Source organism: Flavobacterium cupriresistens (assembly GCF_020911925.1).
In the GTDB taxonomy this organism is placed as follows: Bacteria; Bacteroidota; Bacteroidia; order Flavobacteriales; family Flavobacteriaceae; genus Flavobacterium; species Flavobacterium cupriresistens.
Genome location: NZ_CP087134.1, coordinates 5,592,975 through 5,708,317, shown reverse-complemented (window position 1 = coordinate 5,708,317; position 115,343 = coordinate 5,592,975). Strand labels below are relative to the sequence as shown.

Annotated in this window: 97 protein-coding genes, 3 tRNA genes and 2 pseudogenes (2 of these 102 cut by a window edge); 54 read left to right on the top strand and 48 right to left on the bottom strand. The window is 35.0% G+C overall.

All coding sequences use genetic code 11. The features are described from left to right. From LNP23_RS22670 to LNP23_RS22660, 3 genes are all read left to right on the top strand, one after another. A protein-coding gene (locus LNP23_RS22670) for an MATE family efflux transporter (RefSeq protein ID WP_047778508.1) crosses the window boundary here: on the top strand, positions 1-193 show its 3' end. Its footprint begins 1,193 nt before the window's first position; only the last 193 of its 1,386 coding nucleotides appear in the window; the start codon falls outside the window, past its left edge; its stop codon occupies positions 191-193. A gap of 145 nt (positions 194-338) precedes the next feature. Next, on the top strand, positions 339-566 hold the full coding sequence (locus LNP23_RS22665) for a hypothetical protein (RefSeq protein WP_047778507.1): 228 nt from the start codon (positions 339-341) through the stop codon (positions 564-566). Between the two features lie 81 nt (positions 567-647). After that, the gene (locus LNP23_RS22660) at positions 648-2,582 is read left to right on the top strand and encodes an LTA synthase family protein (protein WP_230002984.1); all 1,935 of its coding nucleotides are present in this window, start codon (positions 648-650) and stop codon (positions 2,580-2,582) included. A 78-nt stretch (positions 2,583-2,660) separates the two neighbouring features. On the opposite strand, the gene meaB is transcribed toward LNP23_RS22660, so the two are convergent. The 3 genes from meaB to LNP23_RS22645 form a co-directional block, all read right to left on the bottom strand. Then, positions 2,661-3,758 carry a methylmalonyl Co-A mutase-associated GTPase MeaB gene (gene meaB / locus LNP23_RS22655; protein WP_230002983.1) on the bottom strand — a complete coding sequence of 366 codons (1,098 nt, stop codon included), beginning with the start codon at positions 3,756-3,758 and terminating at the stop codon, positions 2,661-2,663. Positions 3,759-4,301: 543 nt separating this feature from the next. Continuing rightward, positions 4,302-4,943, bottom strand: coding sequence for an NAD(P)-dependent oxidoreductase (locus LNP23_RS22650; protein ID WP_230002982.1), 642 nt, complete (start codon positions 4,941-4,943; stop codon positions 4,302-4,304). Positions 4,944-4,999: 56 nt separating this feature from the next. Then, complete coding sequence (locus LNP23_RS22645) at positions 5,000-5,407, bottom strand: RrF2 family transcriptional regulator (RefSeq protein WP_047778503.1); 408 nt, start codon at positions 5,405-5,407, stop codon at positions 5,000-5,002. A gap of 117 nt (positions 5,408-5,524) precedes the next feature. On the opposite strand from LNP23_RS22645, the gene LNP23_RS22640 reads away from it, so the two are divergent. The 3 genes from LNP23_RS22640 (at position 5,525) to LNP23_RS22630 (ending at position 8,395) form a co-directional block, all read left to right on the top strand. Further along, positions 5,525-6,436 (top strand): AEC family transporter, encoded by a 912-nt coding sequence (locus LNP23_RS22640; protein ID WP_230002980.1) that lies wholly within the window; start codon positions 5,525-5,527, stop codon positions 6,434-6,436. A gap of 18 nt (positions 6,437-6,454) precedes the next feature. Beyond that, positions 6,455-7,669 (top strand): MFS transporter, encoded by a 1,215-nt coding sequence (locus tag LNP23_RS22635; RefSeq protein WP_230002979.1) that lies wholly within the window; start codon positions 6,455-6,457, stop codon positions 7,667-7,669. 87 nt (positions 7,670-7,756) lie between these two features. Then, the gene (locus LNP23_RS22630) at positions 7,757-8,395 is read left to right on the top strand and encodes a peroxiredoxin (protein ID WP_047778500.1); all 639 of its coding nucleotides are present in this window, start codon (positions 7,757-7,759) and stop codon (positions 8,393-8,395) included. A 174-nt stretch (positions 8,396-8,569) separates the two neighbouring features. Here the strand turns inward: LNP23_RS22630 and LNP23_RS22625 are convergent, their stop codons facing one another. The 3 genes from LNP23_RS22625 to LNP23_RS22615 all read right to left on the bottom strand — a co-directional run bounded on the left by LNP23_RS22625 (position 8,570) and on the right by LNP23_RS22615 (position 13,515). Next, a complete protein-coding gene (locus LNP23_RS22625; RefSeq protein ID WP_047778499.1) occupies positions 8,570-10,804 on the bottom strand; it encodes a cation:proton antiporter domain-containing protein in 2,235 nt (744 codons plus the stop codon). A gap of 220 nt (positions 10,805-11,024) precedes the next feature. Then, positions 11,025-12,371 carry an adenylosuccinate lyase gene (purB, locus tag LNP23_RS22620; RefSeq protein WP_047778498.1) on the bottom strand — a complete coding sequence of 449 codons (1,347 nt, stop codon included), beginning with the start codon at positions 12,369-12,371 and terminating at the stop codon, positions 11,025-11,027. A gap of 454 nt (positions 12,372-12,825) precedes the next feature. Next, the gene (locus tag LNP23_RS22615) at positions 12,826-13,515 is read right to left on the bottom strand and encodes an SIR2 family NAD-dependent protein deacylase (RefSeq protein WP_230002978.1); all 690 of its coding nucleotides are present in this window, start codon (positions 13,513-13,515) and stop codon (positions 12,826-12,828) included. A gap of 229 nt (positions 13,516-13,744) precedes the next feature. Here LNP23_RS22615 and LNP23_RS22610 point away from each other — a divergent pair, with 229 nt between their 5' ends. From LNP23_RS22610 to LNP23_RS22590, 5 genes are all read left to right on the top strand, one after another. Then, positions 13,745-14,089, top strand: a complete 345-nt coding sequence (locus LNP23_RS22610) for a type II toxin-antitoxin system HigB family toxin (protein ID WP_047778496.1) — start codon at positions 13,745-13,747, stop codon at positions 14,087-14,089. Then, positions 14,086-14,646: a helix-turn-helix domain-containing protein gene (locus LNP23_RS22605; RefSeq protein WP_230002977.1), complete on the top strand. Its 561-nt coding sequence runs from the start codon at positions 14,086-14,088 to the stop codon at positions 14,644-14,646. The genes LNP23_RS22610 and LNP23_RS22605 overlap by 4 nt, the downstream gene beginning before the upstream one ends. Positions 14,647-14,750: 104 nt before the next feature. After that, positions 14,751-15,320, top strand: a complete 570-nt coding sequence (gene cysC, locus LNP23_RS22600; protein ID WP_230002976.1) for an adenylyl-sulfate kinase — start codon at positions 14,751-14,753, stop codon at positions 15,318-15,320. A gap of 2 nt (positions 15,321-15,322) precedes the next feature. Beyond that, positions 15,323-16,297 (top strand): sulfotransferase family protein, encoded by a 975-nt coding sequence (locus LNP23_RS22595; protein WP_230002975.1) that lies wholly within the window; start codon positions 15,323-15,325, stop codon positions 16,295-16,297. Between the two features lie 53 nt (positions 16,298-16,350). Continuing rightward, positions 16,351-17,013 carry a TrmH family RNA methyltransferase gene (locus tag LNP23_RS22590; protein ID WP_047778492.1) on the top strand — a complete coding sequence of 221 codons (663 nt, stop codon included), beginning with the start codon at positions 16,351-16,353 and terminating at the stop codon, positions 17,011-17,013. A 264-nt stretch (positions 17,014-17,277) separates the two neighbouring features. Here LNP23_RS22590 and LNP23_RS22585 read toward each other — a convergent pair whose 3' ends face one another. The 11 genes from LNP23_RS22585 to LNP23_RS22535 form a co-directional block, all read right to left on the bottom strand. Next, positions 17,278-18,882: a PepSY-associated TM helix domain-containing protein gene (locus LNP23_RS22585; protein WP_230002974.1), complete on the bottom strand. Its 1,605-nt coding sequence runs from the start codon at positions 18,880-18,882 to the stop codon at positions 17,278-17,280. A 2-nt stretch (positions 18,883-18,884) separates the two neighbouring features. Then, complete coding sequence (locus LNP23_RS22580) at positions 18,885-21,044, bottom strand: TonB-dependent receptor (RefSeq protein ID WP_230002973.1); 2,160 nt, start codon at positions 21,042-21,044, stop codon at positions 18,885-18,887. Between the two features lie 94 nt (positions 21,045-21,138). Then, complete coding sequence (locus LNP23_RS22575; protein WP_230002972.1) at positions 21,139-21,483, bottom strand: hypothetical protein; 345 nt, start codon at positions 21,481-21,483, stop codon at positions 21,139-21,141. Positions 21,484-21,554: 71 nt separating this feature from the next. Beyond that, positions 21,555-22,514: a transporter gene (locus LNP23_RS22570; protein ID WP_230002971.1), complete on the bottom strand. Its 960-nt coding sequence runs from the start codon at positions 22,512-22,514 to the stop codon at positions 21,555-21,557. An 11-nt stretch (positions 22,515-22,525) separates the two neighbouring features. After that, a complete protein-coding gene (locus LNP23_RS22565) occupies positions 22,526-23,572 on the bottom strand; it encodes a cytochrome-c peroxidase (RefSeq protein ID WP_230002970.1) in 1,047 nt (348 codons plus the stop codon). Positions 23,573-23,722: 150 nt separating this feature from the next. Beyond that, the gene (locus tag LNP23_RS22560) at positions 23,723-24,532 is read right to left on the bottom strand and encodes an MbnP family protein (protein ID WP_230002969.1); all 810 of its coding nucleotides are present in this window, start codon (positions 24,530-24,532) and stop codon (positions 23,723-23,725) included. Positions 24,533-24,643: 111 nt separating this feature from the next. Further along, entirely contained in the window at positions 24,644-24,988 is a 345-nt protein-coding gene (locus LNP23_RS22555) for a hypothetical protein (protein ID WP_230002968.1), read from the bottom strand. Between the two features lie 275 nt (positions 24,989-25,263). Further along, the gene (secA, locus tag LNP23_RS22550) at positions 25,264-28,605 is read right to left on the bottom strand and encodes a preprotein translocase subunit SecA (protein ID WP_230002967.1); all 3,342 of its coding nucleotides are present in this window, start codon (positions 28,603-28,605) and stop codon (positions 25,264-25,266) included. Between the two features lie 87 nt (positions 28,606-28,692). Then, complete coding sequence (locus tag LNP23_RS22545; protein WP_007138072.1) at positions 28,693-28,914, bottom strand: DUF2795 domain-containing protein; 222 nt, start codon at positions 28,912-28,914, stop codon at positions 28,693-28,695. Positions 28,915-29,120: 206 nt separating this feature from the next. Next, on the bottom strand, positions 29,121-29,690 hold the full coding sequence (locus LNP23_RS22540; RefSeq protein WP_047778481.1) for a cob(I)yrinic acid a,c-diamide adenosyltransferase: 570 nt from the start codon (positions 29,688-29,690) through the stop codon (positions 29,121-29,123). A 277-nt stretch (positions 29,691-29,967) separates the two neighbouring features. After that, positions 29,968-30,654 (bottom strand): ABC transporter ATP-binding protein, encoded by a 687-nt coding sequence (locus tag LNP23_RS22535; RefSeq protein ID WP_230002966.1) that lies wholly within the window; start codon positions 30,652-30,654, stop codon positions 29,968-29,970. A 309-nt stretch (positions 30,655-30,963) separates the two neighbouring features. Here LNP23_RS22535 and LNP23_RS22530 point away from each other — a divergent pair, with 309 nt between their 5' ends. Further along, entirely contained in the window at positions 30,964-31,620 is a 657-nt protein-coding gene (locus tag LNP23_RS22530; protein WP_230002965.1) for a DUF6565 domain-containing protein, read from the top strand. Positions 31,621-31,664: 44 nt separating this feature from the next. Here the strand turns inward: LNP23_RS22530 and LNP23_RS22525 are convergent, their stop codons facing one another. Together LNP23_RS22525 and LNP23_RS22520 are read right to left on the bottom strand one after the other, a co-directional pair. Next, positions 31,665-32,546 (bottom strand): pyocin knob domain-containing protein, encoded by an 882-nt coding sequence (locus LNP23_RS22525; RefSeq protein ID WP_230002964.1) that lies wholly within the window; start codon positions 32,544-32,546, stop codon positions 31,665-31,667. A gap of 56 nt (positions 32,547-32,602) precedes the next feature. After that, entirely contained in the window at positions 32,603-33,382 is a 780-nt protein-coding gene (locus LNP23_RS22520) for an O-methyltransferase (protein WP_230002963.1), read from the bottom strand. Positions 33,383-33,687: 305 nt separating this feature from the next. On the opposite strand from LNP23_RS22520, the gene LNP23_RS22515 reads away from it, so the two are divergent. Together LNP23_RS22515 and LNP23_RS22510 are read left to right on the top strand one after the other, a co-directional pair. Next, on the top strand, positions 33,688-35,238 hold the full coding sequence (locus LNP23_RS22515) for an SDR family NAD(P)-dependent oxidoreductase (RefSeq protein WP_230005173.1): 1,551 nt from the start codon (positions 33,688-33,690) through the stop codon (positions 35,236-35,238). Between the two features lie 202 nt (positions 35,239-35,440). Beyond that, on the top strand, positions 35,441-35,809 hold the full coding sequence (locus LNP23_RS22510; protein WP_230002962.1) for a four helix bundle protein: 369 nt from the start codon (positions 35,441-35,443) through the stop codon (positions 35,807-35,809). Between the two features lie 159 nt (positions 35,810-35,968). Here the strand turns inward: LNP23_RS22510 and LNP23_RS22505 are convergent, their stop codons facing one another. The 3 genes and pseudogenes from LNP23_RS22505 to LNP23_RS22495 form a co-directional block, all read right to left on the bottom strand. Further along, complete coding sequence (locus tag LNP23_RS22505; protein ID WP_047778474.1) at positions 35,969-37,831, bottom strand: ABC-F family ATP-binding cassette domain-containing protein; 1,863 nt, start codon at positions 37,829-37,831, stop codon at positions 35,969-35,971. A gap of 424 nt (positions 37,832-38,255) precedes the next feature. Then, on the bottom strand, positions 38,256-38,411 hold the full coding sequence (locus LNP23_RS22500) for a hypothetical protein (RefSeq protein WP_165579390.1): 156 nt from the start codon (positions 38,409-38,411) through the stop codon (positions 38,256-38,258). A gap of 62 nt (positions 38,412-38,473) precedes the next feature. Beyond that, positions 38,474-38,599: pseudogene (locus LNP23_RS22495) on the bottom strand (zeta toxin); the annotation flags it as partial. Between the two features lie 208 nt (positions 38,600-38,807). On the opposite strand from LNP23_RS22495, the gene LNP23_RS22490 reads away from it, so the two are divergent. Together LNP23_RS22490 and LNP23_RS22485 are read left to right on the top strand one after the other, a co-directional pair. Further along, positions 38,808-39,242 (top strand): DUF6326 family protein, encoded by a 435-nt coding sequence (locus tag LNP23_RS22490; protein WP_230002961.1) that lies wholly within the window; start codon positions 38,808-38,810, stop codon positions 39,240-39,242. A 43-nt stretch (positions 39,243-39,285) separates the two neighbouring features. After that, on the top strand, positions 39,286-40,017 hold the full coding sequence (locus LNP23_RS22485; protein WP_230002960.1) for a DUF4386 domain-containing protein: 732 nt from the start codon (positions 39,286-39,288) through the stop codon (positions 40,015-40,017). A gap of 205 nt (positions 40,018-40,222) precedes the next feature. Here the strand turns inward: LNP23_RS22485 and LNP23_RS22480 are convergent, their stop codons facing one another. Then, positions 40,223-41,191 carry a T9SS C-terminal target domain-containing protein gene (locus LNP23_RS22480; protein WP_230002959.1) on the bottom strand — a complete coding sequence of 323 codons (969 nt, stop codon included), beginning with the start codon at positions 41,189-41,191 and terminating at the stop codon, positions 40,223-40,225. 595 nt (positions 41,192-41,786) lie between these two features. On the opposite strand from LNP23_RS22480, the gene LNP23_RS22475 reads away from it, so the two are divergent. Continuing rightward, positions 41,787-43,205, top strand: coding sequence for an undecaprenyl-phosphate glucose phosphotransferase (locus LNP23_RS22475; RefSeq protein WP_047778471.1), 1,419 nt, complete (start codon positions 41,787-41,789; stop codon positions 43,203-43,205). Here LNP23_RS22475 and LNP23_RS22470 read toward each other — a convergent pair whose 3' ends face one another. After that, the gene (locus tag LNP23_RS22470; protein ID WP_230002958.1) at positions 43,206-43,943 is read right to left on the bottom strand and encodes a tyrosine-protein phosphatase; all 738 of its coding nucleotides are present in this window, start codon (positions 43,941-43,943) and stop codon (positions 43,206-43,208) included. It lies immediately after the preceding gene. Between the two features lie 136 nt (positions 43,944-44,079). On the opposite strand from LNP23_RS22470, the gene LNP23_RS22465 reads away from it, so the two are divergent. Continuing rightward, complete coding sequence (locus LNP23_RS22465; protein WP_230002957.1) at positions 44,080-45,270, top strand: DUF5009 domain-containing protein; 1,191 nt, start codon at positions 44,080-44,082, stop codon at positions 45,268-45,270. Positions 45,271-45,425: 155 nt separating this feature from the next. On the opposite strand, the gene LNP23_RS22460 is transcribed toward LNP23_RS22465, so the two are convergent. Both LNP23_RS22460 and LNP23_RS22455 read right to left on the bottom strand, forming a co-directional pair. After that, on the bottom strand, positions 45,426-45,827 hold the full coding sequence (locus LNP23_RS22460; RefSeq protein WP_047778468.1) for a hypothetical protein: 402 nt from the start codon (positions 45,825-45,827) through the stop codon (positions 45,426-45,428). Positions 45,828-45,834: 7 nt separating this feature from the next. Then, positions 45,835-46,398, bottom strand: a complete 564-nt coding sequence (locus LNP23_RS22455) for a hypothetical protein (RefSeq protein WP_230002956.1) — start codon at positions 46,396-46,398, stop codon at positions 45,835-45,837. Positions 46,399-46,638: 240 nt separating this feature from the next. Between LNP23_RS22455 and LNP23_RS22450 the strand changes: the two genes are divergently transcribed. From LNP23_RS22450 to LNP23_RS22395, 12 genes are all read left to right on the top strand, one after another. After that, positions 46,639-47,823 (top strand): BamA/TamA family outer membrane protein, encoded by a 1,185-nt coding sequence (locus tag LNP23_RS22450; protein WP_230002955.1) that lies wholly within the window; start codon positions 46,639-46,641, stop codon positions 47,821-47,823. 30 nt (positions 47,824-47,853) lie between these two features. Then, entirely contained in the window at positions 47,854-49,017 is a 1,164-nt protein-coding gene (locus LNP23_RS22445; RefSeq protein WP_230002954.1) for a glycosyltransferase family 2 protein, read from the top strand. 84 nt (positions 49,018-49,101) lie between these two features. After that, entirely contained in the window at positions 49,102-50,451 is a 1,350-nt protein-coding gene (locus LNP23_RS22440) for a dihydrolipoamide acetyltransferase family protein (protein ID WP_230002953.1), read from the top strand. 164 nt (positions 50,452-50,615) lie between these two features. Then, the gene (locus LNP23_RS22435) at positions 50,616-51,386 is read left to right on the top strand and encodes a 3'-5' exonuclease (RefSeq protein WP_047778463.1); all 771 of its coding nucleotides are present in this window, start codon (positions 50,616-50,618) and stop codon (positions 51,384-51,386) included. A 243-nt stretch (positions 51,387-51,629) separates the two neighbouring features. Next, complete coding sequence (locus LNP23_RS22430) at positions 51,630-52,241, top strand: fumarylacetoacetate hydrolase family protein (RefSeq protein ID WP_230002952.1); 612 nt, start codon at positions 51,630-51,632, stop codon at positions 52,239-52,241. Further along, positions 52,241-52,585 carry an Hpt domain-containing protein gene (locus tag LNP23_RS22425; RefSeq protein WP_047778461.1) on the top strand — a complete coding sequence of 115 codons (345 nt, stop codon included), beginning with the start codon at positions 52,241-52,243 and terminating at the stop codon, positions 52,583-52,585. Before LNP23_RS22430 ends, LNP23_RS22425 begins: the two co-directional genes overlap by 1 nt. A 209-nt stretch (positions 52,586-52,794) precedes the next feature. Continuing rightward, positions 52,795-54,048, top strand: a complete 1,254-nt coding sequence (locus tag LNP23_RS22420; RefSeq protein ID WP_230002951.1) for a CinA family nicotinamide mononucleotide deamidase-related protein — start codon at positions 52,795-52,797, stop codon at positions 54,046-54,048. Positions 54,049-54,119: 71 nt separating this feature from the next. Next, entirely contained in the window at positions 54,120-54,356 is a 237-nt protein-coding gene (gene rpmB, locus LNP23_RS22415; RefSeq protein WP_008468080.1) for a 50S ribosomal protein L28, read from the top strand. A gap of 27 nt (positions 54,357-54,383) precedes the next feature. After that, positions 54,384-54,566, top strand: a complete 183-nt coding sequence (gene rpmG / locus LNP23_RS22410) for a 50S ribosomal protein L33 (protein WP_047778459.1) — start codon at positions 54,384-54,386, stop codon at positions 54,564-54,566. A gap of 7 nt (positions 54,567-54,573) precedes the next feature. Then, positions 54,574-54,726, top strand: a complete 153-nt coding sequence (locus LNP23_RS22405; RefSeq protein ID WP_082210668.1) for a DUF4295 domain-containing protein — start codon at positions 54,574-54,576, stop codon at positions 54,724-54,726. 242 nt (positions 54,727-54,968) lie between these two features. After that, positions 54,969-55,922 (top strand): signal recognition particle-docking protein FtsY, encoded by a 954-nt coding sequence (ftsY, locus tag LNP23_RS22400; RefSeq protein ID WP_047778458.1) that lies wholly within the window; start codon positions 54,969-54,971, stop codon positions 55,920-55,922. A gap of 7 nt (positions 55,923-55,929) precedes the next feature. Beyond that, positions 55,930-56,109, top strand: a complete 180-nt coding sequence (locus tag LNP23_RS22395; RefSeq protein WP_230002950.1) for a hypothetical protein — start codon at positions 55,930-55,932, stop codon at positions 56,107-56,109. On the opposite strand, the gene LNP23_RS22390 is transcribed toward LNP23_RS22395, so the two are convergent. Continuing rightward, positions 56,110-57,174, bottom strand: a complete 1,065-nt coding sequence (locus LNP23_RS22390) for a serine hydrolase domain-containing protein (RefSeq protein ID WP_230002949.1) — start codon at positions 57,172-57,174, stop codon at positions 56,110-56,112. Between the two features lie 222 nt (positions 57,175-57,396). Here LNP23_RS22390 and LNP23_RS22385 point away from each other — a divergent pair, with 222 nt between their 5' ends. From LNP23_RS22385 to LNP23_RS22375, 3 genes are all read left to right on the top strand, one after another. Continuing rightward, on the top strand, positions 57,397-57,840 hold the full coding sequence (locus tag LNP23_RS22385; RefSeq protein ID WP_230002948.1) for a lipocalin family protein: 444 nt from the start codon (positions 57,397-57,399) through the stop codon (positions 57,838-57,840). Then, on the top strand, positions 57,821-58,117 hold the full coding sequence (locus LNP23_RS22380; RefSeq protein WP_047778454.1) for a DciA family protein: 297 nt from the start codon (positions 57,821-57,823) through the stop codon (positions 58,115-58,117). The genes LNP23_RS22385 and LNP23_RS22380 overlap by 20 nt, the downstream gene beginning before the upstream one ends. Before the next feature lie 177 nt (positions 58,118-58,294). Beyond that, positions 58,295-59,014: a hypothetical protein gene (locus LNP23_RS22375; RefSeq protein ID WP_230002947.1), complete on the top strand. Its 720-nt coding sequence runs from the start codon at positions 58,295-58,297 to the stop codon at positions 59,012-59,014. A gap of 286 nt (positions 59,015-59,300) precedes the next feature. Here LNP23_RS22375 and LNP23_RS22370 read toward each other — a convergent pair whose 3' ends face one another. The 3 genes from LNP23_RS22370 to bshC form a co-directional block, all read right to left on the bottom strand. Further along, a complete protein-coding gene (locus tag LNP23_RS22370; RefSeq protein WP_047778452.1) occupies positions 59,301-59,720 on the bottom strand; it encodes a nucleoside-diphosphate kinase in 420 nt (139 codons plus the stop codon). Positions 59,721-59,939: 219 nt separating this feature from the next. Continuing rightward, positions 59,940-61,211 carry an acyltransferase family protein gene (locus LNP23_RS22365; protein WP_230002946.1) on the bottom strand — a complete coding sequence of 424 codons (1,272 nt, stop codon included), beginning with the start codon at positions 61,209-61,211 and terminating at the stop codon, positions 59,940-59,942. Positions 61,212-61,329: 118 nt separating this feature from the next. After that, positions 61,330-62,919, bottom strand: coding sequence for a bacillithiol biosynthesis cysteine-adding enzyme BshC (bshC, locus tag LNP23_RS22360; RefSeq protein WP_230002945.1), 1,590 nt, complete (start codon positions 62,917-62,919; stop codon positions 61,330-61,332). Positions 62,920-63,743: 824 nt separating this feature from the next. On the opposite strand from bshC, the gene LNP23_RS22355 reads away from it, so the two are divergent. From LNP23_RS22355 to LNP23_RS22335, 5 genes are all read left to right on the top strand, one after another. Continuing rightward, a complete protein-coding gene (locus LNP23_RS22355) occupies positions 63,744-64,487 on the top strand; it encodes a hypothetical protein (RefSeq protein WP_230002944.1) in 744 nt (247 codons plus the stop codon). Continuing rightward, complete coding sequence (locus tag LNP23_RS22350; protein ID WP_047778448.1) at positions 64,487-65,878, top strand: RtcB family protein; 1,392 nt, start codon at positions 64,487-64,489, stop codon at positions 65,876-65,878. Before LNP23_RS22355 ends, LNP23_RS22350 begins: the two co-directional genes overlap by 1 nt. Positions 65,879-65,893: 15 nt before the next feature. Next, positions 65,894-66,583: a peptide chain release factor H gene (prfH, locus tag LNP23_RS22345; protein WP_230002943.1), complete on the top strand. Its 690-nt coding sequence runs from the start codon at positions 65,894-65,896 to the stop codon at positions 66,581-66,583. 36 nt (positions 66,584-66,619) lie between these two features. Continuing rightward, complete coding sequence (locus LNP23_RS22340) at positions 66,620-67,138, top strand: hypothetical protein (protein WP_047778446.1); 519 nt, start codon at positions 66,620-66,622, stop codon at positions 67,136-67,138. A gap of 894 nt (positions 67,139-68,032) precedes the next feature. Continuing rightward, positions 68,033-69,313 carry an MFS transporter gene (locus LNP23_RS22335; protein ID WP_230002942.1) on the top strand — a complete coding sequence of 427 codons (1,281 nt, stop codon included), beginning with the start codon at positions 68,033-68,035 and terminating at the stop codon, positions 69,311-69,313. Positions 69,314-69,510: 197 nt separating this feature from the next. Here the strand turns inward: LNP23_RS22335 and LNP23_RS22330 are convergent, their stop codons facing one another. Beyond that, positions 69,511-73,572 carry an Ig-like domain-containing protein gene (locus LNP23_RS22330; protein ID WP_230002941.1) on the bottom strand — a complete coding sequence of 1,354 codons (4,062 nt, stop codon included), beginning with the start codon at positions 73,570-73,572 and terminating at the stop codon, positions 69,511-69,513. A gap of 144 nt (positions 73,573-73,716) precedes the next feature. On the opposite strand from LNP23_RS22330, the gene LNP23_RS22325 reads away from it, so the two are divergent. Then, a complete protein-coding gene (locus LNP23_RS22325) occupies positions 73,717-75,921 on the top strand; it encodes a B12-binding domain-containing radical SAM protein (protein ID WP_230002940.1) in 2,205 nt (734 codons plus the stop codon). Here LNP23_RS22325 and LNP23_RS22320 read toward each other — a convergent pair whose 3' ends face one another. The 3 genes from LNP23_RS22320 to LNP23_RS22310 are packed head-to-tail and all read right to left on the bottom strand — an operon-like array spanning position 75,922 to position 78,683. After that, positions 75,922-76,686 (bottom strand): MBL fold metallo-hydrolase, encoded by a 765-nt coding sequence (locus LNP23_RS22320; protein ID WP_230002939.1) that lies wholly within the window; start codon positions 76,684-76,686, stop codon positions 75,922-75,924. A 54-nt stretch (positions 76,687-76,740) separates the two neighbouring features. Next, positions 76,741-77,424 (bottom strand): response regulator transcription factor, encoded by a 684-nt coding sequence (locus LNP23_RS22315; protein ID WP_047778441.1) that lies wholly within the window; start codon positions 77,422-77,424, stop codon positions 76,741-76,743. Continuing rightward, complete coding sequence (locus LNP23_RS22310; protein WP_230002938.1) at positions 77,421-78,683, bottom strand: sensor histidine kinase; 1,263 nt, start codon at positions 78,681-78,683, stop codon at positions 77,421-77,423. The genes LNP23_RS22315 and LNP23_RS22310 overlap by 4 nt, the downstream gene beginning before the upstream one ends. 162 nt (positions 78,684-78,845) lie before the next feature. Between LNP23_RS22310 and LNP23_RS22305 the strand changes: the two genes are divergently transcribed. Then, the gene (locus LNP23_RS22305; protein ID WP_230002937.1) at positions 78,846-79,262 is read left to right on the top strand and encodes a DUF1573 domain-containing protein; all 417 of its coding nucleotides are present in this window, start codon (positions 78,846-78,848) and stop codon (positions 79,260-79,262) included. A 166-nt stretch (positions 79,263-79,428) separates the two neighbouring features. Continuing rightward, entirely contained in the window at positions 79,429-81,009 is a 1,581-nt protein-coding gene (locus LNP23_RS22300; RefSeq protein WP_230002936.1) for a L,D-transpeptidase family protein, read from the top strand. An 80-nt stretch (positions 81,010-81,089) separates the two neighbouring features. On the opposite strand, the gene LNP23_RS22295 is transcribed toward LNP23_RS22300, so the two are convergent. Further along, a complete protein-coding gene (locus LNP23_RS22295; protein WP_230005172.1) occupies positions 81,090-81,272 on the bottom strand; it encodes a DUF5615 family PIN-like protein in 183 nt (60 codons plus the stop codon). A 158-nt stretch (positions 81,273-81,430) separates the two neighbouring features. Continuing rightward, a complete protein-coding gene (locus tag LNP23_RS22290) occupies positions 81,431-81,661 on the bottom strand; it encodes a DUF433 domain-containing protein (RefSeq protein ID WP_230002935.1) in 231 nt (76 codons plus the stop codon). A 110-nt stretch (positions 81,662-81,771) separates the two neighbouring features. Between LNP23_RS22290 and LNP23_RS22285 the strand changes: the two genes are divergently transcribed. From LNP23_RS22285 to LNP23_RS22275, 4 genes and pseudogenes are all read left to right on the top strand, one after another. Then, complete coding sequence (locus LNP23_RS22285) at positions 81,772-82,728, top strand: aldo/keto reductase (RefSeq protein WP_230002934.1); 957 nt, start codon at positions 81,772-81,774, stop codon at positions 82,726-82,728. A 719-nt stretch (positions 82,729-83,447) separates the two neighbouring features. After that, entirely contained in the window at positions 83,448-84,521 is a 1,074-nt protein-coding gene (locus LNP23_RS22280; RefSeq protein ID WP_230002933.1) for an outer membrane beta-barrel protein, read from the top strand. A 482-nt stretch (positions 84,522-85,003) separates the two neighbouring features. Beyond that, a pseudogene (locus LNP23_RS23035) lies at positions 85,004-85,789 on the top strand (IS982 family transposase). A gap of 42 nt (positions 85,790-85,831) precedes the next feature. After that, positions 85,832-87,319 carry a T9SS type A sorting domain-containing protein gene (locus LNP23_RS22275; RefSeq protein ID WP_230002932.1) on the top strand — a complete coding sequence of 496 codons (1,488 nt, stop codon included), beginning with the start codon at positions 85,832-85,834 and terminating at the stop codon, positions 87,317-87,319. A gap of 817 nt (positions 87,320-88,136) precedes the next feature. Here the strand turns inward: LNP23_RS22275 and LNP23_RS22270 are convergent. The 5 genes from LNP23_RS22270 to LNP23_RS22250 all read right to left on the bottom strand — a co-directional run bounded on the left by LNP23_RS22270 (position 88,137) and on the right by LNP23_RS22250 (position 93,842). Further along, positions 88,137-89,042: an N-acetylmuramoyl-L-alanine amidase gene (locus tag LNP23_RS22270; RefSeq protein ID WP_230002931.1), complete on the bottom strand. Its 906-nt coding sequence runs from the start codon at positions 89,040-89,042 to the stop codon at positions 88,137-88,139. Between the two features lie 33 nt (positions 89,043-89,075). Next, positions 89,076-89,627 (bottom strand): hypothetical protein, encoded by a 552-nt coding sequence (locus tag LNP23_RS22265; RefSeq protein ID WP_047778433.1) that lies wholly within the window; start codon positions 89,625-89,627, stop codon positions 89,076-89,078. A gap of 42 nt (positions 89,628-89,669) precedes the next feature. Continuing rightward, on the bottom strand, positions 89,670-90,983 hold the full coding sequence (gene rimO, locus LNP23_RS22260; protein ID WP_047778432.1) for a 30S ribosomal protein S12 methylthiotransferase RimO: 1,314 nt from the start codon (positions 90,981-90,983) through the stop codon (positions 89,670-89,672). A 214-nt stretch (positions 90,984-91,197) separates the two neighbouring features. After that, positions 91,198-92,700 carry an OmpP1/FadL family transporter gene (locus LNP23_RS22255; protein WP_230002930.1) on the bottom strand — a complete coding sequence of 501 codons (1,503 nt, stop codon included), beginning with the start codon at positions 92,698-92,700 and terminating at the stop codon, positions 91,198-91,200. Positions 92,701-92,750: 50 nt separating this feature from the next. Further along, positions 92,751-93,842 (bottom strand): hypothetical protein, encoded by a 1,092-nt coding sequence (locus tag LNP23_RS22250; RefSeq protein WP_230002929.1) that lies wholly within the window; start codon positions 93,840-93,842, stop codon positions 92,751-92,753. 102 nt (positions 93,843-93,944) lie between these two features. On the opposite strand from LNP23_RS22250, the gene proS reads away from it, so the two are divergent. The 5 genes from proS (at position 93,945) to rpsT (ending at position 96,212) form a co-directional block, all read left to right on the top strand. Beyond that, positions 93,945-95,423, top strand: a complete 1,479-nt coding sequence (gene proS / locus LNP23_RS22245; protein WP_230002928.1) for a proline--tRNA ligase — start codon at positions 93,945-93,947, stop codon at positions 95,421-95,423. Positions 95,424-95,502: 79 nt separating this feature from the next. Continuing rightward, positions 95,503-95,574, top strand: a tRNA-Glu gene (locus LNP23_RS22240). A gap of 43 nt (positions 95,575-95,617) precedes the next feature. Continuing rightward, a tRNA-Glu gene (locus LNP23_RS22235) sits at positions 95,618-95,689 on the top strand. 44 nt (positions 95,690-95,733) lie between these two features. Continuing rightward, positions 95,734-95,805: transfer RNA gene (locus LNP23_RS22230), tRNA-Glu, on the top strand. 155 nt (positions 95,806-95,960) lie between these two features. Continuing rightward, complete coding sequence (gene rpsT / locus LNP23_RS22225; RefSeq protein ID WP_047778428.1) at positions 95,961-96,212, top strand: 30S ribosomal protein S20; 252 nt, start codon at positions 95,961-95,963, stop codon at positions 96,210-96,212. A gap of 1,003 nt (positions 96,213-97,215) precedes the next feature. On the opposite strand, the gene LNP23_RS22220 is transcribed toward rpsT, so the two are convergent. After that, positions 97,216-97,629 carry a response regulator gene (locus LNP23_RS22220; protein ID WP_047778595.1) on the bottom strand — a complete coding sequence of 138 codons (414 nt, stop codon included), beginning with the start codon at positions 97,627-97,629 and terminating at the stop codon, positions 97,216-97,218. A gap of 4 nt (positions 97,630-97,633) precedes the next feature. Next, positions 97,634-99,346 (bottom strand): PAS domain-containing sensor histidine kinase, encoded by a 1,713-nt coding sequence (locus tag LNP23_RS22215; protein WP_047778596.1) that lies wholly within the window; start codon positions 99,344-99,346, stop codon positions 97,634-97,636. Positions 99,347-99,514: 168 nt separating this feature from the next. Here LNP23_RS22215 and typA point away from each other — a divergent pair, with 168 nt between their 5' ends. Continuing rightward, positions 99,515-101,311: a translational GTPase TypA gene (typA, locus tag LNP23_RS22210; protein WP_047778597.1), complete on the top strand. Its 1,797-nt coding sequence runs from the start codon at positions 99,515-99,517 to the stop codon at positions 101,309-101,311. A gap of 535 nt (positions 101,312-101,846) precedes the next feature. Here typA and LNP23_RS22205 read toward each other — a convergent pair. The 3 genes from LNP23_RS22205 to LNP23_RS22195 are packed head-to-tail and all read right to left on the bottom strand — an operon-like array spanning position 101,847 to position 105,953. Next, a complete protein-coding gene (locus tag LNP23_RS22205) occupies positions 101,847-104,186 on the bottom strand; it encodes a T9SS type B sorting domain-containing protein (RefSeq protein WP_230002927.1) in 2,340 nt (779 codons plus the stop codon). A 15-nt stretch (positions 104,187-104,201) separates the two neighbouring features. Next, positions 104,202-105,038, bottom strand: coding sequence for an ABC transporter permease (locus LNP23_RS22200; protein ID WP_230002926.1), 837 nt, complete (start codon positions 105,036-105,038; stop codon positions 104,202-104,204). A gap of 3 nt (positions 105,039-105,041) precedes the next feature. After that, complete coding sequence (locus tag LNP23_RS22195) at positions 105,042-105,953, bottom strand: ABC transporter ATP-binding protein (RefSeq protein WP_230002925.1); 912 nt, start codon at positions 105,951-105,953, stop codon at positions 105,042-105,044. Positions 105,954-106,069: 116 nt separating this feature from the next. Between LNP23_RS22195 and LNP23_RS22190 the strand changes: the two genes are divergently transcribed. Then, positions 106,070-107,122 (top strand): hypothetical protein, encoded by a 1,053-nt coding sequence (locus LNP23_RS22190; protein WP_047778602.1) that lies wholly within the window; start codon positions 106,070-106,072, stop codon positions 107,120-107,122. 92 nt (positions 107,123-107,214) lie between these two features. After that, the gene (locus tag LNP23_RS22185; RefSeq protein ID WP_230002924.1) at positions 107,215-108,075 is read left to right on the top strand and encodes an SdiA-regulated/phytase-like domain-containing protein; all 861 of its coding nucleotides are present in this window, start codon (positions 107,215-107,217) and stop codon (positions 108,073-108,075) included. Between the two features lie 579 nt (positions 108,076-108,654). On the opposite strand, the gene LNP23_RS22180 is transcribed toward LNP23_RS22185, so the two are convergent. Next, positions 108,655-112,389, bottom strand: coding sequence for a metallophosphoesterase (locus LNP23_RS22180; protein ID WP_230002923.1), 3,735 nt, complete (start codon positions 112,387-112,389; stop codon positions 108,655-108,657). Positions 112,390-112,415: 26 nt separating this feature from the next. On the opposite strand from LNP23_RS22180, the gene LNP23_RS22175 reads away from it, so the two are divergent. Further along, on the top strand, positions 112,416-113,594 hold the full coding sequence (locus LNP23_RS22175) for a Pycsar system effector family protein (RefSeq protein ID WP_047778605.1): 1,179 nt from the start codon (positions 112,416-112,418) through the stop codon (positions 113,592-113,594). 19 nt (positions 113,595-113,613) lie between these two features. Here LNP23_RS22175 and LNP23_RS22170 read toward each other — a convergent pair whose 3' ends face one another. Next, positions 113,614-115,343, bottom strand: the 3' portion of a protein-coding gene (locus LNP23_RS22170; RefSeq protein ID WP_230002922.1) for a GAF domain-containing protein. Its footprint extends 640 nt past the window's final position; 1,730 of the gene's 2,370 nt are visible here — the last part of the coding sequence; its start codon lies off the right edge, out of view — the gene reads right to left on this strand; its stop codon occupies positions 113,614-113,616.

Sequence of the window (115,343 nt, the reverse complement as noted above, 5' to 3'; positions counted from 1 at the left end):
GTACATTACGTTTGTGGCGTATTGGGTAATTGGTTTCCCGATTTCGTATTATTTGGCAGAATACACGCCCTGGAAAGCACAGGGGGTTTGGATCGGACTTTTGGCAGGTTTAACCACAGCAGCCGTATTCCTGTACATACGTTTTCATTACTTAACCAAAAAATTAATTAATAATTCAGTTGCAAATAACTAAATTTGAAACTTAAAAATAAATAATGCCACAGATTACGCGGATTCAAAGGATTATTTTTAAAATCTTTTTAATCCGTGTAATCTGTGGCAAACTAATAATCGGTTTGATAGATTACTACAAAGACTAAAAAAATAAAATAAATAATATGGAATTACCTAAATTTTTACTCGGAGACAATACTGATTTCCCGGATGATATTTTTATCATTCACCTTGATTATCCAAGATTTATAATCAATTTAAAAGATGATGAGGTGGAGTTTATGGAAGAAGCCGAAGACCTTGATGAAGCAGAATTAAATGCCGAAATGGAAGGTTTGATTGTTTTGGCCAACGACTTTTACGACCGAGAAATAAATCGTTACGAAGAATAGACACACACACATTGGTAGAGACGCACAGCAGTGCGTCTCTACGGTGCGTCTACCCAAAAATTTCACCTTAAATTATCTTTAATGAAAAAAATAAGTTTTTTAAAACCCGTTTTTAATTTTATAGCAATCGGATTGCTAATTAGTACTTTAAGCCGACTATTTTTATTTTTTATCTTTAAAGACAGAGTGGTCGAAACGCCAAATTTCTGGTATATTTTCCCAATCGGTCTGCGAATGGATTTAATATTATTGTGTTATTTGTCTTTTCTTCCGGCTGTTTTAATTACATTTTTGCCCGCTAAATGGATAAAATTCACAAATAACTTTTTGGTGATTTATAGTTTTTTGTTCCTGTTTTTAATTCTTTTCGTAGAATTAGCAACGCCCGATTTTGTAAAACAATACGACACACGTCCTAATAAAATTTTTCTGGACTATCTGATCTACCCAAAAGAAGTGGTGGGAATGTTGTTGAAAAGTTATCTGACGTCTATTATCGTTACGTTTTTAATTTTGGGAGTGGTACTTTATTTTGCTTTCAAAAAAGGAAAACGTTTCTTTCACACCACCAATACTGAGTATAAATTCAAACTGATGCTTTTTCCGTTAGTAGCTTTTTTATTGTTTTTTGGAGCACGTTCCAGTTTGACTTCAAAACGACCAATCAATGCCAGTAATGCAGTATTTTCTACCGATCAATTAACCAATACTTTGGGGTTGAATTCTTTTTATACCGTTGCTTTTGCGGCCTATTCGATTAAAAATGAAGGGAACACCAAAATGTACGGCAAAATGGAGGAAGCAGAAGCTATTGCCCGTGTGAAAAAATACATGATTGCCGGACCAACAGATTTTACTGATGCTGAAATTCCGTTTCTGCATGTGCAACAACCGGATACTGCTGTAGCAAAACCGTATAATCTGGTTATTTTTCTACAAGAAAGTTTAGGCGCAGAATACGTTGGAATCTTAGGAGGAAAACCTTTGACACCGGAATTTGATAAATTAGCAAAAGAGGGATTATTGTTTACCAATTTGTATTGTACAGGAACTCGTAGTGTTCGTGGTATCGAAGCAGTTGTAACAGGATTTTTACCATCACCATCTGAAAGTGTGGTGAAATTAGGAAATTCTCAACAAGGCTTTTTTACATTGGCTGATGCCTTAAAACAAAAAGGTTACGATACCAGTTTTATTTATGGTGGAATGGCGAATTTTGATAATATGGCTTCGTTTTTCAACGGAAATGGTTTTCAGGACATTGTAGATCAGGCAGACTTTGAATCGGATGGAAACAAATATGCGTTCAAAGGAACTTGGGGATATTCAGATGAAGATCTGGTAACAAAAGCAAACAATTATTTTAAAGCTAAAGGCGATAAACCGTTCTTTTCTTTAATGTTTTCGACTTCCAATCACGAGCCTTTTGAGTATCCGGCCGGAAGAATTAAACCTTACGATCAAAAACCGGCAACGGTAAATAACGCCATGAAGTATGCGGATTTTTCAATTGGAAAATTCTTTGAAATGGCTAAAAAAGAAGCGTATTTTAAAAACACCATTTTTATTGTCATCGCAGATCATAATACAAGAACTTACGGAAAGAATTTAGTACCGATCAATAAATTTCATATTCCGGCTTTAATAATGGGGCCTGGAGTACAAAAAGGAAGTGTTTACAGTAAATTGGCAAGTCAGATCGATATTCCTCCAACTTTGTTAGGGTATTTAGGAATTCCGTTTGAGACACCAATGGTAGGTAGAAATTTAAATAAACTCGATGCTAAAGTTCAGGGAAGATCCATCATGCAGTTTAATGATATCAATGCATTCAGAGTAGAGAATCAGGTTGTAATCATGCAGCCCAATTTAAAGCCTCTACAATTTGAGATCAAAAATGATACAACTTTAGTTCCTGTAAAACTAAACGAAGAATTAGCCAAAGATGCTTTGGCACACGTTATTACAGCAGGAAATTTATATAAGGAGAATAAGTATAAGCTTCGAAAAAAATAATTTTTAAGTGGCTGAGGTTCTGAGTTACTGAGATTCTAAGTTTGATTTTCTTAGAAACTTAGAATCTTAGCAACTTCGTTACTTAGTATCTTTTCCAAAATACAACGCTAACAAATTCTGAGCAGCTGCAAAAGGTGATAATTCATCATTTTGCACTGCTTTTTTGTTTTGTTCCAGTTGTGAAATTATTTCCGGTTGGTTGTAGAAGTTCAATCGGAGTTGTTCGTTGATGGTTTCCATCATCCAAAAATGATTCTGATCTTTTCGTTTTTCGTGAAAATAGCCCGTATTGGTTGTCATTTCGAAGTAACTGGAAATGGTCTCCCAGATTTCCGAAATTCCTTCGTGGGTAATGGCACTGCAGGTAGTTACTTTGGGTTGCCAGGTTGATTTTTTTGGTGGAAATAAATGCAAAGCCCGATTAAATTCCAATTTGGCCTGAGTAGCTTTTTTGATGTTATCACCATCAGCTTTATTGATGACAATAGCATCCGCCATTTCCATAATACCACGTTTTATCCCTTGTAGTTCGTCGCCAGCACCGGAGATTTTTAATAAAAGAAAAAAGTCAACCATGCTGTGGACAGCAGTTTCGCTTTGTCCGACACCAACTGTTTCGATTAATATAGTATCAAAGCCAGCGGCTTCACAAAGTATAATTGTTTCCCTTGTTTTTCGGGCCACTCCGCCTAAAGTATCTCCTGATGCGCTGGGTCTTATAAAAGCATTTTCATTTTTTACCAGTTCTTCCATTCGGGTCTTGTCGCCTAGAATACTACCGTGAGAAAGAGAGCTGCTGGGATCAACGGCCAAAACCGCTACGTTTTTACCTAAGCCAGTCAAAAAAGTTCCAAAGGTTTCGATGAAAGTACTTTTTCCAACACCGGGAACCCCTGTGATCCCTATTCGGATCGATTTATTGGCATAAGGAAGACAACCTTTGATAACTTCATTTGCTTTTTCGGCATGTTCGGGATTGGTACTTTCAACCAAAGTAATACCCCGACTTAAGGAAGTTCTGTTGGCGTTAAGAATTCCATCAATCAATTCTTCGGCAGAAGGTTGTTTTTTTCTGTTTTTCTGAATCTGATTAATAGCAGAAATGCTGGTAATTTCAGGAGGTGAAATTCCGGCTTTTTCTTGCAGACTGCTAACTTGTTTTTTTGAACTCGACAAAACATTCTTTTTGGTAGTGTAAAAGTACAGAAAACAAAAACAGTTTCAAAAGGCAATTTAGCTTTTGAAACTGTTGTGGTTGGTTAACACGAATTACACGAATTTTCACGGATTGTTTTTTTGCTTTATGTTGAGAACGAAAAACTTGTGAAAATTCATGACTAAAAAAATAGAAATTTAGCGACTCAGTAAACAAAAACAGTTTCAAAAGGCGATTTAGCTTTTGAAACTGTTGAGTTTGGTTAAGACGAATTACACGAATTTTTACGATTTTTTTTTTTTGCTGTATGGTGAGAACGAAAAACTTGTAAAAATTCATGATTATAAAAAATAGAAACTTAGCGACTCAGTAAACAAAAACAGTTTCAAAAGGCGATTTAGCTTTTGAAACTGTTGAGTTTGGTTAACACGAATTACACGAATTTTCACGAATCGTTTTTTGCTGTAAGTGAGAAAAAAAATTAGCGAAAATTAGTGTAATTCGTGGCTATAAGAAAAACTCAGAACCTTAGAATCTTAGTTCCTCAGCAACTTAAAAAAAAATCAATATGCCGCTGTAAAACGCACTTGATGATGTTTTGGAGTTTCTGCTTCATCAGCAATAACAACCGCTAAATCTTGTACCGATAAGATACTTCTTTGTTCGTCATTAAAAACTGGATTTTCGAGTCCTAAACGGTAGTTACCTGTTCTTCCTGTTGTAATACCTTGGTGCATTTCAAAAGCAGGGCTGAAAAAGGCCCAATCCAATTCTTTTTCTTCTTTGATGAGGTTTAAGTAATCCCTTGCAGCAGTTGCACCTGCATGGTATTCTTTTGGGAAATCTGGAGTGTCCACTGCTTGTAGATTGGGAGCTACAAATAAACTTCCGGCTCCGCCAATAGTAATAAAACGTTTTACTCCCGATTTTTTTACTGCGCCCTGGATGGCTTTTGAACCGGCAATAAAATCATCGTAAATATTTGGGTTGGTCCAACCGGAGTTGTACGCGCTGATTACAAGGTCATTTCCTTTTAAGGCATCAGCCAATGCAGCCGTGTTAAAAATATCCGCAGCAACCCAATTTACATTTGGAGTTTCTTTTGGAGTTCTGGCAATGGCTGTAATTTCATGATTTCGTGAAGCCAGTTCGTTTAAAATAGCGGAACCAACAAATCCGGTAGCTCCAATGATTGCAATTTTCATAATATATCTGTTTTATTAGTAATAAAAAATGTTACAGTTTTGTGTAAAAAAAAGTTTTAGAACTGATTCGAAAAATCTTCTAAGGTGATACCACTCAGTTGCAGACTAACTTTTTCATTCATTTCGGCATATAATTCGGCTAAATTTTGGTTGATTTTTTTTCCAACCGGACAATCGGGATTAGGCTGATTTTTCGCATAACCTAAATTGATTGTGTCCAGCGTCATTTCAAATACTTCTTTCAAAGTAATATTCGAAGCCGCTTTAGACAATTTTGTACCGCCGTTTTTGCCTTCTTTACTTTCTACAATATGATGCGCTTTTAGATTCGCAATTTCCTTTCTAACCAAAACCGGATTAAGGTTAATGCTTCCTGCAATAAATTCGGAAGACAAATAATCATTTGGGAATTTAGTGAGTAAAGTTAAAATGTGAATCGTTATGGCAAACTTACCTGAAATCATACTGTAATAAAATATGTTACAAATGTATGAGGTTTTATTCAATAAAAAAAAGTTTTAACTGAAAATTAATAGTATTCAATGTTTTATAAAACCTTATTTTTGCAATCATTCTGCACTATGAACAATTTTATTCTAATATTCTTCTTTTTGACTTTGGGTTTGCTTTTACAAAGAGTAAAGCAGTTTCCGACTTCTGTTTATAAGCTTTTGAATAAAATAGTCATTTACGTTTGTCTGCCGGCCATTACCTTGTATCACATACCGAAAATTAAATGGAATGCTGATTTACTGTTTCCGATAGGATCTGGATGGATTAGTTTTATACTTGCCTTTGTGTTTTTTCATTTTTTGGGAAAAAAGTTAGGCTGGTCTAATAAATTGATCGGTTGTTTGATTCTGACGGCAGGATTAAGTAACAGTTCCTTTCTTGGCTATCCGATTATTGAGGCTTTATTTGGAAAAAAAGGTTTGGAAACCGCCGTTCTTGTTGATCAGCCAGGAACTTTTGTGGTGGTTTCGACTTTAGGGATTTTTGTGGCTGCTTTTTATTCAAAAGGAAGTCCTGATGCATTAGGGATTTTAAAGAAGGTTGTTCTTTTTCCTCCATTTATTACGTTTGTTGTCGCCTGTCTGCTGAATGTTTTTCAAGTGGAGTTTGACGAAAGCCTGCAAGCCATTTTGTTGAAGATTGGAAGTTTTGTAACTCCTTTAGCCTTGCTTTCTGTAGGGTTGCAACTTACGTTTGACCGTAGAAGCCGACATTGGAAATTCTTGCAATTAGGACTTTTTTACAAACTTATTCTGGCTCCTTTTATCATTCTGGTTTTGTATGTTTTTATTTTAAAACAACATTCAGAAGCGATCAAAATTACCCTTATGGAAATGGCAATGGCACCCATGATAACCGGTGCAATTTTGGCCTCGACTTACGGATTAAAACCGAAGCTCAGCAGCATGATGATTGGTTTTGGAATACCGATTTCCTTCATCACCCTTACCATCTGGTATTTTATAGTTAGTTATATATAATTTTTTTGTTACCATAATATGAATTCATCTACTCAGACTGCTACAATTGATAGTAGTGCTTTAGCTCAAAAAACCGTTTATTCGGTATTATTCTCCATTGCATTTGCCCATTTACTGAATGATCTAATGCAATCTGTAATTCCATCTACTTATCCGATTTTAAAAGAAAACTTCAATCTGAGTTTTACACAGATCGGATTAATTACGTTTGTTTTTCAGTTAACCGCTTCTTTGTTACAGCCTTTTGTTGGATTTTATACCGATAAAAAGCCAAAACCATACTCACTAGTGGCTGCAATGCTTTTTACTATTCTTGGATTAGGCTTATTGTCTATCTCAACGTCCTTTTGGATGATCTTGACTTCGGTGGCCTTGGTAGGAGTTGGTTCTTCTATTTTCCATCCCGAAGCTTCTCGTGTTGCTTTTTTAGGATCAGGAGGGAAGCGTGGTCTGGCGCAATCAATTTTTCAGTTGGGAGGAAATGCCGGTAGTGCCATCGGACCTTTGTTGGTTGCCTTGGTAGTTGCTCCTTATGGACAATCGTATGTGATTTGGTTTGTAATAGCAGGAGTTTTAGGAATCATGATTCTGTCGAGAATTGCACTTTGGTATGAAAATCATATGAGTTTGAGAGCTGCAAAAAAGACAGGTTTAGAGGAAACAGTTCCATTATCCAATAGAAAAATCACTATTTCGATTATTGTTTTATTGTTGTTAATATTCTCTAAGTTCTTTTACATGGCAAGTATGTCCAGTTATTTTACTTTTTATTTAATGAGTAAATTTTCTTTAGACATTCAGGAATCGCAGTACTATCTGTTTATTTTCTTAGCTTCTGTTGCGGCAGGAACTTTAATAGGTGGTCCATTAGGGGATCATTTTGGAAGAAAATATATTATTTGGTTTTCTATTTTAGGAGCGGCGCCATTTACCTTGCTTTTGCCTTATGCTAATTTGTTCTGGACAGGAGTTTTGGCCGTTATTATCGGAATTGTTATCGCTTCTGCATTTTCGGCAATCTTAGTTTATGCTCAGGAATTGAAACCCGGAAAAGTCGGAATGATTTCTGGTTTGTTCTTTGGTTTTGCTTTTGGAATGGGTGGTTTAGGATCGGCTATTTTGGGCTATATTGCAGATAAAACAAGTATCGAATATGTCTATACGATAAGTTCCTATTTGCCTTTAATTGGAGTTTTGGCTTACTTTTTACCGAACATTCAAACGAAAAAGTAGGGGCGTTTTTTAACTTTTTTTGTGAAAATCAATGTTTTCTTTGTTCTTTTTTTGAGTAATTTTAGAGGAACTAAAAAAAGTACAATTATGTCAACATTACGATTAGGCGATATAGCTCCCGATTTTCAGGCTGAAACAACCGAAGGACCAATTCATTTTCATGAGTGGCTTGGAGATTCCTGGGGTGTTTTATTTTCGCATCCATCCGATTTTACTCCGGTTTGTACAACTGAACTAGGAACAGTTGCTAATTATCTTCCGGAATTTACAAAAAGAAATACAAAAGTTATCGCTTTGAGTGTAGATGGTTTAGAATCTCATTTGGAGTGGATAAAAGACATCAACGAGACTCAAAATACAACGGTTAATTTTCCGATCATTGCAGACGAAGATAAAAAAATAGCAACGTTATATGATATGCTTCATCCAAACGCCAGTGATAAATTTACAGTGCGTTCGGTATTTGTAATTGGTGCTGATAAAAAAATAAAATTGACGTTGACTTATCCTGCATCAACAGGAAGAAATTTTGACGAATTGCTACGTGTTATTGATAGCTTGCAATTAACAGCAAATTATAGTGTAGCAACTCCGGCAAATTGGAAAGATGGAGAAGATGTGGTTATTACTCCGGCAGTTCCGGACAGCGATATCCCTGCAAAGTTCCCAAAAGGACACACACCTATAAAACCTTATTTACGTATGACTCCGCAACCGAATAAATAAAGTTGCTGAGGTTCTGAGGTACTAAGTTTCTAAGATAGGAGTTTTTTGCCGGGTGAATTTAACTAGTAATTTATTAAGCCCTTAAGTCCCTAAAATAAAGTTTTAGAGATTTAAGGGCTTTCTTTTTTTTAAAGTATTATACTTAGCCACTTAGAGCCTTAGTAGCTCAGAACCTTAGGATTTCAACAGATCCGACATTCTTTTTTTGTCTCCAACTACCCAAAGAATATCATTTTTTTCTAAGATTAATTGGGATTCGGGATTTAGGATTCTGTTTCCGTTTCGTTCTATACCAACTACCAGACCGTTGGTTTTTACTCGGAATTGTCCAATGCTTTTTTGTATAAATTCGTCTTGTGAAACTTCCAGTTGGCGTAATACAATATCTGTTTCTTCTGCTTTTTTAGGAGCTTCTACCTCATTTTGATTCAGATATTGGGCAAACTCAGTAACCTGGGCATCGGTACCGATGACACAAATTTCATCACTTGGGAATAAACGTTCATTTTTGGTTGGAATTGGAATGGTTACATCGCCACGTTTTATATACGCAATGTTGATTCCTAATTGCTCCCGAATTCTTAATTCTTCGAGTGTTTTACCCACTAAATTGGATTCTTTTCCAATGTCAAAAAACGACATATGTCCGTCCCAAGGCATTAAGTTGGCATATCTTCTGTCGATTTTTTTGTTTTCGCGATCGTTTAAATTCTTCAAAAAGTGATTTTCGATTTTATGATATTGTTCGTTTAACTTTTTAGGGAATATCTGATACGCTCCAATAGCAATAATCAAGGCAATAAAAGCGATTAGGGGCGAAAAGAAGATATTCAACAGAAATCCGACAAAGAACAAACCAAGACTCATTCTGATTAAAATCAACATCAAAAGAGCCCCTCTGTATTTGCGTTCTGCCCATAACTCTTCAACTTCTTCTACTGCCACACGTCGCAAAGAAAGTGCCCATAAAAACGGAGCAATTACGACCAAAGTGATAAGGGCAGCTAAAGTGTTTCCAAATCGCGTATCGGCTACTAGTGGCGCTATAAATTTTGACGACGATAGAATTACAGCTACAATGATAATCGTATGCAGTATAATTTGAATAATATAGGCATGAAGTACTTTTTGCCAAGTGCTGACCGATTTTATAGCTTGTGCGTTGACACTATAACGGTTGATGTTTTTGACCCATTTTTTGGGAAGTTTACGTTCTAAAAGTTCCGAAAAAGGAACTGCGTATTTTACCATAAACGGAGTCGTAAAAGTAGTAACAGCAGAAACCGCTACCACGATTGGATATAAAAAGGAGCTTGTGACATTTAGCGTCATCCCGAGTGTGGCAATAATAAAGGAGAACTCCCCAATTTGCGACAAACTCATTCCGGTTTGTACGGACTGTTTTAAGGGCTGACCGGCCAATAAAGCACCAATAGTAGAACTTACTGATTGTCCTACGATTGTTAAAATCGTTAATATCGCTACGGGAACAGCATGTTCGTAAAGCATTTTAGGATCGATTAACATTCCGACCGATACAAAAAAGATCGCCCCAAATAAGTCTTTTACGGGTTTTATTAAATGTTCGATATGCTCAGCCTGTGTAGTTTCGGCAATAATTGAACCCATTATAAAGGCACCTAATGCCGGAGAGAAACCTACATTTGCTGCAAAACTTACCATCATCAAACATAAAGCTAGGGAGATAATAAGTAACATTTCGTCTGTCAGTAAATGTTTGGCTTTTTTTAGAAGTGTCGGAATAAAAAAGATACCACCGACAAACCAAGCGGTCAGAAAGAAAACTAATTTTAGAACAGACATCATCAATTCGCTACCCGAAAATTGCTGACTGACAGCAATTGTTGAAAGTAAAACCATCATTAAAATAGCTACGAGATCCTGTACAATCAGGGAACCAATAACAATTCCGGCAAATTTTTGCGCTTTTACACCCAGTTCATCAAAAGTTTTCAGGATAATGGTCGTTGACGAAATCGATAAAATTACTCCGAGGAAAATACTGTCCATCTGGGACCAACCCATCCATTGCCCGACGAGATACCCCATGATGACCATAGTGATAATCTGAGTAATAGCCGTAATCGATGCGGTACCGCCAACTTTCATTAATTTCTTGAAACTAAATTCGAGTCCGAGACTAAAAAGGAGAATAATTACACCAATCTCAGCCCAGACCTCAACACTTTTCATCTCTGTAATCGAAGGGAAAAAATCAAAATGATTTCCTGCCAAAAAACCTGCAATTAAATAGCCCAGAACAAGGGGCTGTTTCATTTTTTTAAAAAGGAGCACAGCAATTCCGGCGGTGATCAGGATTAATCCCAAGTCGCTGATTAAAGGTTGTAAGTGGTGTGTAGTTGCTGCTGCGGCGTTTATGGCAATCATATAGGGAATGTTTTTTCAGGAGTTTAATCCAGTTTTCCATTTCAAACTTTTGTGAAAAAAATGTAGTTTTTTGCACAAAGCTTTTTATTTTAAATGAAAATCACTCAACTTTTATAAAATAAAAATTAAGTGAAATAATCTGGGCTAACTTCCAATCGGATTAAATAAAAAAAGCTACCGTTAAAGATAGCTTTTTTTGGTAAAATATTTTAGGTTTTCTTTAAATTCCTGTGTAATTAGCAGGTGTTATTTGCATTAATTCTGCTCTAACTGCATCAGAAACTTCTAAAGTGGCAATAAAATTATGAATAGCCTTTTTATCAATTGCTTCATTGGTTCTTGTTAAACCTTTTAGCGCTTCGTAAGGATTTGGATAAGCTTCACGACGTAAAATCGTTTGGATTGCCTCAGCCACAACTGCCCAGTTTTTTTCTAAATCTTCAGCAAATTTTGCCTCGTTTAAAAGTAATTTGTTTAAACCTTTCAAAGAAGCTTCAAAAGCAATAATGGTGTGTCCGATTGGAACTCCGATATTACGTAAAACAGTACTGTCTGTTAAATCACGTTGAAGTCTTGAAACCGGCAATTTAGCAGCTAAATGTTCAAAAATAGCATTTGCCATTCCTAAGTTTCCTTCCGAATTTTCAAAATCAATCGGATTTACTTTATGTGGCATAGCGGATGATCCAATTTCACCTGCTTTGATTTTTTGTTTGAAATAATCCATCGAAACATACGTCCAGATATCACGATCTAAATCGATTACGATAGTGTTGATTCTTTTTAAAGCATCAAAAAAGGCTGCAAAGTGATCGTAATGTTCAATTTGAGTTGTTGGAAAAGAATGGTGTAAGCCAAGATCTGTTTCAACAAATTTATTTCCAAACTGTTTCCAGTCGATTTGTGGATAAGCTACGTGGTGGGCATTGTAATTTCCGGTTGCTCCGCCAAATTTAGCAGCAAAAGGAATATTAAACAACAAACGCATTTGCTCTTCTAAACGCTCTACGAAAACCAGGATTTCTTTTCCTAAACGGGTAGGAGAAGCCGGTTGTCCGTGTGTACGCGCCAACATCGGGATGTTTGCCCATTCAACACTTAATTCTTTTAATTTAGAAATTAAAGTGATCAAGGAAGGCATATAAACCTGCTCAAAAGCGTCTTTTGTAGAAAGCGGAATAGCAGTATTGTTAATATCCTGTGATGTTAGTCCGAAGTGAATAAACTCTTTGTATTGCGATAAACCTAACTTTTCGAAAGCATCTTTAATAAAATACTCTACTGCTTTTACATCGTGATTGGTTACTTTTTCTGTTTCTTTGATCCAAAGAGCATCTTCAGTAGAAAAGTTTTTGTAAATGTCACGTAAGCTGTCAAATAAATTAGAATTCACGTCTTTTAGTTGTGGCAAAGGCACTTCGCACAAGGCGATAAAGTACTCAACTTCAACTAATACGCGATATTTGATTAAAGCTTCTTCTGAGAAAAAAGGCGCTAATGAAAGGGTTTTATTTCTATATCTTCCATCAATTGGTGATATAGCATTCAATTCGTTTAAAGTAGTCATTGTTATGTTGTTTGTTCGAAAGGAGCAAATATAAACAGAATTTGGGGATAAAAAGTAATCAAAAGGGGCAATTGTGGGATCAAATCTAAAAGTTGTCGTGTCTTTATTTCGTGTTTTTTGATTATTAGGATCTTTTTGCCACGAATTACACAAATTGCCACGAATTATTTTTTTGCCACAGATTAAAAGATTCACCGGATTATCTAATTCTTTAATTCTATCGAACCCTTTTATGCTCTTGGTAAACAGATAGTTTTTATAACGTGTTTTTTGACCATCTTGCTCTTTTTACTACGTATTTCACAAATTAGCGCGAATTAATCTGTGTAATTTGTGCAATTCGTGTCTGTTTTTTTTGCGTCACAAATTATTAATCATTTTAATCCTTTAATCTGTGGCAAAATAAAAAGATAGCCATAGATTTTAAAGATTAAAACGGATTTCTTTTTTCTCTTTAAATTGAGTTTAATCGCTCTCTTAAAATCAGCATCCCTTCTGAAGCAATTTTGGCAATCGTTTCTACTTTATTACTGATATTGGGAATTGCAATTGGTTTTGGATCAATGTAAAAGACCGGCGTTGTGCTGTAGGTATATGAAATTAGTCCGGCAGCTGGATATACCTGTAATGAAGTTCCAATTACAACAAGATAATCTGCTTTCTCCACTATGTCAATAGCTTCTTCAAGGGCAGGAACTTCCTCGCCAAACCAAACAATATGGGGGCGGAGTTGGTGTCCGTTTTCATCAAAGTCACCGGTATATAAATCTTCTGTCCAGTCTAAAATCAGGTTTTTATTTTGAGTGCTTCTTACTTTTAACAATTCGCCATGCAAATGCAGGACTTTTGTGCTTCCGGCACGTTCATGTAAATCGTCAACATTTTGGGTAATAATATGTACCTCAAAATCCTGCTCTAATTCGGCTAAAATCTCATGGCCTAAATTGGGTTTTACTTCTTTGAGTTGTTGGCGTCTTTTATTGTAAAAATCCAGTACCAGTTCCTGATTTTTATACCAGCCTTCCGGTGTAGCCACTTCCATAACATCATGTCCTTCCCATAAACCATCGCTGTCGCGAAAAGTTTTTATTCCGCTTTCGGCACTAATTCCGGCACCGGTTAAAACGACTAGTTTCTTTTTCATTTTGATTTTTTGAATTTCAAATATAAGGAAATTGCTGTATTAGATGTTTTTATTTGTGATATCAATTCTTTACAAAAGTGCTTAAAAGTAAGTAAAATCTTATATATTTGTATTGTGTATTGCTGTAATATATGGCAACTTTGTTTATTTTTTTAAGTCAAATTATAAAAAGAGATGTTAAAGTTCGGTTTTTATCAGAACTTTTTATTTACTTTGTAAAATCATTGCAATGAGAATTATAGGAAAAAAGATAATCTTAAAGATTAAAATTAAAAATATAGGAAATAAAAAGTTATGCAGTGCGATTGATAAACTCATTACTGATCTGGAAAACTTTGATTCTAAAACTGGGAAGTTCAGGGAAGTTTGGACTGATGCAGATTGTGTTCATAAGGATGGATTTTACTTTTTCAATATTCATTTTCATAGAACATTAATTTTAGTTGAGTTAGATGATGAGGGAGAAGCTACAATTGCATGGGCAGGAACGCATCAGGAGTATGAAGTTGTTTTTAAAAATAACAAATCAACTATAGAAAAGTGGTTGAGAAAAAATGGATATATAACACAATGAAAGCAAATTTTGACATTGAAAGTATAATTGATAGTGGGTTCATTTCAAATGAATTAGACTATGAGAGAGCGCTTATTGCTGATAGAAAATTAAGACTTTTGGCAAAAGAGAGTATTCACTTTAAAAATCTGAGATCAAAACTTCGAGATTTAATTGCGAAATATGAAAGTTCGGAATGGAGTGATGTTAATTTAATTGATGAAAGTAAACTTTTAGAGGTTGAAAAGTTTGAGCAAATAGCAGAACTGGAAAGAGTTTTTATCGAAAATCGAAAACAATCTATTCGAAAAAAATTGAAAGAACTTGATTTGACTCAAGAAAATCTGGCTACGCTCCTAGGTCATAAAAGTAAGACTCATATGTCTGAGCTCGTTAATGGAATAAAGCCCTTTACCTTAAAAGATTTGGTAATTATTAATAGAATACTAAAAATTGATGTGAGCTTATTAATTCCGCTTTTTCTTTCTAATGAAGAGCAATTAAGGGTGAAGGAGGCAGTCAAAAAGTTAGATAAGCCAAAAGTGAAATTAAACGTAGAGGATTTACTTTTATCTTAAAATGATTATTCTTCTTTTCGTTTTCTTTTTTTAGTATTTTTACTATAAATAATTGACAAGCTACTGCTCTATATAGCTTTGTTTTTTTTATGTAAAAGCTAAAAATGATACTAATACAATTTACAGGTTTGTCAGGTTCCGGAAAAACTACATTAGCAAAGAATGTTTCGTATTTGCTGGCCGAGCAAGGGCACAAAGTAGAAATAATTGATGGCGATGTTTACAGACAAACACTTTGCAAAGACCTGGGATTCTCGAAAGAGGACCGATGTGAAAACGTCAGACGCTTATTTAAGGTAGGTCAGGATTTTGTGCAGTCAAAAGTAATTGTTTTAATGTCGGTCATCAATCCCTATGAAGAGTTAAGAAACGAAATCGGTCAATTTTCTTTTGTAAGAACCGTATTTCTGGACTGTTCAATAGATAACCTCATAAAAAGAGATCCGAAAGGATTATACAAAAAAGCACTGCTGCCGGATACTGACAGCAACAAGATCAATAATTTTACAGGAATCAGTGCTGTTTACGAAGTCCCCGTAAAAGCTGATTTAATAATAAAAACAGATTCCGAATCTGAAACTGTTTCAACCAATAAACTTTATACTTTTATAGTAGATAACCTAACGGATTCTGTTCAGGAGCAATACCATCTTATAAATAAAATAAATCTTTAAACATGGAAAATAGCGATCATCCCCTTTTACATTGGATTCCGAATAAGTTAATTGAAAAAGAGGGCGAGGTCTATTTTGAGTGGATTTATTTAGGAGATAAAAGATATTTAGATCCCTTTTTTGAAGAAACACTGGTAAAATGTGTAGGATATTCTAATAATTCAACAAGATTTAAACTGGTAAGCACAGTTGAAAATCTTATTGATTGGTCGGAACAGTTAGTTTCTACTGATTTAAAAGCATTTGTTTTTCATGTATCGCGTTGTGGTTCTACAATGTTGGCGCAGTCTTTGGCGGTTTCTCCGCAAAATATTGTAATTGCAGAAGCTCCGATTATTGATGCCATTATAAGAAGTGACCTTTTTGATTTGGATAAAAAAAAGATTCTTATCAAAGCGGTAATTGCTTTGTTGGGACAAAAAAGATTCCCGGAAGAAAAGAATCTGATTGTAAAATTAGATTCCTGGCACATCTTTGAAGCGAATGAATTAAGAGCCATTTTTCCTGAATTGCCTTTTATTCTACTGTATAGAAATCCAACAGAAGTACTAAAATCTCATTCAAAACTAAAAGGAATGCACATGGTTCCGAATTTGCTTCCGTCCAAAATTTTTGGAATTAATGATCAACAGATGAAAGAACTTACTTTTCAGCAGTATGGTGCCGTGGTTCTGGAAAAATATTTTGAGGCGTATTCTAATTTTTATGAAAAGGATCAAAATGTTGCAGTGTATAATTACAAAGAAGGAATGAGGGAAATTCTGGAAAAAGTAATGGATATTATAGATGTGGATTATTATATCGAAGAGGTTGACCAAATGTATGAACGTCTAAAAAAACATTCTAAAAATGAAACAAACGTTTTTAACGGAGATTCTTTTCTAGGTGAAAATTTAGCAATTGACATGGTTAAGGTGAATCATTTATATGAAAAACTGCAAGAGAAATTGACAGCACAACTGGCCGGAAGGAATTAACGGCTCCTTGTTACTAATTCTTTTTTAGTATTTTTGCGGCAAATACAACCAAAATGATTGATTTAGATTACCTCGCATTTCTTGAAAATATACTAACCGACAACCGCAAGGAAAGATTTCTAAAAGTTTTATCTAACCGTACCAAGCATTTTACAATTGCTGTAGAAGATGTTTTTCAGATGCATAATACAAGCGCTGTTATGCGAAGCTGTGAGGTTTTTGGGATTCAGGAACTGAATATTATAGAGCAGCGTTACGGAAAAAGAATTGATAAAGAAATTGCAATGGGTGCCCAGAAATGGGTAGACATCAATCAGTTTGATTCGATTGCAAATTGCGTTTCAACTTTAAAAAATCAAGGGTATCAAATTATCGCTACAACACCGCATGAAAACGACTGTTTGCTGGAAGATTTTGATATTACCAAACCAAGTGCTTTGTTTTTTGGTACAGAACGCGACGGACTTTCTCAGGAAGTATTGGATAAAGCCGATGGTTTCCTAAAAATACCAATGGTTGGTTTTACAGAAAGTCTAAATATTTCTGTTTCTGCAGCAATCATCATTCAAAATCTTACCAATCGATTACGCAATTCAACTATAAACTGGCAATTGTCTGATGAAGAAATTCTTGAAAAACGATTGGCTTGGGCTAAAAGTTCAATCAAAGATATCAAGAGAATTGAAGCCAGATATTTTGAGGAAAATCCACGATAAGAAGGCTTGACGGTTTTGTTTTTTTAACCATATAAGTGATGTAAGTTCATTTAAATTGGAGCTCATACTTTCTTAAATAGCTTAGAATCTTTATGAGTGGAATAGCAAATCATTAGAGATTATTGTTAGTATTTTTAACCATATAAGTAATTTAAGATCATTTAAACTGAAGCTTATATTTTCTTAAATGACTTATATGGTTTAGAAAAATTGTGATTTTTTGATAGCAATAATTAGGCACTTAGAACCTTAATAACTCAGCACCTATTTTCTCAAAAAAAGAACAAACCCTAAGACACTGACAACTAAAATAATCAGTGCGGCTAGTACCATTGTCAGATCGCGAATGTTTTTTCCTGCCCAGTCCATGAATAAAAATTTATGCAAAAAGGCAAAGGAGTACCCTTCTACTTTGTCTGAATTTTTTATGACAGCGGCTAATCTTGAAGTTGCTGTTTCGATAAAATAAGTTGTTTTTTCAGGGGTGTCATAGGCTAGTTTGGTCACTGGCAGTCTTTTGTTGACAAAACCATATTCACGACTTTCAAAATCAGTTAAAACTTTTGATTCCAGTAGTTTTACATCTTCCAGAGTGGGTTGAGGTTCGTCATTTGAACTTTCGGTCATCTCACAGCAAGCGGCTTTTGGGGCGCCATCTGTAAAATAATACGCAAGGAATTCCGCATATTGCAGATCAAGGTTGGGTGTGATGGTATTGGTCGCCATATTGAGGTAAACCACTTCTGATTTGGACTCCTTTTTTTTGCCCCATTTTGAATTTGCGTCCGACTTTGGTTTTTTGAATTTTCCGGTTTCTTTTTCGGTCAACTGACAACGATAGTAAATGCTGTCGTTTAAAGTAATGATTCCAATGTTTTGAAAACGACTCCAATCTAAATTCAGAATGTTGTTTGCAACGCCAATATCTTTGGTTTCAAAAGTAGGCTCGTAAACCATTTGTGATAAAGTGTAAGGCTCCCATTTGGTGGTAGCGTGATATCCACCGCTAAAAGCAAAGGTCAAAGTAAAAAGAGAAACCCAGATTCCGATTTGGCGGTGGTATTTTCGAAGTCCTTTTTTGGGTTGTAAATTATCTGTTTTTTTAAATTGTTTCCACAATAAGCCATAAATTACAATACCACTCAAAGCTGAAAAACTAATAATAGACAAGAGGAGGATCATCGTTATAATCCGGATACTGTTGTTAGAGATGGCATCAATAAACGACCAATTATGAAAAACGTCAAAAAACCAAATAAAAGCTTGCCTTGAATTTGGATTGAAGGTCGCCAGCTTGCCTGAGGAAGTTTCTACATAAATTTCCATTCCATCCGTACGATCGAATGTCAGTTTGTAAACCGGTAAATAACGATTGACATATTTGTATTGTGAAGTAAATTCGGTTACGACTTCACTTTTTTTAACGGCGCTTTTTTGATCCTCCAGAAAGTAACGCGATAGCCATTCGGCATATTTTTGATCTCCGTTTTCCAGTTTTTTGGCAGTGGCGGTGTCAAAATACCATAGCTCACCAAGGATTGTTTTTACTTGGTAATAAGTAGCATTATTAAAAGATACAATTCTAAAATTTTTGAACTGTGTCAATTCGTTTTTTTGTAGAACTTCCTGAATAGAATACTTTAGCTGATTTTTATCGATATGCTGTTGTTCCAGTTTTTCGCGGGCGATTTCAGGTTTAAAAAAATGTGCCATAAAAGGATGCATCAAACCCGATAAGGTCCAGAAAATTACAGGAACAATTGTAATTAATCCAATAACACGATGCCATTTGTACATGTGTTGTTTGATTTTTTTAATGAATTTTGAATCCTTCTTTTTAGCCGTTTTTCTGTTTGTTTCTTTACTCATGGTTATTTTTTTAAGGAAAAATTATACTGAATTCCAAATACAAAAGTTCTCGGTGCTGCCGCTGTATAAGTGGGTTGAGCATTTGCTATATTGGCTCTGGAGACATTGTAGGCATATAATTTATCCGTAAGATTCATTACGTTTCCATAGATTTCAATTTTTCTCCATTGATAACCAATTCGGGCATTAAACAAGTTATACCCGCTGTACTTGAAGGTATTAATCTGATCCTGGTAATAACTGCCAACAAGCTGCCATTCAATTGAAGTTCTTAAATTGGGAAGCCAATTGGGGTAATAACTAACTTCAGAATTTCCGGACCATCTTGGAGCTGCGGGCATTTCTTTACCGTTTAGATTCTGAACAGGATCTGACGGTTTGTCCGAAAGTTTAAAATCAATGTAAGTATGTTGTGCGTAAGTTCCGCCAAGACGAATGTTGAATTGTTTGGAAGGTTTATAAGTAGCACCAAATTCAATTCCTTTGTGGCGGGTTTCTCCAGCCGAGCGATAATCAGTGGTATTATCTGCAAGTTTTACATTTAGTAATTCATTCTTGCCTTCCATATAATAGAATGCATAATCCAAGTTTAGTTTATTTTCTAAGAGAGAAAACCATCCGCCTATTTCGACATTATTGAAAGTAGCCGGTTCCAGATTGTAATAAAACTCGGCAGGAACAGCTGTTGTCCCTCCTGTACCAGGTTTAGTTCTGAAAATGGAGGTGATTCCGGGAGGTGCAAAACCTTGTGAGTAGTTTGCATATATCCCCGCAAATGTAAACGGATTGTAATTGGCTCCGGCTTTATACGTTATTTTATCATAAACCTTACTCCCGGAGGAAAGATCGAGGGCGTTGTTATACTTCACTTTCATATTGTCATAACGACCACCAACGGTAAAGATTAATTTATTTACCGGATTAATACTTAGCTGAGCATATCCGGCGGTGTTGATAATATCGGCGGTATAATCCGCGAGTTTTGAGTCTGGATGTTCGGCAATAATTTCATAAGAATCTACGGTTTGTTTTCCTGCTTCTCCCGGATTTAGATTGGCTTTCAAATCAAGGACATACGACCAATAGGTTACTGGGGAATAATCGTATAAAGCACCCGCTACAATTTTAGTATTCAGGAAATCGAACTTTTGGGTGTGCTGCCCAATTGCCCCGTAACTTTTGAAGTTGTTTGAATTTACTTCGCCCTTGGCTGTGGAAGGATTGACAGTTGGACTCCATCTGATTCCGTAGGATGGATTTTGTCCTAATTTATTATCACGAAAATAGGCTGTAAGATAACTGCTTGAATTGTTATTCCAGTCGTGTTCTAATGTTAGACGGGTTCGCAAAGCTTCCGATTTTCTGTACGTGAAATTAGAAGTGCTTTTGTAGGTTCTGTTGTTAAAAGCATCTTCGTTAACCGTACCGCTCATATCCGAATAGTATTTTCCATACATTGTGTTACTGATCAATCGGGTAGAAGGGGAGATATTGTAATCGATTCTGGCATTGAGATTGTCTTTGTTGTAATCAGAATACGCCATCCAGCCATTTTCTTGTAAATTTGAAATTCCGGCAATATGAAAACCGACTTTTCCAACAGTTGCACCACCGGCAGCCTGAAATCTCCTGTAGCCATAAGTATCTACCTGAACTCCAAACTTAAATTCGGGGTCAACAGGTGGTTTTAGCGAAATTAAATTGATGGTTCCGCCGACAGCCTCCGGTCCGTACAGAGAAGAAACGGGGCCTTTTACGACTTCAATATTTTGAATGTTAAATTGATTAATTTCTAATAACGCATTGTGGTTGAAGATTCCCATGGGGCGAATCGGTAAACCATCTTCCAAATACAAATAATAGGCATTGGTTGTCATAGGTTGACGAATCGACATCATGTGTTGTTCGTTTCCTATATTGACCATCAATACGCCCGGGGTTTTGTTGATGATTTCGTAAACCGCAGTTGCCTTGGTTTCATTGATGGTTTTGGCCGTTATTTTACTAATGGCAACAGGGGTTTCTTTGCGTAAAGTGGCAGTACGATTGGCCGTTACAAAAACATTTTCCAGTTCCTGAGATTTGGTAGAATCTTTCTCTACTTTGTTTTGTGCAAAAACACATTGTCCTATGATCAGTAGGATAAAGTATATTTTTTTCATTTTAAATGCTATAAATTTTTAAGGAGTAACCGATATTCTTTGGCTTTATGCCAAGAAAGATTTTTTCAATTTTCATTGAAAAAAGGACTAAAATTTATAGAAGACAGGAGGGAGGATGAAATACAGTCTTTGAAATCGAAACCGGTTTCTCATTGAGAGAGGCATAAAGTTTTGCTTCAGTTTCGATTGGCAGGAGGAGTTCAAAAGGAGTAATGCCAAGATTTTGAATGTAAACTATTTCTGTTTTTTCTTTCAGATTGTTTTGCATTCTTTTTTCGTTATCCTCATACTTTTTTAAACTCTTTTGAAGTTCACATCGACCATTACAATCATTAAAAAGCATTTTTCGTTGTACACAGATGGTTTTTGAGATTTCTTCCTGATTTAATTTGAAGGTAGTATATACAAAGAAACTGCCAAAAGAGGGGACTAATAGCATGCAAGAAAGCAATAGGATAAGAAAGCGTTTCAAGATAAATTTCGTTGTTTAATGAATTTGTTTTTTAATGTTTAAAGGGTGTAATTCAAATTAATACCCCATCTGTAATTGGCTTCCATTTTTCCGCTGGATAAATTTTGGTTGATAGGCAACATGGCGTTTATACCCAAAGAAAATTTGTCTCTTCCGACCTCAATTCCGAATTTCCCAAACAGTATATCACCTGCCGTATCGGGCAAATCTAAACCATGCTGTTTGTTGGTTTGATAAACTTCTCCGGCTAAACCTAATTGTGGAACCAGTTGAAAGGCCTCCAGATTAAATAAATAAAATAGCGTACTGGCATAGTTAAACTGATCTCCGTACTGATAGTTTTTACTGTTCTCGGTTTTGAAAACATAGTTCAGCATGGTGTTCAACCCTAAATTATTTTTCTTAATTACATATTCTGAAACCAATAAATAATCCCAGCTTCCGGTTCCTAATTGAAAGCTCTGATTGATACTTCCTAAATTATTGGCTTCGGCAAATTTTCCGGTTGGCATTTTTACTCCTGCGCCCAGGTTTATTTTGTGGGTAAAGAGGGTGCTGTCTTTTTTTGTTTCATAAACAGAATATAGTCCCATTACGGTGATGTCCCCCAAACCTGCAATACTTTCGGTACCTGATGTTAATTCACGTTCGTGAAAATGGTACGGAACCAGTGCCGAAATCTGGATTTTTTGCGTAATCGGAATCCTTGCCCAGGCCTGAACAGTATTGAAGTTCTCGTCGATCCACGGAGAATTGTTGAAAATCCCGTCGCGGCTGGTATAACTTTGTTTGAAGTAACGAACTCCGACAAAGTTATTGTTTAACATAGAACTAAATCCCATGCTTCCGCCACTTGCCGAGCACCCGCAAGCGTCACAATCAAAATCTTCGAGCATAGCCAAACGCTGAAAGGTAAAACTTGACAGTGAGTCTTTTTCTGTAAAACTATAGGCCGAAAGCCCAACTAAAAGCACTATTGTTAAGAGTATTCTTTTCATTCTTTTTTATTTTAAAATTCCGAAAATCGCTTATCGGTTAAATATTGTGTATCAGTGAGCGTTTTTAAAAACGCAATAATTTGTTTTTTTTCATTTTCGGAAAGTGGGATCCCGAGATTTCCATTTTGTTTCAAAATAGGGTCTAAAGTTTCAGAGTCCACTACTCCCGAGGCATAATGGTTAAGTACTGCTTGCAGCGTTCCAAATCGTCCGTCGTGCATATAGGGAGCCGAAACTTCTATATTACGGAGACTTTGTACTTTGAATTTATAATAATCAGATACTAATTCAGTGACTCTGTAACGTCCGACATCTTTTACTTTAGGATTTACTGCCAGGCCATTATTGCGAAAGGAATGGTCCGTCATTAAATCTGTTGCATGGCAGGAGGCACATTTTGATTGGAATAAATCGTAACCCGCTTTTTCATCAGCAGTAAAAGTGCCACCAATTTCATTTCGTCTGTATTTATCAAATTTAGAATTAGATGAAACCATCATGACCATAAACTGCGAGAGAGCTTTGAGCATATTCTCAGTGCTGATTGTGCCGTCGTCAAAAGCCTGACCAAATAATTTTCGGTATTCTTTATCTGCTTTCATCATGGCCAGAATAGCGTTCAGATCGCCATTCATTTCAATGATACTTGTCAACGGAATAATGGGTTGTAAGTCCAGATTAGTGGCAGCTCCGTCATACATATAAGCAGACTGGAAGGCCATATTCTGAATTGGTGTTGCGTTACGAGTACCTTGCTCATTATTTACACCATGACTGACTGTGTGACCGTGGTGTGTGAAAGCATTAGCCTGTATGTGGCAAAAACCACAGGAGACCAAGCCATCAGAGGCCAGGCGTCCGTCGTAGAATAATTTTTTTCCTAACTCGAAACCTTTTTCTGTAGGCTTATTTAAAGCAATATTATAGGTCATATCCGGAAAATTGGATGGAACAGTAAACGCTAAAGGAAGATTTACATATTCTTGATCTTCTTCATTATCGGAGCAACCTAAAAATAGTGGAATAAACAGCCAGAGAACAAATTTTATTTTCTGCATGGTATGATGCTTTTTGAAAACAGTATTTTACATTTTCAGTCCATCAGTGTCCTTTTTATTTTTTAAGTTTAGAACAAACTCGAAAAATAAAAAGGCAAAGGATGTATTAGCATTCTGAAAAATAATAAGTACTATATTTTCGGAATTGGACTAATTGTTATGTACGTGATCTATTCTGAACATTTTTGAGATGTTAGTAGTGATTTTAGGTAAGGCTTCACCTCCCATAATCATAGCACCCATTCCGCCTTTGTTGTAATCAGATAGTTTAATGGTGTTTTCTCCGTCCAGAATTTTAGATAAATCTGTTACGATGTGAATAGCCGGTGTGATAGTAGTTCGCACTAAGGCTTTGGTAGGTAAGTCCAGCGTTACTTCTGTATAATTATATGCTGTACCGATTTGCCCTGTATGCACCATAAAAGGGACTGCAGTTTTAACGGTAGAAGAGGTAAAAGTTCCTTCGAAGGCTATAAATTTATAACCTGCAGACCAGCTCCAAATCAGATCCTTGGCTTGTGCCTTGGCTAAAAAATCGCCTTGTCCCGAAGCTCCCAAAAGCCATTGTTCTTTGTCTACTCCAATGCCAAATTTAACTTTGGTATAATCTCCGGCAGGAACATCAGTAAGATTAAATTGGTATCCTGCAGTAGCATCCCCTTCATCGGCAATAAAGTAGCTCTGTGCTTTTGGATAGGTAAAAGTAGTTCCGTCTGCTTTTGTCAGAACAATATTGCTGACAATATAACGAACGAGATTGATTTTTAAAACCTCGTTGTTTTTGGTAGTATTGGGTTGGGTTTCTAAAATTAAGTCATTGTCTCCAAAAGAATTGTCAAATTTCAAACCTAATTTTCCCGTTCCTGTTGTGTTTTTTTCGTTGTTATCATCGCTAGAACAGGCTGTAATAAAAATACTAAGTGTCAGAAGCACTATAGTCTTGTATACTATTTTTTTCATTTTTATGAATTTTATATAATTTTAAATTTAGAATAGGCGTAAGCACTATTTCATTGTTTTTAAGAACAATGAGAAATCATTTCAATAGCAATTGAAATAAATTTTTAAAAATTATATAAAATAGGAGGGAGGGCGGAAAGTAGTTTTTGAAACCGAAATTGGTTTCCCGTCAAAAGAAGCAAAAAGATTTGTTTTTGATTCGATTGGGGCTACTAATTTGAAAGTATTTAGAAGGGTATTCTGAATGTAAACGATTTCTGCTTTTTCCTTCAGATTGTCCTGCATTTTCTTTTCGTTGTCGGCATATTTCTTCAAACTTTTCTGAAGTTCACATCGGCCATTACAATTGTTGAAAAGCATTTTACGCTGTACACAAATGGTTTTTGAAATTTCGTCCTGATTTAATTTGAAGGAGGTATAAACAAAGAAACTGCCAAAAGAGGGAACTAATAGCATGCAGGAAAGCAATATGATGAAAATGCGTTTCAAAGAGTGTTTCGTTGTTTTCAGGTGCAAAAATACAGTTTATTCGTTTTAGATTGACTATTTATTGTCGTTTTTTAATTTTTTTTAAACCTAACAGGTTTTAGAAACCTGTTAGGTCTTATTCGAAGTCCCTAAGGTTAAAAAAAAATCTCCAATTGCCACAAAGCTATTGGAGATTTTATATTTCGCAAACCTAACAGGTTTCTAAAACCTGTTAGGTTTAATTCATTCTTAATGACATATAATTATTTAACAATAACCCATTCGCCATTTGCGATTAAAGTTTCTGCTTTTTTAAATTTCATTGTTTCTGTTTTTCCTGTAGCTACTTCCTGAACAGTTACAGTATCGTTACGATTGATTTTTGGCATATCTCTCACGATAGTTTCTGTAATTTGACGTTCTTGCGTTTGTCCCGCTTCACGATTGATGTCTTCGCTGTTTACAATTTCATCTTTGCTCAATTTGAAATTTTCTTTCTGACGAACTTCTCTTGCTTCTTGAATTTCAGGAACGTTTTGAGCTGGTAAATCACCTTTGAATAAGAATGAAATAACTTCTTTGTTAACGTTGTCTAACATTCCTCTAAACAATTTGAAAGCTTCTAATTTGTAGATAAGCAATGGATCTTTTTGTTCGTGAACGGCTAATTGAACAGATTGTTTCAATTCGTCCATTTTACGTAAATGTTTTTTCCAAGCTTCATCAACAATAGAAAGCGTGATGTTTTTCTCGAAATCAGCAATTAACTGAGCTCCTTCGGTATCGTATGCTTTTTTAAGGTCTGTAACCACATTCAACGTTTTGATTCCATCAGTAAACGGAACTACAATACGCTCAAAATGATTGTTAGGCTCTTCATAAACTCCTTTAATGATTGGGAAAGCTTCTCTGGCACTTCTTTCTGTTTTTTCAGTGTAGAAAGCTAAAGTTTCTTTGTATACTTTTCCGGTGATTTCGATATCAGTTAATTTTGTAAAATCAGCTTCAGAAATTGGAGAAGTGATAGAGAAATAACGGATCAAATCAAATTCGAAAGTTTTGAAATCGTTCATTGCTTTATTATGACTCACTACTACTTCACAAGTATCGTATAGCATGTTGGCAATATCCAGTTTCAAACGCTCACCAAATAAGGCGTGACGACGACGTTTGTAAACTACTTCACGTTGCGAGTTCATTACGTCATCATATTCTAATAAACGTTTACGAACGCCAAAGTTGTTTTCTTCTACTTTTTTCTGAGCACGCTCGATCGATTTAGTCATCATAGAATGTTGAATCACTTCACCTTCCTGTAATCCCATTCTGTCCATTACTTTCGCTACTCTTTCAGAACCAAATAAACGCATTAGGTTGTCTTCAAGAGAAACATAAAACTGTGAACTTCCCGGATCTCCCTGACGTCCTGCACGACCACGTAACTGTCTGTCTACACGACGGGAATCATGACGCTCTGTACCAACAATTGCTAAACCTCCCGCAGCTTTTACTTCCGGAGATAATTTAATATCGGTACCACGACCAGCCATATTGGTTGCAATAGTTACAACTCCGGCTTTACCTGCTTCTTCTACAATTTGTGCTTCTTGCTTGTGCATTTTCGCATTCAAAACGTTATGGGTAACGCCTCTCATTTTTAGCATTCGGCTTAATAATTCTGAAATTTCTACAGAAGTTGTTCCAATTAAAACTGGTCTTCCTGCATTTGATAATTCCGTTACATCTTCAATTACAGCGTTGAATTTCTCACGTGTCGTTTTGTAGATATAATCTTCTTTGTCTTGTCTTGAGATTGGACGGTTGGTTGGAATTTCAACAACATCCAATTTATAAATCTGCCATAACTCGCCAGCTTCTGTAACCGCTGTACCTGTCATACCACCCAATTTGCTGTACATACGGAAATAGTTCTGTAAAGTAACAGTTGCAAAAGTTTGTGTAGCGGCTTCGATTTTCACATTTTCTTTCGCTTCGATCGCTTGGTGTAAACCGTCAGAATAACGACGACCATCCATGATACGACCTGTTTGCTCATCTACAATCATGATTTTGTTTTCCATGATCACATATTCTACATCTTTTTCAAATAAAGCATATGCTTTTAAAAGTTGCGTCAAAGTATGAATACGCTCGCTTTTTACTCCAAAATCCTGGAACAATCTTTCTCTGGCTTCCGCTTCAGAATCTTTGTCTAGTTTTTGTTTTTCGATAGCAGCAATCTCCGTTCCGATATCCGGAAGTACGAAAAAGTCGGGATCAGTATCTCCTGAAAGGTATTGAATACCATTATCAGTCAATTCAACCTGATTGTTTTTTTCTTCAATTACAAAATACAAAGCTTCATCGACTTTGTGCATTTCGCGATTGTTATCCTGCATGTATTGATTTTCGGTTTTTTGAAGCAATTGTTTGATTCCTTCTTCACTCAAAAATTTAATTAATGCTTTATTTTTAGGTAAACTTCTGTACGCTCTTAACAATAAGAATCCACCTTCTTTAGTGTTTCCTTCTTTGATTAATTTTTTAGCCTCAGATAAAAATCCGTTTGCCAGTTGACGTTGTTGTGCAACTAAGTTTTCGATTTTTGGTTTCAATTCATTAAATTCATGACGATCTCCTTGTGGAACCGGTCCTGAAATAATAAGTGGCGTTCTTGCATCATCAATTAATACAGAATCGACCTCATCGACAATGGCATAATTGTGTTTTCTTTGAACTAAATCGCTTGGCGAATGTGCCATATTATCTCTTAAGTAGTCAAAACCAAATTCGTTATTGGTTCCGTAAGTGATATCAGCATCGTATGCTTTTTTTCTTTGTTCTGTACTTGGTTGGTGATTATCGATACAATCAACGGTTAAACCGTGGAATTCGAATAAAGGTGCTTTCCAGGTACTATCACGTTTTGCTAAGTAATCATTTACGGTTACTAGGTGAACACCGTTTCCAGTCAAAGCATTCAGGTATAATGGAAGTGTAGCCACTAATGTTTTACCTTCACCCGTTTGCATTTCGGCAACTTTACCTTCATGCAAAACCATTCCACCAATTAACTGCACATCATAATGAATCATGTCCCAGGTAATTTCCTTACCTGCAGCATTCCATTTATTAGCCCAAACCGCTTTATCGCCATTAATTTCGATATAAGGTTTAGCAGCAGAAAATTCACGGTCTTTTGGAGTAGCCGTAACTTCGATGTGTGTGTTGTCTTTAAAACGACGAGCCGTTTCTTTTACAACAGAAAATGCCTCAGGTAAAATCTCTAATAAAGTTTTTTCTGAGATTTCGTATGCTTCTTTTTCAAGCGTATCAATAGCATCATAAAGATCTTCTCTTTTGTCGATGTCTTCGATGTTTTCAACTTCAGCTTTAAGCGCTGCAATTTTAGCATCTTTGTCTGCTCTTGCTTCTTTAATTGTTTCTTTAAAATACACGGTTCTGGCTCTTAGTTCGTCGTGAGACAAACCCATTAAGCTGGTTTCGAATGTTTTAATTTTGTTTAAATAAGGTTGTAAAGCTTTGACATCTTTCTGTGACTTGTCACCTACAAAGACTTTAATAATACTGTTTATGAAACTCATGATTTAGTGTATTTCTATTATATGTAAATGTGTATTTGAACCAAAAAAAAAGCCTCGGTGATGAGACTTTTTCCTTTGGTTTATTTTTTAATATTCATCCTCATTCCAAAGATAATCTTCGTCTGTTGGATAATCAGGCCAAATTTCTTCCATTGATTCATATATCTCTCCTTCATCTTCGATAGACTGAAGGTTTTCTACTACTTCTAACGGAGCACCAGCTCTAATAGCGTAGTCAATAAGTTCGTCTTTGTTAGCAGGCCATGGCGCATCACTTAAATAAGATGCTAATTCTAATGTCCAATACATCTGTTATCTGTTTAGTTTGTGCAAAAATAAATTTTTTACTGAAAAAGACAAGTAAATTTTGATTTATTTTAAGAAAATTTAAGAACGTCTTGTTTTAAAATTCCAAAAATTAAATTTCAAATTCCAAAAAGGAATCAAAAACCCTATGTTTTCCGGTATCTCCGGTCTGGAATTTGGAATTTAAAAAATTGGAATTTACAGAAAATTTATTTTCTGGGGATCCATTTTACTTCATCCGCTTTTAAGTCTGAGGACAACTTCCGTGCCAAGACAAAAAGGTAGTCAGAAAGTCGGTTTAAGTACTGAATTGCAATTTCGGGAACGTGTTCATTATGGCTTAAATGGACTGCCAAACGCTCTGCACGACGGCATATACAGCGTGCTATATGACAATGTGACACAGTTGGATGACCGCCCGGTAAAACAAAATGAGTCATTTGCGGAAGGCTATCTTCCATTTGATCAATCTCTTTTTCTAATAATTCGATATCCGTATCGATAATTCCAAGATTTTTTAATCGAAGTTCTCCATTTTTCAAAACTTCTTTTTCCGCCGGAGTTGCCAAAATGGCGCCTACTGTAAATAAACGATCCTGAATTTCGATTAAAATCGTTTTATAATGAGCATCCATTTCCTGATCCCGAATAAGTCCTATATAAGAATTCAGTTCATCAACAGTTCCGTAACTGTCAATCCGGATGTGGTCTTTAGGGACACGATCACCGCCAAAAAGGGCAGTAGTGCCTTTGTCTCCTGTTTTTGTATATACTTTCATTTTTATTTTAGATTGTAGATTTCTGATTTTAGATTTGATCGTTGGGTCTAAAATTATTTTGATTTTAATATTTTGGATTACAGTGTGTTAGCTAGTACTGGTAATCTGGAATCCGGAATTGTTTCGGATTTGATATTTTGAGTTTAAAATTATCGTTACTTCAAGGTTTGCGAAATATAAATTAAGACAAATAGTCTAAAATCTAAAATCAGAAATCTAAGATTACTCCTTAGAAGTCACCAGCAACAATCTAAAATCTAAAATCAGAAATCTAAAATTATTTAGTTGTGTCACTTTCAATTATACCATCGCGCAAGCGAATCACACGGTGTGCGTAGGCGGCGATGTCTTCTTCGTGGGTTACCAGAATGACAGTGTTTCCTTGTTCGTGAATATCGCCAAAAAGCTTCATGATCTCTACAGAAGTTTTACTGTCCAGGTTTCCTGTTGGTTCATCGGCGAGAATAATAGAAGGTTTATTGACCAAAGCGCGGGCAATGGCAACACGCTGGCGTTGTCCTCCCGAAAGCTGATTGGGCTGGTGGTCCATCCTGTCGCCAAGATTTACTTGTTTCAGCACTTGTGTAGCGCGTACAACGCGTTCCGATTTAGAATGACCGGCATAAATCATGGGTAACGCTACATTGTCTAAAGCGGTAGTTCTCGGTAATAAATTAAAGGTTTGAAAAACAAAACCAATTTCTTTATTTCTGATTTCTGCCAATTCATCGTCACGCATTTGGCTCACATCTTTACCATTTAATATATAACGTCCCGAAGTAGGCGTATCCAGACAACCTAATAAATTCATTAAAGTCGATTTTCCTGAACCCGATGGTCCCATCAAAGCGACGTACTCTCCTTTTTTTATTTCTAAGTCAATACCTTTTAAAACATAAACGATTTCATTCCCCAGAATAAAGTCTCGTGTTATGTCGGTTATTTTAATTAATGGATTTGCCATTTCGGTTTACAATTTTGGATTTAAAAGTACAAAACGCTTTTCAATAATTGATGAGTAGGTATTATTTGATTTTTGTTACAAAAAAGAATATAGACAAGGACGTATTCAGATCATGATGCTGGTACCAATAAAGTATACTTCAATTATTTATAAACGGGTTATATGATTTTTGGTTATTTTTACATAATTATCACATTTAATTATTTTTACTGAATTATAATTATTTAAAACGCTAAAATTATGATAAATATTTATAATTATTCATTTTTATGGGTATATTTGATATCTATTAATTAAACAATCAAGATTATGAAAAATATACAAATTATATCAGGAATTGCATTGCTTGTTTTAAGTTTTGCATCATGTAAGGATGAAAAACAAGTAAATGCTCAGAAAAAAATCGACTCCTATGTTGCCTATGTCGATTCAGTGAAAAAGGTTGCAGCTGCCGATTTGAAAGAAAATTGGAAAGCAGTTGATGCAGAATACGACAAAAGAGCTCAAGATGCTCAGGTAGCGTTAGCGGACATTAAAGACAATTCGGCCGCGACCGAAAAAATAAATACAAGTAAAATAAAATACGAAGAGTTTAAAAATGAAATGACAGTCCTTTTTACTCCAAAGCCCGGTCCAAAACAACAATTGCGAAATGCCTTGTTTGGTGAAGGGAAAATTGGTGATGATATGAGTTTTGCCTGGGTAAATGCTAAGAATATTCACAGTGTGTACCAACAATTTGTTCATACAGTAGAAAATAACAAGGACAGTTACTCCCGTGAAGACTGGGATGAAATTAAATTGATGTACGAGGCATTGGACAGTCGTAAAAACACGGTTGAAAAAGAAGGACTTACCGGTGAAGATAATAGAAAAATTGCCGGTTTAAAGTTGAAGTTTGCTCCAATGTATACCTTAAATAGAATGGGAGCTAAGTCGGAAGAAACCGCAGAAGCTAAAAAATAAATTAAATTTTGAATTAGTGAAAAAATGACAATCCGTTAGGGTTGTCATTTTTTTATTTTAGTTTTTTGACTTATTTCTTCAAGTTTTTCATCCTGTTGTTTGATTTTTTTATTTAAGTCTATAATATATAAAGTTAGTTCCTCTATCTTTTCTAATAGCTTTGCATTCATCTCTCCTAGATTTACACCATTTTTTAAGACCTCTTTTTCACTTGGAATATTTTGTAAATGCCCATTTTCATTGATATGTTTTTCTACTTCATCTAATGTTGGTAGTACATAGTCTTTTTTGAAAACATAATCAGACCAGCCTATCATGTCAACTTTTACTTCTTTGGAATGAATGGTGCCATTTACATCCAGTTTATTTTGTGGATCCATGTTTCCGATACCAAAATTACCTGAATTAATATAGGAATTACCTGAAGCAGAAAGTAGCACCTTTATCCCATTGTTATTAATAGTTAGTTCTTTGGCTATTAAACGATTTGCATTAAAATCGCTTGTGCTATTGTTTAGGTTTCCGGAGTGGTATATTTTGAACCATTCCGACCAAACAGTTCCGGCAGTATTATTTGATTGGCGAAAATAAAAGTCTTTTTCCGTAGTAAATACTAATTGGGTTCTCCAGTCAGAGCCGCCCTGTCCAGCCCAATATCTCAATCCTAATATTGTACCGTAATTTGTTGATGGAGGTCTGTTGGAAGTGGCTGGTGTGTAAATTCCTAAGTCATTAGGGAATGGATTTAGATCTGTAAGCCCTAAGTTTTGAGTGAAGAATTGGGCTTTTGCAGTTATAGAAAAAAATATTAGAATTATTAAGATGTATTCTTTTCGGATTATTCTTCTCGAAGAGAAAAAGGAATTATAACAAAGAAGATTACTTATAAAATGTAAATGTATTTTTTTTAAAGCAAGATTATTCATGAGGTTTTTTTACAAAAAAATATTATGGCTTCAAATGTAGCTATAATATTTTGTAATCATACTCGTATGATAAAATGTTCTTTTTCCTGCTCGCGTCTAAAAAAGACAAATCCCCATTGAAACGTGTCGATGGTCACTTTTACTTTTGGATGCTTTTTAAGAATTTCCCAGGTTTCTTCCATCTCGGGAGACCAATGAATGTCATCAAAAATCCAAACCGTATCGTTGGTGGTGGTTGGTAATAAAAGATCGAAATAGGCTAAAGTAGCTTTTTTAGAATGATTTCCGTCGAAGTAGATCAAGTCGAAGTTTGAAGTTTCCTGTTTCAAGTTGCTCAAATAGAACTGAAATTCTGAAACGATACTTTCGACATTATTACAGTCGAAATTTTGTAATTGATTTTTTGCGATTGCCATTGTATTTGGACAGCCTTCGAGTGTAATTAGTTTAGCTTTCGTATTCCCTAAAGCCAGAGCAGACGTGGCTAAACCTAATGAAGTTCCAATCTCTAAAATCGTGTTGGGTTGAAAATAGCGTACCACACGAAATAATAATTCGGCGCGTTTTGGAGAAATCCCGGCAGTCTTGGCAATTTTAGCAATCTGTCGGGTATTCGATTTAAAAACTTTTGAGCCCGCACCAAAATCGGTTACTTCAATAAAGTTTTTGTTTTGCAAAAGTGATTTTCGATATTTTTTTAGAATCGAATATTCGGGTTTTGGTTTTCTGTCGTAAAAACATTTCGTCAATAAATGAAATACAAACGGAGAATGAACTGCATGTTCATTTTTGGAATTCCAAAGAAATTGGAGATATGATTTTATTTGAAATAGCATAGAAACAGTTGCAAAGTAGCGGCGAAGATACTAAAGAATTGTGAAATGTGAATTGTAAAACATGAAACATGAAACGTGAAACATGAAACACGAAACATGAAACATGAAACATGAAACACGGAACATGAAACATGAAACATGAAACACGGAACATGAAACATGAAACACGGAACATGAAACATGAAACATGAAATGTGAGAATCGTAATATGAAAAGTCATTAAGCCTGACCAGACCTTTCTGCTTTTCGCATTTAAGGCGCTAAAAAGACTATATTTGCGGCCTTGAAAAAATACACATTTTATGATGTTGAAGGAAGAAATAGAGGATAAGAGTATACTAACTTCGGAGGATATTGAACGTTGCATCGCTGTTTTGGCGCAATTGAATGCAGAAACGAATCAGATCTTTGAGATTCCTAAAGAGCAAAGAATAGCTTTGCTAAAAGAAGCCGGAATGTTTTCCAGACCGGATCGTGGGGAATTTTCCAGACGAGTTAAAGAGGGTAAAGAAGCTGCCAAACGCAAAAAAGAAAAGAAAGACAAAACGGCTCGTAAAGAAACCGGAATTCGTCATGCGCGTGAAGCAAGTGTGTTTGTAGCCCCAAAATTATTGGCTTTTAATGATCTTGCTCATAAAGAACAATTAGAATTAGAGACACCGAGAAACTGTTATGTTTGTAAAACTAGTTTTACCAAAATGCATCATTTTTATGATACGATGTGTACAGATTGTGGTGATTTTAATTATGCCAAACGTTTTCAAACGGCTGATGTAAAAGGGCAGGTTGCCGTTATTACAGGTTCCCGACTAAAAATTGGCTATCATATCACGCTGATGCTTTTGCGAGGAGGAGCGACTGTTATTGCAACAACTCGTTTTCCTGTGGATTCTGCATTGCGTTTTTCTAAAGAAGATGATTTCATGGAATGGGGTCATCGCTTGAAAATTCACGGATTAGATTTAAGACATATCCCAAGTGTGGAGATTTTCTGCAATTTTATAGAGCAAAAATACGAACGATTGGATATACTAATTAATAATGCAGCACAAACGGTAAGACGTCCTGCGGGATTTTATACCCATCTAATGGAAAATGAAGAACGCCAGATAAGTTCTTTACCAAAACAAGCGCAAGAATTATTACTGGATCATACCAATTGTCTGGACGAATTAAAAGTGCTGACTTCTGGAGCTTCTTCCAATCAGAACATGCCGGTCACCTGGCATGGACCGGAACCTGGTATTGGATTACGTGCTTCGGCCAAATTATCTCAAATCCCATATTCTTTTGATAATGCTTTGGTTGCTAATGAAGTTTTTCCGGAAGGAGAATTAGATGCCGATTTACAGCAGGTGGATTTAAGAAAAACAAATAGCTGGCGTTTGCGTTTGGGCCAAATAGAAACGACAGAAATGATTGAAGTTCAATTGGTAAATTCGGTGGCGCCTTTTGTATTGTGTAATCGTCTTTCGGAGGTAATGAAGAAAGACAATACCGGAAAAAAACATATTATTAATGTTTCGGCTATGGAAGGAAAATTCCATCGCTTTTTTAAAGAAGACCGTCATCCGCATACCAATATGGCGAAAGCGGCTTTAAATATGCTGACACATACTTCATCTGGAACATTGGCTAAACATGGTATTTTTATGAATGCGGTAGACACCGGTTGGGTAACCGACGAAGATCCTGCAGAATTGGCCAAAAAGAAACAAGAATTGGAAGATTTTCAACCACCACTGGATATTGTTGATGGAGCCGCAAGAGTTATGGATCCCTTGTTTGATGGTATTAATACAGGAAAACACTGGTGTGGGAAGTTTTTGAAAGATTATAACCCGATTCCGTGGTAGGGTTTTAGTTTCAGTCTCAGTTTTCGGTCTCAGTTTTCAGTCTTAATTTGTACTAGTGTCGTGCTGAGCTTGGTTGAAGGGGTTTAGTTGGGTTTCGACTTTGGTCAGTCTGACACTTTAAGTCTATTGCCTTAGGCTTCGTTTTTCATATAATTGTAGTATTTTTCGTTATTTTTTAGTATTCTTGCAAAAAAATAAATTCATGGATTTTAAAGAACTGCTGGCTTATAAAAAGTCATTTCAGCTTGCGATGGAGATATTTGAACTGTCAAAATCATTTCCTTTGGAAGAAAAATATTCGCTTACAGATCAAATTCGGAGATCATCAAGAAGTGTAAGTGCTAATATTTCTGAGAGTTATAGAAAACGAAGGTATGTAAATCATTTTATAAGTAAGCTAACAGACAGTGATGCTGAAAATTCAGAGACAAACGTGTGGTTAGAATTCTCATTTCAGTGCAACTATATTAATAAAGACGTATTTGATGATTTAAATGTAAAAAGTATCGAAATAGGAAAGTTGATCAATTATATGATACATAACCCCGGTAAATTTGGATGCATAGTTTAGTGTGATTTGTTCAAAGATAATATTGGTCTAATTCTAATTAATAAAGAAATATAAGAACATAAAAAATCCGTAACAAAACTAGTTTCGTTACGGATTTTTTATAGTTAAAGAACTTCGGCAATACAACTGAAAACTGCCACTGCGACTGAAAACTAAAGTTTATCCTTCAATTTTAGCTGAAAGCTCGAACCAGCGTTCTTCTTTCTGGTCGATTTTCTTGATAATGTTTTCAAGCTCTTTTGCTTTCTTTTCGATATCAGCATCGGCAACTTTACCATCGGAGAATAATTGTTCGATTTTAGTTTTGTCAATCTCTAAATCTTTAATTTCTCTTTCCAGTTTTTGATATTCTTTTTGCTCGTTGAAAGTTAAATTTCCGGTTGGATTATTTTGTTTCCAATCTTTCTTTTCTGCTTTGTTTTCTTCTTTTTGGGCCACATCGGCACTGTCTTCGTAAGCTCTAAAGTCAGAATAGTTTCCAGGGAAATTTTCGATTTCTCCGTTTCCTCTGAAAACAAATAAATGATCGACAATTTTATCCATAAAATATCTATCGTGCGATACTACCAGCAAACAACCCGGATAATCCAAAAGGAAGCTTTCTAAAACGTTTAGGGTTACAATATCTAAATCGTTGGTAGGCTCATCCAGAATCAAAAAGTTTGGATTCTGAATCAAAACGGTACATAAATACAAACGTTTTAATTCACCACCACTTAATTTCTCTACAAAGTCGTACTGTTTTTTAGCATCAAAAAGAAAACGCTCCAACAATTGAGAGGCCGAGATCATTCTGCCTTTTGCAAGTGGAATAAATTCACCGTATTCTTTTATAATGTCAATGACACGCTGATTGGGTTTCGGATTGATTCCGGTTTGTGTATAATAACCCACTTTTATCGTATCTCCTTTTACCACACGACCACTGTCTAACGGAAGCGTTCCGGTAAGTAAATTCAGGAAAGTAGATTTTCCTGTTCCGTTTTTACCAATGATTCCGATACGCGCTCCACGTTGGAAATCAAAACTAAAATTATCCAGTATAACATGGTCTTTAAACTTTTTAGAAATTTTGTGAAGCTCGATAATCTTGCTTCCCATACGTTCCATGTTAATTTCAAGTTCCACTTTGTTCTCCTGACGACGGCTTTGTGCTTTTTCTTTGATTAAGTAAAAATCATCCTGACGCGATTTTGATTTTGTCGTTCTCGCTTTGGGCTGACGACGCATCCATTCCAATTCTTTTACGAATAAGTTTTTGGCTTTGTCAACACTCGCATTTTCAGAAGTAATTCGCTCTTCTTTTTTCTCTAAATAGTACGAGTAATTTCCTTTGTATTGGTATAATTTTCCGTTGTCCAATTCGATGATTTCGTTACAAACACGTTCTAAGAAGAAACGGTCGTGCGTTACCATAAACAACGTAATGTTTTCTTTGGCAAAATAACTCTCCAACCATTCGATCATTTCCAAATCCAAGTGGTTGGTTGGCTCATCCAAAATCAATAAATCAGGACGATTGATCAAAATAATAGCCAATGAAAGACGTTTTTTCTGTCCTCCCGAAAGATTTTTTACTTTTAGTTTAAAATCTTCCAGTTTTAATTTGAATAAAATTTGCTTGTATTGCGTCTCAAAATCCCACGCATTGTGTTGATCCATTCCGTCGAAAGCTTTTTGATAGGCTTCTTCATCATTTGGATTTTCTAATGCCTTTTCGTAGGCTTCAATTACCTTAAGGGTTTCATTGTCCGAAGCAAAAATACTTTCTTCGATTGTCAATTCTTCCTGAAGATTATTGTCTTGTGAAAGAAACGCCATTCGGATCCCTTTTCTTAAAACAACCTGACCTGTGTCCGGTTCGTCCAGACCATTAATAATGCTCATAATGGTTGTTTTTCCCGAACCATTTTTGGCAATAAAAGCAATTTTTTGGTCTTTATTGATTCCAAATGAGATGTTGTCAAATAAGGTTCTTTCGCCAAATGATTTGGATATATTCTCGACTGATAAGTAATTCATGAAAATTGGTAACTGAAAGTCAGTTTTTTATTGTTTAAAAATAGGTAACTAATTTAGTCTCTAACTTTTGAGTGCTCTAAAAAAGATGGCGCAAAGATAGCTTTTTGAAGCAAACAAAAAAAGATAGCTTTGCAACTATCTTTTTGCTTTGGAATTTCGATGCTTTGACGGCTTTAAATCTTTTTATGAATTGCCGCTTAGGGGTGATTTTTTAAGGTTGTTTCTTGCAATTCAGTGCGTTTTTTCTTTTCAGTATTATTTTGAATATTTTGTAACGCTGCTTTTTTAGTAATCAAAGAGTTGAGCGAAAGACTGAAATTGATAGTGTTCTGCTGTTATTGGAGAACGATAATTTAGATATAAGGTAGTATTTGAAGGGGTTAGGAAGAGGGCTCTGATTGAAGATTCTTTGTTTTAGGAAGTTTTATAACGTAGAAGGTTTTATTCGTATAATTTTGCCATTTTCCATAACCACCAAATCACTATTCGCTTTCTTTTTAAACTCAATTAAATTTTCATAAACTTTATCCATTCCCTCTAAAACTTTCTCCTGAGTGGGTGTTGTTTTGTGCTCTTTCATATTTGATTATTTTTAAGTTTATAGAATTTTATTGATAATATCAATAGTTGTATCTAATGTTTTTTTGCAATTTCATCTGCATTAACAAACTCTTTACAGTCTAATATTTTTGGAAGAATAGTAAATGAGGCGGTCGTTTTACCCGCACCATTGCAACCTGCAATTATATAAAGATTTCTATTCATCATAACAAAGGTAAATAATTTACACACGGTTGGTATAAATTATTTGTACCAACGTTATAGTACTAAAGGGATCGAAATTATAATTTTTTGAATTAAACCCCAAAAAGTAACTTTTGCAGAAAGTAAATGTTCTAATAAATAATTCGCAGTAAAACAAACTGTAACAAAATCAAAAAAGTTTAGACCTATTAAAAAACATAAATCCTTAAAAATGAGCGAAAATAAAATAAAATCAGGAAATTTGGAGGACTTCAAAATTAATATAAAAATCAAACTCTCGGCAATGTGGGCGTCGGTGATGTTTTGTTATATTTATGGAGATTATTTTTCGCTTTATGTACCCAATAAAGTAGAGGAATTTATAGAAGGAGAAGCAATGTTGGATACTCCTTTTAAATTATTTGCAGCAACACTATTAATGACAGTGCCTGCGCTAATGATTTTTTTGTCAGTGGTACTAAAGCCTAAAATAAATAGAGGGCTGAATATTGTTTTTGGGATTCTGTATACCGCAATTATGCTTTTAATAGCCGTTACTTCAATTGCGCCATGGTGGACTTTTTATGTGTTTCTGGCAGTCGTAGAAAGTTTTATTACGGCACTAATTGTTTGGAATGCCTATAAATGGCCTAGAATAAACAGCTAGAAATAGAGCCTAAAAGAAAGACTAACTAAATAACCACCAAAAAATGAAGAATCAAAGAAAGATGTCCAATAAAAAGAAGGCCAGAATAGCAGGATTATTGTATTTAGTTGTAGTCTTAACCGGTATTTTCAGTCTGGCCTATGTTCCATCGCAATTAATTGTTTGGGACAATGCCTTAGTCACGTTTAATAATATAAAGGGGGCTGAATTTCTTTTCCGCTTAGGTATGGTGAGCAGCTTAATTTGTTATACTTTCTTTTTGTTTTTACCTTTTGCTTTATATCGATTGTTAAAGTCAGTTCAAGCTACGTATGCAAAACTGATGGTTGTTTTGGCAGTAGTCAGTGTGCCGATATCTTTTATAAACATACAGCATAAATATGCGGTTCTATCTATTATAAACGGTTATAATAATGCCAAAGTTTACACTGGCACGCAGCTGCAGGATCAGGTTTTGTTTCATTTGAACCAGTATGATAATGGCAATTTAATTGTTCAGATATTTTGGGGATTATGGCTGTTTCCTTTTGGGTATTTGGTTTTTAAATCAGGTATTATTCCTAAGTTTTTGGGTGTTCTTTTAATGTTGGGTTGCTTTAGTTATCTGATTAATTTTTTAGGCTTTTCTTTAGGGTCTAATTATTCAGATTTAAGGATTTCGTCTTTTATACAACTACCGGCAACTCTTGGAGAAATAGGAACCTGTTTGTGGCTTTTAATAATGGGAGCGAAGGAAAAACAATCCGTAACGCCATTAGAAGCTTTAAATAATTAAATACATAACTATTATTAAACTCTTTGGTTACAATTAATTTTAACACTTAGAGCCATAGTTAACAAAGATTAGAAAAGACGTTTTACTTTAAATAAATCACATAGGGCTATGTGAAGAAATTGTAATTTTCTTGAAATACCTCAAATTGATAATCCTAAATCTATGTGTTAAATAGCATTTAGCTGAATTACAGTTAATGGGTTTGTTATAATTGATTCAGATAAGAATTTAATAAAGTACTCAAATCAAAATAATGCATCTGCTGTGGCACATTCAGAATTGGTTTTCGAGTCAAAGATTCGTTAGTTAAATAATAATGTAGGCCATCTTTCGTAGCGATTCCTTCTATCTGATGAAAAGGGAGTTTAAGTGCTATTTTTCTTTTATTTCCGCTGGAGAAATGATGGTCTTTAAAATCGTATAAAAGGTATAAAAAGGTTTTTCCAGTTTTAGAATAACCACAAAGGACGACCAGTTTTTTGGATTCTAAATAAGTGGCGCCTGTTACTAAACCTTTTGTATCAATACTTTCTTTGTATTGGGCAATATGATTTCCGGGTTGGTTTGGCAATGCATAAATGTGGGTTTTAGAGGAGTCCCATTGTTTAGAAAATATATAAATACTGTCTTTCGATACTATAAAAGCTTCACAGTCAAAATTAGTTGTATTTCCTTTCTGTGGTTTGAAATCATTTTGATCGGAATACGAAAAGGAAATAGTGTCTATAATGGGGTTTTCTTCTGTAAAACCTCTTTTTTCGATTTTCAAAATATGGAGATCGTTTCGGTTTCCGTGCAAGTTATTTCCAAAATCACCCAGATATAAATGGGTACTGTCTTGCGAAATTTCTTCCCAGTCCTGATTAAGTACAGGTTTAAGAATAACTTTTTTTCTGATTTTCCCTAAAGAATCTAATCCATAGACGGTCGTATCGTGATCGTCATTGTGTGTCCATAATAAGTTGTCGAATGCAATTAGTCCTGAGGTTTCTTTTACAGAATCACTTAATCTAATGGAGTATTCCGGTTTTATTTTTAAATTTTGATACAAACAACTTCCGTCATTTAATGTGGCAGACGGATTGTAATTTTTAGAAAGAGGATCTGTACAACCTGAAACTTGACCATATGTTGATGATAGGATTAAGAAAAATAAGGAAAATGTTTTTATCATTGCGCAAACTTTAGGATCAGGTCAGCTAAAAGTAAAAAATAAAAGAACAGTATAAAAATAATTTAAAGGACTGGTTTTGGATTAGGAAGTAAGATAAGAAGCAGCTTTTTTGGACTCCTAATTTAAAATCAATGCTTTAAGAAGCGGAAAGTAGCTCGCTTTTTTTGCCTGATTACGAACAGCAGTTCAGTGATTATTAATTAAAACTATGCGGATATTAACGCATTGTGATTTTAGATGTTTTATTTTGTAATTTCTGGCTAGATTTGTAGTATAAGTTTTAAAGTATGCTTTTAGAGAGAGTAGCTGATTGTTAAATTTTAAAATGACGGTTGCTTTAGAATAGAAGACAGTTGATATAAAGAAAAACAGAAACAATATTCAATGCCGGTGAAAACCTTTTTGCAAGAACCAATCTATGTGATAGCTCTTGCTCGAGTAGTTTTTTAAGTCGTTGCAATACTGTTTCGACTCACATTACAATTAAACAGATTAATATAACGAACATCTTGAATTATATAATTAAAATGGTACTTTGCGTTAGTAAAATTTTATTAAGTTTAGATTCAAAACGATTAAGCTTGATCCCCCAAATATGACAATTTCACAAAAGATCTCCAATTACCGTATTTCCCGTTATTTCAAACTTTTGTTTGTCTTTTTTGATATCTTATTATTAAATGCGGCAATCAATCTTTCAGCCTTGGCGCGATTTGGAAATTTAGAGGAGCTTTCTTCAAAAGAAGAGAGGGCTATTGTTTTGCTGATGAATTTAATCTGGATCGGTTTGTTACTTTATAGAGACTCTTATCGAATGGTACGAATTGAACGCATAGAATCGATATTAAGAAGGACAATAAACAAAATTCTCATTCATGCTGCGATAGTTTCCATTTTTGTTGTCTTCCTGAAATACGAAGATGTTTCAAGACTTCGGCTGTTGTTCTTCTATTTGTTTTTCTTTTTTATCATAATGATCTTCCGCTATATACTGATGAAAATTTTAAAGAAAATCAGAGCCAATGGTTATAACTTTCAAAAAGTGATTATCGTTGGAGCCAATGATACCGGAGAAAGAATGCGTAAAATATTAGCCAAGGATTTAACTTATGGGTATCGATTTTTAGGTTTTTTTGATGATAGAACGGCCGTTTCGTCTACTATTTCAGGCCCTTTTTTAGGAGAGTTTGATAGTATTCAGGATTTTATTGTCAAAGAAAAAGTGGATGAAATGTATGTAGCGCTTCACATCGATAAAGTGGAAATAATCAATAAACTCATCAAAATTTGCGAGCAGAATATGATTCGGATCAAGTTTATTCCCGATTTTCAATTGTACACAAAGTCAAGTAAAGTTGAGGTGGTCTTCTATGAAAACACACCTGTTCTCATGTTTCGCCCGGAGCCTTTAGAATTTGCTTCAAACAGACTTGTTAAAAAAGTATTTGATATTTGTTTCTCTCTAGCCGTTATTGTATTGATTTTTCCATGGCTTTTGCCAATCGTAGCGCTGATTATAAAAATAGAATCGCCCGGACCGGTTTTTTTTAAGCAAGAGCGTTCAGGAAGAGACAATCAAACTTTTATGTGTTTTAAGTTCAGAAGTATGTATGTCAATGATTTGGCACACGATAAACAAGCAGGAAAGGGAGATAGCAGAATTACGAGGTTTGGCGCTTTTATTCGGAAAACAAGTGTTGATGAATTGCCACAGTTTTTTAATGTTTTTTTAGGCGATATGTCCGTTGTTGGTCCAAGACCGCACATGGTAAATCTGGCAAAAGAATACAGTGAACTGATCAATAATTACTTAGTAAGACAATATGCAAAACCCGGAATAACAGGCTGGGCACAAGTTAATGGGTATCGTGGCGAAACAAAAGAACTTATCGATATGGAAAACAGAGTCGAGTATGATATTTGGTATATCGAAAACTGGAGTTTATTATTGGATATGAAAATTATCGTCAGAACGATTATTAATGTTTTTAATGGAGAAGAGAACGCTTATTAATTAGAACCTAAAAAATTGATTGTTCGAGATAACTTCCTTTAGAGCAGTAATGTCTCGCACTTTTACCTTTTTGTAAAATTCCTTAATATGGGTATGGTGATGCACATCAGATCCCACAAAATTATACATTCCTCTTTTTAACAACTCTTCTGTGATTTGGGTAATTTCATTACCATAATAGCCAACAACAGCCAGTAAATTCAGCTGAAACAAACAACCGGTTTTCTTTAGTTTTTCGTATTCTTTGAAGTTTTTATGATAATACAGGTATCTTTCGGGATGTGCTAAAATGGGGGTGTAACCTGCAACTCGTAAGTCAAAAAGTATTTTATGCAATTGTATGGGCGGACTGATATAGGAGATCTCTATCAGCACATAATTGTCTTTTAAAGTAAGTAGTTTTTCAGATTTAAAATGATGCTCAAACCAATCATCAACGAAATATTCTGCCGCAGCCTGAAATGGAATTTTAATGCCGTTTTCTTCTAAGGCAATTGCTGCTTGTTTTTGATTTGTACTAATAGATTGAGACGAATTATCCCAAATATGATGTTTGATATGTGGCGTTGTAATAAATTGAGAAATTCCAATTTCCTGAAACCCTTTGGTAAGTTCGAGCGTTTCGGTTATGGTTTTGGCGCCATCATCGATTCCCGGTAGTAAATGGGAATGAATATCGACGTAGTTTTCCGAAAGAAGATCCTTTAGAAACGGTTTTGATTTTAAAAATGATAACATGCGGCAAAAGTAAAAAAAAAGAGGTGTTTTTAGAGAATTTGTTAAATGGAATTTTAGGCCCCAAAATTAAGGTAATAATCTAAGTTATCATTTTAGATTTATAGTATATTTGGTGGTATTAAAAGTGCAATAATTTATGAAAATAAAAGAAAATTTATACAATCAAAGGATTATTTCGATAGATGCTTTACGTGGAATCACCATTTTTGTGATGATTTTTGTCAATGAACTGGCAAGCGTTAAAAATGTACCGCAATGGATGAAGCACATGCCCGCAGATGCAGATGCTATGACCTTTGTTGATTTAGTTTTTCCGGCATTTTTATTTATCGTCGGAATGTCGATTCCTTTTGCTTTTAATGCGCGATTAGTAAAAGGAGATAGTTCTAAAACGATTTGGACACATACTTTAAAAAGAGCTTTGGCTTTAATCATTATTGGCGTTTTTATGGTCAATGCAAGTGACGGTTACGACGCTGCAAAGATGATTATAACTCCAGCCTTTTGGGGACTTTTAGCGTTTACAATGCCAATTCCGATTTGGAATAAGTACGACAAGAATTTCCCGTTGTGGCTAAAAAACACCTTGCAATATGGTGGAATAGCCGTGTTAGTGACACTCTATTTTCTATACGTTCAAAACACCGGAGCAATAGGGATGACACCACAATGGTGGGGAATTTTAGGCTTAATCGGATGGGCGTATCTGCTAACAGTAGTTTATTATTGGTTGGTTTCAGGAAAATTAGGGGCAATGATTTTGTTTTTGATTGTTTGTGTTGTCGCCAATTCAATTAATCTAATACCCGAATCAGCACTTCATCAGAACTCGTGGTTTAATTTTATTGCAGGACATTTGACGCATGCTTCGCTGGTAGCAGCAGGTGTGGTTATTTCGTTACTGTTTTTTGATCGAAAAGTAGCGCCAAAAGTAAATTGGGCTGTGATTGGTTTTGCGGTTTTGTTTTTTGTAACCGGCTATTTGTTAAGACCCTATTTCGGAATCTCAAAAATAAAAGGAACTCCATCCTGGACTATGTTTTCAGCAACAATTTGCACAGTGCTTTTCTATTTTCTTTATTGGCTAATGGAGATCAAAAAACAAACCAAATGGAGTAATTTCTTTATGCCCGCCGCCGCAAATCCTTTATTGATTTATATTTTACCGGGTGTTATTTACTATTTCAGTAAGGCTTTTAATCTGCATATAATTCCCGACTATTTTCGCGAAGGACTTCCCGGAATTATCTGGTCTTTAGTTTTTTCGACAATTATGTTACTGGTCATGAAAATCTGCAACAGATATAAGATTCAGTTGCATCTGTGAAAGTTTTCAGTCTCAGTTTCCAGTCTCAGTTTTCAGTCCCAGTTTTCAGTCCCAGTTTCCGGCCCCAGTTTTCAGTCCCAGGTTAACCGCGACTGAAAACTGCGACTGCGACTTTTTCACCCCTCAGCATAACTGCGACTGCGACTAAAAAACCCTCACCTCACGCGCTTAAAAGCAATCGCTCCGGTTCTTTTTTTATTGTCTATATAAGTGCCTTCAAGAGTATTGCCGTCTGCAGAAAGAGTCAGGGTATGGGTGCCTTGTGTTGCCCAGCCTTCAATCGGTAGTGTCACATCAACGGTATAGATTATGGTATTTCCGGTTCTTTTTCCGATTCCGCTTTCTGTAAATTTTTGTCCTTTCCATTCTAAATAATGAGAAAAAATGACTTTTCCATTTTGTTCTGTGATAATGGCCACAGCATTCTGAACACCTGAATTGATGTCTTCCCAAACACCGTTTATATTTGTTTTTGCCGGAATAGTTTTTTCTTGGCTGAAGCCGAAATTTGAAAATACCAGAAGGAAGAAAAGAAAGAGCTGAATTTTGTTTTTCATATTGATTTTAGTTTTGAAGGATAACCGATTTTATTTCCAGAACAGATCCTGATGCCGGATTGTAATTCACAAAATTGAATTTGCAAAGATTGTATATGTCTAAAAGTTTTCCGTTCGGCAAACCATCTTGCTTAAAATGGGTCCACGGAATTTTCAAGGTTGTAAATTTATTCGGAGATGCAGGTAAATCAACTCTCGGGTGTGAACCTCCATGTATGCAACCCGTTCCTTCTTTGTTTCCTTCGCGAGCCTGCAATTTAATAAGTTGGGTGGATTTATAGGTAATGCTCACAAATTTTGAATGGTCTGATAAATTAGTCGCGACACCATCATTGGAGTCGGATGCTGTAATCATCACATTCAATTCAATTTCCCCAACCGGACTGTCTTTGGCCGTTACGCGAAGAACCCCTTCTTTCTGCCGAATTTCGTTTAGAGTTGTCTGATTCTCTTTGACCGGCCCCGCTATGTACCAATCATTTTCTTTTACCAGATCCCGAGTATTTCTCTTGTTAGTAAAACCGGAAATAAAAAATAAAACAACAAGAAATGAAACTGGTAAACGAATCATGTTTTTAGTTTATTAGATAATTATTTTTAAAAGAAACAAGGATAATTCAAAAAGCCCAAAAATAAGTGATTTTCGTTAACAGTGATCTTTTCAATTAATACCCAGTTAAATGAACTTAAATAACTTATAGGATTTAAACAATTCCAAATATACTCTTCTGGAAAATATTCTCCCCGAATATATCTAAATTTTATTAAGAAAACTTTAAATTTGTAAGAATCGATTCTTAAATTGCTTTTAATGAATAGTTTGAAAACAAAATCCCTCTTGTTTTTCTTTTTTTTGATGTCGGTTTGTTATTCGCAAAATGACAGTACTGCTGTGGAAAAGAATGACATTCGGGATGTTCTCTATAAGCTCTTCAATAAAAACGATTCTGTTAAAAAAAGTAAAGACAAAAAATTGGCTTTCTCTTTATTACCCGTTCCTGTTGATGCCAATTCAAGTACGGGATTGGTGGTTTCTTTTTTGACGAGTTTTTATCTGGGCGACGATCATGAAAAAACCAAAATGTCACAAGTTACTTTTTCGCCCTATTTCAGTTTCTCCAATCAATATGTTTTTCCGATTCAGACTTATATTTATACCAAAGATGATAAATGGAATTTTATCGGAGATTATCGGTATCTGATTTATCCTCAGCTCACTTATGGTTTAGGAGAGCACAATGCCAAAGAAGAAATGTCAACTTTAGATTATCAGCAGTGGCGTTTTTATCAATTTGCCAACCGCAAGGTCGTTGGTAATTTCCGAATGGGATTAGGGTTGTTATTCGATAATTATCAAAATCTTTCCGAAGAATCTTATATCGAAGAAGAAACGGATTATTTCAAATATATGAAAGGTGATTTTTCTAATGAAACTTCATTCGGATATGCTTTTCAGGGATTGTACGATTCCAGAAAGAATACCATTAATCCCGAGCAGGGTTTGTATGTTGAAGCAGATCTAAGAATCAATACAAGCGGAGTAGAAGGGGATAAGTGGAGATCTTTGTATGTTGATGCCAGAAAGTACCATTCGTTCAGCAAGACCAAGCACAGGGTTTGGGCTTCAAGAGCCTTTTATTGGTCTACTTTTGGAGGAAAACCCCATTATCTCGATTTGCCCAGTATTGGCTGGGATCGTGAAGGAAAAACAGGACGTGGTTTTACCAAAAACAGATACAGAAGTAATGCGCTGCTCTATTTTGAAAGTGAATACAGAACCGATATAACCAAAAACGGATTTATTGGCGCGGTGTTTTTTGCTAATGTTTCTTCCGTTTCGAAATTGGATACCTATCAATTCGCCAAATGGAATCCGGCCGTCGGGACAGGATTGCGGATTAAATGGAACAAACAAAACAGCAGTAATTTAGTTTTAGATTTTGGAGTCAGCAAAAACGATTGGTCATTGCGACTGGGATTGGCTGAAAATTTCTAACTTTCGCAAAAATATATATTTTTTCTTTTCATGCAATTATCAGTTATTATTCTCAATTATAATGTCCGTTATTTTCTGGAACAATGCGTTTTAAGTGTTCAAAATGCCATCTCCACTCTTGATGCAGAAATTATAGTAATAGATAATAATTCCTCTGATGACAGCTGTTTGATGATGAAAGAGCGATTTCCTACTGTGAAATTAATTGAGAACAAAGAGAATTTCGGTTTTCCGAAAGGAAATAATATTGGAGTGGCACAAGCACAGGGAAAATACGTTTGCATTCTTAACCCCGATACAATTGTAGCGGAAGATAGTTTTGTTAAAATTTTGGCTTTCGCCGAAGAACAAACCAATTTAGGAATTGTGGGTTGTAAGTTGATTGACGGAACAGGTAATTTTTTACCTGAAAGTAAACGTGGAATTCCAACACCCTGGGTAGCTTTTACCAAGATTTTTGGTTTGTATAAAGTTTTCCCGCAATGGCGTCTTTTTAATCAATATTACGCACAACATATTTCAGAAAATGAAACCGGAAAAGTAGCTATTCTGGTAGGTGCTTTTATGTTGATGAAAAGAGATCTGTACCTTGATTTGAAAGGTTTCGATGAAGCTTGTTTTATGTACGCAGACGACATTGATCTCTCGTATCGGGCTTTGTTAAAGGAAAAAGAAAACTATTATTTTCACGACACAGCGGTACTGCATTACAAGGGAGAAAGTACCGTGAAAGACGAAAAATACATGAAACGTTTCCAGGAAGCTATGACGTTTTTTTACCAAAAACATTTTAAGAAATCGTTGTTTTTTTCTGTTTTCATAAAAATGGGAATTCTCTTTTTTTCATTTGTTAAAATGTTTCAGGGAAAATCAAAAGTCAAACCGGGACCGGAAAGTTATGTTTTGTATTCTTCAGATATAAATTTGTCTGAAAATTTGTCTGTTATTTTGAAAAATAAAGTCGATATATTCGATTTCAAAAAAGAAAAAATGGTAAATTCGTGGCAGGTTTTGAAGGGTAAAAGAGTGGAGATTATTTTAGATAATCAGCATGTTTCATTTAGAAATTGTATCAAAATCATAGAAACTATTAAAGATAAGCGTATTACTTTTAAGATTTTCCCCAAAAATGCAAATTTTATTATTGGAAGCAATTCCAGAAATGAAAGGGGGCAAATTATAAAAATCAAGTAAAAAATTATATTAAATGTAATTTATATATAAAATATTCAGTAATTTCGCAATCGGAAAATCAAAATCACCCTTGAGGTTAACAATATGGCAAGATTTGAATTAAAGCTTCCTAAAATGGGAGAAAGTGTAGCTGAAGCAACTATTACAAACTGGTTGAAAGAGGTTGGAGACAAAATTGAAGCTGACGAAGCGGTACTGGAAATAGCAACTGACAAGGTTGATAGTGAAGTGCCGAGTGAAGTAACTGGGATTTTAGTCGAAAGATTATTTGGCAAAGATGATTTAGTTCAGGTAGGACAGGTAATTGCAATTATCGAAACTGAAGGTGGTGTTGAAACAGCATCGTCGTTTTTGGTAGATAAAATTGCAGACGAAGAATCAACTCCTGCTGAGGCAACTGAAATCGAAAAAACGATTGAAGGAGCTAAAGAGGCGGTCGCTGCTCCTCAGGATTTTTCGACATCAGAAAAATTCTTTTCCCCACTTGTAAAAAACATTGCAAAAGAAGAAGGTGTTTCTGTTGCTGAGCTGGATAGTATTCAAGGTTCAGGAAAAGACGGACGTGTTACAAAAGAAGATATTCTTAAGTATATAAGTGATCGCAAAGCAGGTGCAGTAGTTGCTCCAAAAGCGGTTGTTGAACCGGTTAAAGAAGTTGCGGCTCCAAAAGGGGCAGAACCAGTGGTTCAGAAAAGTCAACAAGCAGTTCCGGTTTCTGTAAACGGAGGTGATGAAATCATCGAAATGGACAGAATGCGTAAATTGATTTCAGGTTATATGGTGGCTTCCGTGCAGACTTCGGCTCACGTACAATCCTTTATTGAAGTTGATGTAACGAATATCGTGAAATGGAGAGATAAAGTTAAAACCGCTTTTGAGAAAAGAGAAGGCGAGAAACTTACTTTTACTCCAATTATGATGGAAGCGGTTGCGAAAGCATTAAAAGATTTCCCTGGAATGAACATCTCAGTTGATGGTGATTATATCATTAAAAAGAAAAATATAAATTTAGGAATGGCTGCGGCTTTACCAAACGGAAATTTAATTGTACCGGTTATTAAAAATGCGGATCAATTAAATCTTGTTGGAATGGCAAAAGCGGTTAATGATCTTGGTGGTCGTGCAAAAGCAGGAAAATTAAAACCGGACGACACGCAAGGAGGAACTTACACGGTTACAAATGTGGGAACTTTTGGAAGTGTTTTCGGAACGCCAATTATCAATCAACCGCAAGTTGGAATTTTAGCTCTTGGAGCAATTCGTAAAGTACCGGCAGTTATCGAAACTCCTGAAGGAGACTTTATCGGAATCCGTCAAAAAATGTTCTTGTCTCACTCTTACGATCATAGAGTTGTAGATGGTGCTTTAGGTGGAAGTTTTGTAAAAAGAGTGGCAGAATATTTAGAAGCATTTGATGTAAACAGAGATTTCTAAAAGTAGCTGTTTGATATATAAAAAGCCCTTTCGACATTTAAACGTTGAAAGGGTTTTTCTTTGGGCTTTAGTGTTAAAGTCAAAGTGGGAATTGGGAACTTTATGAAAAAAAGAAGTGAAATTCAGCTTTAAAAATTATATTTGTAAACTTATAAAATTCAAAAATGGAACTCAAACTCAATAAACCAATTTGTTTTTTCGATCTTGAAACGACAGGTATTGATATCGGAAAAGACAGAATAGTAGAAATTTCAATATTCAAAGTTTTTCCAAACGGAAATAAAGAAAGTAAAACTTGGTTAGTGAATCCTACAATTCCGATTCCGCCTCAAACTACTGCTGTTCATGGAATAACAGATGAGAAGGTTGCGAATGAGCCTACTTTTAATGAGCTTGCGCAGCAGGTTTATACGATGATTAAAGACAGTGATTTGGGTGGGTTTAATTCAGATCGTTTTGATATTCCGCTTTTGGCTGAAGAGTTGCTTCGTGCCGGAGTTGATTTTGATATGAAAAATAAAGTTTCTGTAGATGTACAGACTATTTTTCACAAGATGGAAGAGCGTACTTTAAGTGCTGCATTGAAGTTTTATTGTGGAAAAAGCTTAGAAAATGCACACTCAGCGGAAGCAGATACCATGGCAACGTACGAAATTTTAAAAGCACAATTAGATCGTTATCCGGAATTGGAGAATGATATGAAAGTGTTGTCGGAATTTACAACCCGAAAAAAAATCGCTGATTTTGCCGGAATGATTGCTTTTGATAAAGACAATGAAGAAGTTTTTACTTTCGGAAAACACAAAGGTGCGAAAGTAGAGAAAGTGTTAGAAACAGAGCCCGGATATTTCAGCTGGATTCAAAATGCGGATTTCCCACTATATACCAAAAAGGTCTTAACAGCTATTAAACTAAGAAGATTAAATACGAAGTAAGGTCCTGAGAGGCTAAGATTCTGAGTTTCTGAGTTTTTTGCGACTTACGTTCTTATTTACTTAGAACCTCAGAGCCTTAGCGACTTAGAGTATGAAAAAAAAGAAATTTATCTGTATAGGTAAAAGTTAGATCATATATTACAAAATAAGATTCTGAGAATCTAAGGTTTTAAAATCCTGAGTTTTTAGGCTCATTTTCTTAGCAACTTAGCAGCTTAGTAAACTTAGTAACTTAAAAAAAGAATGAAAATCATCTGTATCGGTAGAAATTATACCAATCATATTGAAGAGTTAAAAAACGAAAGACCAACAGAGCCTGTTGTTTTTATGAAACCGGATTCGGCTGTTTTGTTAAAGCAACATCCGTTTGTGATTCCGGAATTTTCCGAAGAAATTCATCACGAAATAGAGATAATCGTTAAAATTAATAAAGTTGGAAAGTATATAGAGCCAAAATTTGCTCATAAGTACTATGATGAAATTAGTGTAGGTATTGATTTTACGGCCAGAGATTTACAAGAGAAATTGAAAGCGAAAGGATTGCCTTGGGAGAAAGCAAAAGCGTTTGATGGCTCTGCTGTCATTGGTGATTTTTTGCCTAAAACTGATTTTGTTTCTATGGAAAATCTTACTTTTGAATTAACAAATAATTCTAAGACGGTTCAAAAAGGAAATACAAGCTTTATGCTTTGGAAAATTGATGAACTGGTTGCGTATGTGTCACAGTATTTTACATTAAAAATTGGCGACATTATTTTTACAGGAACGCCCGAAGGTGTTGCTGCTGTAAAATCAAACGACGTTTTAGAAGGCTTTTTGGAAGATAAAAAACTATTTAGAATACAAGTAAAATAATGGCTTTAAAGTATAACCTTTCGAAAGTTTATGCGCTTTCAGACAATGATCCTGAATTCGTAAACGAAATTCTAAAACTATTTGTTACGGAAGTCCCTGAAGATTTGAAACAAATTAAAGAAGGGATTAAAAAGAAAGATCATAAGTACGCTTATTCTTATGCGCATAAGATTAAACCAACATTAGATTTAATGGGGTTGAATATGGCATTTGAAGAAATTCTTCAAGTAGAAGCCTGGACAAAAGCCGAAGGCAAGAAAAAAGAAATCATCGAAACTTTCAAAAGTATCAGAGAACAGGTAAAAGATGCAGTCAAAGAAATTAAAAAAGACTTTGACCTGTAAAATTTTGGCTTGGCCCGAATTTGTTCTTTCTGCGTTTGTAACTTAAAATTAAAAATCAAAGTCGGATTATATGCTGGCTTTTTTTGTTTTTTGGAATTTTGGATTAATCAAGTGTTTCTTTTGTAGTGAAAGAGCACTTTTTCTGCTTCTTACGTTGCTTTATTTCTTTTAATACTAACTGAATCACAATAAATAAAAACAGCATTTATATGAAGGCTACGATTATAACCATTGGGGATGAAATATTAATTGGTCAAATCATTGATACCAATTCGGGGTTTATTGCTAAATCATTAGACAGAATTGGGGTAGAAGTCACAGAAATGATTTCGATAAGTGATGATAAAAAGCATATTTTGGACACCTTTGCACAACTGCAAAACAAAGTCGATGTTGTAATCGTAACAGGTGGTTTGGGGCCAACAAAAGATGATGTAACCAAAAAAACATTTTGCGAATATTTTGATGATGAGCTAGTTGTGAATCCCGAAGTATTGGCTCATGTAACGGAATTGATTGAAGGTTTTTACAAGCGTCCTATTTCGCAATTGAATAAAGATCAGGCTTTGGTGCCTTCAACCTGTACCGTTTTGCCTAATAAAGTGGGTACGGCACCAGGAATGTGGATGAAGAAAGAAAATACGGTATTTATTTCGCTTCCGGGAGTTCCGTATGAGATGAAGTATTTAGTCGAGAATGAAATAGTTCCCAAGATTGTTCGCGAATATAAACGTCCCTATATTATTCATAAGACAATTTTAACCTATGGTCAGGGAGAGAGTTTAGTCGCGGAACGTATTGAAGATTGGGAAAATAATTTACCTGATTTTATTAAACTGGCCTATTTGCCAAATCCCGGGAGAGTGCGTTTGCGTCTTTCGGCACGAGGTACGGATAAAGAGGTTCTTGAAGCGGCATTAGAAGATAATATAAAGGCTTTAGACGCTATAATTCATGATATTATAGTTGGCTATGAAGAAAATGAAACAATAGAGTCTGTAGTCGGTAAATTGCTTAAAAAAGAAAATAAAACCATTGCTACAGCAGAAAGTTTTACCGGAGGGAAAATAGCGTCGATTTTGTCAGCTGTTCCCGGAGCTTCAAAGTATTTTATGGGGAGTGTTGTTTCGTATCATACTGATGTGAAGGTTAATGTTCTTGGTGTCTCACGGGAATTAGTAGAGGAATTTTCGGTAGTAAGTAAAGAGGTGGCATCTGCTATGGCTTTGGGTGTAAAAGAGCTGCTTAAAACAGATTATGCAATTGCGACAACTGGTAACGCCGGACCGTCAAAAGGAGACTCGGATGCTGAAATTGGCACCGTTTTTATCGCTTTGGCTACTCCGGACGATATAATTGTCGAAGAGTTTAACTTTGGGCAACCCCGTGAAAAAGTGATAGATAGGGCGAGTATTAAGAGTTTAGAAATATTACAGAAAGAAATTTTAAAAATTGTGCAATAATTTTTTGCTACAATGGTTTATTTTTCTTTTCTTTGCACCCTGATTTTGAATAACGATAAAAGTAAAGTATAATGTCAAGAGTTTGTGACCTTACAGGTAAAAGAGCGATGGTAGGAAATAACGTTTCTCACGCTATGAACAAAACTAAGAGAAAGTTTTCTGTAAACTTAGTTAAAAAGCGTTTTTATCTTCCAGAAGAAGATAGATGGATTACTCTTAGAGTAGCAGCATCTACGATAAAAACAATTAATAAAAATGGAATCACTGCTGTTTTGAAAAAAGCACAGTCAGAAGGATTTATCAAATAATCTTTTCCTAAATAAATATATAGCAAGATGGCAAAGAAAGGTAATAGAATCCAGGTAATTTTAGAATGCACGGAACACAAGACTTCTGGTGTTTCAGGTACTTCTAGATATATAACAACTAAGAACAAGAAAAATACTCCGGATAGACTTGAGATTAAGAAATTTAATCCAATCTTGAAACGTGTAACTGTTCATAAAGAAATTAAATAATTAAGTCATGGCAAAGAAAACCGTAGCATCGTTACAGACAGCTTCTAAGAGATTATCAAAAGCAATTAAAATGATAAAATCTCCTAAAACTGGTGCATATACATTCGTAGAATCTATTATGGCTCCTGAAGAAGTTGATAATTTCTTGAAAAAGAAATAATAACATACACAGTATATAGAAAAGCTACTTTCATTCGGAAGTAGCTTTTTTATTTTTTATATTTGTCTAAAATTTTATAGAAGTGAGTAGTATTGCACTTTTAAAAAGGTTTCCGATCTCTTCTTTAGTAATGGATGAGGTAGTGGTTAAACCGGTGAATACTAAAATCTCTTCTGTGTATCTTAAGATTATTTAGATCCTCAAAAAATCAGCTAATCTGAAAAACTAACAACAAATAACAAATGAGTTTTTTTAAAAAATTATTCTCTAGTGAAAAGAAAGAGACTTTAGACAAAGGTCTTGAAAAATCAAAAAGTACTTTTTTTTCAAAGTTAAGCAAAGCCGTTGCCGGAAAATCTAAAGTTGATGATGCTGTTTTAGATGATCTGGAGGAAATTCTGGTAGCTTCTGATGTTGGTGTAAATACAACGTTGAAAATAATTTCAAGAATTGAAAAACGAGTTGCTGATGATAAATATTTAGGAACCGAAGAGTTGAATCAAATTCTTCGCGAAGAAATAGGTGGTTTGTTGTCTGAAACCAATAGAGGTGAAGCTACTGAGTTTGAAATTCCAAAGGATAAAAAACCGTACGTTTTGATGGTGGTTGGTGTTAATGGAGTTGGTAAAACAACGACTATTGGTAAATTGGCTTATCAGTTTAAAAAAGCCGGTTACAAAGTTGTTCTAGGAGCTGCAGATACATTTAGAGCCGCTGCTATTGATCAATTGCAGGTATGGGCAGATCGAGTAGATGTGCCAATCGTGAGACAAAACATGGGAAGTGATCCTGCTTCTGTTGCTTTTGATACTTTGCAGTCTGCCGTAGCTCAAAATGCGGATGTTGTTATTATTGATACAGCGGGACGTCTTCATAATAAAGTCAATTTAATGAACGAGCTTACCAAAGTAAAACGTGTCATGCAGAAAGTAGTAGAAGACGCTCCTCATGATGTACTTTTGGTTTTAGATGGTTCAACTGGTCAAAATGCTTTTGAGCAGGCAAAACAGTTTACTGCCGCTACAGAAGTGACTTCACTTGCCGTAACCAAATTAGACGGAACTGCTAAAGGTGGTGTTGTGATTGGTATTTCAGATCAATTTCAGATTCCTGTAAAATACATTGGTGTTGGTGAAGGTATTGAAGATCTTCAGGTCTTTAATAAATATGAATTTGTAGATAGTTTTTTTAAATAATAGCAGAATGAGTTTTTCTTCTTTAAAAAATATAACGCCTGTTGCTTTCTATTTCGCAAGCGTTGTAAGTTTTGTATTAGCGAATGTTTTAAAAGATAAAAGTTTATCGTTTTATTACGTCTTATTGGTTCTTGGTTTAGGATTCTTCTTTATGGGAATGTTAAAAAGAATCCGTACTAAAAAATAGTTAGAGATACAAAGCATTAATTTTCTCCCATAAAGTTTTGTCAAAATCAGATAAGGCTAAGTTGACATTGTCTGCCGCGTCCCCCATTCTGATTACAACCATATTTTTGCTTGGTACGACATATATTTTTTGGTCGTTTTTACCTAAGGCCATAAACATATCATTTGGAGCCGTTGGAATTATACTTCCCGGAAAGGTAAGCTGTGATTGTGGTAAATGGTAATTTGCTTTGCCGTTTAACCACCATAAGTAACCGTATCCTAAATTGATCGCTTGTGAAGTGTTTGTGGCCTCTGTGAAGTAATTTTCATTTAGAATCACATCGTTGTTCCATTTGCCTTTGTTGAGCATTAAAAGTCCAAAGCGTGCCATGCTTCTTGTGGTACTTGTGTAAACACTATTAGCGCCAAGTTGAACCCAGTTGCCATTCATACCGATTTTATCTCTTAATTTACTGTTGAAATAATTTTGCCAGGTTTGACCACTTGCCTGCGCCACAACGTCCTGCAATTTTACATATACATTATGATACGCCCATCGTTTTCCTGCGTCGGCTTTGTAGATTAAACTGGCAGGATCTACATTGTCAGTACTGTCGTCAAGTCCCGATGTCATAGTTAGTAAATGTTTGCAGGTAATCGCGTCTTCCTGCGCGACTGTTTCGCTTGTCCAACCCGTGCCGATGTATTGAGAAACTTTATTGTTAATATTGATCAGCCCCTCTTGTTGTGCGATTCCCGTAATGGTTGCTGTTAATGTCTTTCCTGCGCTTGCCCAATACCAGTTGGTGGTGGCAGTGTGGTCATTGAAGTAGTACTCTAAAACAATTCGCCCATTTACTAAAAGAATAAAAGATTTGGAGTTCTTTAATTCTAAATAATCTAAAAGAGGCTGTACTGCATTTTGATTCCATTTGAGGTCTGAGACCGATTGTGTTTCCCAGATAGTTCCTGTTAATGGAGGAAAATACATATTTTGTGCAGGTGTAGATGCTGTATCGGAGGACTCTTTACTACAACTGATAAAGCTTAAGAATATCAGGAGTTTAAAAATGGCTTTGGTCATGTTTTTAGGTTTTGGTTTAAAGTTTGACTAAAAATTGGTAAAATAGTTTAATGGGTTTTGTGTATTTTTATTTCTTTTGAATCTTTATAAAGTTAACTTTGTAGTTCACGGATTTTCTTTTGAATGCAGGACTGGTGTCGGATTAAAAACAGGCTCTTCTGTTTATTATAGTCCCAAGGCAGCAAGAATGGGAACAATTGAATTTTTTAATTAATTTAGAATATGAAAAACACTTTTATGATTTTGGTTTTGTCTCTTTTGTTTGTTGGATGCAAACAGGATATTAAACCGGCAGATATTGCGAAGTTAAATGGTTATTGGGAAATTACTAAAGTGGTTTTTGATAAAGGTGAAATAAAGGATTTTAAAATGAATGAAACTTTTGATTTCTTTAAAATTGAAAAGAACAACAAAGGAGTACGAACAAAAGTAGCACCGCAACTCGATGGTACTTTTTTGTCTACAGATACATTTGAAAATGTTTCCGTTCGTTTTACCGACGATAAAGTTTATTTGGATTATAAAACAGATTATGCAAAGTGGAGCGAGGAATTACTAACGTTGTCTGATGATGAAATGGTGGTGAAAAATGCTGAGAATAAAGAATATCATTATAAAAAAGCAGGACCAATAAATATCATAAACGATGGCAAAGAGACTAAATAACGAAAGTACGATTGGGGCTGTTTTAAAGCAGATCATTCAGGTAAATAAATTGCAACCCGGAATGGATCAGATTGATGTAAAGGAAGCCTGGAGACAGTTGATGGGGAATGGTGTTAACACCTATACCAGAAACGTCGTTTTAAAAAATGGTACTTTATATGTCGAGCTTGGGTCATCTGTTTTAAGAGATGAATTGAGTCACGGAAAGTCTAAAATCATCAGGATGATTAATGAGGAATTGGGTAGAGACGTGGTTAAAGACGTTATTTTACGTTAGGCTTTTTTGATCTTTAAAAGGAATTAGATTAGTAGACTTCAGTCTTAAAAATAAAAGTAACACTTCTGTTTTGGAAGTGTTTTTTTTATGATACATTTGACCGGTAAGTATTTTTTTAATAAATAAAAAAAAGTGCTTATTTAATTAATCAAAACCTAAAAAAACAAATTCCAAAAAATGAAAAAAGCATTACTTATTTTAACAGTGTTATGCACTTTAAACGGTTATTCACAAAAGAAAAAAGTAGCAGTTGTCGGTTTTTATACTGACAAAACAATTGATCTTTCTAGTCTGGGACTAAATGGTTTAGCCGCAATAGCGGACTTAGGAAGTGACCCGAATTTTAATCTTGCTCCTATTTTAGAGAAATATCACACTGCTTTTTTTGAGGTGTATTCTAAGAAATTTCCGTTTGATTTGATTCCTGAGAATGAAGTGACTCAAAAACAAGAGTATATTGATTTTACACCAAAATTTGCCAGAGAAGGTGATGCAGGAAAAACGATCATCAATTACCCTGGATACAAATATATTTACGAAGGTATGGCAGGTGAAGCCAATGAAGTTGGAACAGCTACCATCTTTAAAGAAGTTGCCGATGGTGTTTTGTTTACAGAAATCCATTTTTCTCTACAAAAAGGATTCGCTGTTGGTGGAACCGGAACAGTTAAAATGAGAGCGAATGTAAGACTTGCTTTGTACGATAAAAACGGTAAAAAAGTATTTGCATTCACCGAAGGAGAAAACTCTAAGAAAACGGGAGTTATTGTAGGCGGAATTCCTGTTTTAACGCCTGAGAAAGTACTACCAATGTGTGAAAGTGCATTAGAAGAACTGCTAAAAGATTTAGATGAAAAAGTGGCTAAAATCGTTAAAAAGACGGCTGATAATCTTTAATATTCTATAAGTTATATAAAAGCAAGAAACCACTCTTAAAAAAAAAGAGTGGTTTTTTTATGTGATTTTTGGATTGCTGTAGTGGGAATTTCTAATTAAATACCTCAAAAAAACAAACCTAACAGGTTTTAAAAACCTGTTAGGTTTAAGGAATTTTGCGACTCTGCGAGATTTTTAGTTCTTCACCTGAATTTGATTATAAAAAAATCCCGTTTCAAATTTGAAACGGGATTTCTTTTTTGTGATTTAAATCTGAAGTCTAACTTCAGAAATCTAAAATCTTTATTTAGAATTGCTCTCTTCCAGCAAAGTGGAATGCACCTTCGATTGCAGCATTTTCATCGCTGTCTGAACCGTGAACTGCATTTTCTCCAATAGAAGTAGCATATGCTTTACGAATAGTTCCTTCAGCAGCTTCAGCTGGATTTGTAGCTCCAATTAAAGTTCTGAAATCTTCTACTGCATTGTCTTTTTCTAAAATAGCAGCAACAATTGGTCCACGAGACATGAATTCAACTAATTCTCCGTAGAAAGGTCTTGCAGCGTGAACAGCATAAAATGCTTGAGCATCAGCTACAGTTAATTGAGTTAATTTTAATGAAACGATTTTGAAACCTCCGTCAGTAATCATTGCTAAAATGTTCCCGATGTGTCCGTTTGCAACAGCATCCGGCTTAATCATTGTAAAAGTTCTATTAGTTGCCATTTTTCTTGCGATTTTTAAATTTTGTGCAAAAATAGACTTTTTTATGAATTGATTTTAATTAATTCATAATTAAAACTTATTTAATTTCTGTAAAACGCTGATTTCATGAAAAGCCTATAAAATCAAAGCATTTTCCTAAACCATATAAGTCATGTCAGTAAATAGATTTGAGCCCCGGTTTAAATGAACTTACATGACTTATATGGTTTAAAAAACACACTAAACCTTAAAAATGAGTTTGTTTTTGTAGAATAGCCATAAAATAAAAGTCCAGATTCCCACATAAACCAAAGCTCCGGCAAAAGAAGCCAGCATCGGATTACTGAAAAAAGGCGCGATTCCGTATTCATATAAATATTTGAGAAGATTGATCTTTTCTCCGGTTTTATGCGGGTTCTCAAACTCCACCATTACCAAAGCCTGTGGAATAATCTGAGAAGTAAAAAACACGATCATCGGATTTACACCCCAGATTAAAAACAATTTAAATCCTTTTTGGTAGGAAGCAATATCTATTACATAATATAAAATGGCCAAAGTAGTGGTAGCCAGTCCTGTTGTGTATAAAACATAACTGCTTGTCCAAAGCGATTTGTTTATCGGGAAAACAAGATTCCAAATCTGACCTGCTATAATTAGTGCTATCCCGGCCAATGCCATTTTTTGTGCAATATCTTTTTTTGCAACCTTCAGTTGTAGTAATTGACCAATTAATAAACCAATAATACCATTTACAATTGATGGAATGGTACTTAACAATCCTTCCGGATCCCAGGTTACAGTACCGCGATACATATGACCTTTAAGAAGAACACCGTCCAGCCAAGAAGCTAGATTGGTTCCTTTTTCCAGATTGGCTTCTCCAATTCCGGGAACAGGAATCAAGGTCATAACGGCCCAATAGCCAAATAAGAGAAGAACTCCTGTTATGATTTGGGTTTTTTGGGTTGTTTTTAAATATAATAGTGAAATAACAAAGTACACCACCGCAATTCGTTGCAGTACTCCCGGAAGACGTGCGTCGTGATAAGCCTCGATTCCGCTATAGGCTAAAAAAAGATAAATAAGCAGGATAGAAAAGGCAAAGATGTTTTTTAGTTTAGAACTAAAATTACCCATTAAAGCATATCCAACGCCAATTGTAATGATCAATCTGCCAATAAGAAGAGGGATACCGGTAAGATCAAAGAGTTGTATTTTTCCAAAATAATTGAAGAAAATCCCTAAACATAACATTCGTAGCGAACGTACGAGAATTTTATTAAAAGTAGTGTCGTCGTATCTTTTGTCCGGCATCGCAAGCGGAACTGCAACTCCCATTATAAAAATAAAAAAGGGAAAAACTAAGTCAGTTAGGGTACAGCCATTCCATTCAGCATGCAAAAGGGGAGGGAAAACATTACCCCAATCTCCGGGGTTGTTGACAATTGTCATTAATAAAATAGTCAGTCCACGAAAGACATCTAGCGAAATTAAGCGTTCTTTTACCATTGGTTTTGGGTAAATTGGATTAGTTAATAAATTTTAAAAGTCGCTATTTGGTTTAGAAACACTAATTTCTGAATCAGGTGGTTATTTTATCCCGAAATTAGTGCCGTATAGTATGAAATTAGATCGTTATGATTGAAAAATCAGTTTCTAAAGGTCTTAATTTTTGAGTTAATAAAGGAATCAATTCGGCTCCTTTTTCTAAATAAAACTCAGAAAAATTGGCCTGACGTTCCTGTAAACTTTTGTTGGGAAATAATTGATATTGTAAATTTTCGATTCGCTCTAATTGGTCGCTTAATTTTCTTTTTTGGGCTTTAAGCAGTCGTTTCTCTAAATTTTCCAAGCCCTTTTTTTGTTTTACTTCCTGAGCTTTTACGGCTCCTGTAAAAGACTGATCTGTTTTTTGAGCTAGTTCAAATAAATATTGAAATTGCTTCTCCAGAATTTCTTTTTGAGGGGTTAAGTCTATCGGGAATTCAGAAATTTTATAGGTGACAGCGTTAACTAAATCGGCTGGTTTGGTAAATAAATCTTTCCAGCTTAAACCTAATTGATCCGCTTTTTTGGATTGTTTTTCGGTAGTTAATAATACAGAATTTCGAACTAAAATTATTGGAAATGTTACGTTTACTGTCTCAAAGAAAGATTTTAATTCTAACCAATACGCAATTTCTCCACCTCCGCCTATGTAGCATAAGTTGGGTAAAATAATTTCCTGATACAAGGGACGCATAATTACATTGGGGCTGAATTTCTCCGGATTACTTTCTGTTAATTTTAGAATTTCTTCTTTCGTAAAGGAGATTTTAGTATTGTTAACGATGTATTTATCGTTTTCAAAAACAATGCGTTCGCGCAAATGATCTTCAATATAGAATAAATTGATTTCACGCGGATTTACCTGAACAGTATACGCTTTCAGTTTTTCTATAGTTTCCTGAACGGCTTTAAAAGAAGTTTGCTTTGTTAATTCTTCTTGAATATAAGGAATAAAGGGACGTTTCAAATCGGCACTATCAGCATCTATAATCACCAGACCTTGATCAGCAAACAGCGCATTGGCTAAAAAACGTGTAGCATCAGCAAGCGTATTGTGTTTTAAATAAGCGTCTTCAAAGAGTTTTTTTAGCGTAGTGGCGTTTGTACTGGAACCTAATTCTAGAGCATAGATTTCGAAAAATTCAGCGAGACCTTCTGTTGAAAGTCTTCCTACCGGACCCGTACTTTCCTTATTCCATCTGAATTTTTTTCCTTTAAAATTAAAATAATTGATCTCTTCAAAATCATGATCTTCGGTCGCCATCCAGTAGATTGGGACGAAGTTATAGGTTGGGTACTTCGATTGTAATTCTTTGGTGAGATTTATGGCCGAAATAATTTTATACAAAAAGTACAAAGGCCCGCTAAAAAGATTTAATTGATGCCCGGTTGTAACGGTAAACGTATTTTGCTCTGCTAAAAGAGCAATGTTTTGTTTGGTCAGATCAGAAGTCGGAATAGTCGAATATTGTTCTTCTAAAACAGCAACCAAAGGAATTCTATTTTGATTGTTGAAATTCTGTTGTTTTTCAACGATTTGTTTTTCAAAGTTTTCCAGCGTGGGGAAATTATTGTAAAGCGGCTTCAGATCCGGTTTTTGTTCTAAATAATCATGTATCAATGTAGAGAAATATCCTGAGTTTTGGTAGCTGATACAGTCGGTTGGCATAGTTTTAGGTTTATTTTTGATAGCTGTAAATTTAATGAAAATATACAGTTAAAAACGGTTTTAACTATTGCTTAGGATTTGATTTTTTATTTTTGAATTAATGAGCTGTTAATCAGGGCGTTTTGTTTTTTTGTTGCGATCTGAAATTAACTGTTTTAGTAAACAAAATGTTAATAGCGTGAAGAAGTATTGTTTTTAGCATAAACAGCAGAGAAAAATTCGACAAAGCGTTTATTTATTTTTTATAAAGATTGTTGTTTTTCAGAGTTTGATATTGGTTAATAATGGAAAATTGTATTCTTTTTTGAATCTGATTTTGTTAAAACTAGCCATACCAAATTTGTATAGAAACATTTTTCAAAGCAGGAAAATTTGTTAAAATTGGTTCTCTTTTGCACACAATTTTGATTAAAGTTGATTTTTTTAATATTTTTAAATTACTGTAAATCAGTACGTTTTGATTATTTTAAAAAATTTTTGTTAAAATAATTTGTTTATTAAGAAAATATTTCACAAAATTTGCCTCAGAAAATAAATCATTAACTATTAATAACGAAGACAATGTTTGTATTAAACTTTACCTCTCAAAACATCGCATCAGGATTAGATTCTGTTGGCATGTGTCTTCGTGGCTTTTCTCAATCCTAGCAAATCAATTTAAGATATAAGAGCAAGCCCGAAGGAAAATAACTTTCGGGCTTTTTTTTATTCTAGACTCTTCAAAAAATTCCCGATTACCAGAATTTAATTTATCTGTTTCAGATAAAATGCTATTGTCTTGTATTTTTTATACCGGACAGGAAATCTATAATCTATTTTTTTTAATGGACAATTATCTTTTGGACGATTGCATTCAATGCACTCGTTTAAAAACTAAAAGACGAAAAAAAAGATTGGTTAAAGAGGATTTTGAAAAACAACTTGTTCAATTATCAAAACGAAAAAGTGCCCTTTATTTGGCCATTAGAAATTTGCCTTTAATCGAATTGAAAGAGCCTTATCAAAAAGGCTGGGTTCGGTTTTTTGCAGTTCGTGTTGATGTTTTGCGCTCAGCCGAAGGTGTATTTTATGAAAAGATACTAGCGAAAATTAACACTTTTCAGTTTTCTAGTCAAAAGGAATTCACTACGAGGAAAAAGCGTTTTGGGAAGAAAGCCGTCTATCCAAGAGAACAATTTGTGGCTAACATCAGCATCAGCGATTGGAATACTAACAAATTCGAATTAACTGATAAAGAAAAATCCTGTTTTACACTAATCGAAAAATGGTCTGAACTATACAACCGTTTTGTGAGGTATTACAAATTTAATGAACCATGGAGGTTTGTATTTAAAATTGAGGTAAACATAATTACACATAAAAAAGCTGTTGACGCAGGACTTGAAAGTGAATTAAAGCTTATCGAAAATTACATACAGAATCGGAATTTAGGATGGAAGATCTATAAAACGAGGAGCAAAGGAGACTACTATTATTGGAGCTTGGAAAAAGTAAAGCACAATAATGACTTAAAAACAACAAATCTGAATACGATATATGAAATGTATTTAGAAGAAAAACATATATAATGGGAAATAAATTATCCGGAAAAGACCTGATTAAAATAGGCTTTCCAAAAAATAACAGTATCAATATTGCTTTAGGGCAAATCAACCGATACAGAAAAAGAGAAAAAAAAGAAAGTATCCTAACCGAAGCCAAAGAAGTTTTGTTGTTTCCTGAAAAATTTACAGGACACGGAACTTGGGGGAAAGTGGCTGAAGGATTAGTTAATCCGGTGCAAGTAAGAATGCATCAGCTCAATAATACAAGGGCTCCGTTTTCGATATTCGGAGAGAATGAAATCGACGAGCAGGCCAAGTATCAGTTGTATGATGCTTTAAAATTACCGATTTCAGTAGCTGGAGCTCTAATGCCCGATGCGCATTCAGGTTACGGATTGCCAATTGGCGGTGTACTTGCAACAGACAATGCGGTTATTCCGTACGGGGTTGGTGTAGATATCGGCTGCCGAATGAGTTTGTCCATTTTTGATATTCCGGCTAGTTTTTTCAAAGGAAAAGAACATCAGTTACAGGCCATCTTAAAAGATAATACCAAATTTGGAATGTATGAAACACATACGATAAGAGCCGATCATGAATTGTTTAGCCGAAGCGAGTTTCAGGATATTCCACTTCTGAAAAACCTATTGACTAAAGCCTACAAACAATTGGGAACATCAGGTGGCGGAAATCATTTTGTTGAGTTTGGAATCGCAAAGATTACCAATCCGCTTAACGAATGGAAAATAGGTGTTGGGGAATATTTTGCAGTGTTATCGCACAGTGGTTCAAGAGGATTGGGTGCCAATATCGCCAAACATTATACGTATCTGGCTACTAAGCAATGTCCGTTGCCAAAAAATGTACAGCATTTGGCTTGGTTGGATTTGAATACACATGACGGTCAGGAATATTGGCTGGCAATGAATTTGGCCGGTGATTATGCTAAAGCTTGTCATGATGATATTCACCGTCGAATTGCAAAAGCGATAGGAAAACGTGTTGTTGTGACAATCGAAAACCATCACAATTTTGCGTGGAAAGAAATCGTAAATGGCAAAGAAGCCATCGTACACCGTAAGGGAGCGACTCCGGCCAATGTTGGTGAACTGGGAATTATTCCGGGTTCGATGACGGCTCCGGGATTTATTGTTCAAGGCAAAGGAAATGCGGAGAGTTTAAATTCTGCTTCACATGGCGCGGGACGACTTTTTTCTCGTAGAAAATGCAAAGAATCATTCACGCAAAGTGAGATCAATAAAGTCTTGAAAGCAAATGACGTGAGTCTGATTGGTGGAAACATTGATGAAGCTCCAATGGCCTATAAAGACATAAATAAAGTAATGGCAAACCAAAACGAATTGGTTGATGTTCTCGGAACATTCACACCAAAAATCGTGAGAATGGACCGCTAAAAAAAGATAAAAATTATGGAAAAAATAATTCAAATAACATCAGGGCGTGGCCCGGCTGAATGCAGCTGGGTTGTAGCTCAGGTTTTAAAAACTTTTATAGAAGAAGCAAAAGAGAAGAACATAAAAACAACAATGCTTCAGAGAGAAACCGGAATTGAAAATGGAACCGTAGAAACAGCAACAGTTTTACTGGAAAGTAGTAATCTGAATGATTTTGTGAATTCGTGGGTGGGTACAATTCAATGGATTGGACAAAGTCAGTTTAGGAAATTGCACAAGCGTAAAAACTGGTTTATCGGCATCTTTGAAATGGAGAAATCGACGGCAACCGAGATTTCCGAGAATGACATTCAATACCAAGCCATGAGAAGTTCAGGTGCCGGAGGACAGCATGTAAACAAAGTAAGTTCGGCCGTGAGAGCAACTCATATCCCAACCGGAATCAGTGTGGTTTCGATGGACTCCCGTTCACAACATCAGAATAAAAAACTGGCAACGGAAAGGTTATTGCAAAAATTTAAAGAAGAAACGGTAAAACAGTTTAAAGCTGAATTTCAGGCGCAATGGATGAACCAGCTGCAAATTCAGAGAGGAAATCCGATTCGGATTTTTCAGGGTTCGGATTTTAAAAAACAAAAAGAAACAAAAAATTACAAACAGGAACGACAAAGGTTAAAAAGAGAAGATTATTCCGATCGGGAATAATAACAGTACGCTTTGAGTTCCGATACAAAATAATAGATGAAAACAGTAGATAAATATCTTTTTCAGGCGTTAGACAGCTATCCTTATTCGTTGGAAGAAACCATAGAATCATTAGAATATGCCTTGTCTTATGATGATAAAAACACAATGGCTTTATGTTTATATGGTCAGGTTTTGAGCGATCAATTATTTAAATATGAGGAGGCTAAACAGTATTTTCAACAAGCTATTTCGATTAATATTCATGCAATAGAAGTGTATTCGTATTATATTTATACGTTGGTTTTGAATGAAGATTACGAGGAGGCAATGAAGTTAATTGATTTTGCACTTACGATTAAAGGAATCAACAAAGTGGAGATTCTCTTAAAGAAAGTACTGCTTTTAGAAAGCCAGAAAAAATTCAAAAAAGCACAAAAAGTATTAAAAGAGACACAACTTGAAACTCTAAATGCAACTTACGATTGTACTATTGAAGAAACTGAAAAACGATTGACTAAAAAGTTAAACAAGGTTTCTAAAAAAAAGAAACAAGTAAGCAAAAAGAAAAAATAATACGGAAAAATATAACTAAAAAAATGAAATGTACATTTTAGAAAATTATGATATTACCCTAAAAGCCAGCAAAACCAAGCTTTCGCAAGTTGTTTTCAGCATTGGCCTTTAAAAATGAAATGCGCATTTTACAAAAATAACAGATAGCAATTCCTTGATATACGTCTTGTAAAGTGATTTTCTAAACAAATTATCATCAATGGGTTGCCTTATGGGTTGCTTCATGCATTGCCTTAAAAAAATAGCAACAAATTGATATTCAGTAAATTATGAAAAACCAAAATGTACATTTCATTTTATATTTGTGTACATTTCAATTTTTGGCTCATAAAAAGGATGTTGTAAGGACATCCTTTTTTATTTCAGCAAGTTGATAAGGATTAAAAAAAGGCCTGATTAATTTTAAATATCCGCGGCTGTTTTTTTATTCTGCCACAGATTAAAGGATTAAAATGATTTATAAAATCTGTGTAAATCCTTTTAATCGGTGGCAAAAAAATAATTCGTGCCAATTGGCAAAATTCGTGGCAAAATGATGAAGAAGGTCACGAAAACGAGGAATCTAAACAACTTGTTTTTTAATAACTTAAAAAGAGTTAGATAGAATTAAATGGATTTAAATGATTTGATTTTTGCTTTTTATTTTAGAGCGTGTCACACGATCAAATTCAAATATCGTCCTGATCAAATTCGAATGTCATCCTAAGCGAAGTCGAAGCATGCGCATGAAATCCCACAACCTTAAGACCCGATCCCCGGCGTCAGCTCAATTTAATACTATTTTTGTGTTTTCATAATGATCTTTTATTTTAACAGATAAATGTTTGTTGATTTCAGGAATTAGGTTCATTTTTGTGTTCTATTTTCTTAAAAATAAACCTATATCAAAATTGAATGAAAAATAACCCAAATCAGAAGAAGAACTCTTTAAAACACGTTCTCTTTGGAAGCTTAATTGGTACCACGATCGAATTTTTTGACTTTTATATTTATGCTAATGCAGCAGTATTGGTGTTCCCGGAACTATTTTTCCCTGGTTCAGATAAGACGATGGCAACCTTAGAATCATTAGCTACTTTTTCGATTGCTTTTTTATCGCGTCCATTAGGTTCGGCATTTTTTGGACATTTCGGCGACAAGATTGGACGTAAATTTACTTTAGTTGCTGCTTTGCTGACGATGGGTATTTCGACTGTAACCATTGGTTTTTTACCAAGTTATGCCAGTATTGGTGTGGCTGCTCCTTTGTTATTAATGTTGTGCCGATTTGGACAAGGTATCGGATTAGGAGGGGAGTGGGGAGGCGCTGTTCTGCTGGCAATAGAAAATGCACCGCCAAACAAACGCGCCTGGTATGGAATGTTCCCACAGTTAGGAGCTCCAATTGGGTTATTGCTGTCCGGAGGTACTTTTTTATTGTTAACCGATTCAATGAGCAACGAGGATTTTATGGATTATGGTTGGCGAATTCCTTTTATTGCCAGTTCTCTTTTGGTGGTAGTCGGTTTTTATATTCGAACTAAAATCACGGAAACACCTTCTTTCGAAAATTCAAAAAAAGAACAAGAAGAAGTAAAAGTTCCATTTTTAACTTTGATAAAATCATATAAAAATCAATTGATTTTTGGAACTCTGGCAGCCGTTACGACTTTCTTGGTTTTTTATCTGATGACAGTCTTTACACTGAGTTGGGCAACGTCTAATTTAGGTTTTGAAAAAAGAGATGCTTTATTGATACAGTTGTTTTCGGTGTTGTTTTTTGCTCTTTTTATTCCGGTTTCGGCTGTGGTTGCAGATAAAATCGGGCGTCGAAAAATGCTAATTGTTGCTACGGCGGCTATAGCTGTTTTCGGTTTTTTATTTTCCTTCTTTTTGAAATCTGGAAGTATGGCTCTGGTATCGATTTTTACCTGTATCGGAATGACTCTGATGGGATTTACTTATGGTCCTTTAGGAACATTTTTATCGGAATTATTTCCTACCAATGTTCGTTATTCAGGTGCTTCCTTAACCTTTAATCTGGCGGGAATTTTTGGTGCAGCTTTTGCGCCAATGATTGCAATTTGGCTGGCATCTCATTACAGTTTGACCTATGTAGGTTTTTATTTGACAGGTGCAGCCTGTATTTCTTTATTCTCTCTATTGGTCATCAGTAAAAAAGAACATAAGTTTTAAAGAATCAATTCCAAAAGTTGGTGAGTAGTAAAAATTAAACACGAATAGTATTGAATTGATGGAGAAAAAAGAAATCCATTTTAATTATAAAAATCTGTGGCAAAGAAATAATCCATTTAAATTGGTGCAATTCGTGGCAAAAGATCAAAATGATAAAAAGGTTGTCTAAATATAAATTTGGACAACCTTTTTTATTCTTAACGTTTCAAGGTAAAATGGCCTGTAAATGTAGTGCCATTTAAGCGAGTGACACTAAACCAATAATCAGATGTTGGCATGTCCTGTCCCGTATAAGTTCCATCCCAGGAAGTATTGACGGTTAATTCTTTGATGAATTTTCCATAGCGATCAAATATTCGGATTCCGGTGTTGGGCGCTAAGTAATCAAAATCGATGGTCCAGGTATCATGAAAAGTATCATTATTAGGGGTAAAGAATTTTGGGTAAGGAAGTTCATTTATATATTTACTACATGGAGTAGCTGTGGCTTCATCGATTTTTATGGTTATTGGAGTTCGTTCACTTTCGCAATCATTAATGGTCTGAGAAGCAAAATAGGTAACTTCATTTTTAAGTGGAGTTGATTCAGATAAAATTACTCCGGCTGTTATCGCATTGTACCATTTTATGTTTTCACCGTTAATTTCTATTTTGCCAATGGTAGCATTTTCCTGTATACAAAAAGTCTGATTTGCATGGGCAGTTGGGGCTTGTGTATCCTGAATTTTTATAATGATGCCCAATCTTTGACTTTCGCAGTTCGTGTTTGTTTGACTTACATAATAAGTGCGGTTTTCAAGAGTGGTTGTGCTGGTTAAAACACTTCCTGCTGTTTCCGCATCATACCATTTTAGGTTTTGTCCTGTGAGAATTGCAATATCATTTATAGTAGCGTTGTCATCAATACAAAAAGTTTGCGCGGTATTGGCTGTTGGCATAGCGGTATCATGGATCATTACCAATACTGCTATTCTGTCGCTCTCGCACCCAATAAGCTGTGAAACGTAATAAGTAGTATTGTTTTGCAACACTGTAGTATTCGGTAATGGCGCTGCGGAGATCATCGTATTGTACCATTTTAAATTTGACTCATTCAAAACGATATCGCTCAAAGTAGCATTTTCGCTTTTGCAAAACTCAGGACTTAAATCGCCGGTAGGAATTCCGGGTGTATTTTGGACAGAAACTGTAACGGCTAATCTTTTGCTTTCGCAAGAATTCAACGTTTGCGAAACATAATAAGTAATTCCGTTTTGCAGAGTGGCAGTGTTTGATAAGCTGTTTCCATTAGTAAGCGCATCATACCATTTTAGACTTTCTCCGGTAACGACAATATCCTGTAAAGTTGGGTTTTGACCCGTGCAAAAAGGCTGATTGGTATCTCCGGTTGGAGTAGGGGTATCGTAAATTTTTACTGTTACAGCAGTTCTCTCACTCTCGCATCCGCTTATGGTTTGTGAGGCGTAATAAGTTGTGCCCTCTTGGAGTAATGTGGTATTGGATAAAAGGGTTCCGGCTGTGAGTGCATCATACCATTTTATGTTTTGACCAGTTGAAATGCTGATGGCACTTAAAGTCGGCTTATCCTGAATACAGAAGTTCTGAGGGGAAGTTACAGTTGGTAATGGCTGACTGTTTATAACGACTGTTTGATTTTGGGTTGCATGATTTCCATTTCCGTCATTGTAGTCCCACACAATGGTATATGTTCCGGGTAATGTATAGGCTAATGGGCTTATAATTGTTCCTGTAATTGCGCCTGCACAGGCATCGGTAGCAGTTGGAGTTACAGTTATTGTTGTATGGCAGTCTCCGGTAATCGTTGGCAGAGTTGCTAAATCTGGAATTGGAGCTACAAAGTCACCCACAACAACAGTGGTTTTTTTAGTATCGTCACAACCACCTGTTCCTGTAATTGTACAGCTGTATTCGCCACTATTTAAGGCAGCTGCACCAGTTATAATTGGGTTTTGATCTATTGATGTAAAACCATTTGGTCCTGTCCAGGAGTAATTAGTTCCACCAGAGGCTTTAAGTTCTAATGAGCTTCCTATGCAGATTGGAGAGTTACTTTCTATTTTAGGACTACCTAGTATAGTGGTTTCTTGAAATTTCATTAAAAAATAATTATAAAATCCGAGAATGTTAGATTGATAAGAATTAGCATCTGCAATGCCATCATTTTTACTTGAGGTCCCACTGACAAATATGTCATTATTTATGTCTAGTGCTATTTTTGTTTGATTATCGTGACCATCTGCACCCAGGTATGTTCCCCATATAAAATCGGCTTCTTTAGAAAACTTGGCAAGATAGTTTTCAAAATCTTTGTTTGATCGATAGGAGCAAGCAGTAGTTAATTTAGAAAGATCAAATCCAGTATTTGTTGCACCAAGATATAGGGAGTTATTTCTAAAAACAATAGAATAAACATGGGCTTGACCAATATATGTACCCCAGATTCTTTTCCCATTAGTATTTAATTTTGCAAAAAGACCTCGGTAAGAAGAGGTATTGTTACTGTCAAAACGGTTCGGAGTGGTCATATTATTATCACTCGCCGTTTGCCCACCGATATAGATATTATCTTCATCATCAGCTTCAACCGCATATATGTCATCAATTTGTTCCCCTCCGTAATAGGTAGACCATATTCTTTGGCCATTTAATGAAAATTTGAATATAACTCCATCCGGATGAGTAATTGGATCATGTAATTCTTGAAAAACGCCAGGAGTAGAAATATTGTTAAAGCTATATGTCGTACCTCCAATAATTAAGTAATTGTTTTTTACCTTAATGGCATTAAGCTGATCACGATTTTCACCTCCTACATAGGTACTCCAGATTACATTACCCCCAGATTCAAATTTAGTTAAATATCCGTCAATAGTATTAGAGAAATTTGGATCTTGATTTATATGTGTTTGGAAATTACTATTTATAGCAATGCCAGTTGTACTAGTAGTAGTTCCAATCATGTAAATATTATTGTTAGTATCAATATCTAAAGCATGACCCAGATCGTCATATTCTCCACCAAAATAAGTTCCCCATAATCTAACACCTGAACTATTAAATTTTACCAAAAAAGCGTCCTGATATCCTGATAAATTAGGTTTGTAAGAACCAGCTGTACTTATATTTGTCTGATCTTGTGTGGTACCTGTCACAATAACATTATTCTGAAAATCTATTTTTATATCATTTATATCACAGTAATTTTGTCCGCCGTAATAAGTACCCCATAAACGTATTCCATTAGGATTAAATTTTTCTATGAATCCATTTGAAAAGGAAGAAGATTGTGTCGTTTGATGTGCTCCTGCTGTAGCATATGATGAATTTAAGGCGCTTGTACTTCCTGCTACATAGGCATTTCCAAAAGAATCGGTACTAATACTCGATGGTCTAAGAGTAAAATGTACCCCGGTTTGGTCCCCATAAAAAGTTCCCCAAAGTCTTGTTGGCACAGGATCAATAATCACCGTTTTATCAGAAACAGGATCAGAAGTTTCAAAACCGTAAACATCTTTTTTTATTTTTCTATACCCAACAGCTATTTCTTTTTTAGTTGTGCCTTCCTCAGTCCAGCTTGCCGGAAGAGTTTCTTCCATTTCTCCAAAACGAACCTTCATCTGGATTTTGTTATCAACCAGTTCTGTTGCTGCGCCGCTAAATTTTAATTTAATAGCCGAAATGTCTCCTTTTGGGTGAACAACAAAATTGTATTCCACTGTTTTTTTAGGATCTTTTGGAATGGTAAAAACGATATCAATATTGGGGTAAATGTTTTTATAGGTGATTTGTTTGTATTGATACACGCCAACAACGCCTTCAGGTTTGTTTGGGATATTATAATAATTATCAAAATCTTTTGCTTCCTGATCCGTGATGAACTCAACGTTAGCATTTGAGTTTACAAAGTCAATGTCTATTCTGTGAAATTTATACTCTAAACCATATTCCGGTTCTTCCGGGATATCTTCCTTAGGATTTCTGTATGGTAACGTTTTGGATGTTTTTCGACTGACAATCGGTGTCTTTTTTACTTCATGGACATCATAAGAGAAGCCGTTTTTTCTCAATTGAACATTTAATCCTCCCGTGTTTAATAAAAATTTCACAGCCTGGTTCGGCTTACCTTTCTGATCTAAAATCTGACCTTTGTTTTCTTTAAAACCGACAGATTGGTTTTTGTTCTGAGAAAATACAGGAATAAAAATTAGTAACAACAGAAAAAATAAAATTCGCTTCATGGGGAGTTATTAGTGCTAAGCAAATGTAATTAATTATCTACAAAATAAAATCAAAAATCCCAGCTCCTGCCAATCGTAAAACCGTCGAAATCTTTTCCTGAAAAGATTAGAAATATCCCGTATTTTTGCAGAAAATATTTCCTTTTGAAAACTAAGCTTTTTGTAATCACGCCTCCATTTACTCAACTGAATACTCCGTATCCGGCAACCGCCTATATAAAAGGGTTTCTGAACACAAAAAATGTAGCATCAGTTCAGGCAGATTTGGGGATTGATGTGATTCTGGAGTTGTTTTCGAAGAAAGGTCTTGTTGATTTGTTTGAATTTTCAAGTTTCAGGTTTGAGGTTTCAAGTGCTGAGATTTCAGATAATTCTAAACGTATTTTTGCTTTGCAGGACGAATACATCAAAACGATTGATGCTGTAATTCAGTTTTTACAAGGGAAAAATCCAACGTTGGCTTTACAGATTTGTCAGGAGGATTTTCTGCCGGAAGCTTCTCGTTTTGCGCAATTGGAAGAACTCGATTGGGCTTTCGGAACCATGGGAACGCAAGATAAAGCCAAACATTTAGCCACCTTATATCTCGAAGACATTTCGGACTATATCGTAGAATGTGTCGATGAGAATTTTGGTTTTAGCCGATATGCCGAACGTTTAGGCCGCAGTGCGAATTCCTTTGATGAGTTGTATGAAGCCTTGCAACAACAACCAACCTACATTGATTCGATTTTAATTTCACTATTGAAAACTAAGATTGAAGCGGTACAACCAACTTTATTTTTGATTTCTGTTCCCTTTCCGGGGAATTTATATAGTGCATTCAGATGTGCGCAATGGGTAAAAGTAAACCATCCCGAAATTAAAATTTCGATGGGTGGCGGTTTTCCAAACACCGAATTGCGTTCGCTTTCTGATGCACGTGTTTTTGAGTTTTTCGATTTTATTACTTTGGATGATGGCGAAGTGCCAATAGAAGAGTTAATATTCAATTTAGAAAATCCAAATTCCAATTCTTATAAGAGAACTTTTTTGTTGGAAGAGGGAAAAGTTGTTTACAAGAATAATTCGTTGAAACACGATTACAAACAAGCCTACGTAGGAACGCCGGACTATTCAGATTTGCCTTTGGATAAATATATTTCGGTGATCGAAATTGTAAATCCAATGCACCGAATGTGGAGCGACGGTCGTTGGAATAAACTGACTATGGCGCACGGTTGTTATTGGGGAAAATGTACGTTTTGTGATATTTCGCTGGACTACATAAAAGTATATGAGCCCGTTGCAGCCAATCTGCTTTGTGATCGAATGGAAGATTTGATGCAGCAAACTGGTCAGAATGGTTTTCATTTTGTAGATGAAGCCGCACCGCCGGCTTTGATGCGTGCTTTAGCGCTGGAAATTTTGCGAAGAAAACTGGCGGTTACTTGGTGGACCAACATTCGTTTTGAGAAAAGCTTCTCTGCCGATTTATGTTTATTGCTGAAAGCCTCAGGTTGTATCGCCGTTTCGGGTGGTTTAGAAGTAGCTTCCGACCGATTGTTAAAATTAATTGACAAAGGAGTAACCGTAGAACAAGTAGCAAAAGTAACCCGAAATTTTACGGAAGCAGGGATCATGGTGCATGCGTACCTGATGTACGGATATCCGACACAAACCATTCAGGAAACAGTTGACAGTCTGGAAATGGTGCGACAATTATTTGAAGCAGGAATTCTGCAATCCGGATTTTGGCATCAGTTTGCCATGACCGCACACAGTCCCGTTGGATTGTATCCGGAGAAATTTGGCGTAACCAAAGCAACAGAGGTTATTGGAACTTTTGCTAATAATGATATTGACTATACCGATTCTACAGGAATCAATCACGATAAGTTTAGTTTTGGATTAAAAAAATCACTCTTCAATTTCATGCACGGAATCTGTTTTGATTACGAATTGCAGGATTGGTTTGACTTTAAAATTCCGAAAACGAAAATAGATCCCGATTTTATTTTTAATGCTCTTGAAGAAGGAAACGATTTTAATACCAAACCCAATGCAAAAGTAGTCTGGTTAGGCGGGAAGCCGACTGTAGAGCATTTTACAAAATCTAAAAAAGGACAAACCTGGGAAATGGTAGCTTTTGTTTTTCATGACAAAAAAGAAAGTTTTACCATTCAAACCAATAAAAATGAAGGAGAATGGCTTGTCGAGATCCTGAAAAAAATAACCGTTTCAAGTGGTAAAAATTATACTTTTCAAGAGGTGAAAAATGATTTCGAAACGGAATTAGAGGATTTCGAATTGTTTTGGTATTCAAAGCCAATCAATACGTTGCGTGAATTTGGTTTGCTGGTTTTGTAATTAATACTCCACGCATTCACCATCATTAGGAACAGCCGTTTTGGATAAAAGATCACTGTTTCCCAAAGCTAACTTTAACTCCTCTCTTGTCGTAGGACAATGATTTAAAGCTTCTAAATGATTCGCAAAAACATTTCCCGGTGCTAAAGCTGTAAATTTCAAAATGTCGCTCATTCTCATTAATAAGGGTTGTCCGAAATCTAATCTTGCGGTTCCACAGGCAACAGTTGCAATATCAGGTTTTAATTCTGTCAGCACTTTTTCTACGTCTTTTGTAAAAATAGTGTCAGAGCTAATATAAACCGATTTTTCGTTTTCGAGTTCGATATAGAAACCCATTACATTCCCCATTAGTTTGGCAACAAATCCATAGCCGTGTAGGGCTGGTATACCGGTAATTTTTCCGTCCAGGAAATCTTGAGGTTGCCAGTAGTCTAAAGTTTGAACAATAGTTAAGCCTCTTTTTGTCAGGACACTTTCATCTTTGGTATTGCAAATTACCGGAATTGAGTTTCTTCTTAAAAAGACTTCTCCGGCTTTATCAAGATGATCCGGATGCAAATGTGTAATTAAACAATGGGTTACTTTACTAAGGATTTCACGGCTGTTTTTGGGCAATGCCTTAAGCGGATTTCTTTTTGGCTTGTAACGGAAAAGAGTAAAAGGAGCAATGGTTTTCCTTTTGCCCAACATTGGATCAATTAAGATGACGTGCTTTTCTGTTTCAATAACTAAAGTAGCGTTGCGCAAATGGTGTAATTTCATATCGAATAGATTTGATATTAAAAATACAAAATTATATAAATTTAATTTGGTGAATTACATGGTAAAACGAAAACCTATTCCGTGTAGGTTTTCAATTGATATTCCTTTTTCGTTAACCAAAATTTTACGCAGTCGCGAAATAAAAACATCCAAACTACGCCCCATAAAATAATCATCATCTCCCCAAAGTGACGTAAGGATTTGTTGTCTTTTTAAAACTAAGTTTTTATTGTCGACAAAAAGTTTCAGAAGTTCTGCCTCACGTTGTGTCAGACTAATTTTTTCCGTTTCATTAAAAAGAATGAAATTTTCGGTATCAAACTGGTATTTACCAATTTCATAAACAGATTTTTTGATGACATTGTTTTTTTGCGATCGTTTGAGGAAAATTTCAATTTTCAGAAGTAATTCTTCAATACTAAAGGGTTTAACGAGATAATCATCAGCACCCAGACGCAGTCCTTTTATGCGGTCTTCTTTCAATGTTTTCGCAGAAAGAAAAATAATCGGAACATCAGTATCAATTTTTCTGATTTCTGTTGCCAGATCAAAACCATCCATTTTTGGCATCATGATATCAAAAATGCAAATATCAAAATCTTCCTCTTTGAAAGTTTCTAAACTTGATTTTCCGTTAGAGCAATGGGTAACCTCATAGTTGTTTTGCTCTAAATTATCTTTGGTCAGAAACGCTAATGTTTCATCATCTTCGGAGTACAGAATTCTAAAGTTTTTCATTTTTTATATGGAATTGTCAACATTATGGTGATGCCTTTCTCTGAATTATTCGTGGCGTTTATTTTCCAATATTGTAAGGTACAAATTTCTTTCACATAATACAAACCAAGACCAAAACCGTTTACCTCGTTGCTCTTTTCATTTTGTATGCGGTAAAATTTATCAAAGATAGAAGAGATATTTTTAGAAGCAATTCCAATTCCATTGTCAATGAATTCTAATTTTAAAGTTTGATTTTCCTTCGAAATCCGGATCAGAATTTCAGGTTTTTCATTGCAATACTTTACAGCATTATCCAACAGATTATAAATTAAGTTAGAAAAATGAAAGATGTCTGTTTCTATCTGATAATCGGCAGAATCTGTCTCGATTTTAATAACGGCTTCCGGACACTTTAACTGAATATTCGTAATGATCTCCTCTATAACGGGTATAATCAAAACAGATTCCGTTTTTAATTCCAAAGGCGTATGATCCGACTTGGCTACGTTTAAGATCTTCTCGATATGATTGTTCAGTTTGTGACTTTGTTTGATAATGATATCTGTATAAGTGTACAGTTTTTTGTCCTCTTTAATCGGATTTTGTTCGATGAGGTACTTGGATGCAATTAAAATAGAAGATAAAGGTGTTTTAAATTCATGTGTCATATTATTGATGAAATCACGCTGCAATTCAGAATATTTCTTTTGCTGTAAAAGCGTAAAAATCGAATAAACATAAATCAATAATATAAGAATCATGACAGTTGAAAGGACAAACCAAAAACGCATTGAACTGAATAGGTAAGTGGTCTCATTTGGGAAACGAACGGCAAAATAATAAACCAGATTTTTATGTTTCGGAAAATGAACGGTTTGTTTCGTATTTCCCTTTTGAGTTAAAGAGATGTAATTTCCGTAAACCATTTCATCACTTTGACAATTGTACATGGCAAATTCAAAATCAGTTGTGATATTCATTTTTTTGAATTCTGATTTTAAGTAAAACTCTAAAATATCAGGTTCAAAATCATTTTCAACATTTACAATATAATAATCATTCGCAATTTTCTGAACCGGATTTTGAGAAGGCAAGTCGTGACTGGTGCCTTCATAAAGTTTTTTAGCAACTTCCAATAAAGCAATATGCGTTTTTTGGCTCAGTTTTTTTTGTTCCAAGCTAAAAGCTTCTTTTGTCCATAGTAATTGTGCTACCAATATACTGATGATGGCAACTAATCCAAGAAGGATGATACTATTTAGTTTGTTTATTTTCAAGGGAAATGCAATTTACAAGTGTAATATTAATCAAAAATTAAATCAAAAATACCCATTAACAAGTTGTTAACAAAGATTTGAAACCGCTTAACAGCGAATTGTTTTCTTCTAAAGTACTTTTGAAATGTAAAATTGAACCAGTAACCATTAAATAAAAATACTATGAAAATAATTAAAATTTCGATGTTAGTTTTAGCTTTAGGATTAATGTCTTTTTCTGCAATCGCACCGGTTGAATCTTTGACTTCTACTCCAAAAACGGAGGAAGGTACAGCTTCAGTAATTGTTTGGAAAGCAGAAACAATTGATGTTGGTCAAATTCCACAAGGAACTCCAAAAGCAATTGTTTATGAATTTAAAAATACAGGAAAAACTGCAGTAGTTATTACTAATGTTCAGGGATCTTGTGGTTGTACTGCAACAGATTATACTAAAGAGCCAATTTTACCTGGTAAATCGGCAAAAGTAACTGCAACTTATAATGCAGCAAACAAAGGTGGTTTTACAAAAACGGTTACGGTAACTACCAGTGCCGAAACTACACCTAAAGTCCTTACTTTAAAAGGGACTGTTATCTAAGAGTTTTAAATAGATTAGTTATAAAGAGGAAAACTCCGGATATGTAATGTATCCGGAGTTTTTTGCGTTTTTAAAGGTTAATAATGTTGTGGTTAGGTCCTTATTTATTTTTTTAGAAAAGAGCGGTTTTCATGAAAACTTTTTTATTTTTATTAAAAATATCATTATGAAAATTTTGTATCCGCTTGCCGCAGTTATCATTCTTTTTATTGCTGTTTCCTGTAATTCTAAATCAAATGATAAAAAGGAAGAGAAAAAGATCCAAAAAGCAGAAGTGCCCGAACTTAAGATTTCTATTGACAGTATAGACATTGCCCTATTTTATCAAACGTATCCTAAATTAGTTAAATTTCAGGGAGACGTTTCCTCGTTGTACAAGAAAAAAAACGACACTCAATTGTGGTTAGATAATAAAGGAGTAGTAGAGTTTGGAAGTACCTTGTTTAATAAATACAAAAATTTGGGAGACGAAGGATTGAAAACCAATTTTCCGTACAACGAAAAGATAAATCCAATTTTCGAACGTCTGGGTGATAATAAATTATCACAGGTTGATACCGATTTAATGATCACCAATCTGTATTTCTATTATGCAGAAAAAGTATACGGTGGAGTCGATGAAAAGACAACAACTTCTTTAGAATGGCTTCTACCGCGAAAAAAACTGAATTATCAGGTCTTTTCGGATTCTATTTTCAAGCATGCTACCATTAATGATGATAATAAAAGTAAAATGTTCAGTCAGTATTATAAACTGCGTGAAGCACTGAAACAATACAGATCAATTGAGAAAAAAGGGGGATGGAAAACGATTGAAGTCGGCGATGATTTTAAAAGTTTTAAAGTGGGAGATTCAGCAACCGCAATCGCTCAAATTAGAGAAAGACTTGCTATCACCGGAGAATTAAAAGAAAATAATAAAAGTGCGGTATGTGATTCGATTCTAATTTCAGCAATGAAAGATTACCAAATGCATCATGGCAATACACCAAAAAATACAATCGTAAAAGAACATATTGACGAATTAAATCTACCGGTATCAGATCGCATTAAGACGATTATAGTAAACATGGAGCGTTGTAGATGGATTGATCCGGGATTGGAAAAAGGTAAAGAATACATCGAAGTTAATATTCCGGAGTTTAAATTATATCTGATTCGGGATCATGAAATTACTTTTGTTTCAGAGGTGGTAGTTGGAAAAGCAATGACGAAAACCGTTATTTTTAGCGGTATGATGAATAATATTGTTTTTAGTCCTTATTGGAATGTTCCGCAAAGTATTATCAATAAAGAGATTAAACCCGGAATGGCTAAAAACAAGAATTACTTGGCTGAAAAACACTTAGAATGGAATAATGGCGCGGTGCGTCAAGTACCCGGAGTAAATAATTCGCTTGGTTTAGTGAAGTTTTTATTTCCAAATTCAAACAATATTTATTTGCATGACACACCGGCAAAAAGTTTGTTCGAAAGAGAAAACAGAGCTTTCAGTCACGGATGCGTTCGCGTAGCAAAACCCAGAGAATTGGCAATTGAACTTCTGAAAAGCGACCCAAAATGGACACCACAACGAATTGACAAAGCCATGCACGCCGGAAAAGAAAGCTGGTACACCTTAAAAAAGAAAGTTCCGGTTTATATCGGTTATTTTACCGCATGGGTAGATCGAAAAGGACGATTGAATTTCTATAAAGATGTCTATCAAAGAGATGAAAGCCTTCTGAAATTATTAACGGAGGAATAAAGGATTAAACTAACCGTTTATCTAAACCCGACAGGTTTTTGAAACCTGTCGGGTTTGTTTTTTTATTTAAACGGAAATAATTAATAAACTTCCAAAATCATCAATTCGTTATTTAAGATAAATGATTTAATAATTTCTTTTTTTGAAATTAGTAGTTCCGTAATTTCTTTTGTGTTTTTGTTAAAAGTTTTTAAAATTATAACTTTTGGAGGAGCTCCTTTTAAAAGTGATAATTTTTCGAAATCATCGTCAAGAGTGAGAATCGTAAAGTCATTTTATTTAGCAAAATTCCAAATTCAATATCTTTTGCGGGTTGATTTATTTGAATGTCTTTAGAATGTAAACAATTAGAAAAAAAATCATTTTCAATAAGTTAGTTTGATTATTCTCTATGAAATATTTGCATCCAAAAGTAATTTCATTAGGCAGCAATTATTTTTGTTATATTCTCTCTATTGGCCGCAAATGCCAGAGACGCAAGAATATGTTCTTTTTTTAATTCAGGGAAGTCTTCTATAGTATCCTCATAAGACATTCCTGTAGACAACCAAGAAAGGATATCGGAAACGCAAATTCTGGTTCCTGTGATAATAGGTTTACCAAATCGGATATCCGGATCTATAGAAATCAAGTTTTGCCAGTTAGTATTCATAATTTTATGCTTTAAACAAATTTACAAAAATAAAGGACTATTTGCGTTTAAAATAATTGAGATTGTTTCTACCTTTAAAACCTATATACTTTAACCATTAAACCAAAACAATGAAATACAACAGATGTGGGAAAAGCGGACTACTGTTACCTGAAATCTCTTTAGGGTTATGGCATAACTTTGGGTCAGTTGATAACTTTGAAAATGCTGAAAGTATCGCCAAAGAAGCTTTTGATAAAGGGATAACGCATTTTGATTTAGCAAATAATTACGGACCGGTTCCGGGTTCTGCCGAAGAAAATTTTGGTAAAATACTATGGCATAATTTTCAAGGAAATCTACGTGATAAAATCGTGATCGCTACCAAAGCCGGTTATACCATGTGGGATGGGCCTTATGGAGATTGGGGATCCCGTAAATATCTGTTGTCTAGCTTAGATCAGAGTTTAAAACGGATGAATATTGATTATGTAGATATTTTTTATTCACACCGCCCCGATCCTGAAACGCCAATTGAAGAAACCATGATGGCTTTAGATCATGCCGTAAAATGCGGAAAAGCATTGTATGTCGGAATCAGTAATTATTCCGCGGAACAAACCAGAGTTGCCGTTGATGTCCTGCAACAATTGGGAACACCTTGTTTGATTCACCAAGCCAAATATTCAATGTTAGAACGTTGGGTAGAGAATGGTTTGTTGGATGTTTTGGAAGAAAAGGGAGTAGGATGTATTGCATTTTCACCATTAGCGCAAGGGCTTTTAACCGATAAGTATTTAAGCGGAATCCCGGAAAATTCCAGAGCACATAATCCAAACGGACATTTAAAAGAAGATGAGGTGACTCAGGAACGCATTCAGAAATTAGTTCAGTTAAATGAAATTGCTCAAAATAGAGGTCAGTCTTTGGCGCAAATGGCACTGGCCTGGCTGCAAAAAGACAAAAGAATTACTTCCGTTTTAATCGGTGCAAGTTCTGTCAGACAATTGAATAACAATATCGACTGCCTGCAAAAACAAGATTTCTCTTCAGACGAATTAAATGCAATCGAATTGATCCTGAAATAATTCAATAGGTTTTCTATGTTTGATCCTCTTAAGAATGAGTTTGCAAGAGAAGACCATAAGTAGAAATTTATATGGATTGTTTTTGTCGGATTAAGGTCGCTGTAAAAATGATACGCTTAATAATGAAAAAAATGCGGAATTAACTAAGCAATTTTGTAAAACTATAGCAAGTAGAATTTGATTCTTTTTTATACGTTATTCTTCAGCCCGTTCATAAATTGAACGGGCTTTTTTGTTGTTTGTAATTGTAAGAATTTTGACTTCTTATTTGTTTTCGCTTCTAAGTGTTGTAATTGAGTTTTGTTTTTCTTTAGTTTTTCGTAAAATTTAATTGACCCTATTTTTTTAAGGGGTTAGTTGTTTTTGATTTTATTTTAATGTCAATTTTTAATATTTTTTATAAGTAATTTTATAATAACTACTATTTTTTGATGGTTACTTGTGTTTTTTGTGTTGTTGAATTTTTAAAAACAAATCGCTGTAAATATCAAATAGTGATTTTAGAGAAGTAAATTTTTGTAATCCGTAATTCTTGCTTTAAAACATCAAAAAAATAGATTTTGATTCTCCTACTCATACAAAAGTTAATAAATTCGCTAAGGAAAATGAAGAGGTTTGAGGGATAAATTTGAGGTTTTAGAGATGACATATACTAGCAAATAGATATAGAAAAGAATAACTAACCAAAATCAATTAACAACTAAAAACCAATTAAAAACATGAAAAAAACATTTCACATTTTAGCCGCCATGTTAACCAGTTCCTTTGTATTTGCCCAAGATGATAGTGAAAAACAAGTATCTCCTGCAACTACTTTTGCCGGATCTGCAGACGCCTATTATAAATATGATTTTTCGAAACAATTGAATGGCTTAACAAGCTTTACCAACTCTCAAGATTCATTCGAGTTAGGAATGGCCTCTATTGAAGCTTCTCACTCATTCAAAAAAGGATCCGTTTTTGTAGATTTAGGTTTCGGAAAAAGAGCAGGTGAATTTTCATACAATGAAACAACAGATAAAGATATTACGGCTAAATTTTTAATCAAGCAATTGTATTTTACGTATGAGATAACAGATAAATTTAAAGTAGTCGCAGGTAGTTTTGGTACTCATATCGGTTATGAATTGGTAGATGCGGTAGACAATAAAAACTACAGTATGTCTTATGCTTTCTCTTATGGGCCGTTTTTCAATACAGGTGTAAAAGCGCAATATACAACAGGGAAATTTTCGGCTATGTTCGGAATAACAAATCCGACCGATTTTAAATCAGCAATGGATGCAGGGACAAAACAGAAAACGTATATAGGACAATTGGGATATGTAGGCGATACAGGAAGTGCTTATTTGAATTTTACTTCCGGAAGTACTAATCCGGCATCAGACGAAAATAAAACGCAATTTGATTTTGTAGCTTCAAAAACAATAAGCGACAGTTTTGGACTTGGCTTTAATGCTACTTATGCTAAAACAACAAATGATTTTAACAGTACATTAGATGGAGAGTGGTTCTCATTAGTAGGGTATGCCAATTATGCTTTCAAGGAAACTTTAAGCTTGGCTTACCGAATGGAATTTTTTAATGCCAAAGATGCTGCTCCGAGTTTAGGTACACTTACAGGGTCAAATGTATTTGCGAACACGATTTCACTAAACTATAAAGTTGGAAAGTTAACTATTATCCCGGAGTTGAGATATGATGCCGCCTCTGAAGATATTTTTAAAGACACTGACGCTCTTCCAACTGGTGGAATGTTTTTTGCTCTACTTGCTACAACATACTCTTTCTAAGGGATAAAGATTGATATTTTTTTTTTTTTTGGAGCTGTCAAAACGTGCAAATGTTTTGGCAGCTTTTTTATTGAATTTATTTTGGGTGTTGATTAGTTGGACTTGTTTTATAAGACATGATTATAAAATATAGAGCTTTTGCTTCTCTATGAGGCAAGTCGCTTGGTATTACCGGACTAACCGGAGGTATCGGTTTATCTTCTTTGCTTGTAATTTGATTTTTTTAAATTTTTAGTTGTTGATTTTCCAAGCGCTTTACAGACTTACTGTTTAAATGTACTTATTAGCTTTAAATAAATTAGAGGATAGTTTTTTAATAATAAACAAGTATAATTCGATTCAAGGCATTAATAAAGAAGATTATAATTTAATGTAGGAAAATGATGTATTTTGATAACTTAATTCAAGATGGTAGTTCCAAAAGCATAAAAAATACAAGAGAAGTATGGTAAGCTTGTTTTACGAACCAATAAATCTTACCAATGTTTTGTAAAGATGAAATTATATAATTTTTTGTTTAATAGATGATATTTAAAAAAAAGAATTAATCATATACAAAATCATGTAATACAGGTATGTGTGTAGTGAAGTCATCTTGACTGAATTGTTTTTTAGCCAATTTTTATGGTAAGTATTTTTTGGCGATAAAGTTCAGGAAGTAGTATGGATTTAGTGCCAATAGGCTTGATAAAACAGAATTAACAGTTGGCTACATAAAGATGAGTATATTTTAATACTGTTTATTTGAGATTGTAAGTTCAGTTTTAAAGACTTCTGCTATGAAATGCAGTATGTCATCTATTTTTCCCGGTTGCTGTATGCAATTATAGGAAAATCGCACATATAGTTTAGCATAGAAAATGGTGTGGTTATTCAGGTTTTATGAAAAAATAATTTTAGGGTGTTGAGGTGCAGTTCGCGACCAAAAAAAGATGATATAGTAATTAGCTTTTAATTTCACTCCTGGAATAGCAGCCGTTGCAAAAGTTCTTGGAAAATTGATTGATAAGTTACCTCATGAAGCTTTTATTTAGAACAATAGTTTTATTTAGATTACTATTTAGGAGATACTGTTTTTTTAAGAAGATAAGTGTTTTTTTGAGGATTTAATGAAAATCATATTCCAAGAGGACAGAAACAAGTATTAGTGCTATTTAGAAACTTTTTCGAAGAACCATACATGCAGTAATTTCAGAAGTTTTTTTATAAAACTTACTCAGTTTGTATTTGGACTACAATTAAACAAATCAATTAACGAACAATTTTAATTATTTATAGAAATAGCTTTATTAACCTTAAAATTTTTTATTATGAAAATCAAATTACTTGTTTTATTGTTTCCCATACTTGGATTTGGACAAGTGCAAATTGGAGGTGATATTAATGGGAAGGAAATTGCCAGTGAAAGTGGTTCCAGTGTTTCGCTTTCTGCTAATGGAAGAATTTTGGCTATCGGAGCACCGGATAGAGTAGATGCAGCTGGAGACTATACAGGGGTGGTTCGGGTCTATGAAAATAAGGAAGGAGTTTGGACACAGTTAGGGGATTCTTTTTATGGAATTGATGATGATGAAAATAATGGTACTAGTGTTTCTCTATCCGGAGATGGTAGTGTTTTAGCTATTGGAGCGCCAGGTAATGATATAAAAGAGATAAATGCAGGTGCGGTGCGGGTATATAAAAATAATGCAGGAGTCTGGAAGCAGATAGGAAATGTTATTTACGGAAGTGATAATAGTTGGAGTGGTACGAGTATTTCCCTTTCCGCAGATGGTACTATTTTGGCTGTTGGTGCGCCCCATGATGATTATGTTCAGTTTGCTTCGGGGATGGTTCAGGTATATGAAAATAAGGGAGGTGCTTGGGTGTCTCTTGGAAATCCAATCTATGGAAAGGGAAGGTTTGATTTGTGTGGTCAAAGTGTTTCGCTTTCTGCAGATGGTAATACTCTGGCAATCGGGTCGTCTAATAGTAGTGCAAAGGGGAGGAATTCGGGTCAGGTGCGGGTATTTAAAAACAAAGGAAGGGTCTGGACACAGCTTGGAGGTGATATTGATGGGAAAGGAGCTGATGCTCAAAGCGGTTATAGTGTTTCACTTTCTGCAAATGGTACTATTTTGGCTGTCGGATCACCCTATTTTGGTGCAGGTTCTGGTCAGGTTCAAGTGTATAAGTACAGCGGTGCAGGATTCTGGGGACAGATGGGACCGGTTATTACGGAGGGGACATCTTCATTCGGTTCTAGTATTTCGCTTTCTAATAATGGTAACACTTTGGCTGTTGGTGCTCCGGATTTAAATCAAGTTCAGGTGTATAAATACAATTCAGGAACTTCTTGGGGGCGAAAAGGAGTTGTCAACGGAAAAACACCTAGTGATCGAACCGGTCAAAGTGTTTTTATTTCTAGTGATGGTAGTACTTTGGCAATTGGGGCGCCTCATTATAATACTACGACTAAAGAATTATATTTGGTAGGTCAGGTTAGGGCGTTTGATTTATCTGATTTGAAAACCAGTAAATTCACCTATACAGAGGGTAATTCCGAATTGAGAGCAGATGATTTTAATTTAGTTAATCTTAGGTATTATCCAAATCCTGTTAGAGGTGAATTGTTTATTTCTTATGATAGAAAAATTACTAGTATAGCTGTTGTCGATTTGCAGGGTCAGGTCGTTGTTGAGAAATTTATTCATTCAACTCAAGGAAGTATTGATATGTCAAATTTTAAGCCTGGTGTTTATTTTCTAAATGTTACAGTTGCGGGTAAATCAAAAAATATAAAAATAATTAAAAAATAAATTAAACTTTTTAATTCTATTTTAAGATAATGAAAGAAGTCGTTTGTGTTTTTTATCATTTTGCCACGAATTACACCAATTAAGTTTAAAATTATTGACGGAGAAGCATTGCTAAAGATTAAAGGATTAGGATGATTTGACTCCCAATAGCATAGAAACAATTCGCGAAAACTAGTTAATTCATGGCGAAAAAGAAATCATTTTAATCCTATTTGACTCTTTTTTTAAGTTATTGATAATAAGTTGTTATTGTTTTTTGGTTTTTATCATTTCGCCACGAACTACACGAATTAAGATTAAAATTATTGGGGGAGAAGCATTGCTAAAGATTAAAGGATTATTTAACCTCAAAAGCAAAGAAATAATTCATGTAATTTGTGGCGGAAAAGAAACCATTTTAATTCTATCTAACTCTTTTTTAAAGTTCGTGATGAATAAGTCGTTAGTGTTTCTTGTTTTTTAGTATTTTCCACGAATTTTCACGAATTAAGTTTTAAAATTATAGGTAGAGAATCATTGTGAAAGATTAAAGGATTAGGATGATTTACCCCGCAACAACAAAGAAACAATTTGCGAAAATTAGTGTAATTCGTGCGGAAAAGAAATCATTTTGATCCTTTAATCTGTGGCTTTTTTTTACTCATAGGCCTGCGAAGTTAGCAACTCTTTGCCACAAAATCCTAAATGCGCATTCTTGAAATCTGCGGCCAGTTTAAATGATTGATTTATAGGTTGTTGTAATTCAGGCAACTGATTAGATGGCTTAGGAATAGTTTATCTTGATTATTGAGAATTATTCGAAAAGTACAAAGATGAATTATTGAATCTGTTTTTTGTAAATAGAGTAAATAGTATCTATCGTTTTTCTATCCAAAACAGAAGTTGTATCCGTCTGTATATAATGTAATTTAAAAGCCATTATTGCTGCCGAAAGATTTTTGGTATTGTATCCAATAATACGTAAAGCCTGTTCAATCTTAAAATCAAAAGGCGCTTCTTCCAGTATTTGATCCGGCCAGATCCCGAATCCTTTTTCTGCTAATGTTTTCCACGGAAACAAGGCGCTTGGGTCTTGTTTTCTTCCCGGTGCAATATCAGCATGTCCCAGTATATTTTGAGTTGGAATATTGTAATCTTTTTTCAACTTAGTCAAAAGAGCTACCAAACTACCAATTTGCACTTCAGTAAAAGGTTTAAAGCCATTATTGTCAAGTTCAATACCAATTGAACTGGAGTTTAAATCAGTGTTTTTTCCCCAGGTAGAAGATCCGGCATGCCAAGCTCTTAAATAGTCATTCAGCATTTGAACGACTTTTCCGTTTTCCGAAATTATATAATGAGCACTTACCTGTGTTCTTGTCTTCGTAAAAGTGTTAATTGTTTGTTGCAGAGAGTCTTGTGCGGTATGATGTATAACTATAAAACTTGGTTTTCTTAAGTTAAAATTAACCGTGCCAATCCATTCTGTATTGATGCCATTCAGCAAAACTGTAGATCCTGTTTTTGATAAGGTGTCTTTTACAATGCCCAGTTGTTGCGCATATGTGGTGTCAATCACTACCGGGCTAACCGGAGGTATTGGTTTGGCTTCTTTGCTTGTAATTTGATTTTCTAAAGTTTTTAACTGCTGATCGTATGCTTTTTCTGTGTTTTTATATGGATTTGTCGAGCAGGAACAGATAATAAGTGCTAAAAGCAGATAACATAAATGTTTTTTCATCATAATCAATTACATTTTGGAATTAAGTTAAGTTAGTTATTCTTGAACTTTTTCTGTTTCAATACCTTCTTTTGCTTCTTTCTGTTCTTTAGCCTCTTTTTTCTTTTTTGACTTTGATTTTTTAACCTCTTTAAAATCAGTCATAAAAGAGTTGTATTTTTCAATTTGATCAGGATTAAGAAAAGCAGTTATTTTTTTTGTTGTGCTCTCTTTTAATGCTTTCATTTGTTCAATTTTCTGATCTTGACTACTGCTTTCGTTTTTCAGCAATATCCCTTGCTCTCTCAAGCTGTCAGCAAAAACATTTGTAATTGCAATAACCTGAAGTTCATCAAGATTTACAACCGGTTTCATCTGCTCTGTAATTTTAGCTGCAGTTTCTTCGGCAGGAATTTCTTTGGGTTTGCTGGGAGAGCCTTGCGGGCCTGCCTGCATCATGCTTCTGTCCATTCCCATTCCGCCACCTCTTCCATAACCATTACCACCACCACCGTAACCATTGTTGTACCCGTTTCCGTATTGAGCAGAAACAGAAGTAACACATAGTAACGTAAAAACTAAAAGAAATAAAGATTGAATAGATTTCATAAAAGTATTTTTGTCAAAAGTTAGCAAATATATAATGTAAATTTAAGCAGGTTCTCCGTATAAATCAAATTCTGTTGCTTCAATTATCTTGATATTAACAAAATCTCCCGTTTTTACATAATGTTTTGAGGCATCAATTAAAACTTCGTTATCAACATCAGGGCTATCAAACTCAGTTCTTCCAACAAAATGAGCGCCTTCTTTTCTGTCAATGATGCATTTGAAAACTTTTCCAACTTTTTCCTGGTTCAAATCCCATGAAATTTGAGATTGTAATTCCATGATTTCATTTGCTCTGGCTTGTTTTACGTCATCCGGTACATCATCTTCAAGCAAATAGGCATGTGTGTTTTCTTCGTGTGAATATGCAAAACATCCCATTCGGTCAAATTTCATTTCCTGAACGAAATCTTTCAAAATTTCAAAGTCTTCCTGAGTTTCACCAGGATATCCAACAATTAAGGTTGTTCTGATCGCCATTCCCGGAACAGAAGCACGGAATTCTTTTAATAATTGAGTTGTTTTTGCCTGTGTAGTTCCACGACGCATTGATTTCAGAATAGAATCTGAAATGTGTTGTAGCGGAATATCAATATAATTACAGATTTTAGGCTCGCGTTTCATGATTTCCAAAACATCCATCGGGAAACCGGTAGGGAAAGCATAATGTAAACGAATCCATTCAATTCCTTCCACTTTTACTAAGGCTTCCAGAAGTTCACCAAGATTTCTCTTTTTATATAAATCAAGACCATAATACGTTAGATCCTGAGCAATTAAAATCAATTCTTTAACGCCATTTTTTGCCAAACCTTCAGCTTCTTTAACCAATTTTTCAATGGATTGAGAAACGTGTTTACCACGCATAAGCGGAATAGCACAGAAACTGCAAGGTCTGTCGCAACCTTCGGCAATTTTTAAATAAGCGTAATTTTTAGGCGTTGTAGTTAAACGTTCTCCTAACAATTCGTGTTTGTAATCGGCTCCTAAAGCTTTTAATAATTGTGGTAATTCTGTTGTACCAAAATATTGATCTACATTTGGGATTTCTTTTTCTAAATCAGGTCTGTAGCGCTCAGATAAACATCCGGTTACGAAAACTTTATCTACGAGTCCTTTGTCTTTTTTATCTGCATATTCCAAAATCATATTTACTGATTCTGCTTTTGCATTATCAATAAAACCACAAGTGTTAATTACGATGATGTTTCCTTCTCTCTCTGCAGGAGCCTCATGCTCAACTTCTTTTCCGCTTGCACGAAGTTGCCCCATTAAGACTTCACTGTCATATACATTCTTCGAACACCCAAGAGTGATTACGTTAATTTTGTTCTTTTTTAAAGACTTGGTTCTCATACTTTTATAAATTGGAGTGCAAAATTACACTTTTTTATTCAAACACCGCTTGTTTCGGTTTGTTTTAGGTGATTTTTGTGAACCGGATTGCGCTATTTAAATAGGATCTGTATTACTTATAGAGGTTTAAAAAATGATTTTGCTCTAATTTTGAATAAAAAAAACCGTTAAGTATAAACCTAACGGAAATTAAAGCATTCTATTTTATTTCTAATTACAATTCAAATAATAAAGTCAAAGAAACATTATTTAGTTTCGATGTGATGTTGGCTCCGTCAGTAAATCCGGTGGCGAAAAATCCCTGATTTGTTTTTCTTTCTAAATAAGAATAAGCTAAATCTACTTTTGTACTACCGAAATTGTAGCCTAAACCACCTGAGTAGCTGTTTAAGTCGCCAATTGTTGTTTTGTTTTTATAAGGGCTGCCTTCATAGCGGTATCCACCACGGAGACTTAATTGTTTGATTTTGTATTCTGCACCGATTCTTAATTCTGCGGCACTGGTTAAAGTGTTGCTCATTTCGTTGTTTAGACCTCTAAAACCTTGATCACTTTTTGGTTTGTATTTTGTGTTTCCGTAATCTTTAATGGCGTAATCAATACTGATTAAACCGGATTTTCCGAATACATAAGCACCACTAAAAGTTACTTTTCCCGGAGTTTGTAAGGTATAGGGTTTATAAACGTTTACAACATTTGGATTAACAGATTCATATTTTTCTGGTCCTCCCGCTGCTTGTCTGGTAGTGTATAGACTTTGAGATATTTCATCATTAAGTTCGTACCAGGTATTAGATTCGTAAGCAAAACCAAGACGGAACGATTCGGTAACTTTTGCAATAGCTCCAAGTTGAAAAGAGAAACCATTCCCGTAAGTGTACTGATTGTTGTTAAAACGCAGGTCTGATATTGTTTCAACAGGTTGTAGTGCGTTGCGGTTGCTTTCATAAAAACTACTTGATCTTCTGAAGTCCGTAACGTGTACATTTAGATTTGCACCTATATAAAGACGGTCTTTGTATGATGTCGAGATATTGAAACTTGCCTTGCTGTTGTATCCACTGGTGTAAACTTCGTTTTTCTGATTATAATTACCTCCAGATGGTACTCCTGAGGTGTATAGTGTGTTGCTGTTGTTTGGGGTTACGGGATAAATAACTTTACCGTTATATCCGAAAAAAGCTTGTTGTTCGTCATAGAACTGATCGCCGTAGTTGATGTTTGTGATGTCTCCTAAAGGAATACCATTAGCATAAGCTAAAAAATACTTATCAATTGAATTTCTTGGATTTGTTCCGGCAGAGAAAATATTGTTATCAAAATTGTTTGTGTTCTCATAAGTAGCTCCAATTGCTATTTTTTTCCAGTTGTTGTTAGGATTTCTGTCGTGAAAAACAAAAACAGCTCCAGCCTGATTCAGGATGAAAGAGTTTTCGTTGTCACTTGTTTGGGTTCCGAAATAATTGGAGTTGTTCTTTTTACTTTGATTGCTGAAAGTTACTCCAGCTTGATTGTTTAAGAATATTGCTGATCCTGCAGGGTTGACTGTCAAAGAAGACAGATCGCCTCCAACTGCTCCGAAAGCGCCGCTCATTGCTCTGAATCGGGCAGTTCCGGTAATGTTGTCTTGTGCGTAACGCATTGCATCTGAAACTTCTTGAGAATGTGAGACGCTAACAGATAGTCCTGCTATAAATAGGAAGAATATTTTTTTCATTTGGTTTAATTTTAGATGATTTTGAAGGGGTGTTAAAAACAGAAGAGAAATTATCTTCTGCCGCCACCGCCACCGCCGTACGATCTACCGCCACCGCCACCGCCGCCAGAAGATCTCATGCTTCCACCACCACTATTCGTTGAGCGTGATGGACTTGGAGAATAACTTCTCGTTGGAGCGCTGTTGTTGCCGTTATTGTAATTGTAGTTTCGGGTTGTTGTGTTGTTGTTGTTATACGATCTTCTGTTTGAATTATCGTAGCTATTACTCTGACCTTGTGAGTACGTTCTGTTTGTAAAAGTAGGATTCGTTGTTGTTCTTCCGTTTACAGTAGAACTTCTTCTATAGTCGGTATAGTTATTTTGTCTGTTTGTGTTAGAGTAGCTTCTGTCCGTGTTATAGCTTCTGTTTGTAAAATTTCGGCTGCTATTGTCTCTGTTGGTGAAGTTTCTGTTACTGTAGCTTCTGTCAGTATAACTTCTATTGGTGTAGTTTCTATTGCTGTAGCTTCTGTCAGTATAACCTCTGTTGGTGTAATCTCTGTTTACGCCATAATTTCTTCCGCCGTAGTAAGCTGCAGAACCTCTTCTTCCGTAGTTATAAGCATAATTGTTATATCCGTATCCGACGCCCCAGTATCCGGGATAGCCTCCCCATCCGTAACCAGGTCCCCAATATCCAGGGTAGCCCCATCCATATCCGGGATAACCCCAATAACCGCCACCATAGCCCCATCCTAATCCGTAGTAAGGGTAACCCCATCCCATAGAAAGACCCCATGACCATGTAGTGTCAGGGTAATAGTTGATCGCTACTTCTGTGGTGCTGCTTCCCCAGGCTGGGTATGATGTAGCTGCGGTTTGTGTGCTGTCATTTTCAGCATAATTACCATAATTGTCTACGTCTGTAAAAATTTCGGTAGACTGATTGTCGTCTTGCAGCGATTTAAAGTAATCTTTATATTGATTATTCGTATTAGTGGTGGTTGTTTGTGCGTAGGTGCTTCGTGTAGTACCATAAACACCATCATTATCTTGATAAGACGTATTTTGGTAAGAACCACACGATGTTACTAGAAAACTCAATAATCCGATTAGGTAAAAATAACTTGAGTTTTGGCGGAGTGAAAGAGAAGTTTTCATATCTGTGGTGTTTTTTATTGTTGCACATTACAAAAATAGTTAGTTTTGTCAAACTATTTAGTTAAAAAATAATAAAACAAAATTTGTGCCAAACTATTCAATATGAGTAAGAACCTCACTACAAGATCAGAAGATTATTCGAAATGGTATAACGAGCTGGTTGTAAAAGCAGATCTAGCTGAAAACTCAGGAGTTAGAGGATGTATGGTTATCAAACCTTACGGATACGCCATTTGGGAAAAAATGCAGGCTGAGTTAGACAGGATGTTTAAAGAGACAGGGCATCAGAATGCTTATTTTCCTCTATTCGTGCCTAAAAGCATGTTTGAGGCTGAAGAAAAAAATGCAGAAGGATTTGCAAAAGAATGTGCAATCGTAACACATTATAGATTAAAAAATGACCCGGATAAACCCGGAAAACTAATGGTTGACCCAAATGCGAAACTAGAGGAGGAGCTTATCGTTCGTCCAACAAGTGAAGCTATTATTTGGTCTACTTATAAAGGATGGGTGCAATCGTACAGAGATTTGCCTTTGTTGATTAATCAATGGGCTAATGTGGTGCGTTGGGAAATGCGTACGCGTTTGTTTTTGAGAACAGCTGAGTTTTTATGGCAAGAAGGTCATACGGCTCACGCTACAAAAGCAGAAGCTTTAGAAGAGTCTGAAAAAATGATGAATGTTTATGCTGATTTTGCAGAGAACTTCATGGCGATTCCGGTTGTTAAAGGTATAAAAACCGAAACAGAACGTTTTGCCGGTGCAGATGAAACCTATTGTATTGAAGCATTAATGCAAGATGGAAAAGCTTTACAAGCTGGTACGTCACACTTTTTAGGTCAGAATTTCGCAAAAGCATTTGATGTGAAGTTTGCTAACGCCGAAGGGAAACAAGAGCATGTATGGGGGACTTCTTGGGGAGTTTCTACTCGTTTGATGGGGGCGTTGGTTATGACGCACTCTGATGACCAAGGATTGGTTTTGCCTCCTAATTTAGCGCCAATACAAGTGGTTATTGTTCCTATTCATAAAACAGATGAACAGTTAGAGCAAATTACTACTGCTGTAAATGAATTGACAGCTAAGCTTAGAAAATTAAAGATTTCGGTTAAATATGACGACAGAACAACTCAAAAACCAGGATTCAAGTTTGCGGAATGGGAATTGAAAGGAGTTCCGGTTAGAATTGCTGTAGGACCAAAAGATTTGGAAAATGGTACTTTTGAAGTTGCAAGAAGAGATACTTTGACTAAAGAAGTGGTTGCTGCTGAAGGAATCGTGAATTATATAAATGATCTTTTGGAGCAGATTCAAAACGATTTATTCAGTAAAGCTTTAGAATATCGCAATACACATATTACGGAAGTAAATAGCTTTGAGGAGTTTAAAGAAGTTTTAGATGGTAAAGGTGGTTTTGTGTCAGCACATTGGGACGGAACTGCGGCTACTGAAGAGAAAATAAAAGACCTTACAAAAGCGACAATTCGTTGTATTCCTTTGGACGCCGTTGAGGAGCTGGGAATCTGTGTTTTAACAGGAGAGAAATCGGCCCGAAGAGTACTGTTTGCTAAGGCTTATTAAAAAAAAAATAACATTTTTTTGCTTCAGCTATTGTGCAACTTAAAAATAGTTGTATCTTTGCATCCGCATTAGAGAAGCAGGCCCGTTCGTCTATCGGTTAGGACGCATGGTTTTCATCCATGTAAGAGCGGTTCGATTCCGCTACGGGCTACTATTTTTTTTGCGAAATAAGTTATTTAACTTGATGTTATTATGGCCCGTTCGTCTATCGGTTAGGACGCATGGTTTTCATCCATGTAAGAGCGGTTCGATTCCGCTACGGGCTACAAATTTCAATTGATTACAATTGGAGAAAACTTAGAAGAAAGCTGGTCTGTTCGTCTAGGGGTTAGGACTCCAGGCTTTCGTCCTGGTAACAGGGGTTCGATTCCCTTACAGACTACAAAATTAGTTGTAAATTAGTTTTATAAAATAAGAGTTGGTGTCTCGATTTTTATTTTATTAGTTAAAACCAAAGTGATTGTTTTGCAATTGTGGGAGGTTTTTCTTTTTTAACTAGTATTTATAATAATTATTACATCTAAAATTAAAGAAAAAATGGCAAATCATAAGTCAGCATTAAAAAGAATCAGAAGTAACGAAAAAAGAAGAGTTCTTAACAGATACCAACACAAGACTACTCGTAATGCAATTAAAGCATTAAGATTGTCTACTGAGAAATCTGATGCAGCTTCAAAATTATCAACTGTAATCTCTATGATTGATAAATTAGCTAAGAAAAACATCATTCATGATAATAAAGCTTCTAACTTGAAGTCTAAATTAACGAAACATGTTGCTAAATTGTAATTAAATACAATTTTTTAAAAATATAAAAGCCCTCTTCTGGAGGGCTTTTTTTTGTTTGGTGAAATTTGAAAAAAAAGTAAAAATCTCGCAAAGTCGCAAAGTTTTAATGGGTCAGGTGTGAAAATTGAGATTAAGTAAAAGTGTGTCTAAACCATATAAGTGATGTAAGTTCATTTTAGATTTGGTTTGCGCTACATAAATACAATGATTATTGAATTAAATAAAAAAAAGAAATTCATTTTAATCTTAAAAATCTGTGGCAAAGAAATAATGGATCGACACGAAAACCTGTGGAGTATCAAAAATTAAGCTTATATATTCGTTAATCTAAAAAGGACAAATAGATGTGAGAATTTAGTTTATCTAATACACACACACACACACACACATACAGTTTGCCCTTTCGACGAAGGAGAAATCTCCGCAAGAAACTCCGTAAAAACAAGCTCAGCAAAGGCAGACTTATTTGGTTTATTCGCTTTCGTTCGGGTCACCTTCGTGAAAAAAGACAAAGTGAGTGTCTGACTTTTGTAGCCTTAGTGACTCTGTGAGGTTTTATTATTTCCCCGAAACAATGTGTCTTGATCCGAAATAGTTCGTGCGGATTGGTGTAATTCGTGGCAAATGAGTAAAAAATGTCGCAAAGTCGCAAAATCAAAAAGTTTTAATGAAAAAGTAGAAAAACTTTGAGGTTCTGTGATGTTTCGAGAAACACAAGGTGAAAAATCGGAAAACAGAAGGATAGAGCTTAAAAATAAGAAGGGAAAACTTTACGGCTTGGCGTCTTTGCGAAATCGTCAAAGAGAGAAGTTGAGGAATAAGGCCTTAAAAAGCAATGATAGAAAAGTATAAGATCGTCAATAAGTGTTCTGTATTGTATCGTTTTTGAAGAAAGAGCAGAGTAGATAAGAAAAAAAACGACCCTTTCTAAGTTCACCCATATTTACCTTCCCATTGGAATTTGGAATTTAAAAAATTTGGAATTTTAAAAAAAATAAGCCCCTCAAGGCGCAATTTTTTTCTTTAGGTATTCCAGCATCGGTTGTGTGACAGGTTTGGAAAGAAAATCGATGATAATAGGATATTTTTTTGCTTTGGCTAAATCTTCAGGGTCAATTGTGGAAGATAATACGATGACATTGGCTGTGTTGAATTCGGCATAATCCGGAGAGGTAAAGTGGTCCAGAAACTCCCATCCGCTCATAACGGGCATGTTAAGGTCTAAAAAGATCAATTCCGGTTTTTTGTTGACTTTGTTTTTGCAGTTGTTGTATTTTAAGGTGTTAAAGTGGTGTAGTGCTTCTTCGCCATTTTGTGCTGTGATAATTTCATTTGAGAATGAAGATTTTGAAATTACTTTTTTGCATAACATTAACGTGATTGGATCATCGTCAATGCATAAAATTTGCTCAAGCATAATGTTAATTTTTAAATGTTATTGTAAATGTAGTTCCTTTGTTGACTTCGCTTTCGATGCTTATTGTTCCTCCCATGGTTTCTACCTGTGATTTTACGAGATATAAGCCCAGGCCTTTGCTGTCAGGATAATTGTGAAATCTCTGGTATAGCCCGAATACTTTGTCTTTATTTCTTTCCAGATCAATTCCGATTCCATTGTCTTTAAAGGTTAATATAGCTTTGTGGTCAATTTGTTCGGCGATAATAGATATTTTTAACTTTCTATTTTCGGATTTGTATTTGATGGAATTGGTTAACAGGTTGAGTAAAATACTTTCAATATAAGCTTTATTTGTGTTTAATAAAGGAACTCTGTCGAATTTGAGTTTGATAATTGGTTTGTGTAGTTCGATCTGAAAAGACAGTTGACTGAAGACGTTTTCAAAAACTTCTTTCAAAGAAACTTCTTCTTTTTGCATCGAAGGGTTGTCTTTGATGATGATCACTTTTACTAAATCGTTTATCGTTTCGTTTAATAAATGTGTCGATTTGTTGAAACCGGCTAGGATTTCTTCGAGTTCAGGATTTTCAATCGGAATATCCTCGATCAGGTTTAAAAGCCCGATTAGATTAGAGAGTGGTGCCCTTAGGTTATGAGATGTTATATAAGAGAATTGTTTTAAATCTTTGTTGTTTTGTGTTAGTTCACGAATAAGATGTTCTTTCTCTGTTTCTAGTTTTTTCTCATCTGTAATGTCTCTTTGAATGGAGATCCAGTGGGAAATAACGCCTTCGTTATTGAAAATCGGAATCATGGAAAACCGAACCCAATATTCTTCTTTTTGTTTGGTGTAGCCTATCGTTTCGATCAGGCATTCCTCTTCGTTTTTAATCGCTTTTAATAGTTTTTTCAACTCATCTGAGTCTGAATTTGGTCCTTTGTTGAAAATGTTTGTTGATTTTCCTATTATTTCATTGGGTTGGTAACCCGACATTTGTGAGAAGGCAGGGTTGATGTAAACTATTTTAGGAATTCTGCCGCTTGCTGAATTGGCTTCTGTGATTAAGATCGAATCTTTAGATTGTGTAATTACCGTTTCTAAAAGTTTCAATCGTTGTTCTTCTTCTTTCTGTTTTGTAATGTCCTGAATAGCTCCAATCATTCTGATGGCTCTGCCGTTTTCATCTTTCAATAAAAACCCTCGGTCTAAAACATATTTATAAGTTCCGTCTGCGCATCTGAAACGATATTGATCCTGCCATTTTTCGGTTTTTTGTTCAATAAAAGAATAAAGTTTAATAGACATTCTGATACTGTCTTCCGGATGGATTTTATCAAACCACCATTTTGATGTTTTGCCTACCTCTTTATGGTTGTATCCAAAAACGCTTTCTATTCCTTTGTTCCATCCGATGCTGTCTTTCTGAATTTTCCAGTCCCAAATGGTATCACTTGTTGCTTTTGCTACAATGTCATATTTTTCGTTCGATTCTTTAATGTCTTCGTTTGTTTTCTTTAATTTTTCAAAAACGGCAACATTTTTACTTTCGTTTTTTGCTAGTATGTATTTGAAAATAAGACCAGTTATAAGTATGAATAAAATGTCTTTAATGAAAAATAAATAAAAGTTTTCTTTGGAGGAAATGAAGCTGGCGAGTAGTTTATGACAGATTATAGCCATAAATAACGAAATGATAATATAAATTAGAGTAATTTGGAGAGTTTTACTTTTCATCACTCAAATATAGTTAAATTAACCATAATTAAACAATAATTAAAGTTCATTTTGAGGGGTAAATTTACATTGATTTAAACAACTAATTGCTTGTCTGTACGCAAACTATCGCAGAAACGTTTTTTATATCAAAATAAAGTGTACCTTTGCACCCATTAAAAATCACAGATGGAATCTATTAGAAACATTGCAATTATTGCCCACGTCGATCACGGTAAAACCACTTTGGTTGATAAAATTATGTATCACTGTCAATTATTTCGTGACAACGAAAACACAGGTGATTTAATTCTTGATAATAACGATTTAGAGCGCGAGAGAGGTATTACTATTACTTCTAAGAACGTATCAGTTCAATATAAAGGAACAAAGATCAATATTATTGACACTCCTGGCCACGCGGATTTTGGAGGTGAAGTAGAACGTGTTTTGAACATGGCCGATGGTGTATGTTTGCTAGTGGATGCTTTTGAAGGTCCAATGCCACAAACGCGTTTCGTATTACAAAAAGCGATTGACTTAGGTCTTAAGCCTTGTGTAGTTATCAACAAAGTTGATAAAGAGAACTGTACTCCTGAAGAAGTTCACGAAAAAGTTTTTGACTTAATGTTTGAATTAGGTGCTGAAGAATGGCAGTTGGATTTCCCAACCGTTTATGGTTCTGCTAAAAATAACTGGATGTCTGACCATTGGGAAAACGTAACTGATAATGTTGAAGCATTATTGGATATGGTTGTTGAAAATGTACCAGCTCCTAAAGTATCAGAAGGTAATCCTCAAATGTTGATTACATCTTTAGATTTCTCAGCTTTTACAGGACGTATCGCTATCGGTCGTTTAGAAAGAGGTGTCTTGAAAGAAGGAATGCCAATTTCTTTGGTAAAAAGAGATGGTACTGTATCAAAATCAAGAATTAAAGAATTACATACTTTTGAAGGTCTTGGACGTAAAAAAGTAACTGAAGTAATTGCTGGAGATATTTGTGCTATTGTTGGTGTTGAAGGTTTCGAAATTGGAGATACTATTTCTGATTTTGAAAATCCTGAAGGTTTAGCTTCTATTGCTATCGATGAGCCAACAATGAGTATGTTGTTTACTATTAATGACTCTCCTTTCTTTGGTAAAGAAGGTAAATTTGTAACTTCTCGTCATATTAGAGAAAGATTGACAAAAGAATTAGAGAAAAACTTAGCTATGAAGTTAGGTGAAACTGATTCTGCTGATAAATTCATGGTTTTTGGTCGTGGAGTACTTCACTTATCTGTTCTTATTGAAACAATGAGAAGAGAAGGATATGAGTTACAAATCGGACAACCACAAGTTATCATCAAAGAAATTGATGGTAAAAAATGTGAGCCTATCGAGGAATTGACAATCGATTTACCGGAATCACTTTCAGGTAGAGCGGTAGAGTTTGTTACCATGCGTAAAGGTGAAATGTTGAGTATGGAAACTAAAGGGGAACGTATGATTGTTAAATTTAATATTCCATCTCGTGGAATTATTGGATTGCGTAACCAATTACTTACTGCAACAGCTGGTGAGGCTATAATGGCACACCGTTTCATTGGATATGAGCCTTACAAAGGTGAAATTTCAGGACGTAACAAAGGTTCGTTAATTTCTATGGAAAAAGGAAAAGCTATTCCTTATTCTATCGATAAATTACAAGATCGTGGTAAATTCTTCGTTGAGCCAAATGCTGAAATCTATGAAGGTCAGGTAATTGGAGAAAACTCTCGTGGTGATGATATGTGTGTAAACGTAACGAAAGAGAAAAAACAATCTAACGTTCGTTCTTCTGGAAATGATGAAAAAGCGAGAATTATTCCTCCAATCATTTTCTCTTTAGAAGAAGCATTAGAGTACATTCAAAAAGATGAATATGTAGAGGTTACTCCAAAATCTATTCGTTTGAGAAAAATCTACTTGACAGAAACTGATAGAAAAAGATTTAAATTCTAAGTTATTTAAATTTCAATATAAAAATCCCAAATTCCAATCTATGGAGTTTGGGATTTTTTTTACAGCAAATATTGGAATTTGGAATTTAGAAAATTGGATGTTAAAATTCAGTTTGTCCTTTCGACGTAAGAAGAAATCACACAAGAAATTCCGTAAAGAAAAACGCCAATCTTTGTCGAATATTGGATGTGATTTCTCGACTTCGCTCGAAATGACAGAAACATAGGTAGAGGTTTAAAATCCAATATAAAAAATCCCAAATTCCAATTCTGGAGTTTGGGATTCGTTCTTAATAAGTATTGGAATTTGGAATTTAAAAAGATTGGAATTTATTAAAAGTTATCTTTTAAGACTATAATGACCTCTAGAGTTTTGAATTCTTTTTTTACAATAAATATTGGAATTTGGAATTTAAGAAAATTGGAATTTATTAAAAGTTATCTTTTAAGACTATGATGATCTCTAGAATTTGGAATTCTTTTTTTACAATAAATATTGGAATTTGGAATTTAAAAAGATTGGAATTTATTAAAAGTTATCTTTTAAGACTAAAGTGCCCTTTAACATTTTTGCCATTAATGAAGTTTAAATCAAACCAATAATCCGCTGCGGGTAATTGCTGGCCGTTGAATACTCCATTCCAGCCTGAGCTGTTTTGATTCATTTGTTTTAATAATTTTCCGTAGCGATCAAAAATAGAAATGGTGTAGTTGGGAAGTTGATCTAAGTTTTCGATTAGCCATAAATCATTATGACTGTCTCCATTTGGAGTGAAAAATCTTGGGTAGTCTAAAACATAGACCAAAAATAAATTGGAACTACCACAACCGTTTTTGTCTCTCGCAATGGCATTATAGATTCCCGGGCTAACTCTTGTGAATAAAGGGTCGTCTTGAAAAGAAATTCCGTCTAACGAAAATTCATAGTTTCCGACTCCGGTATATTTTAGTAGAACTGAATTATCATTCGCAGAGAAATCTTTAATAATAGCATCGGTAATAACAGCCGGCTCAGATAAGGTTACTTTGTATTTTTTAGTTTTTTCGCAGCCGTTTACATCAGTCACTTTTACCGAATAATCTCCGGGATTAGAAACGGTAATACGATTGCTTGTATCTCCTGTAGACCAAACGTAGCTGCTAAAACCGGGATCTGCTACCAGGTCAACCTGATTTCCTTTGCATAAATAAGCGGTCTCATCTTCAAAATTTGGCGGATCAAAAACATTTACAACCAAAGTAATTGGGGTAATGTCATAACAATCGGCTCCATTGACCACTCTTGCATAAATGGTTTGGGAATACGCCGTAGTGTTTTTAAAGAGATTTGGTAACGCATTTACTTCCGTTATAGCATCAATTGCAGTGAGATAATAATAAGGAGTTAATCCGCTTGGTAAACCTGTGGTAAGTTGTGGGTTCACTTGTGCTTTAAGATCAAATTGATAGAACCCATCAGGATTACCATCATCGTCGCAGGTTTTTATTGGATTTTGATCAGCGATTGTTGTGGTTGCAATTTGTAAAGTGACTTCGACAATTTTATAACATTTGTATTGGTTTTCAATTCTGGCGTAGATAATTTGATTGGGGCTTTTATTGATATAGTTTCCCGGATTTGCAATGGCGTTTGTTTTAGCTTGTGCATTAGCCAGGGATTCGTAATACCCATTGTTTGTAATGGTCGAAACATTGTTTTTTATAATATTATCTACTTTGGTCAAATTGAAGATTGAAAAACCGTCGGTATCATCATCACATTGTAAAAGAAGAGTATTTGTTGAAAGTATTTCGGGAGCATAATCAATTTTGATTTCTCCATAGGCTGTACAGCCTGTTGTTTTAAGTGAAGCTTCAATTTTATAAGTTCCGGCATCAGTCACTTCAAAAGTTGCGTTTGTGCCCAGAATAGTGGCTGGGTCTTCTTTTTTATACCATTTAAAATTATAGTCTGCGATGTCCAGTTTGGAGTCTAAGAGTACTTTCTCTCCAAAACAGGCAGGATTATTGGCTGCAATCGTACGATCCTCGCCTAAGTCAATTTTCGAAAGAAAACTTCCGGCTTCCAGAAAAATGGCTGACTCGAGATTTTTATTTTGATCATCGGCTATGACTAATTTTACATGGTATGTTTTTCCTGAGACTACAGTAGACTGAGCGGTCATAACTACCGTTTGTCCTGCGTAATTTACCGGACTGGTATTGGTATTTAAACCATTAAAAAAGTTTAGATTTGAAGCAGGGCAACCCGTATAGGCAATCCCTCCTGGTCGCACTCCGGGACCAATTGCCGGACGAATGTTTACAGAAGAAACGGGTGTAGTAGTTTTGGGTAATACCGCCAGATTTGTGTAGGGATCGCTTGTTCCGGCTTCTCTAATTAAAAAAGCAAACCCATCCGAATATTGACACGGATAATCGTATTGGTATTCGTTTGAAGCAAAAATATAATTAAAACTCAATGAATTTGCGGTAGCAACAAAATCAAATTCCAGCACTGTTGCATTTACAGACTGAATTCCTAGTACCTGATCCAGATTAGTATCCCCTATCCAGCTATCACTATCACTGCTTACAACATTACTTACATAGGGGCCTATGGCGCTTTGAGCGGTTGATGTTGCTATTACGATTCCTTCTGCAAAAGGAAAATTGCTTCCATTTCTGTTAAAATAGGCAAAACTTTTTTTTCCAGGTCTAAACGTATCCCCCGAACCTGTCGCGTTGGTAGCAGCAGCACAAGAGCTGGTAACTAAAACGTCTTCAATGAGAAACGTAGGATCTCTTTGATCGTCAATAGTAATGTTTTGCGCATTTACTTTCGCAAATGCGCAACTGATAAATAAGACTAATAAAATGTTTTTTAAATAGTTCATAGTATAACAAATATACTATAAATCTCTATTTTTTAATAATTTGTATGAAGAATAGACGAAGATAAATGTCCAGATTAAAACAATCAATATAGGAAGGTATTGAACGCTGTAATCGACATTAGTATCAATCCCTATTTGATTTCCAATGTTTTTCACTACAGATAATCTGGGAATTGGATTACTGATTAAATTAGACATAGCTTCGAGAGGCAGAAATTGTGTGATATAATGACCTGTTTCGCTTTCAGGGAAAATTTGGAATACTAAAATTCCTTTAATGATGCTTTCTACAAAAAACCAAACCAAAAGAAAGCCTAACGCAAATGCAGATCGTTTTACCAAAATTCCTAAAAACAAACAGAAGGAAAAGAAGCCCGTTAGTTTTACAAAAAAGGCTAAGAGGTAATCGAGATCTGTAAAAATAATTCCGAATTCGTTATATGAGGAAAAACACAATCCTAAGATTAAGCTCATCACAAAGACAAAAATGGTAGAGCACAATGCAAAAACAACAACGGTTAGAAATTTAGATAATATAAATTCTTTTTTGCTTAAACCGTCAATTAGATTTTGTTTTAAAGTTCCGTAACTATATTCATTAGCCATCATAGAAACAATAACAATGGCGAGGAAAAACTTGAGCCATGCCGCAATATAAGTGTTAAAATGCCAGATAAATGGAAAATTGAAAATTCCCATTTCAGCCAGATGGAATTTAAAAACACCAATATCAAATTTAATCGAAGCAATTAAGGCAATGAATGAAAGTAAAATGAAATAGGTTAACGTTAAGACACGACTGGCTTTGTTTTTCCAGATTTTTTGCAATTCTATAGAGATAAGTCTGTTCATGGTTTAGTTGTTTTTTGGAGTGGTATTTTTGGTTAATTCTAAAAACTGGGCTTCTAAGCTGTTTTTGCGTTTTACTAAATGACTTAGTGCAATGTCTTTAGAGAATAAATACAAATTTAGTTCAGAGGCAGACAAATCGGATTTTAGGTATACCAAAACCTTTCCTTCTTCTTCGACCACATGGTCTACGGTCGGATGTTCTTGCAGCACGTTCTTCAAGGCTTCATTATCATTGGCCTGAACTTCAAAAAAGCCTTCGTTAGAAGACATTCCGTCAACAGAACCGGAGTATAGGATTTCTCCTTTTCGCAGTACAATTACATGCGAACATACTTTTTCGACTTCGTCCAGCAGATGGGAAGCCAGTAAAATAGTAGTTCCCTGTGAAGCAATTTTTCGGATAATATCACGAATCTGGTGAATTCCCTGTGGGTCTAAACCATTTGTTGGTTCGTCTAAAATTAAAATTTCAGGATCGTTTAACAGCGCCGAAGCAATAGCCAGACGTTGTTTCATTCCTAAAGAAAAAGTGCTGAATTTACTGTTTTTTCTTTCCGTTAGACCTACTAAATCCAGCTTTTCATTAATTTTAGAATAATCAATGCTTTTTATTTTGCAAACCAATTTCAGGTTTTCTTCTGCCGTCATGTAGGGGTAAAAGTTCGGTCTTTCTATAATGGCACCTACCTTTTTTAAGGCATCGTGGGTCTGGATTTGTCCGTTAAACCAACTGTAGCTCCCTGATGTTCGGTTTACAACATTCAGGACAATACCCAAGGTGGTTGATTTTCCACTTCCATTGGGACCTAGTATGCCATAAACACGGCCTTTTTGTATTTCAAAAGATACATTTTTTAAGGCTTGAATGCGGCCGTATCTTTTGTGAAGATTTTCGATAGTAAGAATGGTTTCCAAATTTATTTCGGTTTTAGTTTTTAGTATGACGATTCAAGTTGTTTATTGTTACGTCAAATTTTATTTATGTGTTTAAAATTATAATTTACTGTAAATTTGTATTAAAGATATTCAAAATGAGCGAGCCTTTAATGGTCTTAAAAAAACCATCTTATCCTTTATTACCCTCTCTTTTAAGTTATTTGGAACGATACGAACGAATCTCGAAAGTATCAGTGTTCTATGATGATTTATTGCGGTTTTCCGGTTCGGTAAATGTCTATGATAAAAATGAAACAGACACTTTATGGATTCGGGTGTACTACAATGAATTTGAAAGAAATGAAATCGATTTAAATTTAAAGAAAATTTATTCCCTTTTACATTCTGATGGAAATAGCGAGATCATACAGTTTTTGAATATTGATGCGATTGATTACTGTACCTTCGGAAATTCGAAACCATTCCGGATAAAAGTCCGAAATATTCTCAATGACAATTACGTTCATTTTTATATTAAAAAAGCGGATGCTTCGAGGATTTACGGACTGGAATTGGAAGATATTCTTTCGCCGGACAAAATCAACTTTTTGGTTTATAAAGATACTCTAATCGAAGAGCATATTATCGGGATTCCCGGTGATGTCTTTATGGATACGTTGTTGCACAATTGTACAGAGATGGAAAAATCTCAGATAGCAAAAGAGTTCGTAAAGTTTAATGAGCGCTGCATGATTCGGCTTTTGGGAGACATGAGGGCGTATAATTATGTGATTGTACCGATTCATGATTTTGATCAGGTGGTTTATAAAATCCGTCCGATAGATTTTGATCAGCAGTGTTACGAAGGAAATTTTAAGGTCTATCGTCCTCAGTTTTTTAAGGAAAACTATCCGATGATTAAATTGATTAAAGAAAAGTTAGAAGAACGTTCGATCCTTCAGTATAAAGATGAGGAAAGGGCTATTTTGGCCAAACGTATTCATTCTGCCGAGAACCGAATGAAAAAGTTGTTGAATATTATGTGTCACGACACGATTTCGACAGAAGAACATTTGAATCAACTAAAAATGGAATTGTATCGTTATACTAATGATATGAAATTTAAAAATGCCAGATCGATGGGGCATATTATGTTTGCCGCTTTTGAATTTATTACGCGTAATTTTAAAAATACGAATTTAGTTTAAAATTAGTTTGCCACAGATTGCACAGATTTAAAGGATTTTTTTAATCATTGTAATCTTTTAATCTGTGGCAAAAACTTTAAAATATTTATTTTATGAGAAAATTTTTTCTACTTGCTGTTTCAATTGTTTTATTAGCTTGTCAGCAACAATCAGGCAATGATTTAAAAACGCTTTTTTCGCTTCCGAAAAAGCTTAAGGAAGTTTCCGGGATTACTTATTTTCCTAAATCTAATTTGATTTATACTTTGGAAGATAGCGGGAATGCCAATAAAATCTACGCATTAAATGCGGAGGGCAAAATAAATAAAACCATTACCGTTACCAACGCCACAAATGTAGATTGGGAAGATATTACAAAAGATCAGGCCGGAAATATTTACATAGGAGATTTTGGAAATAACGATAATAAACGCAAAGACTTGTGTATTTATAAATTGGCTAAAAACGAATTGAATAAAGAAAATGCCGTTTCAGAATATAAAATTTCCTTTTCGTATCCAGAACAAACCGAGTTTCCTCCAAAGAAAAAAGAACTGTTTTTTGATGTTGAAAGTTTCTTCGAATATCAGAACAACTTTTATCTTTTCACCAAAAACAGAAGCAAAGGCTTTGACGGTACCGTTTTTATCTATAAAATCCCAAATGCAGCAGGAACTCAAAAAGCCACTAAAATTGGTGAATTTAAAACCTGTGCCAACTACAATCATTGCGTTTTAACAAGTGCAACAATAAGCCCTGACGGAAAAAAAGTGGTGCTGTTAAGTCATGATAAAATTGTTCTATTCAAAGGATTCAAAGGGGATTTATTCCACAAAGGCTCGCAGACTGAAATAGAACTGAATGATTTTTCACAAAAAGAAGCCATCGTTTTCAAAGACAATACGACCTTACTCATCGCCGATGAAAAAACAAACAAAGTAGGAGGTAAGGTTTATGAGTTTAAGCTGAAGTAGTTGGGGGAGGGTAATTAGATAATTAGAAAACGGGATAATGTGAAATGGGAATGGTTACATGCCTATGTTAAAAGCTAAAAGTGAGCTATGAAATGGTAATTGCCAGATCATAGCTCACTTTTTTAATTATAAAGAAACCCTTGTCCCTCTGTTCTTTTGAACCTAGCTAAAAGCTATAAGCTGCTCCAAAAATTAGAAAATTAGAAAATGTGAAATCTGAGTTGTTAAACAAAATGTATTTATTGTTTGTTTTTGATTTTTTACGTCATTATTCTAAAAAGGGTCTATATCATTGAGATACACTCATTTCGTATTTCACATCTCACAAAGAAAAAACTTAGTTACTTAGCACCTTAGAGCCTCAGCACCTCAGAAAGCTAAAAGCTATAAGCCGCTCCAAAAATTATATAATGTGAAATGTGAGTTGTGAAACAAAATGTATTTATTGTTTGTTTTTGATTTTTACGTCATTATTCTAAAAAGGGTCTATATCATTGAGATATACCCATTTCGTATTTCACATTTCACAAAGAAAAAACTTAGTTACTTAGCAGCTTAGAGCCTCAGTATCTCAGAAAGCTAAAAACTATAGGCCGCCCCAAAAATTACTCTACCCACCTCGTCAGGGGATTTGAAATAAGAGATTCTTGCTGTGACTGTATTTACTGCATTGATCCAAAGTCCACCGCCGTAATCCTGGTGCCATTTTCTGGAGTTTTCTCCGTCTAGCCAAATTCTTCCGTAATCAAAACCGGCCAGAATTCCGTAGGTTAATGGTACAATGGTGCGTTGAATTTTACCAATAGAAAGTCTTAAATCACTGCTTTGAGAGAAGTAAGAATTTCCTAAGAAACGTTCGTTTCTATAACCGCGAAGATCTTTATCACCTCCGAGAGTGGCTCCTTGATAAAACTCGTAATTGTCATTTAGAATCGCTTTTCCTTTAAGGTAAGTGGCCAAAATCAGTTTTCCGTTTTTGTCAATTTTATGCGTAAAACCTAAAATACTTTCTAACGATGGGAAGTTTTGTTTCGCATCGTCTAAATTGGCAGTCCAACTCGCTTCAATAGAAAAAGCCATTCCTAAAGTCGGTTTTGCTTTAAAGTCCGAATTTCTAAAACTGTACTTCACTTTTACACCTCCAAAAAGTTTACTGTCAAAAACATCAGGATTGATACTGTTTGGTACGTTTATGAATCGGTCTCTGGTTTCTTCCACTTTCATTTGTTCCAGGAAGGGTTTGAAAGTAAACTCACTTCCGTAACGACCGACGTGTCTGATGGCTCCTGCGACTTTAAATTGCTGAATGCGGACTCTGTTGTAATCCATGTCAAATTCCTGATCCTTATTTTGGGTTTCATTTCCGTAACCAAAATAGTTGATGGCAAAATTAGGTGTGGTGTATTTTGACTCCACATCAATAACCCATTTTCCTAATAATCCGGGGAAATGTGCATCATAAGTAAATTCCAGACCTCCCGTAGCAAAATAATAAAAACCGTTTAAAATATGTTTTTGCGTGTACGGATTCTGTTTGAAATTGTTAACGGTATAATTTAAATTGAAACCCAATTTTACACCATCATCGGGATTATAACCAATGTTTGGAAGCCCCGAAACTACATTGTATTTGGGTTTTTCGTAATTGTATAAATTGACATCATAATCGTCAGTCAATTGTGTTTGTGTTTTAGAATCTAAATTATAAGTATTTTGTTTTGATTTAAAATCATACACAATCACTCGTTTTCCGTTTTCAATGTTGTAAATGTCATTGTTCTGACCTCCAATTAAACGAATCTTTATATTTGATTTGTGTTTTCCAATTACTTGAAAAGTATCGTTGTCATCTAAACCATACACCCATAAATTTTTGGTTTTGTCGTCGGTGATCTTTTTGGTGTAAATTAAATCATCTCCTTCTTTTTTAACTCTGTACACTTGAATCTCGATGCTTTTTGCGGCATTGTGATTGATGATAAATTTGTCTTTTTTGTCTGTTCCGGCAATCATGACCGTATGACTCAAAACTTTAAAATAGGTAGAGGCATATTGAGCAAGCTCCTTTTTTCGGTTCTTTAGTTTTTCCTTAATCTCTTCAATGGTTTGATCCTGAACTTCTTTTGGCAGTTGTTTAAAAGCATGATCGATATCACTGTCGGTTAAGTTTTCCTGAATAAATTTTGCCTGCGCGAGCCAGTCTTTTTCGTTCGAAGTTTTTAGAAAAGCCAGATCAAGCGGGTAAGGTTCTCTGTTGAACCATTTAACGTTGTCGATTTTATCCTTAAAAGTGCGCATATGACGAAGTGCCGGAATGTTCATTAACAACGAAAGCAAAGCTCCGTCGTATTTTGAAAAGGCCTGATCACGATCGCGCGGAATCGGTTTGTAAATTACCTTGCCGTCTTTTTTATATTCGCCCCAACGCCATTGATCGCTATGTCTGTCCCAATCCCCAATAAGCATATCAAACAAACGGGCTTTTATGTATTCGTTTTCATCAACACTGTATTTTTCATCCTTGTGAAGATTCAGCATCATATCGGTAGTACTGATAATATCGCTTGGATTTCCGTAACTTTTAACGTCTAAATGGTTGTCAGCAGGTCGTTCTTCCACCATATACAAAGCATCACCGAAATTGGAGTTGTATTCTTTTAAAGTGCTTTGTTTTGGAATATAATATAAAACCGGATTAGTATGTGGTAAATTCAATTTATCTGCCATTTCACCAACCGCAAAGGGTGTATAAGGATGAGAAGTTGTATAAAAATCCAACAAGAAATCTTCAGCATAGGTATCCTGAAAATCATTTACAATATACTGATCCTTAAAAGCTACAGCTTGTAAAAACTGCGTAGCGCTTTTTTTCATGGCACGCATTACATATTCGCGACCTTTAGCATCAGACATTCTTAATGAAATAGATTGATGACCACCACCTTCGCGAATCGGTTTCAAACCACCCATAAGCGTATCCAATGTGGCCGTTTTAGCTTCAATTGGCAGGCTGTAATATTTTCTGTAATGTTTTCCGAATAGAAACGAATGAACGAAACTCTTTCGGGTCATTTCCTTAGTATAAATTGAAGTAGTAAAGGTGGGCGGAAAATTATTCGGAGTCTCAGAAGCCCAGTTAAATTCTTTTGCTTTTATAATTTCATGTTCAAAAAGTTTTTTTTCTGTATTGTTTTCATTTCCAAAATACGTCACTTTAGCATCGCCGCTTTTAAACAAAGTCAGCGTAGCATACCCATTTCCACCATACGAAAAATCATTGGCGTTAATCGCTCTGGCAGCTTCAGATTTGGAGCCGGCACCGCTGATAATCTGTTTGATGTTTTCTTTATTGACATACTGCAGATTGTGATCGTGTCCTGAAACTACGATCACATTTTTTTGCTTTTGCAAAAGGGTTTTAATCCGTTTGATATAAATTGTATATTCTTTGTTTTGAATATCCTGCGGACTTACCCCGGAGGTCTGACGCAACAAATTGATAAAAGAACCTATAATCGGAAGCGGAATTTTTTGCTCTAAAGGGAATAATTGTTTTTCTAATGAAAATTGTCCACCATGCGATCCATTACTCATCAGAGGATGATGAAGGGCAATGATTACAGTCTTCTCTTGATTTTTGTTCAAAAGGCTTTCCAGTTCATCAAAAAACGCTTCTCTGGTTTTGATTTCGCAATTGTCATTGATAGTGGGGTGGTTGTCCCAATCTTCCAGAAACCATTCACTATCAATAGCTATCAACGTGGTGATACTGTCGATTTTAACATCCTCGATTGCACAGCTTTTTCGGGGTAGGAATGCTTTTTTATCCTTAAGATAATCGGTTACAAAAGCAGCCTGACGTTCCAGCCCTTTAATGCCATTATACCAATCATGATTTCCGGGAATTACAATGGTTTTTCCTTTAAATCCTTCTGTTAGTTTTAATTGGTTGGTAAGTTTTGTTTCCGCTAAAGCCTTCTCAGCAGCATTGTCGTTACTAGGAAAACCTTTTGGATAGATATTATCCCCTAAGAAAAGTAAAGTGGCTTTTTTGCTTGATTTTTTTAGTTTTTCATGCAATAATTCCAACGTTTGTTGTGCTTGTACCTGATCTGCATTGCCGGCATCGCCCACTAAATAAAAAGTATGCGCAATTTTTATGGTATCGGTTGCGTTTTCGTCTTTATTGGCACTCACATTTTTCCCGTATTGAGGTTTATGTGTTGCACATGAGCCTAGTATAAGCAGCAAAGTTAAAGTAGTGGAATAATTTTTAATTATAGTAATGAAAGGATTATCCGAAAACATTTTCATAATTTCGTAGTATTAAAATATTCTTTATGAATCTAATAGAACAGTCCGAAGATTTCGTTAGTAAATTACTCAAAGATAAACTTTCTAATTTATATTCTTACCATAATATTAACCATACTTTTAATGTAATAAGTGCTGTTAATAAGCTTTGTGCAAAGGAAAATGTAGATGGGGCAGAGAAAGATTTACTTTTGGTAGCGGCATGGTTTCATGATACCGGTTATGTAAACGGTGTTGTAAACCACGAAAGTGAAAGCGTAAAGATTGCCACAATGTTTCTAAAAGAGAAAGGGCAGTCTGATGAATTTATAAATGAAGTTTCTAAATTGATTTTGGCTACCGTAAAAGAATATGTGCCACAAACTGAATTAGAAAAGATCATTAAAGATGCCGATTATGTTCATATTACGAGTTTAGAATATGAGTCGACTTGCGAATTATTGCGTTTTGAATTAAAAAACAGCATGAATCTTTCTTTTTCTGACCTGGATTGGGCGAGGGAAAATTTGAATTTTTTAATGAACAAACATCGATTTTATACCGATTATGCTATTAAAAAGTGGCAGCCATTAAAAGAGAAAAATATCGTCATGGTTCAAAAAAGAATCAATAAGCAGGAACTGAAAAAGGTAAAAGAGCTTGAGGACGAAGAAAAAAAGAGAGAAAAGATTGAAAAACCGGATCGCGGAATCGATACCTTGTTTCGCGTTACCCTAGGAAATCATACCCGTTTAAGTGGTATTGCAGATAGTAAGGCCAACATTTTATTGTCTGTAAATGCGATTATTATTTCGATCGCACTCTCTACGATTATTCCAAAATTAGACAGCCCAAAAAATGTACATTTAGTAATCCCGACTTTTGTCATGCTGATGTCAAGTGTGATTACGATCATTTTTGCGATTTTGTCAACACGACCAAAAGTAACTTCAGGATTTTTTACACGAGATGATGTAGAAGCAAAAAAAGTAAATCTGATGTTTTTTGGAAATTTCTACAAAATGCCTCTTGAAGACTATGATTGGGCTATGAATGAAATGATGAAGGACCGTGATTATTTGTATTCAACCATGATCAAGGACTTGTATTATTTGGGATTAGTTTTACAGCGTAAGTATAATTTACTCCGAATTGCGTACAACTTTTTTATGTTCGGAATTATTATAACGGTTATTGCGTTTGTAGTAGCGTTTAAAAATCTTTAAAAAAAAGCTCAACTAAAAATTAGTTGAGCTCATCTAATAAATCCTGATAAGTGATTTTTTTTGCGTTTGTATTCGCAATGTTGTTAATCACTTTTACGCGAATGGCTCTCAAGCCTGAAACCCCTTGCAAATCTTCAACTTCAAATTGTTCGATGGCAGGTTCAAGTATTTTTTTGTGCTGTAAGTACTTAATATACTTTAGATATTCTGTTTCTTCGCTGTTTTGAGAATATACAATTGTAATTTTTTCTTTCTCTGTAATACGATCCTTTGTTCCTTTGATGTTGGCTTTATCAATACGTTTTTTTACAACTTCATATCGGGCATTATAAGTCCCGTCAACATCAAAACGTTTTTCATCCATTCTGAAGCGGATAGAAATCGCTGCGCTGAATACCAGGATCAAAGAAGTTACATCCAATTCATAAGGTAGAGATTCTTTCAGCTGATGATGCTCCAATTCCATTTCGCATAAGGTCTGCAATTGCCATAAACGTAGGTTGTGAAGGTACATGATGTCAAACGGTTTTGTTGGTGCAATCGAGGCTCCAATATACAAATTGTGTTCCACACCATCCGTTTTAAAACGTTCGTAATAGTGCGGATATATTTGTTGTGCTTCTACTTGTTTTCTGTCCAGAACCGAAGCCAGTTTTTTATTGATAATTGACATCGCATTATCAAATTTCTTTCTTTCCTGATAAAACATTCCGGTTTTTTGATCCAGAGTCGCAAAATACAATTCTTCCAGTTTTTCACTTTTAGCCGTATTTTTTGTGTTTTTCAGAATCGGATGTATTTCCTCCTCAATATAACGCTGAATGTGCTGTTCTGTATCTGCTTTTAAAGGCTGGTCCAATTCGTCGCGAAGTGATTCCAGTTCAAATTTACGCTGTTCCAAAAGCATCAGATTTGTGTTTGGCTTTTGGTTTTCGAAAATTTCTAAAATCGTAGTCAGCTGATTCTTCAAATCTCGTTTTACGGTTTCGTTTCGGTGTTCCGATGAACCTTTAATATCGATTTGTCCGTATAAAGGAAAAACATTTTTAAAGACAATTTCCTTAAAAATATAATCTTTGGTCGGATTGGTGTTTTGAAAATAGTTTTGAGATTCTTTTTTAAACTTCCAATATACACTTGGATGAATCGTCGTATACTCCCGTTGAATTATCGCTTCAACCTGATGTTGCATGTCGGTATTATAGCGGTCAATTGTATCAGTTAAATACGGTAACACCAATTCGAGTTTGGTAGCGTTTATGCTGTTGAGTTCCCTTGGTTTTTTAGAAACGAGCTCTACAACTCCCAATAAATGCCCGTCTTTTACAACCGGTGCAAAAACGCAACTGTGAATGCCTTGTTTTAACAAATGCTCGCCCAGTTTTTTGTTTTCCGATGCTTCGATAAATTTTGTAACATTAGAGATAACAAAAGGTTCTTTATTGTCTAATAGATTTTCAAAAGAACAGCCAAAAAAAGCATTTTTACAATCTACTTCCTGATCAGACGAAAGTAAAAAACTTTGCATTTGATGGTCGTATTTTACGGGTTTGATAAATTTTTCGTCTTCAGGATTGTAAATTATAAAACCAACTTCAAGGTCCGGAATTTTGAAAATAGACCTAAAAATGGCAGCAATCACTTCGTTGGTAGCAACGGACTGTGTATCGGGTTTTAATAAATTACTTTTTAAATTAGAGATCGCGCTTTCTGTAGTAGCATCAAACAAAGAAACAATTCCAAAACCCT

What these genes read in the sequence shown, in the direction of transcription:
- LNP23_RS22665 (WP_047778507.1), top strand. Translation starts at nt 339, where the DNA reads ATGGAATTACCTAAATTTTTACTCGGAGACAATACTGATTTCCCGGAT.
- LNP23_RS22660 (WP_230002984.1), top strand. Translation starts at nt 648, where the DNA reads ATGAAAAAAATAAGTTTTTTAAAACCCGTTTTTAATTTTATAGCAATC.
- LNP23_RS22650 (WP_230002982.1), bottom strand. Translation starts at nt 4,943, where the DNA reads ATGAAAATTGCAATCATTGGAGCTACCGGATTTGTTGGTTCCGCTATT.
- LNP23_RS22645 (WP_047778503.1), bottom strand. Translation starts at nt 5,407, where the DNA reads ATGATTTCAGGTAAGTTTGCCATAACGATTCACATTTTAACTTTACTC.
- LNP23_RS22640 (WP_230002980.1), top strand. Translation starts at nt 5,525, where the DNA reads ATGAACAATTTTATTCTAATATTCTTCTTTTTGACTTTGGGTTTGCTT.
- LNP23_RS22635 (WP_230002979.1), top strand. Translation starts at nt 6,455, where the DNA reads ATGAATTCATCTACTCAGACTGCTACAATTGATAGTAGTGCTTTAGCT.
- LNP23_RS22630 (WP_047778500.1), top strand. Translation starts at nt 7,757, where the DNA reads ATGTCAACATTACGATTAGGCGATATAGCTCCCGATTTTCAGGCTGAA.
- LNP23_RS22625 (WP_047778499.1), bottom strand. Translation starts at nt 10,804, where the DNA reads ATGATTGCCATAAACGCCGCAGCAGCAACTACACACCACTTACAACCT.
- purB (WP_047778498.1), bottom strand. Translation starts at nt 12,371, where the DNA reads ATGACTACTTTAAACGAATTGAATGCTATATCACCAATTGATGGAAGA.
- LNP23_RS22615 (WP_230002978.1), bottom strand. Translation starts at nt 13,515, where the DNA reads ATGAAAAAGAAACTAGTCGTTTTAACCGGTGCCGGAATTAGTGCCGAA.
- LNP23_RS22610 (WP_047778496.1), top strand. Translation starts at nt 13,745, where the DNA reads ATGAGAATTATAGGAAAAAAGATAATCTTAAAGATTAAAATTAAAAAT.
- LNP23_RS22605 (WP_230002977.1), top strand. Translation starts at nt 14,086, where the DNA reads ATGAAAGCAAATTTTGACATTGAAAGTATAATTGATAGTGGGTTCATT.
- cysC (WP_230002976.1), top strand. Translation starts at nt 14,751, where the DNA reads ATGATACTAATACAATTTACAGGTTTGTCAGGTTCCGGAAAAACTACA.
- LNP23_RS22595 (WP_230002975.1), top strand. Translation starts at nt 15,323, where the DNA reads ATGGAAAATAGCGATCATCCCCTTTTACATTGGATTCCGAATAAGTTA.
- LNP23_RS22590 (WP_047778492.1), top strand. Translation starts at nt 16,351, where the DNA reads ATGATTGATTTAGATTACCTCGCATTTCTTGAAAATATACTAACCGAC.
- LNP23_RS22585 (WP_230002974.1), bottom strand. Translation starts at nt 18,882, where the DNA reads ATGAGTAAAGAAACAAACAGAAAAACGGCTAAAAAGAAGGATTCAAAA.
- LNP23_RS22580 (WP_230002973.1), bottom strand. Translation starts at nt 21,044, where the DNA reads ATGAAAAAAATATACTTTATCCTACTGATCATAGGACAATGTGTTTTT.
- LNP23_RS22575 (WP_230002972.1), bottom strand. Translation starts at nt 21,483, where the DNA reads ATGCTATTAGTCCCCTCTTTTGGCAGTTTCTTTGTATATACTACCTTC.
- LNP23_RS22570 (WP_230002971.1), bottom strand. Translation starts at nt 22,514, where the DNA reads ATGAAAAGAATACTCTTAACAATAGTGCTTTTAGTTGGGCTTTCGGCC.
- LNP23_RS22565 (WP_230002970.1), bottom strand. Translation starts at nt 23,572, where the DNA reads ATGCAGAAAATAAAATTTGTTCTCTGGCTGTTTATTCCACTATTTTTA.
- LNP23_RS22560 (WP_230002969.1), bottom strand. Translation starts at nt 24,532, where the DNA reads ATGAAAAAAATAGTATACAAGACTATAGTGCTTCTGACACTTAGTATT.
- LNP23_RS22555 (WP_230002968.1), bottom strand. Translation starts at nt 24,988, where the DNA reads ATGCTATTAGTTCCCTCTTTTGGCAGTTTCTTTGTTTATACCTCCTTC.
- secA (WP_230002967.1), bottom strand. Translation starts at nt 28,605, where the DNA reads ATGAGTTTCATAAACAGTATTATTAAAGTCTTTGTAGGTGACAAGTCA.
- LNP23_RS22545 (WP_007138072.1), bottom strand. Translation starts at nt 28,914, where the DNA reads ATGTATTGGACATTAGAATTAGCATCTTATTTAAGTGATGCGCCATGG.
- LNP23_RS22540 (WP_047778481.1), bottom strand. Translation starts at nt 29,690, where the DNA reads ATGAAAGTATATACAAAAACAGGAGACAAAGGCACTACTGCCCTTTTT.
- LNP23_RS22535 (WP_230002966.1), bottom strand. Translation starts at nt 30,654, where the DNA reads ATGGCAAATCCATTAATTAAAATAACCGACATAACACGAGACTTTATT.
- LNP23_RS22530 (WP_230002965.1), top strand. Translation starts at nt 30,964, where the DNA reads ATGAAAAATATACAAATTATATCAGGAATTGCATTGCTTGTTTTAAGT.
- LNP23_RS22525 (WP_230002964.1), bottom strand. Translation starts at nt 32,546, where the DNA reads ATGAATAATCTTGCTTTAAAAAAAATACATTTACATTTTATAAGTAAT.
- LNP23_RS22520 (WP_230002963.1), bottom strand. Translation starts at nt 33,382, where the DNA reads ATGCTATTTCAAATAAAATCATATCTCCAATTTCTTTGGAATTCCAAA.
- LNP23_RS22515 (WP_230005173.1), top strand. Translation starts at nt 33,688, where the DNA reads ATGTTGAAGGAAGAAATAGAGGATAAGAGTATACTAACTTCGGAGGAT.
- LNP23_RS22510 (WP_230002962.1), top strand. Translation starts at nt 35,441, where the DNA reads ATGGATTTTAAAGAACTGCTGGCTTATAAAAAGTCATTTCAGCTTGCG.
- LNP23_RS22505 (WP_047778474.1), bottom strand. Translation starts at nt 37,831, where the DNA reads ATGAATTACTTATCAGTCGAGAATATATCCAAATCATTTGGCGAAAGA.
- LNP23_RS22500 (WP_165579390.1), bottom strand. Translation starts at nt 38,411, where the DNA reads ATGAAAGAGCACAAAACAACACCCACTCAGGAGAAAGTTTTAGAGGGA.
- LNP23_RS22490 (WP_230002961.1), top strand. Translation starts at nt 38,808, where the DNA reads ATGAGCGAAAATAAAATAAAATCAGGAAATTTGGAGGACTTCAAAATT.
- LNP23_RS22485 (WP_230002960.1), top strand. Translation starts at nt 39,286, where the DNA reads ATGAAGAATCAAAGAAAGATGTCCAATAAAAAGAAGGCCAGAATAGCA.
- LNP23_RS22480 (WP_230002959.1), bottom strand. Translation starts at nt 41,191, where the DNA reads ATGATAAAAACATTTTCCTTATTTTTCTTAATCCTATCATCAACATAT.
- LNP23_RS22475 (WP_047778471.1), top strand. Translation starts at nt 41,787, where the DNA reads ATGACAATTTCACAAAAGATCTCCAATTACCGTATTTCCCGTTATTTC.
- LNP23_RS22470 (WP_230002958.1), bottom strand. Translation starts at nt 43,943, where the DNA reads ATGTTATCATTTTTAAAATCAAAACCGTTTCTAAAGGATCTTCTTTCG.
- LNP23_RS22465 (WP_230002957.1), top strand. Translation starts at nt 44,080, where the DNA reads ATGAAAATAAAAGAAAATTTATACAATCAAAGGATTATTTCGATAGAT.
- LNP23_RS22460 (WP_047778468.1), bottom strand. Translation starts at nt 45,827, where the DNA reads ATGAAAAACAAAATTCAGCTCTTTCTTTTCTTCCTTCTGGTATTTTCA.
- LNP23_RS22455 (WP_230002956.1), bottom strand. Translation starts at nt 46,398, where the DNA reads ATGATTCGTTTACCAGTTTCATTTCTTGTTGTTTTATTTTTTATTTCC.
- LNP23_RS22450 (WP_230002955.1), top strand. Translation starts at nt 46,639, where the DNA reads ATGAATAGTTTGAAAACAAAATCCCTCTTGTTTTTCTTTTTTTTGATG.
- LNP23_RS22445 (WP_230002954.1), top strand. Translation starts at nt 47,854, where the DNA reads ATGCAATTATCAGTTATTATTCTCAATTATAATGTCCGTTATTTTCTG.
- LNP23_RS22440 (WP_230002953.1), top strand. Translation starts at nt 49,102, where the DNA reads ATGGCAAGATTTGAATTAAAGCTTCCTAAAATGGGAGAAAGTGTAGCT.
- LNP23_RS22435 (WP_047778463.1), top strand. Translation starts at nt 50,616, where the DNA reads ATGGAACTCAAACTCAATAAACCAATTTGTTTTTTCGATCTTGAAACG.
- LNP23_RS22430 (WP_230002952.1), top strand. Translation starts at nt 51,630, where the DNA reads ATGAAAATCATCTGTATCGGTAGAAATTATACCAATCATATTGAAGAG.
- LNP23_RS22425 (WP_047778461.1), top strand. Translation starts at nt 52,241, where the DNA reads ATGGCTTTAAAGTATAACCTTTCGAAAGTTTATGCGCTTTCAGACAAT.
- LNP23_RS22420 (WP_230002951.1), top strand. Translation starts at nt 52,795, where the DNA reads ATGAAGGCTACGATTATAACCATTGGGGATGAAATATTAATTGGTCAA.
- rpmB (WP_008468080.1), top strand. Translation starts at nt 54,120, where the DNA reads ATGTCAAGAGTTTGTGACCTTACAGGTAAAAGAGCGATGGTAGGAAAT.
- rpmG (WP_047778459.1), top strand. Translation starts at nt 54,384, where the DNA reads ATGGCAAAGAAAGGTAATAGAATCCAGGTAATTTTAGAATGCACGGAA.
- LNP23_RS22405 (WP_082210668.1), top strand. Translation starts at nt 54,574, where the DNA reads ATGGCAAAGAAAACCGTAGCATCGTTACAGACAGCTTCTAAGAGATTA.
- ftsY (WP_047778458.1), top strand. Translation starts at nt 54,969, where the DNA reads ATGAGTTTTTTTAAAAAATTATTCTCTAGTGAAAAGAAAGAGACTTTA.
- LNP23_RS22395 (WP_230002950.1), top strand. Translation starts at nt 55,930, where the DNA reads ATGAGTTTTTCTTCTTTAAAAAATATAACGCCTGTTGCTTTCTATTTC.
- LNP23_RS22390 (WP_230002949.1), bottom strand. Translation starts at nt 57,174, where the DNA reads ATGACCAAAGCCATTTTTAAACTCCTGATATTCTTAAGCTTTATCAGT.
- LNP23_RS22385 (WP_230002948.1), top strand. Translation starts at nt 57,397, where the DNA reads ATGAAAAACACTTTTATGATTTTGGTTTTGTCTCTTTTGTTTGTTGGA.
- LNP23_RS22380 (WP_047778454.1), top strand. Translation starts at nt 57,821, where the DNA reads ATGGCAAAGAGACTAAATAACGAAAGTACGATTGGGGCTGTTTTAAAG.
- LNP23_RS22375 (WP_230002947.1), top strand. Translation starts at nt 58,295, where the DNA reads ATGAAAAAAGCATTACTTATTTTAACAGTGTTATGCACTTTAAACGGT.
- LNP23_RS22370 (WP_047778452.1), bottom strand. Translation starts at nt 59,720, where the DNA reads ATGGCAACTAATAGAACTTTTACAATGATTAAGCCGGATGCTGTTGCA.
- LNP23_RS22365 (WP_230002946.1), bottom strand. Translation starts at nt 61,211, where the DNA reads ATGGTAAAAGAACGCTTAATTTCGCTAGATGTCTTTCGTGGACTGACT.
- bshC (WP_230002945.1), bottom strand. Translation starts at nt 62,919, where the DNA reads ATGCCAACCGACTGTATCAGCTACCAAAACTCAGGATATTTCTCTACA.
- LNP23_RS22355 (WP_230002944.1), top strand. Translation starts at nt 63,744, where the DNA reads ATGGACAATTATCTTTTGGACGATTGCATTCAATGCACTCGTTTAAAA.
- LNP23_RS22350 (WP_047778448.1), top strand. Translation starts at nt 64,487, where the DNA reads ATGGGAAATAAATTATCCGGAAAAGACCTGATTAAAATAGGCTTTCCA.
- prfH (WP_230002943.1), top strand. Translation starts at nt 65,894, where the DNA reads ATGGAAAAAATAATTCAAATAACATCAGGGCGTGGCCCGGCTGAATGC.
- LNP23_RS22340 (WP_047778446.1), top strand. Translation starts at nt 66,620, where the DNA reads ATGAAAACAGTAGATAAATATCTTTTTCAGGCGTTAGACAGCTATCCT.
- LNP23_RS22335 (WP_230002942.1), top strand. Translation starts at nt 68,033, where the DNA reads ATGAAAAATAACCCAAATCAGAAGAAGAACTCTTTAAAACACGTTCTC.
- LNP23_RS22330 (WP_230002941.1), bottom strand. Translation starts at nt 73,572, where the DNA reads ATGAAGCGAATTTTATTTTTTCTGTTGTTACTAATTTTTATTCCTGTA.
- LNP23_RS22320 (WP_230002939.1), bottom strand. Translation starts at nt 76,686, where the DNA reads ATGAAATTACACCATTTGCGCAACGCTACTTTAGTTATTGAAACAGAA.
- LNP23_RS22315 (WP_047778441.1), bottom strand. Translation starts at nt 77,424, where the DNA reads ATGAAAAACTTTAGAATTCTGTACTCCGAAGATGATGAAACATTAGCG.
- LNP23_RS22305 (WP_230002937.1), top strand. Translation starts at nt 78,846, where the DNA reads ATGAAAATAATTAAAATTTCGATGTTAGTTTTAGCTTTAGGATTAATG.
- LNP23_RS22300 (WP_230002936.1), top strand. Translation starts at nt 79,429, where the DNA reads ATGAAAATTTTGTATCCGCTTGCCGCAGTTATCATTCTTTTTATTGCT.
- LNP23_RS22290 (WP_230002935.1), bottom strand. Translation starts at nt 81,661, where the DNA reads ATGAATACTAACTGGCAAAACTTGATTTCTATAGATCCGGATATCCGA.
- LNP23_RS22285 (WP_230002934.1), top strand. Translation starts at nt 81,772, where the DNA reads ATGAAATACAACAGATGTGGGAAAAGCGGACTACTGTTACCTGAAATC.
- LNP23_RS22280 (WP_230002933.1), top strand. Translation starts at nt 83,448, where the DNA reads ATGAAAAAAACATTTCACATTTTAGCCGCCATGTTAACCAGTTCCTTT.
- LNP23_RS22275 (WP_230002932.1), top strand. Translation starts at nt 85,832, where the DNA reads ATGAAAATCAAATTACTTGTTTTATTGTTTCCCATACTTGGATTTGGA.
- LNP23_RS22270 (WP_230002931.1), bottom strand. Translation starts at nt 89,042, where the DNA reads ATGATGAAAAAACATTTATGTTATCTGCTTTTAGCACTTATTATCTGT.
- LNP23_RS22265 (WP_047778433.1), bottom strand. Translation starts at nt 89,627, where the DNA reads ATGAAATCTATTCAATCTTTATTTCTTTTAGTTTTTACGTTACTATGT.
- rimO (WP_047778432.1), bottom strand. Translation starts at nt 90,983, where the DNA reads ATGAGAACCAAGTCTTTAAAAAAGAACAAAATTAACGTAATCACTCTT.
- LNP23_RS22255 (WP_230002930.1), bottom strand. Translation starts at nt 92,700, where the DNA reads ATGAAAAAAATATTCTTCCTATTTATAGCAGGACTATCTGTTAGCGTC.
- LNP23_RS22250 (WP_230002929.1), bottom strand. Translation starts at nt 93,842, where the DNA reads ATGAAAACTTCTCTTTCACTCCGCCAAAACTCAAGTTATTTTTACCTA.
- proS (WP_230002928.1), top strand. Translation starts at nt 93,945, where the DNA reads ATGAGTAAGAACCTCACTACAAGATCAGAAGATTATTCGAAATGGTAT.
- rpsT (WP_047778428.1), top strand. Translation starts at nt 95,961, where the DNA reads ATGGCAAATCATAAGTCAGCATTAAAAAGAATCAGAAGTAACGAAAAA.
- LNP23_RS22220 (WP_047778595.1), bottom strand. Translation starts at nt 97,629, where the DNA reads ATGCTTGAGCAAATTTTATGCATTGACGATGATCCAATCACGTTAATG.
- LNP23_RS22215 (WP_047778596.1), bottom strand. Translation starts at nt 99,346, where the DNA reads ATGAAAAGTAAAACTCTCCAAATTACTCTAATTTATATTATCATTTCG.
- typA (WP_047778597.1), top strand. Translation starts at nt 99,515, where the DNA reads ATGGAATCTATTAGAAACATTGCAATTATTGCCCACGTCGATCACGGT.
- LNP23_RS22205 (WP_230002927.1), bottom strand. Translation starts at nt 104,186, where the DNA reads ATGAACTATTTAAAAAACATTTTATTAGTCTTATTTATCAGTTGCGCA.
- LNP23_RS22200 (WP_230002926.1), bottom strand. Translation starts at nt 105,038, where the DNA reads ATGAACAGACTTATCTCTATAGAATTGCAAAAAATCTGGAAAAACAAA.
- LNP23_RS22190 (WP_047778602.1), top strand. Translation starts at nt 106,070, where the DNA reads ATGAGCGAGCCTTTAATGGTCTTAAAAAAACCATCTTATCCTTTATTA.
- LNP23_RS22185 (WP_230002924.1), top strand. Translation starts at nt 107,215, where the DNA reads ATGAGAAAATTTTTTCTACTTGCTGTTTCAATTGTTTTATTAGCTTGT.
- LNP23_RS22180 (WP_230002923.1), bottom strand. Translation starts at nt 112,389, where the DNA reads ATGAAAATGTTTTCGGATAATCCTTTCATTACTATAATTAAAAATTAT.
- LNP23_RS22175 (WP_047778605.1), top strand. Translation starts at nt 112,416, where the DNA reads ATGAATCTAATAGAACAGTCCGAAGATTTCGTTAGTAAATTACTCAAA.